This is a genomic window from Pseudoalteromonas sp. T1lg76, from assembly GCF_002964725.1.
GTDB lineage: Bacteria > Pseudomonadota > Gammaproteobacteria > Enterobacterales > Alteromonadaceae > Pseudoalteromonas.
Genome location: NZ_PQCE01000033.1, coordinates 1 through 105,319 on the forward strand (window position 1 = coordinate 1; position 105,319 = coordinate 105,319).

Below are 105,319 nucleotides of genomic sequence, written 5' to 3' on the forward strand. Positions count from 1 at the left end.
GGGCCCGGCTCGGGCATCCACGCCCTCGCGTTCGGCACTCCAAGAGTGACGTTATATGCAATAGGTGAGTTCGGTGCAAGTAAGTCATCCTGACGCTGCGGTCCGGCTCGACATCCGTGTCTCGCGTTCGAATTTACAAGAGTGACTGAAATACGTCGAAGGTAAGTTTTGTGCAAGTAAGTCGTCCTGACGCTGGGTCCCGGCTCGAGCATCCACGCCCTCGCGTTCGGCACTCCAAGAGTGACGTTAAGTCACTCTCGGTCGCAGTAGCGACCGCGCCTCACCCACGCCAGAAGGTGGGGGTGAATAGTACTAGCAAGGTGAAGATCTCTAGACGACCAAAGACCATGGCCAGGGTTAGAATCCACTTGGCGTTATCGCTGATATCACCGTAATGAGCCGCCACCTCACCCAAGCCCGGACCCAGGTTATTTAAGCAGGCTGCGGTCGCCGAGAAAGCGGTGATATTGTCTAAGCCCGTGCCCATAAGGCTGATCATGATGATCACAAAAACCAGGGCATAAGCGGAGAAGAAACCCCATACCGCCTCAACCACCTTATCGGGAAGCGCCTTCCGGCCAAGCTTAATGGAATAGATTGCCCTTGGGTGGACCAAGCGGTTAAGTTCACGAATGCCCTGCAAGTACAACAAGAACACCCGCACCACCTTCATACCGCCACCGGTAGAGCCGGCGCAACCACCAATAAAGCTGGAGAAAATAAGCAAGATGGGCAGGAACAGGGGCCAGGCTGAGAAGTTGTCGGTAGCAAAGCCCGCCGTGGTACCGATAGAAACTGCGTGGAACATAGCCTGATCTAAGGTTTCATCACCATTGGCATAGATATTATTCGACGACAATACGGCAAAGCAGATGATGATCAGCGCCACCTGAATTAAGAAAAACACCTTTAATTCCGGGTCGCGCAAATACACCTTGGCACTGCGATTGGCCACCACAGCGTAATGCAGGGAAAAGTTCACCGCCGCGATTAATAAGAACACCACGCAGATAAGGTTGATCACCGGGCTGTCAAAGTAGCCCATGGACGCATCATAGGTAGAGAAGCCACCTATGGCTATGGTCGAGAAGGCATGACAGATGGCATCGAACCAGCCCATCCCTGCGACCCAATAGGCCAAGGTACAGGCCAGGGTCAGGGATACATAGATATACCAAAGGTGCTTGGCGGTATCGGCAATACGCGGTGTCATTTTCGAGTCTTTCACCGGCCCCGGCGTTTCGGCGCGATACAGCTGCATGCCACCAACGCCAAGCATGGGCAGCACGGCCACCGCGAGTACGATTATCCCCATACCACCGAGCCATTGCAGTTGCTGGCGATAGAAGAGCACAGACTTGGGCAGATATTCAATGCCGGTCAATACGGTGGCCCCCGTGGTGGTGAGCCCGGAGAAGGCCTCAAACACCGCATCGGCCAGCGAGAGTTTTGGTGCATCAAGGAAGATCAGGGGTAAGGATGCGAACGACCCCAGTACCAGCCAAAACAGTACCACGATCAAAAAGCCTTCACGGGCTTTGAGGTCGCCATGTTCATGGCGGTTAGGATAATAGGCGAACAAGCCGGCAATAACGCTAAAAATAAACGCAAGAATAAACGGCAGACCACCACCATCTTTATAGATAAGTGATACCAGCGCGGGGGGAACCATGGTGATACTAAACAAGGCTACTAGCTGGCCGAGTATTTTTATTATCGTGCGGTATTGCATTTAGCGCGTCGCCGTGACTTTTCTTTGCATGTTATTGTCTTACTGTTTTATTTTTAACTCAACAGTACCATGGCTTAAATCAAAAATATCTTTTATGGCATCCTCAGCCTGGCGCGCATCGATACGGATCTGCCAGGAGATATGGCCGCCATACTCCTTGTCCATCGCCAATACCTGGTATTGTGAGTTAAGGCATTGTTCTATCTGCCCTTGTAGAGCATAGTCACTGTCGCCGGTTAACACCACACTGGGCACCTTTATCTGTGTCTGTAGTTGCGCCAAAGCATTATTCAGGGTACCGCCATAGGCGCGCACTAACCCCCCCGTTCCCAGCTTAATGCCGCCGAAATAACGGGTGGTTACGGCGCATATCTCGCCCAAGCCACTGCCCTGAAGCACATTCAACATGGGCTTGCCGGCGGTGCCATTGGGTTCACCATCATCACTAAAACCATAGACATGACTGCCACCAGGCGCTCCCGCTACATAGGCCCAGCAGTTATGGCGGGCATCCGGATACTGCTCATTGATCAAAGCAATAAAGGCCTTGGCGCTGGCCACATCCGGAGTATGGGCAAGGTGGACGATAAAGGTGCTTTTTTTGATTTCTTCTTCGTAACTCAGCGATTGTGCTGGATAAGCATATTCTGACATAGACGAGTCGCAGGATGCGGCGGTGAGGCAACGACTTCACCGCCATAGGAGATAATTAGTCGAGGTTTAATTCCCGGGTCATATTTTCAAGACCATGCTCATGGACAATGATATTGTCCTCGATACGAATACCGCCAAAGGGTTTAAACTCAGCGACCTTGTCCCAGTTTACGTACTGTCGATTGTCCGTTGCCGCTAAATCCTCAAGCAGGGAATCAATAAAGTACAGGCCAGGTTCAATGGTGAACACCTGGTTCGCTTCAATCATACGAGTACAACGCAGGAAAGGATGCCCCTCAGGTGGTGCCTGATGAGTACCCGTTTCATCGGCCATAAAACCGCCTACATCATGTACCTGTAAGCCAATATGATGGCCCAGACCATGAGGGAAGAAGGTTGAACTAATGCCCTTCTCGACAATCTGCTGTGCCGGTAGGTTAACGATATTAAAATCACTTAGCACCTGGGCTACACGCTGATGGCAATCAAGGTGTAGCTCACCGTAGAGCTTGCCAGGCGATAACGAGTTACAAAGCTCTATCTGATGTTGATTCATCACCGCCAACAACTCGGCAAACTGACCCTGACGCGCAAAATCGTAAGTACGGGTAATATCAGCGGCATAACCATTGAAATTGGCACCGGCATCGATCAAAAACGAACGGTGTTGCGCCGGGATATCCCGTTCAAAATGGGTGTAGTGCAAAATGGCACAGTTTTCATTTAGGGCAACGATATTGCCATAAGGCGTATCGTTTTCGCTGTGCTTGGTCGCCAACAGGTAAGCATGTTGGATCTCAAACTCCGATTTACCCTGATAGAAGGCATCGCGCGCCGCCTGATGACCGGCTACGGCTAGTTTGTTCGCTTCACGCAAACAGGCTTGCTCATACTGAGTTTTATAAGCACGGTGGTAATGCAGATAATTCATCACCGGCTCTGGGTTCATCAACTCAAAACCAAGGGCTTGTGCTACTTCTGCACACTCACCTATATAGGCATAGCGCGTCTTATCATGGGGTAATAGTTTTTCTACATGCTCTGGCTTAACCAGTAGCTCTATATCGAAATAGTCGGCCCAATACTCGCTCGGTTCGTCCGGCACTTTATGCCAAAAATCAACGGGGCGATAAAAGATAAGTTTAGGCTTATCGCTGCCGTTCACTACCAGCCAGCAATGCGGGTTGTCGATCACCGGCAACCAGGCTTTAAATTGTGGGTTCACCTTAAACGGATAATACATATCATCCAAAAATTGGCGCTTTGCCTGGCCAGAATGAATTACCACACCATCTAGGTTTTCACGCTCAACAATTTCGCGCGTGCGTCTTTGCAGGGTTGCAATATGTTCAGCGTATAACACCGCCAATGTATTCATGTATCACCCACTTTGCTAATTATGTTTATGCCAGTCTATCATAGCCGCCGCTGTTGCGGCTAACCGCCTATATTCATATCTAAAATTGTCGCCAGGACATTTTCATCCTTGCCTTGCTTGGCCAGATAAACCTGGCGATAGGCAAACACGTTTTTGACGTAATCCCGGGTTTCACGATAGGGGATCAGTTCAATCCATAACTCTGCCGGCATGGCTTCATCGGGGATCCACTTATTGACGCGATGGTAACCGGCGTTATACGAGGCCGTGGCTAAAATTTGATTGCCGCGGGTCTTCCCTTCCAAATACTTTAAGTACTTGGTGCCTAAATTAATATTTGTGCTGGGTTCATACAAACGCTTGCTCGAAACCGAACTGCGATTAATGTATTTGGCGGTGCTGGGCAATAGCTGCATCAGACCCCGAGCATCGGCGCGCGAGCGGGCATCGGCGGCAAAGGAGCTTTCCCTACGGGCAATAGCGATACTCCAATCCAGGTCCACCTTATGGCGGTGACTGTAACGCTTAAAGAGATCCGTGTAAGCATCGGGAAAGCGTAAATCGACATAATCCCAGGCCTTTAGTCGCGCCAGGGTGACTATGGCCCTGTCATGCCAGCCCTGCTCCGACGCCAATACCGCCGCAGCCAGCTTTTCGGCATTACTGGAGGTGTCGAGCAGATAATTCCACTCCCTTCTGGCACTGGTGACTCTTTCCAGCTCATATAAAATCTGTGCCCGTTTAAACCCTGGCGCCTGCTCTACCTTGGCCTTTAAACCCGGCGCCAACGTCAATTGCTGGTTATTAAGGTTAACGGGGAGGTCTAATCGCGCCGCCGCTAAAAAGCCGTAATAGTCGCGCTCATTTGCCAATTGCTGCCACAGCTCCTTGGCTTGCTCGTTTTTACCCTGGCGTGAATAACTGTAAGCCAGCCAGTATTTATGTCCGGCGTTAAGCGCTTTTTTCGGCGTAAAAAAGGCAATAATGGCCGGCCAGTCCTGCTCTCTAAGCATATTCGCCAAATGCCACTGCACCAGTTTGCTATCCTGCTGGGCATCGGGCACCTTGTTCAGCCAAAACTTAGCATCATCATGCTGCTTAACCGCCAGCGCATAGGCCAAGGCATAATGGATCTTATCTTGTTGCTCGTCGCTAAAGGTAAACATGCCAGATAATTTTTGCCAGGCGCGAACGGCCAGATCAGGGTCTTGCCAAACCAGGCGTTTAACCCCGTAAACGGCAATGTCCGCTTCTTTGGGAGATTTGTTTTTATAGCGATATAAACCGGCTGCGGCACTGGGATCTTTTTTAACCTGGGAATATAAATCCGCCAGATAACGCTCCTTGGCCGGCAGTTGTGTTTTTAAATAGCTAACCAACTTATGCTGCCCCGCCTCGGCGGCTAAGCCCAAACGTTGCCATACTGCTTCCGACGTTTGCCCGCCAGCCTTGCGCCAATAAGAAAACACCCTATCGCATTCCTTGGGTTGTGACTTACCTACCAACCACAGTTTTTCTATCTGCTCCAACAGGGCATCTTTTGGCGCTCCAAGTTGCCACTGAAACTCAAGGTACTGGCAGGTAAGCTCGACATCTTTGGTAACGCTGTAATTCTCTACAAACTTGGCCTTATGGCCATGCTTGGCCAAATAGTTCAACCAGGCACTGCGCACCGGCCACTCCAACGGCGTATGCTGGTACACCTGCAAGAAATGCTCTATTTCGGTTTGATATTTAATATGCGGATGGTGCTTATAGAAAGCCATTTCCACATAGGGCTTAAGCGGATGTTTAAGGCGCTCATTGGCCTTCTTAAATTCTGTGTAATTGCCGCCCCTGGCAATTTTTTCCGCTTTGAGGAAATCATCGTGCTCGCCGGCAAATGAAGCACTGCAAACTTGCAGCAAGGAGGCGGCCAGCAGGGTGTGAAGAAGTCGTTTCATGATAATCCTAACTGTATTTCGTGAAACAAAAGCAGCGAAGAAGCCAACATTAGGCAAAAAAGCGCGCTGCCCTCATAGAGTCAAAGACTCTCAATAACTGTACTACATAAATGCCAGACTTTTTACCTATACCAACCGCATTCTGGCGTGTTTTGGTCGCATCTCTTTTTTGAGCTAACTTTAACTGTATGTAAATTTTAACCTTAAATTTTCATTGCATTTTGCGATTAAAGGCGAGACACTGATTTAAATTTAACTCATCGTACCAGTTTCATGTGAAACAAAGGGAGATACCCATGATATTTCAGAGCGATTCCTTTGTAGTTTCTTTTATAAAGGACCAAATTGCCGAGTTTAAGTTCACTGTGCCCGGCTCAGTAAACAAGCTTTCGCAGCAAACCCTGAGCGATTGCCATCAGGCAATTAAAGAATTAGCCCAACGTGACGACATCAAAGGTATGGTGTTCACCAGTGACAAAGATCACTTTATCGTTGGCGCCGACATTTTCGAATTCCTACCCACTTTCCAACGTCCAGAAGAAGAATTGGTTGGCTGGATTAAAACCGCCACCGACGTATTCGACGCCCTGGAAGATTTACCTTTCCCAACGTTAAGCGCCATTAACGGTATGGCCTTAGGCGGCGGTTGCGAGTGGGTTTTAGCTACCGATTTCCGCGTTGCCAGTGAAACAGCCAAAATTGGTTTACCAGAAACCAAGCTGGGTATCATGCCGGGCTTTGGTGGTACTGTACGCTTACCTCGCTTAATCGGCGCTGATAACGCCATGACTTGGATCACCACGGGGCAGGAAAACCGTGCTAATGACGCCCTAAAAGTGGGTGCCGTCGACGCCGTAGTGGCCGCTGACAAATTACTGGGTGCCAGTATCAGCATGCTAGAGCAAGCCATTGCCGGCAAACTGGATTGGCAGCAACGCCGAGCGCAAAAACAAGCACCATTGAAAATGAACAAGGTAGAGCAAGGCATGAGCTTTGCTATGGCCGAAGGCCTGGTGATTGGCAAAACCAAGGGTCATTACCCTGCCCCTGTGATGGCGGTGAAAACCATCAAGGCGGCTGCTAATATGAGCCGCGATGAAGCCATGGCATTGGAAAACGCCAACTTCGCAAAATTGGCCAAGACCAAGGAAGCGGCGGCGCTAACCGGTATCTTCCTGGCCGACCAATATATTAAAGGCAAGGCCAAGAAACTGGCCAAGGGCAGCGACACTCAAATCAATCAAGCCGCGGTACTAGGTGCTGGCATTATGGGTGGCGGTATCGCTTATCAATCGGCCTATAAAGGCACCCCCATTATAATGAAAGACATCAACCAAGGCGCTTTAGATCTTGGTATGGGTGAAGCCGCTAAGCTACTTGGAAAGAAAGTACAACGCGGCCATATGAGCATGGACAAGATGGTTGGCGTGCTAGGTAAAATAAAACCGACCTTGAATGATGCCGATGTGCAGGCCGCCGATATAGTCGTTGAAGCGGTTGTTGAAAACCCTAATGTGAAAAAAGCGGTATTAAGCGACTTAGAGAAATCCATGCCTGAAGGCACGGTACTCACCTCAAACACCTCAACCATTCGCATCGATGAGCTGGCCACGGCCCTGGAAAAACCAGAAAAATTCTGTGGTATGCATTTCTTCAACCCGGTACCCCGTATGCCGCTGGTTGAGATCATCCGTGGTGAGAAAACCTCACAGGAAACCGTCAATGCTGTGGTTGATTACGCTCTTAAGCTGGGCAAGTCGCCTATTGTTGTTAATGACTGCCCGGGCTTCTTTGTAAACCGCGTGCTATTCCCCTACTTTGCCGGTTTCAGCAAGATGGTTAGCGAAGGCGTCAGCTTCGCTAAAATAGACAAGGTGATGGAAAACGTATTCGGCTGGCCTATGGGCCCAGCTTACCTGCTTGATGTTGTTGGTATCGATACTGCCTTCCACTGTACAGGTGTAATGGCCGATGGCTTCCCCGAGCGCATGGCGCGTCAGGACAAAGACCCGGTCACCATTATGGCTAACGCAGAGCGCTTTGGTCAGAAAAATGGTAAGGGTTTCTACAGCTACGCCCCGGACCGCCGTGGTCGCTTGAAGAAGAGCTCGGATGCCCAAGCCCTTGAACTAATTGCGCCGCTATTCGATGGCGAGCAAGAGCTGGATAAACAAGAGATCATCGACCGCTGTATGATCCCTATGATCAACGAAGTACTGCTTTGTCTTCAGGAAAACATAGTTGCTTCACCACAAGAGGCCGATATGGCGCTGGTGTACGGCATAGGTTTCCCTCCGTTTAGAGGCGGCGCATTCCGCTACCTAGACCAAATTGGCCTAGCCAACTTTGTGGCGGCTGCCGACAAGTACGCGCACCTGGGTGCTATTTACCAGGTATCAGACGAAACCCGTCAATGGGCTGAACAAGGCCGTGTGTTTTATCAAGTGGAGGGACAATAATCATGAATAAGGTTGTTATTGTAGATTGTATTCGTACGCCTATGGGCCGTTCTAAAAACGGTGTATTCCGTCATAAACGTGCCGAAGACCTGAGTGCACACTTGATGAAGGGCTTGTTGGAACGTAACCCGGCGGTAGACCCGGCATCGATTGACGATATTTACTGGGGCTGTGTGCAGCAAACGCTAGAGCAAGGCTTTAACGTGGGTCGTAACGCCGCCCTGCTTGCCGGTATTCCTCATACCGTACCTGCCGTGACCGTAAACCGCTTGTGTGGTTCTTCCATGCAGGCGCTGCATGATGCCGCTCGCGCGATTATGACCGGCGCCGGTGACACCTACCTTATCGGCGGTGTGGAACACATGGGTCACGTGCCTATGACGCACGGCAACGACTTCCACCCAGGGCTGGCAACATCCGTTGCGCAAGCAGCCGGTGTCATGGGCCTAACCGCCGAATACCTGGCCACCTTGCATGGCATTAACCGTCAGCAGCAGGACGAATTCGGTGCTCGCTCGCATCAACGCGCCCATGCGGCAACGGTTGAAGGTCGCTTCAAAAAAGAAATCCTGCCCATGGAAGGTCATGACGAAGATGGCGCCCTAACCTTGGTTGAAGACGATGAGGTTATTCGCCCGGAAACCACGGTTGAAGGCCTATCTCAACTTCGCCCTGTATTTAACCCGGCATCAGGTAGCGTGACCGCAGGGACCTCTTCGGCCCTGTCTGACGGTGCCTCAGCCATGTTGGTCATGAGTGAAGACAAGGCCAAAGAGCTAGGCCTGCCGATCCGCGCCTATGTGAAGTCTATGGCGGTGGCGGGCTGTGATCCGTCTATCATGGGCTATGGTCCTGTTCCTGCCAGTAAGAAAGCGTTGCAAATGGCCGGTTTGACTATCGATGATATCGATGTGGCCGAGCTGAACGAAGCCTTTGCCGCTCAGTCTTTGCCTGTACTGAAAGATCTTGGCTTGCTGGATAAGGTAGACGAAAAAGTTAACCTCAACGGCGGTGCTATTGCCTTGGGTCACCCCTTGGGTTGCTCTGGCTCGCGTATCAGCACCACGCTAATCAATATCATGGAAGACAAGGATGCTAAATATGGTTTAGCGACCATGTGTATCGGTCTTGGTCAGGGTATTGCGACGGTCTTTGAACGTCCGTAGCTACAAACTTGGTGACAAAAAGGCGGGTTCAGCTTAGTGCTCCCGCCTTTTTTCTTGCCGCGACTTTGGGTAAAATGGGCGTTTTCTACGCGAGCACTCATTTATGACCTTCGATACCGCCGATCACGTTCTTGATGCCTTAGGCTTACGCTGCCCAGAACCCGTTATGATGGTGCGCGGTACGGTGCGCAAAATGAATAACGGCGAAACCTTGCTGATCACCGCGGACGACCCTTCAACCACCCGCGACATACCCAGCTTTTGCCGTTTTATGGACCACACTCTGGTGGCCCAGCAAACGGAGCAGTTACCTTATCAGTACTTAATCAAAAAAGGGCTTTAACAGCCCTTTTTATTATTCAAACACCTGATTAATGGTGACCAAGGGCTTGCTAAAGCGCGAGAAGTTAATAGATACCTTGTACCAACCCTCTTCCGCCGGAGTAAAGCTAAAGTAGTTATACACGCTGTTACAGTCCGCCTGAACCGGCAAACCAATCTCCAGCTGCTTATCCAGGCCTTCGTCTAAATAACCACAGTTATAGTTTTCACTCCAATCGGCATCGGCAATTTTAAATTCATAGGCCTTGCCCGGAGTCGATAGCTTGATCTTGGTTTCATAAATGGCTGGCGCCACCTTGACCATTTGATACTCTGGCTGCGCATCCCATAATGAGAAGTCGCCACGCAGATACAAAGGCTTTTGTACTTCTTCAACCGGCACTATATCGTCCAGGGTAACAGTGCTTGAGCACGCACCTAAAAATAATGTGGCTAAAACGAGGGAGAGTTTTGTCTTCATTGTTATTTTCCAAATTTGACGCACTTTTCATCAGTCTAAGAAATTCGTGCACTGGCTTCAATAAAAAAGCCAGCACAAAGCTGGCTTTCGTCATGAATGTAAGAAATATTCACTATTTTTGCAGTACCGAGATATCGGCAACCTGTAAAAACAGGTCCTGCAACTGAGACAATAGTGCCAGACGGTTACGCTTAATTGCTTCGTCGTCCGCCATAACCATGACGTTATCGAAGAAAGCATCAACACTTTGGCGAATATTGGCCAGTTCACTTAGTGCCTGCTGGTATTCGCCCTGCTCATATAAAGGCGCAAGTTTGGCCTGATAGGCTGCCACTTCTTGTGCCAACGCCTGCTCAGGTGCTTCTTGCAATAAGCTTGGCTCAATGGCACCGCTTTCTTGAACATCATTTTTGCTCAGGATGTTACCAACACGCTTGTTGGCCGCAGCCAAGGCTTCTGCCGGCTCAAGAGTACGGAAATGGCTTACCGCCTTAACGCGTAGATCAAAGTCCAATGGCTTCGAAGGGCGACGCGCCAAGACAGCCTGGATCACATCAACCTCAATGCCTTGCTCCTGATACCAGGCGCGGAAGCGACCCAGTAGGAACTCAAACACATCTTCGGCAACCTGATTATTGCTTAGCTTATCGCCGAACAGGGTTTGCGCTTTCGCAACGATATCAAGCACATCCAGAGAAAGTTGCTTTTCAACCATGATGCGCAAGGCACCGATAGCGGCGCGACGCAGTGCAAACGGGTCTTTGTCGCCCTTAGGCGCCTGACCAATGCCGAAAATACCAACCAGAGTATCGAACTTATCCGCCAAAGCCACAGCACAGCTGATATCACTGTGTGGCAAGGCATCACCGGCAAAGCGCGGCATATACTGTTCGTTCATGGCCAGGGCTACGGCTTCGTTTTCACCATCAAAGCGTGCATAGTGCATACCCATCACGCCCTGAACATCGGTGAATTCCATCACCATTTCGGTCATCAGATCGGTTTTACTCAATAGACCTGCGCGCTCGGCCAGGGCCTTATCGGCACCCAGTTGCTCGGCGATATAACCAGAAAGCGCGCTAATACGCTCGGACTTATCTTTAAGCGTACCCAATTGCTTTTGGAACAATACGGTACCGAGTGACTCCAAACGGCTTTCCAGCGTTTTCTTTTTATCCGTTTCAAAGAAGAACTGCGCATCGGCAAGACGTGGGCGTACCACCTTCTCGTTACCGGCGATAACCACGCTTGGATCTTTACTTTCAATGTTCGAAACAAACAAAAACTTGTTAATCAGATTGCCGTCTTGATCTAGCAGCGGGAAGTATTTCTGGTCGTCCTTCATGGTGTAGATCAGGGCTTCGTCCGGTACCGCCAGGAAGCTTTCTTCAAATGAAGCGGTAAGCGTTACCGGCCACTCAACCAAAGAGGTTACTTCTTCAAGCAGGTCTTCATCCATGGCCACTACCGCACCAAGTTGTGTCGCTGCCGCTTCGATTTGGTTGCGGATCATTGCCTTACGGGTTTCGTAATCGGCAATAACATAGGCTTTCTTCAGCTGCTCAAGGGCTTCATTGGCATTATTGATGGTAACCTTTTCCGGGTGATGGAAACGATGTCCCTGAAGCTGGTTAGCAACCTGCTTACCAAGGATCTCACCGGCAATCAGGCTGTCACCGTAAAATACCGTGGCTGTGTGCACAGGACGGATAAACTGGGTCTTGTTGGCACCCCAGCGCATCGGCTTAGGGATAGGCAGTTTCGCCAGTGCCGCATTTACCGCATCGACGATCAACTCTTGCACCGGCTGACCGGCAACTTCGGCCTTATGCAGTAACCACTCGCCTTTATCGGTAACATGGCGACCAGCTTCACTTACCTCGATACCACAGCCTCGGGCCCAGCCCATTGCCGCTTTGGTTGGGTTACCATCGGCATCAAATGCCGCCTGAATTGCAGGACCACGCTTTTCTACTACCTTATCTGCCTGCTTGCCATCAAGTTGCAGCACCATCAGACCTAAGCGACGTGGAGAGGCGTACCATTGCACCCCTTCATGTGCCAGAGCAAGTTCTTCTAATTGCGCTTTTAGGCCATCGGCGAACGCCTCAGCAAGGGTACGCAATGATTTCGGTGGCAATTCTTCTGTACCGATTTCTACTAATAAATTTTGCTTTAACATGGTAATTCTTAATCCTTACACAGCGGGAAACCAAGCGCTTCACGCGCCGCGTAGTAACTTTCAGCACAGGCTTTAGACAGGGCGCGCACACGCAGGATGTAACGCTGACGCTCTGTTACAGAAATAGCGTGGCGAGCATCAAGCAGGTTAAAGGCATGCGACGCCTTCATTACTTGCTCGTAAGCCGGTAGCGGTAAATTCGCTTCAATCAGCTTTTGGCTTTCTTTTTCACACTGATCGAATTGCTTAAACAAAGCATCAACGTCGGCGTACTCAAAGTTGTATTTTGATTGCTCAACTTCGTTTTGGTGGAATACGTCGCCGTAAGTAACCTTACCCATAGGGCCATCTGTCCAAACCAGGTCATAGATGCTGTCCACGCCTTGGATATACATGGCCAAACGCTCAAGACCATAAGTGATCTCACCGGTAACCGGCGCACACTCAAGGCCGCCCACCTGCTGGAAGTAAGTGAACTGGGTCACTTCCATGCCATTTAGCCACACTTCCCAACCAAGACCCCAGGCACCCAGAGTCGGTGATTCCCAGTTGTCTTCCACAAAGCGAACTTCGTGTTTCAATGTATCTATGCCCATAGCCGCAAGCGAGCCAAGGTAAAGCTCCTGAATATTATCGGGAGAAGGCTTTAACACCACCTGGAATTGATAGTAGTGCTGCAAACGGTTGGGGTTTTCACCGTAGCGGCCATCGGTAGGACGACGACATGGCTGTACGTAAGCACTCGACATCGGCTCTGGGCCAACGGCCTTTAAAAACGTAAGCGGGTGAAAGGTGCCCGCGCCCACTTCAAGATCGAGAGGCTGAGCAATAACACAGCCTTGCTGTGCCCAATAATCCTGAAGCGCTAGGATCAGGCCCTGAAAAGTTTGTAAGTCGTATTTTTGCATAATGACGTTAAATTCTGCTGCTTAGAGTGCGGTTTTATTGCTCACAGTATACCCCTTGCACCGCCTTGTTTTAAGCAGTTTCTGCTTTTTGCCCTGTGCACGATAACGATCAACTCCCTGAATTTACTTTTTTTAGTATTCCAGATTCACGCATTTTCTATTCATTATCTACGACTCTTTTCGTATTTCTATTTGAAACAGTTGATTTTTTTGCAATTTGGCCTAGATTGTAAACCCAGTGTTAACTAACACTATCTCAATAATAACGATTATAAAGGTTAAACTAATGAACAAAACTCTCATCGCAACAGCTGTATTAGCTGCATCAACAGGCTTCGCCTATGCCCAGCCGGCTCCCGATCACGCAGGTATGGCTGCCGAACTTGAAATTGCAAATACCTGTATTGTTCGCTTCAACGACAGCGTTTCTAAATTCGATGTCGAAGGTAAAGCCCGCGGCATGTTAATGAAATCTCAGTCTCAGGCTAAGCACATTTATAGCAATGCCATTAAAGGTATGGCTATAAACATGAGCTGTGATAAAGCGAAAAGCGTGTTTGCGGACGAAGCTGACATCATGCGCTTTACTCCTGACGGTATCGCCCATGCTTCTCCATCTATTGATCAAGGCAAGCCTGGTGGCGGCGGCGGCAGCCAAGGTCAACAAACACCTTGGAGTGTCACCCGTGTAGGTGGTCCGGTAGACGGCTCGGGCTATACGGCTTGGGTTATTGATACTGGTATCGATCTAGACCACGGCGACTTAAACGTTGATGCTAGCCGCGGTTTTAGCGCCTTCACCAGCGGCCGTAATGCCGGGATGGATGATGGCAATGGCCATGGTACCCATGTTGCCGGTACTATCGCAGCCCTAAATAACCAACAGGATGTTGTTGGCGTTGCAGCCGGTGCAACCGTGATTCCGGTAAAAGTATTGGACTCTCGCGGCTCTGGTAGCTGGTCTGGCGTATTGGCCGGTGTAGATCACGTAGCAGCGAATGCGTCTGCAGGTGACTGTGCGAATATGAGTTTGGGCGGTGGCTTTAACCCTGACCTGAACGATGCCGTTGAGAATGCAGCCCAGCAATCGGGTGCATTCTTCGTGGTTGCCGCAGGTAACGAAAGTCAGCATGCAGGTAATGTGTCTCCTGCCAGCGCCTCACACCCTCGCGTGTTTACCATCTCTGCGACAGACAGCAACGATAACTTCGCCAGCTTCAGCAACTATGGTAACCCACCGGTAGACTATGCAGCGCCTGGCGTAAGCATTCTATCTACTCGTTCTGGTGGTGGTACAACAACCATGTCAGGTACCTCTATGGCATCTCCTGCTGCCTGTGCTGTGATCATGATGCGCAATGGTAACCCGGGTACAGATGGCCAGGCCATCAACGACCCTGACGGCAATGCGGATTCTATCCTGCATCTTTAAACCTATTGTGAACTAAGTAAAAAGCCCCCGCTAATGCGAGGGCTTTTTTATGCTTGGTGATTTATATCAACCTGGACTACACGTCCAGGTTAACTACACGTAGTGCATTTTGCTCGATAAACTCACGACGCGGCTCAACCTGATCCCCCATAAGGGTGGCAAATAGTTGGTCAGCGGCGATAGCATCTTCAATGGTAACGCGTAGCATACGACGTGCTGCAGGGTCCATGGTAGTTTCCCACAGCTGGTCCGGGTTCATCTCACCCAATCCTTTATAACGCTGTGTATACAAGCCCTTCTTAGAGTCGCTGATCAGCCATTCTAGTGCCTCAACAAAACTGTCGACCGGCTGAGTTTTCTCACCACGTTGTACGTAAGCACCGGCACCTATAAGGTTACCCACCTTCTCGCCAGTTACACAGATACGCTGATAGTCTTTTGAAGTCAGGAAATCATGATTAAGCACATACTGCTTATCAACACCGTGCTGACGAATATTCACCATAGGGTAATGCAGCTTACGCTCCTCATCGAAATGAGTATGAGCACTGTAGATAGCCGCGTCTTCGTCACGGACGATCAAGTCTTCAACTAATGCCTCAGTCCACTGCTGCACCTTGGCTTCTTCGCCTAAGTCATCTTCGCCGATACAGTCGCGATAGATAAGGCTGTGCATCATGGCTGATGGGTATTTGCGAGCTAAACGCTCAATTACCTTTTCCGTCGCTTGGTAATCACGCACCAGATTTTCCAGTGCATTACCTTCGATAACCGACGCACCTTCGCTGCTGTATAAGGCAGAGCCATTTAGCGCCAGCGAGGTTAGGTATTCAACTAAAGCGTTATCGTCTTTGATATAACGCTCTTGTTTGCCTTTCTTTATCTTGTACAGCGGCGGCTGAGCGATATAAACATAGCCACGCTCGATGATTTCCGGCATTTGACGGTAGAAGAAGGTCAATAGCAAGGTACGAATATGCGAGCCATCGACGTCGGCATCGGTCATGATAATGATGCGATGATAACGAAGCTTCTCAGGGTCATACTCATCACGACCGATACCACAGCCCAGGGCGGTGATCAGGGTCGCTACTTCTTGCGAAGATAACATCTTATCGAAACGCGCTTTTTCTACGTTAAGAATTTTACCTTTAAGCGGCAGGATGGCCTGATTCTTACGGTTACGGCCCTGCTTGGCAGAACCACCCGCAGAGTCACCCTCCACTATATATAGTTCAGATTCTGCCGGGTCTTTTTCCTGACAGTCTGCCAGCTTACCTGGTAAGCCAGCCAGGTCCATGGCGCCTTTACGACGGGTCATTTCACGAGCTTTACGCGCAGCTTCACGGGCACGGGCAGCATCGATAATCTTGCCAACAACTGTTTTAGCATCAACAGGATTCTCTAGTAAGAATTCACTGAGCTTTTCACCCATGGCTTGTTCAACGGCGGCTTTTACTTCACTCGATACCAGCTTGTCTTTAGTTTGCGATGAGAACTTAGGATCAGGAACCTTAACGCTAACAACCGCGGTCAAACCTTCACGGGCATCATCACCAGTCGCATTACTGGTGGTTTTGGCTTTCTTATTAAAGCCTTCTTTTTCCATATAGGTGTTAAGTGTACGCGTCAGTGCAGCACGGAAACCTGCTAAGTGAGTACCACCGTCACGCTGTGGAATATTATTGGTAAAACAGAAAATGTTTTCCTGGAAGCCATCGTTCCACTGCATAGATACTTCAACGCTGATACCGTCTTCACGCTCATGGGTGAAGTGGAATACGTTTTGATGTACAGGTGTTTTCTTACGGTTTAGGTAAGCAACAAAGGCCTCGATACCACCTTCATATTTAAAGTGGTCGCGTTTATCTTCTTCACGCTCGTCGCACAAAATAATCGACACGCCCGAGTTCAGGAAAGACAGCTCGCGTAAACGCTTGGCCAGAATGTCATAGTGGAAGTTGGTATCACTAAAGGTTTGCGCACTCGGCCAGAAACGAATTTCCGTACCCGTTGAGTCCGACTCACCAATAACACCTAACGGTGCATCAGGCTCGCCCATAGAGTAAGTCTGTTTATGCAATTTGCCATCACGACGAATTTCCAGTGCCAGCTTTTCAGATAGTGCGTTTACAACCGAAACACCTACACCATGCAGACCACCGGATACTTTATATGAGTTGTCGTCGAACTTACCACCGGCGTGAAGCACGGTCATAATAACTTCTGCGGCCGACACCCCTTCTTCCGGGTGCAGCTCGGTTGGAATACCACGGCCGTTATCGCGTACCGACACGGAACCATCGGTGTGAATTGTTACGTAAATATCGTCACAATATCCCGCCAACGCCTCATCGATCGAGTTGTCGACTACCTCGAATACCATATGGTGTAAACCGGTGCCATCATCGGTATCACCAATGTACATTCCTGGTCGTTTCCGTACGGCGTCTAGTCCTTTAAGTACTTTAATACTTGATGAATCGTAATTTTCAGACATGGTGTTTCCATTTATCTTGTTATTAGTTCGCCATGTTTCACGTGGAACAAAGCTTGTGGCCTTGCTAACGCCTCTAACACGGCGGAGACACTTTGGGATTCAATCGTTGTTATAAATATCTGTGCATCACAGCGTGAAAGCAGTTGCCCTACCTTCATCTTGGTATCTTCGCTTAATTCCGAGGGTAAATCGTCAATAAGCAGAATCGATTGTTTTCCGGTCTCTTTTTCTATTAAGCTATTTTGCGCTACTTTGAGCGCATATAAAAGCAATTTTAACTGCCCTCGCGAGAAGGCTGTTTCTACCGGGCCGAGCGATGTTTTTATCGTTAGATCGGCCTTATGTGGCCCTTTGCTGGTATAGCCACGCATCAGGTCACCATCCCTATTCTGCGCCAATACATCGGCAAGGGACTCAGTGCGTTTCCAACCCCAATTGAAGTCAATTTCAAGGTCGTTTAGCAATTCTAATTCTGTACACAGTCTATCAAAAAAAAGCGCCTTAAACCTCTCTATATACATCTCTCTTAACTGAGTAATTTTCTCGGCTAAGCGCACGAATTCCTTGTCCCAAACGGGCAGCATGGTGCGTAGTTCGGGGGGCTTGTTTTTTAACAGGGCATTACGTTGTTTCAGTACCTTATTGAAGTTTTGCCAGTAAACAAAAAACTCTTGTTCCACGTGGAACACACCTAAATCAATAAAGGCACGTCGCTCTTTGGGGCCGCCAAAAAAGAAGGAGTAGCTTTCTGGGGTAATAACCTGAACCGGCAAAACCTGCGCAAGATCAGAAATTCGACGACTCGCCTTCCCTTGAATTTTTATCTGGGTTACCCCCTGAACATCTTTTTGTATGCCAAGAGGAATGGTCAGATTGTTGCTCCGCTTTTTGGCGTGCAAGGTAAAACGCGATTGGCCATCACGGATCAGGGTGCGGTGCTTATTGGTACGGAAAGAACGTCCGTGAGAAAGAAAATAAATGGCTTCTAAAAAGCTGGTCTTGCCGCTGCCATTTTCACCATAGATGATATTGATAGCTTCAGGAGCTAGGGTAGCAGCCTCAATATTACGGAAATTATTGAGGCTAATAGACGTCAGGCTCATGGCCGTTACAAGCGCATCGGCATAACGACATACAGAGCTTCGCCATCTCCCGCCGCTTCCATCAGGGCACTGCTGTTTGAATCGGCAAGGGTGATAGAAACGTCTTCGGTTTTGATGGTGTTAAGCACATCAAGAAGGTAAGAAACGTTAAAACCAATCTCTAAATCCTCCCCTTGATACATAACTTCAATCACCTCTTCCGCCTGTTCTTGCTCTGGGTTATTGGCGCTGACTTTGAGCATGCCCGAGCTTAAATTAAGGCGCACACCGCGGAACTTCTCATTCGATAAAATAGACACGCGATGCAAAGCATTACGCAGCCATTCGCGGTTAGCGATAATAATTTTATCACCACCACGAGGCAAAACACGGCGATAGTCAGGGAAACGGCCATCAACCAATTTACTGGTAAAGGTAAATTCTGCGTCAGTAATGCGGATATGGTTGGCACCGAACTGAATGGTTACAGGCTGGTCGTCCGCCGGCATCAGGCGCATAATTTCCTGCACCCCTTTGCGTGGCACAATTAACTGGCGCTGGCTGTTTAACGACTGAGGTAATTTCTTTTGCGCTATGGCCAAACGGTGACCATCTGTAGCCACGGTTTTAATTTCGTCATTTTCAACTTCAAACGACATGCCGTTAAGGTAATAACGCACGTCCTGATTAGCCATTGAAAAATGCGTGCTTTCCAATAACTTACGCAGTTCTAGTCGACTTAATTGAAATTCAACTTCGCCATCCCACTGCTCCAGATTCGGAAAGTCTTCTGCTGCTAAAGACAACAAGGAGAAGCGGCTTTGTCCGGATGTCAGTACCACCTGATGCTCCTGAGAGGTCAAGGTGATATCGCTGCCATCGGGCAGGCTCTTACAAATATCTAAAAGCTTTTTCGCCGGCAAGGTGATCTTGGTATCGGCACAAGGTTGCTCTAAGGCTACCGAGGCGACGAGCTCTATTTCCAGATCGGTTCCCGTCATAGACAGCTGACCATCGCGCACCTCAAGTAATACATTGGAGAGCACGGGCAAGGTGTGCTTACGCTCGATGGCACCTGATACCTGCATTAAAGGCTTTAAAAACTGATCTCTAGCGATAGTAATTTGCATAAGGGTAACCTTAAGATGACAAAGTTCTTATTAGATTTTGATAGTCTTCTTTCACTTCATGGCTTTCGTCACGAAGCGCTTTTACCTTACGGCAGGCGTGCAATACCGTGGTATGGTCACGACCGCCAAAAGCATCGCCGATTTCCGGCAAGCTATGGTTTGTTAATTCTTTTGATAGCGCCATGGCCACCTGGCGTGGACGCGCAACCGAGCGACTACGGCGCTTGGACAATAAATCAGAAACGCGAATGCGGTAATACTCCGCCACAGTGCGTTGAATATTATCTATGGTCACCAGCTTATCTTGCAGTGCCAATAAATCGCGCAGCGCTTCTTTTACAAAGTCGATGGAAATAGGTCGACCGGTAAAGTTAGCATTGGCAATCACTCGGTTTAATGCCCCTTCAAGTTCACGCACATTGGAGCGCAATTTCTTGGCAATAAAGAAAGCCACTTCGTGAGGTAAGTTAATCTTACTCTGCTGCGCCTTCTTCATCAAAATGGCTACTCGGGTTTCAAGCTCCGGTGGCTCGATGGCAATGGTTAAGCCCCAACCGAAGCGCGACTTAAGCCTGTCCTCTACCCCTTCTATTTCTTTGGGGTAACGGTCTGAGGTTAAAATAATCTGTTGGTTGCCCTCAAGCAGCGCATTAAAGGTATGGAAGAACTCTTCTTGAGAGCGCTCTTTATTGGCAAAGAATTGAATATCATCGATCAACAAGGCATCGACACTGCGATAATAGCGTTTAAATTCCTCTATCGCATTGTTTTGTAAGGCTTTTACCATATCTTGAACAAAGCGTTCGGAATGCATATAAACAATTTTGGCATTCTCTTTTTTCGCTAAAATGCCATTGCCCACCGCATGTAACAGGTGCGTTTTACCTAAACCGGTGCCACCGTATATAAATACAGGGTTAAATGCTGAGCCAGGATTATCGGCCACTTGCGTTGCCGCAGCCTTAGCCAACTGGTTTGACTTACCTTCAACAAAGTTATCAAAGGTATAGTTTTCTTTAATATTCGATTTGTACTGAGACTTAGGCGCTGGCTCAACAGCCGCTGGTTGGCTAGGCTGTCTGGCCTTATTTACCTTGGCACTGTCACTGTTGCCATTAACACCCTGATTAGGTGTTTGTGCCGTGGTATTTACAGCGGTATTAAGCATGGGCTTGCTGCCCACGTCAAAACGTAATTCTGGCGCTTCATCGCCACAAATTTCAACTAACAGCTCATTTATGCGATTTAGGTATTTTTCTCTTACCCAATCAAGCACAAAGCGATTTGGCGCATAAATAGTCAGAGTATCATCTGTACTTTCTGCCTGCAGCGGTCTTACCCACATACTAAATTGCTGTGATGGCAATTCATCTTGCAACACATATAAACAACTTTGCCAAACAGACAGATACACAGTTCACTCCCGAAATAGAATAGAGGTTTCGATACTCGTTCATCACGAGTTTAGCGCTTATTATTCTTCCCTGAATCACGACTTTTTTGTGCCCGGGTCGCACATTATGACGCCTATTTATCCACAACTTCAATATTGATTTTTACTGAAAATGTGCTTCAGCAAAAAACATAGTGCAACACTATGTTTTTAATGAATATTTATTTTAAAAAAAGAATTTAATTTAACGCTTTACAAAACTTTGATCTTGATCAACTGGGATGATCAAACAGGGTTATTCAGGGGATTTATGCACTTTTTAAACAGAGCCTGTGGAAAACTTTCATTTTTTAATGATCCTATGCGGATCGCTTGTACGATCCCCAGCTATAACTGCTTATATATAGGCTCTTCGTTGTACGATTATCGTTGACTTTAGCATCAAGCCTCTATAAAATCTCGCGCTCGCTAAGGCACCACGGAATGTCCGTTGGAAACAGTCGGTGAACATCACCGAATGAGAAAAACTTGGCATCGAAGTTGTGTTAGCGTCTGAGTGAGGATCGCGACCCACACAGAGAATTTAAACCTTAACCGATCGGATGGAATTGTTATGAAAAGAACTTTTCAACCTAGCGTATTAAAGCGTAAGCGTACTCACGGTTTCCGTGCTCGTATGGCTACTGCTAACGGCCGTAAAGTACTAGCACGTCGTCGTGCTAAAGGCCGTAAAGTTCTTTCTGCTTAATATTTAGTGGAAGACTTTCGCTTTGGCAGGGAGTTACGTCTGTTAACTCCCTCGCATTACTCCCGCATTTTTAATGAGCCAGCTCGGGCTGCTACTTCTCTCTTTACCTTATTAGCTAAACCAAACTCTTTGGACCATGCACGTCTAGGATTAACCGTAGCTAAAAAAAATGTAAAACAAGCCAATCAGCGTAACCGAATCAAGCGTATCGCTCGCGAAAGTTTTCGTTTGCATCAGCACAAGTTGGATAACATTGATATCGTGCTTATGGTTAAGCGTGGCATTGATGAGCTATCAAACGAAGAAATACGCAAAGATCTCGATAAACTCTGGCGCAAAATCAATGAACGCTGCAAGCCCGGATACAAGCCACCACCACGCAGACCTCATAAAAAGCATCACAATACCAAGCAAAAGCGCGGCCAATCATAGAATTTACCGACTTTTTCAGGTATCTTTAGCTCACCTTTTAATCGACTAACTGAGTATTCGCTTTACCTTACTCAGTGCTGCGGGCCTTTATGTTAGCTTTTATATTAGCAATACCTAAAAATACCCTCATTACTGTAATTAAGGTCTATCAAAAGTGGATCAGCCCAATGCTTGGGCCGAACTGTCGCTTTAATCCCAGCTGTTCTTCATACGCCTTGCAGGCAATAAAACTGCATGGCGCGATAAAAGGCAGTTGGTTGGCAGTAAAACGAATAGTAAAATGCCATCCTTTACACGCCGGAGGGGATGATCCCGTTCCTGGCAAACGTAACCACCATTAATCTTAACAACGAGAAATAAGAGCTGTTATGGAATCGCAACGCACGTTTTTATTTATCGGCCTGTTGTTGGTGTCATTTTTATTATTCCAAGAATGGAATAGTGATTATAACCAACCGGCCAACAATCCAAGTGCTCAAACCCAAAGCAATGCCCAAACCAACGCCGGGCAAAGTGACGTTCCCAACTCGGATATTGCCGAGCCGCTAGTCTCAACATCGGCAAGCCAACAAGTTATTACCGTAACCACAGATGTGTTTGCGGTGAAAATTGACACCCTTGGCGGCGACATCATCGAAGCCAAACTGCTTCAGCATGCGGAAACTCATGGCAGCGACGAACCTTACCTGTTGTTAGGCCAGTTTGAAGGCAATGAATATTTTGCCCAAAGCGGTTTAATTGGCTTAAATGGTCCCGACGCTCGCAAAGAAGGTCGCCCGGTTTATCAAAGCGCACAACAAAGCTATACCCTTGAAGGCGATACCCTAGCGGTACCCCTTACCTTTGTTGATGCCCAGGGCGTAAGCTACACCAAGACCTACACCTTCCATAAAAACCGTTACGACGTAACCTTGGATTATGACATCCAAAACAACACGGCGAACGCGGTTCAGGTACAGCTTTACACTCAGGTTAAGCGTACCGTCCAGGACAAGGGCAGCTTGATTGATCAAAGCTACCTAGGTGGTGCTTACGGTACCGACGAAGTTAACTACGAAAAGTACTCGTTCGACGATATTCAAGACAAAGAATTGAAAGAGTCGACTCAGGGTGGTTACGTGGCCTTCCTACAGCACTATTTCGTAAGTGCCTGGGTACCAGCTCAAGATCAAACGAACACAGTATATATGCGCCTGCCGACTGCCAAGGTAGCGCAAATTGGTATTAAATCTGAGCCAGTGAATATTGCTCCGGCCAGCTCTGCTACTTTCGCATCTACCTATTATATGGGCCCGAAAGATACGGATGCTTTGGAAGCACTGCACTCGAACTTGGATTTGGCCGTGGACTATGGTTGGTTATGGTTTATCTCACAACCACTGTTATCACTGCTGAAGTTTTTATACAGCTTCCTAGGCAACTGGGGTCTGGCTATTATTGCTATCACAGTGCTGATGAAAACCGCACTGTATCCGCTAACTAAAGCACAATACACTTCTATGGCGAAGATGCGTGCCCTGCAACCTAAGATGCAGGCACTAAAAGAGCGCTATGGTGATGACCGTCAGAAATTCGGTCAGGCCATGATGGAAATGTACCGCAAGGAAAAAGTAAACCCTATGGGTGGCTGTTTCCCGCTGTTGCTACAAATGCCTATCTTCCTGGCCTTATTCTACGTATTCCTGGAATCACCTGAGCTACGTCATGCTGAATTTGGCCTGTGGTTAACAGACTTATCGTCGAAAGACCCCTTCTACGTACTACCGGTACTATTCGGTGCCAGTATGTTCCTGATGCAAAAGCTACAGCCGATGACGGTTACAGATCCTATGCAGCAGAAGATGATGACCTGGATGCCGGTATTCTTCTCGGTATTCTTCCTTTGGTTCCCATCGGGTCTGGTACTTTACTGGTTGGTTTCAAACCTTATCTCTATCGCCCAGATGCTGATCATCTACCGCGGTATGGAGAAAAAGGGCTTGAAGGTGCGAGGCTAGATTAAGCCTTAACCAAGATTAGAAAAGCGGCTTATGGCCGCTTTTTTATTGCCTGAATCTCAGCTTCTTCTTGTTTACTGCCACATTAGGTTACAATACACACATTGCCGCTTTATCGAGTTATTCTATGTATTCTCAAGACACTATCGTTGCCCAAGCCACGGCCCCCGGACGCGGTGGCGTGGGTATTATTCGCATCTCAGGTGCCCTAGCAAAGGACGTTGCCAAGCAGATCATCGGCCACTGCCCCAAGACCCGTTACGCCGAATATGTACCCTTTCACGACCTGAATAAGCAACAGCTGGATCAGGGTATCGCCCTATTCTTTCAAGGCCCTAATTCCTTTACCGGCGAAGATGTACTTGAGCTACAAGGCCATGGCGGCCCTATTATTCTCGATATGCTGCTGCGCGAAATCGCCGACATCGACGGTGTGCGTCTGGCCAAACCGGGGGAATTCTCCGAGCGTGCATTTTTAAACGATAAGCTTGATTTAACCCAGGCAGAAGCCATTGCCGATTTAATCAATGCTACCTCGGAGCAAGCGGCAAAAAGCGCCCTGCACTCGCTACAAGGTGAATTCTCCAATCACATCACTCAGCTGGTGGAACAGGTTATTCACCTGCGCATGTATGTTGAAGCGGCCATAGACTTTCCCGATGAAGAAATTGATTTCCTCAGCGACGGCAAGGTTGCCGGCGATCTGCAGCAAATACTGGATCAGGTCGAGCAGGTGCGGGCCCAGGCCAAACAAGGCAGCATTATCCGCGATGGTATGCGGGTAGTCATTGCCGGCCGTCCTAACGCCGGTAAATCCAGCCTGCTCAACGCCCTGGCCGGCCGTGAAGCCGCCATAGTTACCGATATCGCCGGTACCACCCGAGACGTGCTTAAAGAACACATTCATATCGATGGTATGCCCCTGCATATAATCGATACCGCCGGACTGAGGGAAAGCCCTGATAAAGTGGAACAGATCGGAATAGAGCGCGCCTGGGAAGAAATAAACCAGGCCGATCGCGTACTCTTTATGGTTGACGCCCAGGACACCCAAGCCAATACGCCAGAGCAAATCTGGCCAGAGTTTGTTGCCAAGCTTCCGGAAAATATGGGCATTACCGTGATCCGTAATAAGGTTGATTTAAGCGGTGAGGAGCTGGGATTTGACGACAGCCATAGCCATCCGGTATTGAGGATCAGCGCCAAAGAAGGCCTGGGGATTGACCTAGTACGCGAGCACCTAAAAGCCTGTGTCGGCTTTGAAGGCACGCAAGAAGGCAGCTTTATGGCCCGCCGTCGCCATTTAGATGCCTTAGAACGTGCTTTAAGTCATCTGCAAACTGGCCAGGAGCAGCTTGAAGCCCATATAGCCGGCGAAATTCTTGCCGAAGAACTGCGCTTAGCGCAGCAGTATCTTAATGAGATCACCGGTGAATTCACCTCAGATGATCTGCTCGGCAAGATCTTCAGCTCATTCTGTATCGGTAAGTAAAAAAATGGGCCTAACTGTTAGGCCCATATTCCGTTAATTATTTAATGGCGGCATACCCACTTTCAAATAGCCATCACTGCCTAACGTCCCTAGCAATGTACCATCGGGTGGAATTGTATCTATATTACAACCATCGCCATAACACGCTAAATAACAGGTTAAATCTCTGGAGGCACCTGGATTAAAATTGCGACACAAGGGGTTATCTATATTGCCACTGGCAATGGACAGATTGAACACAGTGCGGGCATCGGCACACCAGCGGTACTCCTCTACCAAATCATCTTGTTGCTTTATTAAATTCAACGCATATGGCTGATGGACTGGACATTTAGTCGTCATCCCAAGCACTAAGTCGAGATCGGTACAAGGTTCCTTATTATCAAGATGGCCACATACCAAGGCCTCTGTTGCAGACCTCAAGGCATCAGATAAAACAACCCTTGTAACGCTGGTGGCTTCACTCACTTGAAGATTGGCATCGGTCACGGTTAATGACACTTCTAACTGATAACTTGCTGCTTCATCACGACGAAGGCCGAGGTTATCTATTGATACTGTGGGGTTTTTTCCGGTCGCGTTTGAGGCCCCCAAATTAAATGCAGGCTTACCCGGTATCGCCTGGACGTGTGGCTGTATTTGCCAGGCAAAGCTGTATGGTGCAGCCCCTCCCGTCACATCAGCTTGCAAGGTAAGCGATGTACCCAAGGCGATATTTACCGGTGAGGACATGGTGGCAACCAAAGGTTCTGGCGGTGGTGGCGCGCTCACCCTAACCTGCTGTGTGGTCTTCACAACATTACCGACCCTATCATAGCTGGCCAGCTCAAATAACAGTACCAGATCGGCATCACCCGGAAATAAAGTGGGGGCTACAAAGCGCCAATTACTAATTCGGTCAGCCTCTTGGTCACCGATTGGCGTTAAAGTCACCGATTGTGAACCGCCTATTTGAGTAATGGAATAACGATAATGCTCATGAGTTGGAAACTGTACGCCTCCGGTAGGCGTGGGTGAGCTTAAACTCACTTCCTGGCCGCTATCCACTGTTAGCGGCGCTAAGTCACCAATAACCAAAGAAGCGGCAACATCATTTACCTGTACCAGTACGTCTCTGTCTGTGGTCTGAACGCCATCACTTACTTGCACATTGAAGCGCAACAGCGTTGTTTGTTGTACCGCGGGAGCTGTCACCACTATTCTCGCCGTATCGGCTCCGCTAAAGCTCACATCGGGGCCATTCTCTTCTTTAAGATAAGACCACAGGTAGCGATAATTTTCGCGACCCTTACCGCCTTGGGCAACAACCCCTAATGCTTTTAAAGACCCTTCTTGCAAAATAACCCCGGCAGTTCCGGCAATGATAACAAGGGGATCATCTTGTTTTGGGGCCTCTTGTGGTGGCAGAACCTGAGGCGGGCTCTCAACAGGAGGATCAATTGCCTGCGGACGAATGATGAGTACCGGCAGGATATAACGCACGACTGCACCCTGCAGATCTTTGCCAGTTACCGATAACATAGCGTGTGCCGAATGTTGTTTAACTAAAGGCGCGGTTACCAGGATCTGGGTTCCCGTACCACTGCTGTCTGGCTGCTGAGCTATTTGCAATTTTGGACCCGCTATTTGCTCCACGGTCAAATCACTCAATAGCGAATTCAATACAGGTGCAGACTCACCCACCACCACAAGGCGGGGTTCAAGAGACGTGATCGGAGTGGGCGTCACTCCAGTTGCAACCTCAGGTGTTAACATTGCGTGCACGACCGCTTCGGCGGTCCGTTCAATTCCCTCTGCATCGGTAACTTTAGCTTCAAAAGTAAGTACCTGAGCCGTGTCTACAACAGGCAATTGCACTGTTAATACTTCTTGTGTACTGGCCTCCAAGTCTGCTGTTGGGCCGCTGATTTGCGACCATTGCCATTGGTAAGGAGGGCGACCGCCATTGGCTGTCATACTCAGTTCAACGCGAGTTCCTGCTGTCGCTGCGACGGCAGGAGATGCAAGTAAAATTAACGCTTGTGGCGGCACTTTGGGTGGTACCAAAATGGGGCTAGGCACAGGCTCTACCTGACGTGGATGCGGCACTTGCAATGGTTGTGCGATTAATAAAGGTTTCAGTAAAGGAGCAGCCATTGGCACAGGGGTTGGTACCAGAACCGGTGTCTGCGATGGTTCAAGGATCGGAGTTACTGTAGGAACGGCATATTGCACTTCAACCGCGGTTCTGGCACTAGCATTTCTGCCGGTAACGGGATCTGTAACTTTCACCTCAAAATGTAAAATTCCACCTTGAGGCATGGAAGGCGCGATAAAGTCTGGATTTGCCGTATCAGCCCCATTGAGGGTGACAATAGGTGAATCCGGTGCGATCTGGCGCCATTGGTAGTCTAAACCCGAATCACTGCCTCGCGCATGCAAAGTTACCTTATGGCCAGACTGGGTTAATCGCGATGATGAGCCCGTTTTTACACTCACGTTATTGGCGGGAACAACGGTGATAGCTACTTTTGACGGACGACCATTACCATTGTCATCCGATGCCCTCAACTCAAATGACAACAGGGTATTGGTCATAACATCGGGGGCAGTGAAACTCAGCTCAGAAGTGTCGGCACCTGCCAGGGTGACCTTTGGACCGCCCTCTTGTTTCCAATTCCAAGTCACGTTACCCGAAGCATTATAGGCAAAAGCATGTAATCTTGTGGTCAAACCGGAGATAACCTGGCGTCCATGATCACCAATATTAGTTGTCAGTTGAGGGACTTCCGGCGCACTCGCCTGCGCCGCGACCACTGAGGCTATAGTCGTTCCGCATATATTCGCATCACTCGCAGAGCAAGCCCGAAGGCGGTAAACATAGGCTTGAGGAGCGGTTTGCGGCGGCACATCAATATAGCCAAGTTCAGAGGTGATAATAATCGGCACACCACAATCTGTTGGTGTAGACTCGACCAGATCATCGGTGATGCCTTCGGGCACTTCACAGCGATGAAGTGTATAACTGCCGGCACCGGGCAGCGGTGGCCAGGTTAAATGAACCCCATCCAGAGATCCTTTGGATGCAGTCATAACAACCGGGGTAGAAAGCGCTTCAATATCAACTATTCGTTCATCTCTATTGTGCTTGTGGCAACCGAACAATAAAAATAAAACAAACAGACACATAAACCTTATACGTCCAGACAACAACATTTCTACTCCCTTTGAATATTTACACATCAGTTTCAGGTTATTAGCAAACTAATAATAATTGATCACAGAGCAAAAGTAAGACTATTTATACCGATTCAAGGCACGTATTTCTTATCACAAGCGTTCATCATTTAGGCTTTTTTTATGTCCAGAATAAAATAATGCTCGTTGATGGCGGGATCGGATCGTCAAACTGCTCATTTAAACCACCAAAAACGCAAAGATCGGGGTGGCCTATAGAAGTTTTAGATCTAAAAAATAAATATATAGATCTAAAATAAAGTATCTATTTGCACAAAACGATCATTATCCACAAGCAAATAATTCACACCCCTAAGAAATAAGCCAATAGCCCCATTTAACCCCTTTTTGATGACCGGGGACAGCTATTTAACCTAAGCTTATCGACTTTTTATCAACAGCTTAGATTTATGAAAAAACTATATTTTTCATGATGATAAAAACATGTTCCACATTATTTAATATTATTATTTATGCACTGCTAAATAGATCCATTGAGTGGCGTTGGAGATCAGGTATCATACGAGCCACTTAAACGACTAGTTTGACGACATGAAACAGCTGGAAATTATCATAGGCAGCCAAATGGGCGGCACCGAATATGTGGCCGAACACCTAAGCCAACTCTTGGCGGATCAAGGCATTGAAAGTCAGTTGCACGAGCAACCGGATCTACAACATATAGATAGGGATAAACCCTGGCTGATCTGCACCTCAACTCATGGCGCAGGCGACTATCCCGATAATTTACTGGCATTTATCGAACAGTTAGACGCAAATGAACAGCTGACACAGGTTCATTTTGCGGTGATCGGCGTCGGCGATTCCAGCTATGACACCTTTAATTTTGCCGCTAAAAATATCATTTCCTTATTACAAACTAAGGGCGCGACCTTGTTATTGCCGCAATTAGAGATAGATGTGTTGGGTGAGGATCTACCAGAAGATACTGCCGAGCAATGGCTGCCCAATTTGCTGCAGGCATGGAAAAGTGTATAAGGATCTTACCCAAGACTTATTCACAAAATATCGAAAAGTTAGATCCGAATGTGGATAAAGGCTTAGTATCATGAGATCCAAGGGGTGATTATGCACTTGATAAGATCTATCGCGAATTGCCCTGTGTATAAAACAGCTGTTTGATCAGAGCTTATTTACCCTTAGATCCGATCATATCTACAACTACTTGGATCGCTTAATCACTTGAATTGATATAGTTTTTTATGGTTATCAACAGATATTGACGTTACTAATAGTAAGATCAATAAAAGATCTCTTTAAAGATCCTTTATTTTATATATGATCCACTTTGAGATCTTGAACACTATTTAACCATTTCCCTTCCCCCATTTTCTAGGTAGAATACGCACCCTTTTCTCTTTCTCCGGTTGTAGGAAACGTTAAATGATTTTCCATGAACACTTTGATGTCATTGTTGTAGGCGGCGGTCATGCTGGCACCGAAGCAGCGTTAGCTGCGGCACGTATGGGTATGAATACCCTGCTGTTGACACATAACATGGACACCCTTGGCCAAATGTCTTGTAACCCTGCGATCGGTGGCATAGGTAAGGGTCATTTAGTTAAAGAGATCGATGCCCTAGGCGGCGCCATGGCGAAAGCCATAGATAAGGGCGGGATCCAATTCAGAACCCTGAATTCATCGAAAGGCCCAGCGGTACGTGCAACCCGAGCACAAGCGGATCGCGCTCTTTACAAAGCCGAAATCCAAGCCATTTTACAGGGTCAGGAAAACCTCAAGATCTTCCAACAGTCCTGTGATGATCTTATCGTTGAAGGCGATAAGGTAACTGGTGTTGTGACCCAGATGGGTCTGAAATTCAGCGCCCAAAGTGTGGTATTGACTGTAGGTACCTTCCTCGGTGGGCAGATCCATATCGGTTTAGAGAATTTCCAAGGTGGCCGCGCTGGTGATCCACCGTCGATCGCCTTAGCTCGTCGGTTACGCGAATTACCCTTTCGCGTTGATCGCCTGAAAACAGGCACACCACCGCGTATTGATGCGCGCACGGTTGATTTCAGCAAGATGCAAACACAGCCTGGTGATACCCCAACTCCGGTTTTCTCATTTATGGGCAAGGCCAGTGATCACCCGCAACAGATCCCTTGTTATATCACCTATACCAATGAGAAAACGCACGAGATCATCAATAACAACCTGCACCGTTCGCCTATGTATTCCGGTGTCATCGAAGGCATAGGTCCACGTTATTGTCCTTCGATTGAAGATAAGATCGTCCGTTTTGCCGATAAAGACAAACACCAGATCTTCGTTGAGCCTGAGGGCCTAACCTCTTATGAGCTCTACCCTAACGGTATTTCAACCAGCCTGCCGTTCGATGTGCAAATGGACATAGTGCGCAGCATTACCGGTTTTGAAAATGCCCATATTTGTCGTCCTGGTTATGCCATTGAGTATGATTTCTTCGACCCGCGTGATCTAAAACCATCACTGGAGACCAAGTTTATCAATGGCTTGTTCTTTGCTGGTCAGATCAACGGTACTACGGGTTATGAAGAAGCCGGTGCTCAAGGTTTGATCGCCGGTATGAATGCGGCATTGCAAGTGCAAGGCAAAGATGCCTGGACACCGCGTCGTGACGAAGCTTACACAGGTGTGTTGATCGACGATCTTGCGACCTTAGGTACCAAAGAACCGTATCGCATGTTCACCTCGCGTGCCGAATACCGCTTGTTGCTGCGTGAAGACAATGCCGATTTGCGTCTTACCGCCAAGGGCCGTGAACTTGGCCTGATCTGCGATGAGCGCTGGGCGGCGTTTAATGACAAGCTGGAAGTGATGGAGCAGGAAACTCAGCGTATTCGTTCAACCTGGATCCACAAAGATCACCCGGCGTTGGATTCTGTTAATGCCCTGCTGAAAGCGCCTTTAACCCGTGAAGCGAGTTTGGAAGAGCTGATCCGTCGCCCTGAAATTGATCACAAGGCGCTTTATGCCATTACCGGTCTTGAGTCACCGTCAAACAACGAAGCTGCTCTTGAGCAGGTGGCGATTCAAACCAAGTACGCCGGTTATATCGCCCGTCAGCAGGATGAGATAGCCAAGCAGCTGCGCCATGAGCAAACCTTGTTGCCAAAAGACTTCGATTACAGCCAGGTTTCCGGCCTGTCGAACGAAGTAGTCGCCAAACTGACCGACGCTCGCCCAGACACTATCGGCCAGGCATCGCGTATTTCTGGTATTACTCCAGCGGCGATTTCGTTATTATTGGTCTATCTCAAGAAGCAAGGAATATTACGCAAATCGGCGTAACCAAGGGCAAGCGTGTTAGAAAACAAATTTAAACAATTGCTGGCTAAGGCCAGCATTTCTCTTAGTGAGCAACAAATCCAGCAATTACTTGCCTATGTTGCTTTGCTGGACAAGTGGAACAAAGCCTACAACCTCACCTCGATTCGCGATCCTAAAGACATGCTGATCAAGCACATCATGGATAGCCTGGTTGTGGCCGAGCATCTGAAAGGTCAACACTACATCGATGTGGGCACCGGCCCAGGTCTGCCCGGCATGGTATTGGCCATCGCCCTGCCCGATACTGAGTTCGTCTTACTTGACAGTCTTGGTAAGCGCGTTACCTTCTTAAAGCAGGTAAAACATGAACTTGGGCTAAAAAATGTTACCCCGGTGCAGAGTCGAGTTGAAGAATATCAGCCAAGTGTTAAATTAGATGGGGTGCTATCTCGCGCCTTTGCCTCTATTGATGATATGCTGCATTGGTGCGCGCATTTAATAGATCAGGACGGACGCTTTATCGCGCTTAAAGGTCAGTACCCTGAGCAGGAATTGGCACACCTTCCCGACGGCTTCTCTTTTGAACAAAACATTGAGCTTAGGGTTCCTGAATTAGAGGGCGAGCGCCATCTTATAATTCTAAAAAAAGATTAATTGGCGAGGATCAACGTGGCTAAAGTCATTGCTATTGCAAACCAAAAAGGTGGTGTGGGTAAAACCACCACGGCCGTAAATTTGGCGGCCTCAATGGCTGCGACCAAACGCAAGGTGTTGCTGATCGATCTCGATCCTCAGGGCAATGCCACCATGGGCAGCGGCGTTGATAAATACGATGACGTTCTACCGTCTATGATCTGCTGATCGAAGACAAACCCTTCGAAGAGGTGGTGATCACGCAAACTTCAGGCGAGTATCATCTGATCGCCGCTAACGGCGATGTGACCGCGGCGGAAGTCAAACTGATGGAATTGTTCGCCCGCGAAGTGCGCTTGCGCAATGCCCTGGAAAAGATCCTAGCCGACTACGAGTATATTTTTATCGACTGTCCGCCGTCGCTGAACATGTTGACCGTCAACGCCATGGCCGCCGCCGATTCTGTGCTGGTGCCCATGCAGTGTGAATATTATGCCTTGGAAGGGATCACCGCCTTGATGGGCACCATAGAGCAGTTAGCGCAACTGGTTAACCCCAAATTACAGATTGAAGGCATTTTGCGAACCATGTACGATCCGCGCAACCGCCTTGCCAACGATGTTTCCGAACAGCTGAAACAGCATTTTGGCGATAAGGTTTATCGGACCGTTGTTCCGCGCAATGTTCGCCTTGCCGAAGCGCCCAGCTTTGGTGCCCCGGCCATGTATTACGACAGAGCTTCTGCGGGAGCCAAGGCGTATCTTGCCTTAGCCGGTGAAATGCTGCGCCGCAAAGAAAAACAAACATCTGCAGTCGCCTAAATCTAGAGGTAAGCGAATCAATGTCTGCTAAAAAACGTGGATTAGGAAGGGGCCTGGACGCCCTGCTCACGTCGTCAAAACCCGTTGCACCTGGCTCAGAGCAAAGCGCCAACGAGGGGCCGAGCGAGCAAGCCGTTAAAGGCGAATTGCAAAAGCTGGCGATCGAGTTTTTACGTCCCGGCAAGTATCAGCCGCGCAAGGATATGGCCGAAGACGCTCTTGAAGAGCTGGCCAGCTCGATTCGTGCCCAAGGTATTATTCAACCAATCGTGGTGCGCCAACTAGGCAAACAGCAGTACGAAATCATTGCCGGTGAGCGTCGCTGGCGTGCCGCACAACTGGCTAAGCTGGATATGGTGCCTTGTTTAATCAAGGATGTTGCCGACGAAGCCGCTGTAGCCATTGCCCTGATTGAAAACATTCAACGTGAAGACCTCAATGCCATGGAAGAAGCCATTGCTTTGGAGCGTTTAATTGAAGAGTTTTCACTGACGCATCAACAGGTTGCCGATGCGGTGGGTAAATCCCGTACCACGGTGACCAACCTGCTGCGTCTGAACAACCTCAACGATGATGTAAAAATCATGTTAGAGCATGGCGATATCGAAATGGGTCATGCCCGTTGCCTGTTGGCGCTCAGTGGTGAAGCGCAATCTGAGGCCGCCCGCAGCGCCGTAGCCAAGGCTTTAACCGTGCGCGAAACGGAAAAACTGGTGCGTTCTCTGCTGGAACCCACAGAAAAGCCGGTTAAAAAAGAAAAAGACCCAGACGTCAAACAGTTAGAGCAAAAACTCCAAGATAATCTCGGTGCCAAGGTTGAAATTAACTACAACCAGAAAGGTAAGGGTAAGTTGGTGATTTCTTACACTAATTTAGACGAGCTTGAAGGCATTTTAGAGCGTATCGACCCGCAGCGAAATCAGGTTTAATAATCCCCTTCTCGCCCCCGTGATCACGGGGGTGAAATTGACACAATTTCATCTTGCTCAAGTTGCAAATTGGCCAGAAATCAGTATAATTTCGCCAGTTTTAGCACCCTAATGAAACTTAACGTAATTAAGGTTAATGGAAAGTGACGCAAAGGTTATCTGGCCCATATCGCCGAGCCGCATTAAAAGGCGTTCTTCTTCAGGGTGTCGTAGCAATCATAGCTGCAGTAATAGTTTTAGTAGGTTGGGAAGTAGATGCCGCGGTTTCAGCATTGGCTGGTGGACTGGTGGCGGTACTTCCTAACTTTTTATTTGCCATCTATGCGTTTCGTTATGTGGGCGCGAGCAAGGCAAAACAAGTGTATGCCTCATTTAAAAGGGGCAACGGATTAAAATTTTTGCTAACGATTTTCTTGTTCGCACTAATATTTAAGCTTTATCCGGTAGTGGCGTTGCCATTTTTCTTCGGTTTTATATTAGTGACGTTTGCACAGTGGTTAGCGCCGATTTTTTTTAATCATTAACTTTTGGGATAAAACATGGCTGCAGGTGAAGAACTTACCTTAACGGGTTACATCCAGCACCATTTAACTAACGGTCAAGTCAGTATTGGCGATGGTTGGTTTTGGAAGCTGAATGTAGATACCCTCGCATGGTCTATCGGTCTTGGACTGATTTTCTTATGGATCTTTAAGCGCGCTGCGAACAAAGCATCGCTTGGTGTTCCTGGGAAATTTCAGTGCTTTATCGAGATGGTCGTTGAATTCGTTGATCAAAACGTGAGAGACACCTTTCACGGTAGAAGTCGACTAATCGCTCCTCTTGCTCTGACGATTTTCGTCTGGGTATTCCTAATGAACTTAATGGACTTGATCCCAGTTGATTTCCTTCCTGCACTTGCGGGTCAAATCGGCGTATTGTCAGGTGCTGTAGAGAGTTCTCACGATGTTTACATGAAGGTGGTACCAACAACCGACCTTAACCTGACGCTAGCGCTAGGTATCGGTGTGTTCGCACTTATCATCTTCTACTCGATTCGTGTTAAGGGCTTGATGGGCTTTATCAAGGAGCTAACGCTTCACCCATTCAGTTCTAAAAACATGGTTGTTCAAGCTCTATTTATTCCGGTTAACTTCATTCTAGAGTTCGTAACTCTGATTGCTAAGCCGGTTTCATTGGGCTTACGTCTATTCGGTAACCTTTATGCTGGTGAACTTATCTTCATCCTGATTGCAGCAATTGGCTTGTTCCAATTACCACTGCACTTTGTATGGGCGGTATTCCACATCCTGGTTATCGTATTGCAAGCATTCATCTTCATGATGCTGACAATTGTTTACCTGAGCATGGCGTCTGAAGACAACCATTAAGAACCGGCTCAAAAAAGATTTTTTTAACTTTAACTTTAATCATTTACAAAAATATTGGAGACAATAATGGAAATCGTACTAGGCCTTAAATATATCGCTGTTGCCCTACTTATCGGTTTTGGTGCCCTTGGTACTGCTATCGGTTTCGGTAACCTAGGTGGTAAATTCCTAGAATCAGCTGCTCGTCAGCCTGAGCTTGCACCTCAACTACAAGTTAAAATGTTCATCGTAGCTGGTCTTATCGATGCGATCGCTATGATCGGTGTAGGTATCGGTCTATACCTATTGTTCGCTGCTTAATATTAGATAAGACATTTAACGCGAACATAAATTGACTTGTAAGGAGGAGCGGACGTGAGTTTAAACGCCACTCTAATTGGTGAATTAATCGCTTTCATCGTTTTTGTATGGTTCTGCATGAAGTTCGTGTGGCCACCACTAAACGGTGCAATCGAGGCTCGCCAAAAGAAAATCGAAGATGGTTTAGCTGCCTCTGACAAAGCTGAAAAAGATCTTGAGCTTGCTCGTAAAAAAGCAACCGAGCAACTTAAAGAAGCTAAAGCAGAAGCCGCTGATATCATCGAGCAAGCTAAAAAGCGTGCGACGCAAATCGTTGACGAAGAGACAACTCGTGGTCACGAAGAGCGTGAAAAAATCATTGCTCAAGGTCATTCAGAAATCGAAGCCGAGCGTAACCGTGCCAAAGAAGAACTGCGTAAGCAGGTTGCTTCTCTAGCGGTTATCGGTGCCGAGAAGATCTTAGAGCGCGAAATCAATGAAGCCGCACATAGCGACATAGTTGAAAAACTTGTTGCCGAGCTTTAATAGGAGGGTATGAGCATGTCTGAACTGACTACTATCGCTCGCCCATACGCTAAAGCGGCTTTTGAATTTGCCGTTGATAAAGGCGCGGTTGATGCCTGGAACGAGATGTTGTTTTTCGTTGGTGAAGTAGCCAAGAATGAACAAGTAGCTCGTTTCCTGTCGAGCAGCGCCTCTGCTGATAAACAAGCTGAAACTATCATTCAGATTTGTGCAGAGCAACTCAACGAATATGGCCAGAACCTGGTAAAGGTAATGGCCGAAAATGGACGTTTAGTCGCCCTACCGGCGGTTGCACAATTATTCGCTGAATTTAAAGCGGATTATGACAAAGAAATCGACGTTGACGTCGTTTCTGCAACCGACCTTGCTGCAGCGCAGCAAGAGAAACTAGTCGCGGCACTTGAAAAACGTTTCGCACGCAAAGTTAAGCTGAATTGTAGTGTTGATAACTCGGTTGTTGGTGGTCTGGTAATTAGAGCCGGCGACACCGTAATCGATGGCAGTATCAGCGGCAAACTTAGCCGTTTGGCCACTACACTACAATCGTAATTGGGAAGAAGAGCATGCAACTTAATTCCACTGAAATTTCTGATCTGATCAAAAAACGTATTGAGCAGTTCGAAGTTGTAAGTGAAGCTCGTAACGAAGGTACTATCGTATCTGTTACTGACGGTATCATCCGCATCCACGGTCTAGCTGACTGTATGCAAGGTGAGATGATTGAGCTTCCTGGCAACCGTTATGCTATCGCACTAAACCTTGAGCGCGACTCAGTAGGTGCAGTAGTAATGGGTCCATACGCAGACCTTAAAGAAGGCGTAAAAGTACAATCTACTGGTCGTATCCTTGAAGTACCTGTTGGTCGTGGTCTACTTGGTCGTGTTGTTAACACACTAGGTGCTCCTATCGATGGTAAAGGTGCTCTAGATAACGACGGTTTCGAACCAGTTGAAAAAATCGCACCAGGCGTAATCGAGCGTCAATCAGTAGATGAGCCAGTACAAACTGGTTATAAGTCTATCGATGCGATGATTCCAGTTGGTCGTGGTCAGCGTGAGCTTGTAATCGGCGACCGTCAGACTGGTAAAACTGCACTAGCTATCGATGCTATCATCAACCAAAAAGGCACAGGCGTTAAGTGTGTGTACGTAGCGGTTGGTCAAAAAGCATCTACTATCGCTAACGTAGTACGTAAACTTGAAGAGCACGGTGCACTTGAGAACACTATTGTTGTTGTTGCATCTGCTTCTGAATCAGCAGCGCTACAATTCCTAGCGCCATTCGCTGGTTGTACTATGGGTGAATACTTCCGCGACCGCGGTGAAGACGCACTAATCGTATATGATGATCTTTCTAAGCAAGCTGTTGCTTACCGTCAGATCTCACTACTACTTAAGCGTCCACCAGGCCGTGAAGCTTACCCAGGTGACGTATTCTATCTTCACTCACGTCTTCTAGAGCGTGCATCACGTGTAAACGCTGATTACGTTGAGAAGTTCACCAATGGTGAAGTGAAAGGTAAAACAGGTTCACTGACGGCTCTGCCTATCATTGAAACTCAAGGTGGTGACGTTTCTGCGTTCGTACCTACAAACGTTATCTCAATCACCGACGGTCAGATCTTCCTAGAAACTGACTTGTTCAACGCAGGTATCCGTCCGGCCGTTAACGCTGGTATCTCGGTATCTCGTGTAGGTGGTGCAGCGCAAACTAAAATCGTTAAGAAACTAGGTGGTGGTATCCGTCTAGCGCTAGCTCAGTACCGTGAACTAGCGGCGTTCTCTCAGTTCGCTTCTGACCTTGACGATGCAACTCGTGCCCAGCTTGAGCACGGTGAGCGCGTAACAGAGCTAATGAAGCAGAAACAGTACGCACCTATGTCTGTTGCGGAAATGTCTCTGTCGCTATTTGCTGCTGAAAAGGGCTATCTGAAAGACATCGAAATCGCGAAAATCATGGATTTCGAAGCAGCTCTTATCTCATATGCAAACAGCACATACGCAGAGCTAATGGCTGAAATCAATGAAACTGGTAACTACAACGCCGAGATCGAAGCGCAGCTGAAAGAACTTCTAGAGAAGTTCAAGTCTACGCAAACTTGGTAATTAGTTATGAACGGTGAGTTTTAATTTTAAAACTCACCCAGATTCGGAGAAAGAGTCATGGCCAGCGGAAAAGAGATAAAAAGCAAGATCGGGAGTATCAAGAATACTCAGAAGATCACTAGCGCTATGGAAATGGTTGCCGCTTCTAAAATGAAGAAGGCGCAAGACCGTGTGGCTTCAAGCCGTCCATACGCTGAAAACTTACGCAAAGTGATCGGTCATGTTGCTAATGCTAGCCTCGAATATCGCCATGCCTATTTGGAAGAGCGTGAGGTCAAGCGCGTTGGTTATATCGTCATCTCTACCGACCGTGGTTTATGTGGTGGCTTGAACTCTAACGAGTTCAAGAAAGTAGCTTTAGAAGTCAAAGCGTGGAAAGAAAAGGGCGTATCTGCGGATTTCGCCGTACTAGGTAGCAAGGCTGCCGGTTTCTTCCAGCGTTTTGGTGGCTCAGTGCTCGCCAAAAAATCAGGTCTAGGCGATGCGCCTTCAGTTCAGGACGTAATTGGTCCAGTAAAAGTAATGCTTGATGCATTCAATGAAGGCAAATTAGACCGCTTGTTTGTTGTTTACAACAAGTTTGTAAACACCATGAAGCAAGAACCAACAATCGATCAATTGTTGCCTTTGCCGAAAACAGAAAGCGAAGAACTAGCACACCGCTGGGACTACATCTACGAGCCAGATCCAAAAGCACTTTTGGAAACACTAATGGTTCGTTTTGTAGAATCTCAGGTATATCAAGGTGTGGTTGAAAATGCTGCCTCTGAGCAGGCCGCCCGTATGGTTGCGATGAAAGCCGCAACAGATAACGCAGGCGACCTGATGGATGAGTTACAGCTTGTTTATAACAAGGCTCGTCAGGCCGCAATCACACAAGAAATCAGTGAGATTGTTGGTGGATCAGCAGCAGTTTAATGCTTCGGGCAAAGATTAACGAGAGGAATAGACATGAGTTTAGGTAAGGTCGTCCAAATTATCGGCGCCGTTGTGGACATCGAGTTCCCACAAGACAACGTGCCTGCCGTATATGACGCACTAAAAGTTACAGACGGCGACCTAGCAGGTCTGACACTAGAAGTTCAGCAGCAGCTAGGTGGCGGTGTGGTACGAGGTATCGCACTTGGTACTACTGACGGTCTACGTCGTGGTACAGCAGTAGAAAACACAGGTGAAGCGATCAAGGTTCCAGTAGGTAAAGCTACTCTTGGTCGTATCATGAACGTACTAGGTGAAGCAATTGACGAAGCTGGCCCAATCGGCGAAGAAGAGCGTATGTCAATTCACCGCGAAGCACCTTCGTACGAAGATCAATCAAGCTCGGTAGAACTACTTGAGACTGGTATCAAAGTAATCGACCTAGTATGTCCATTCGCTAAGGGTGGTAAAGTAGGTCTATTCGGTGGTGCTGGTGTAGGTAAAACCGTAAACATGATGGAACTTATCCGTAACATCGCGATCGAGCACAGCGGTTACTCTGTATTCGCCGGTGTTGGTGAGCGTACTCGTGAGGGTAACGACTTCTATCACGAAATGAACGATTCAAACGTACTTGATAAAGTATCGCTTGTATACGGTCAGATGAACGAGCCACCGGGTAACCGTCTACGTGTTGCTTTGACTGGTCTAACTATGGCAGAGAAGTTCCGTGACGAAGGTCGTGACGTTCTTTTCTTCGTAGATAACATCTACCGTTACACGCTTGCCGGTACTGAGGTATCAGCACTACTAGGTCGTATGCCTTCAGCGGTAGGTTACCAGCCAACTCTTGCAGAAGAGATGGGTGTACTACAGGAGCGTATCGCGTCTACTAAGACTGGTTCAATCACTTCAATCCAAGCGGTATACGTACCTGCGGATGACTTGACTGACCCATCTCCGGCGACTACTTTCGCCCACTTAGATGCGACAGTTGTACTTTCTCGTGATATCGCAGCACTAGGTATCTACCCTGCTGTTGACCCACTTGATTCAACTTCACGTCAGCTTGATCCGCTAGTAATCGGTCAAGAGCACTACGACACAGCTCGTGGCGTTCAAACCGTACTACAGCGTTATAAAGAGCTGAAAGACATCATCGCCATCCTAGGTATGGACGAGCTGTCTGATGAAGATAAGCAAGTGGTATCACGTGCTCGTAAAATCCAGCGTTTCCTATCTCAGCCGTTCTTCGTTGCTGAGGTATTCACAGGTTCACCTGGTAAATACGTTTCACTAAAAGACACCATTGCTGGCTTTAAAGGCATTCTAAACGGTGAGTTCGACGACATGCCAGAGCAAGCGTTCTACATGGTTGGCTCAATCGAAGAAGCGCAAGAAAAAGCGAAAAGCATGTAATTAGGAGGGGAGTATGGCAGCTATGACCGTACATCTTGATGTAGTTAGCGCAGAAGGAAACTTGTTTTCCGGTCGTGTAGAGACACTTCAAGTGACAGGTAGTGAAGGTGAATTGGGTATTTACCCAGGTCACGCGCCGCTACTAACTGCCCTGAAACCTGGTATGGTGCGTTTGGTTAAGCAACTAGGTGGTGAAGAAATCATCTATGTTGCTGGCGGTACGCTTGAGGTTCAACCTCATAGCGTAACTGTGCTGGCTGATATTGCCGTTCGAGCTGAAGAGCTGGACGAGCAAGCAGCAGAGCAAGCTCAACGCGAAGCGCAAGAGCAAATGGATAAAGCACAAAGCGGCGAATTGGATTACCAAAAAGCGGCAGTGCAACTAGAAGAAGCGCTTGCGCAACTTCGTGTTATCCGCCAATTGCGCAATAGCTAATGCTATCGACCGAAAAGGTTTGCAAAAACCCACGCTAACAGCGTGGGTTTTTTTATGCCTGTTCGTTCAATGTTCATAGTGAAGCAGTTACAATATTGCCAATTTGTACACAATGGTACAGTTTTGGCGTTGGTGAAGGCTTGTATGGGCTTTGCTCTATCCAGACACAGGACGTGCTGATTTAAAGCGCCACACTGAATCATGTGACAGTGGATGCGAAAAAAGGATATTAGAATGAATTTGACCACAGTTATTTTGGCCGCGGGTAAGGGAACTCGCATGCGCTCGAAGCTTCCCAAGGTATTGCACCCAATCGCCGGTAAGCCTATGGTGCAGCACGTTATCGATAATGCCAAAGCCCTTGGCGCTAAAGCCACGAATCTGGTTTATGGCCATGGCGGCGAGATGCTGCAACAGCAATTGACCGGTAATGAGTTGAACTGGGTTCTTCAGGCCGAGCAGCTTGGTACAGGCCACGCAGTCGCGGTGGCCAAAGAGCACATTGCGGACAATGATACCGTGCTTATTCTTTATGGTGATGTGCCGCTTACGAAGAAATCGACCTTGGAAAAACTCTTGGCAGCCACACCTGAACGTGGTTTGGCCGTATTAACCGTAGATCTTGAAAACCCGACCGGCTATGGTCGCATGCTGCGTGAAAACGGCAAACTGGTTGGTATTGTTGAGCAAAAAGACGCGACCCCTGAACAACTGGCCATCACAGAAATCAATACAGGTATTATGGCCTGTAACGGCGGTCTGTTGAAAAAGTGGTTAGGCAATCTTTCCAATAACAATGCCCAAGGCGAGTACTATCTTACGGATATCGTCGCCATGGCGCACGCTGAGGGCGTAGAGATCAGTTCAAGCCAGCCGGAGCACCCCATGGAAGTGGAAGGTGCTAATAACCGCGTACAGCTCGCTCAGTTAGAGCGTGCGTATCAAGCATGGCAAGCCGAAGAGCTGATGATTAACGGCGCCAGCCTGGCCGATCCTGCCCGTATCGATGTGCGCGGCACGGTCACCACGGGCCAGGACGTACAAATTGACGTAAACGTTATTTTCGAAGGCAACGTAGAGCTGGGCGACGATGTGATCATTGGCCCTAACTGTGTGCTGAAAAACTGTAAAATTGGTGATGGTGTGGTGATCAAGGCCAATACCCTGATTGAAGATGCCACAGTGGCCGCCAAATGTACCCTGGGCCCATTTGCACGCCTGCGCCCGGGTGCGGTGATGGAAGAAGACTCGCATATAGGTAACTTTGTGGAGATGAAGAAATCACGACTTGGCAAGGGTTCAAAGGCAAACCATTTGACCTACCTTGGCGATGCGCAAATCGGCGAGAAGGTAAATATCGGCGCCGGTACCATTACCTGTAACTATGATGGCGTGAACAAGTCGCAAACCATTATCGGCGACAACGCCTTTATCGGTTCTAACTCATCGCTGGTGGCCCCGGTTGAGATCGGCCACACCGCCACCGTGGGTGCTGGCTCGGTAGTAACCGCTAAGGTGGGTGATAACCAGTTGGCCGTAGCTCGCGCAAAACAGCGCAACCTGGATGGCTGGCAACGCCCGGTTAAGAAGAGCTAAAAGCCCTTCCATCATATAAAAAAGAGCCGCTTTTGTTAGCGGCTTTTTCATATCTCACCCAGCAACAAATGTCACAAAGTGCATCAAAGTGTCTTTTTTATTACCAGTAAATTGCAGGTATTTGAATAAAACATAACCATCGGCGTGGGGAAGTTATTACAACTTCATTACAAAAAATAAACAACACCGAAGGTTAAGTATGTTTAACTTGAAAAAAGTCTCCTTTATGGTGGCTTCAGCCTTGTATATCGGCAGTTCAGCGGCCAGTGCCGTGAATGCTTCTGCCGAGCAATGGGTTGCACCATCATCAGACTACGCGCCAAAACCTATGATTGAAGAAATGCATTGGTCGGGCGACGTTGCTCAAACTGTAAAAAAACAGGGAAAGATCTTCCGCGCGGAAGAGGGTGTGCATGGTGAGCATACATATATTGTCGAGCTAGAGGATGCGCCACTGTCGGCGTACGATGGTCAAATTAAAGGTCTGGCTGAAACAAAATCAGTCGTAACCAGTGCTCGCACTCAACAAGGCCAGCCCCTGAACCTAAATACACAGGAACTTTCTAGTTATAACAAATACCTGAGCTCTCAGCGTCAAAACTTCATTACCCAAGCCAGCGCTTTGCAAGGCTTAAGCGTGAATGTTGAGCGCTCCTACTCGGTGGCAATTAATGCCTTCACCACCAGCATGACGCAAGACGAAGCGATGCGTTTGGCTAAAGTACCGGGCGTAAAACGCATTACCCGCTCAAAAGTGTATGAACTTTCAACCTTTAACACCATTGAACAAACTGGTGCGAAGCAACTATGGGCTAATGCTTTTGGTGGCGGCTCTAATAAAGGTGAAGGCATGGTTGTGGGTGTAATTGATACTGGTATCAATTCAGACCACCCATCTTTTGCTGAAGTGGGTGGTGATGGCTATGTTCACGGAAATCCACTAGGTGAAACATTCTTGGGTGACTGTGCGAGCGCTGCATTCTCAGACAAGTGTAATAACAAGCTAATTGGTATTTATTCTTACCCTGAAATCACCAATACCTACAGTGATCCTGTGTTTGCAGAGTCGCGCCCGGCCTATGGTGAAGACTATAACAGCCACGGTTCACACGTAGCGGGTACTGCAGCGGGTAACATTCTTTATGATGTACCATTCAAGCTAGCGGACGCTGCGGCGCAATCAACGGGTGTGGCAACGGATCTGGTCTTTGAAGAAGTATCGGGTATGGCACCACACGCTAACATCATCTCTTACCAGGTATGTTGGCCAGGCGGTTCAGGGGACCCCTATGCGGGCTGTCCAACAACCACTATTCTGGCGGCGATTGAGCAATCGATCATCGACAATGTTGATGTACTGAATGCGTCACTGGGTGGTCTTGAAGAAGATCCTTGGCTAGACCCAATTGAACAAGCATTCTTCAATGCTGCCAATGCCGGTGTATTCGTTGCCGTAGCTGCGGGTAACTCAGGCCCTGAATTAAGCACAGCCGACCACTCATCACCTTGGGTAACTACGGTTGCTGCTCATTCACCGTCTTCAATTGTTGACTTCGGTGCAAAGTCGTTGGCAAACATGTCCGGCGGTGACACTGCTGCGCCGGCCGCTATCAAGGGTTACTCTTCAACATTTGAAGAAGTGACAGGCCTTATTGTTAAGGCGGAAAACTTTGAGAACCCAGGTACAAACTCATTCAACATCGCGGATTGTGATATCCCATTCCCTGCTGGTACATTTGATTTAGCGGATGACCCGGCCACGGTAGATATCGATGAAAGCACACAAGACGTGATTGTTACCTGTCGTCGTAGCTCGCGTCCGCTGTACGAAAAAGCAAATAACGTTGCAGCGGGTGGTGCTGAAGGTGTCATCATTTACAACCGCTTTAGCTTCCAGGATAGCGCATCTATTCCAGTGCTTCCGCACCCATTACCGGCTATTCATATTACCAATGCCGATAGTACTGAGCTTCTCAATTGGCTGGACTCAGGCTCAGGTCATATGGGTACAGTCACCGGTGCTCAGAGTGAGATTGTGCCGGTAGACAAAGAGCGCGTAGCCTACTTCTCAGGCCGTGGCCCATCTTATTTTGGTATCGATACCATGCTGGTGGATATCGCAGCACCGGGTGTAGATATCTATGCGCCGAGCTCGGATGATCAGCCATTCACCAACAACCCACGCACCGCTGATTGGCAAACCATGTCGGGTACCTCAATGGCGAGTCCGCACGTTGCCGGTGCCGCTGCATTGCTACAACAATCTCACCCGGAGTGGTCTGTATCTCAGGTGCAATCGGCATTGATGCTAACTGCTGGTAACGATCTAACCAATGCTCGTTTCCTAAGCAACTATAAAGATGATGGCATCAAGTCGAGCTTACAAGACATGGGTGCGGGCCGTATGCGCGTTGAGTTGGCCGACAAAGCAGGCCTAACCCTGCATCAAGATATCGCCGATATGGCCGATGCCAACCCATCAACGGGTGGTCACGCAGAAGACCTGAACACAGCCTATGTTGTGGATAATACATGTCCAACAAGCTGTACATTCGTGCGTGAGTTCACTGCGACAGAAGACGCAAGTTGGACGGTACACACTGAAGAGTGGATTGGTGCCTTCGAATTAACTGCTGAGCCGGCACAATTTGATATTAAAGCCGGTGAAACGCAGCAAATCGTTATTACCGCCACCAGTAAGCCGCACTCAAGTGCAGCTAGCTACATAGATCTAAGTGGTAACCAAGGCCAAGTGACGCTGGTTTCCAACAACAGTGCTTCACCTGTACTTGAATTGCCAGTATGGACTTTCACTGGTGACCGCGGTCTTCCTGACTACGTTAAAGTTGAGGCACACCGTACTTCTGCTGCTATCGAAGTAGGTCCATTCAATACCGCAGAAGTAACAGACTTCACAGCACGTAGCTACGGCATGGTTAAAGGTGATGCGAAGACCCTCAAATTCTTCTCAGATCCAACCGCTGGCGACCCATTTGATCTTCATGAAGAAGAAGGTGAAATGGTTAACATTAACCACGTCGAGTGGACACAAGTGCCTGAAGGCAGCAAGATGTACAGCGCGAGCGTGGTTGGCGCTGGTATCACTGAGCGTATGATCCTCTTTACAGGTCAGGACGCCAATGGTGATGGTATGGCCAGCATGGACGAAGTGCTTTGTATGTCTACCAACTACAACATCAACAACTTCTGTAACATCGTTGAGCCGAATGCGGGTGATTATTTCACTGTGTTTATGAGCACAGCCTATGTTCCTTACGGTGAAGTAGATGAAGGCCGTGATGTGACCATAGCAACCGGTGTTGTAGGTCAGGATATGGGTGGCTTGGTTGTTAGTGCCGAGCAGCAAATTTCTGGCTACGAACAATACAATGTCAATCTTGCGTACAACCTACCAGAAATGGAAATCGGTGATATCTACTTTGGTGGTTTCGACCTTGGTTCAAACCCTGAAGATGCAGGTAACCTAGGTTATGTACCAGTACTTGTCACGCAAATTGATGATGACGTTACCTTCACTGCAGACAAGCACAAGGCGAGCCCAGGCGATGTTGTTAACTTCACCGTTGATGTGATTGCTAACAATGAAACGCAGGCGCGCAACTTTGCGTTGACCACTGAATTCCCTGAAGGCATTCAGATCATTGCCGACAGTATTGTTTCTACGGCTTCTACACCTGTGACACCTGAAGTAACAGATAACATGTTGTCATTGGTTGGTGTACAGGACACAACTAAAGACGTTGTCCGTAACTACATCATTACAACTAATATTACGGATCAGAGCTGTTCACTGTTAGCGGGTAACTCACCGTACCCGGATTATCTGAACTTGCGTGACCTAGGTTGGCGCACGCTTGAAGGTGTAGAAGGTAATTACAGAAACGAATATAAGTACTCATTTAAAGAATTGATGCAAACCGATATGGATGTGAAGTTCCCATTCTTTAACAAGTATCACTTCGACTCAATCAAGCTAAACCCAGCAGGTCTGGTAACCTTTGGTGATACGGGCCGTACAACGCCGTTCCACGTTGAATTCCCACGTGCAGCGAGCATGCCGCCTCCGCCACCTTACATCATCGCGCCTTTCTGGGTAGGTGATAACACTATTCCTGAGCGCATTGACGCAAGCTCTCGTGTTGAAGGCGATCCTAATGCGGGTATCACGCCAACCTTTACTTACTCACGTGAGTGGTTAGTACTGGAGTGGGATAACGTTGAGCGTACTTACACCGACGGTCAAAGTGTCGACTTTGAAATGTTTATGCGTATGGGCATCAACTATGAGCCGGGTGAGTACGAGCTGATGTTTGCCTACGACAACGTTAATCTGGTTGATAATCAGGGCTCTATCGGCTTTAAAGCTGCCGATGGTCGCATCTTAGTCAATGGTGACATCCCAATGGATGTAAATATTGGTGATGGTTTCGCTTATGACAACATCAACGACCTTGTACATGACGGCTTAGTAGTTTGTATGGACTACACAGGTCCAGAAATCTCTAAGTTCAGCGTGAGCTTTGATGCCTATGTTTCCGAAAAAGCAGCTAATCAGGTACATACATTGTACGTGAACAATGGTCTTGAAGGTTCAGACACCGAGCGCTTGAGCGTAGATCTAGAGGTAATGGGTAACATCACCTTGGTAGACTTAAAAGACCTTTCTGTTGCTGAGAACGAGTCTGTCAGCTTCGATGTTATCTACGCAGATAAAAACGGTGTGAGTAATGAAATCCTGGTAACCGGTGACAACGTAGCCGCCCAAGTGAGTGGCCATGACTCTGGTTCAGCCGTGACCTTAACACCGACTGCTAACTTCCACGGTGAAACCGAAATTACCGTGACGGTTAAAGACAGTGTTAACGGCACCGATATGGCCTCGCAAACCTTTATGCTAATGGTGGTTTCCGATGGCGAAGAGCTAGGTTGTACCGACCCTACAGCAACTAACTTTGATGTGTTAGCCAATACTGATGACGGTAGCTGTACATATCCAGAGCCAGTTGAAGTGTTAGGTTGTACTGACCCAGCCGCAACTAACTACGATGCATCGGCTGACACTGATGATGGTAGCTGTACATATCCAGTACAAGTAACGCCTGAAGAGCCAGTGAAAGCAAAATCATCAGGTGGTTCTATGGCCTGGATGTTATTGCTATTCATGCCGTTAGCACTGCTTCGTAGAGCTCGTAACGGTTAACTTTCATAGACCCTAGTAAGTAAAAGCCAATTGGAAACAATTGGCTTTTTTTCTTACCCACCAGCACATTTTTTTCTTATTAATAGAGTTTCTAAATTGTTACAAAAGTGTACATTAATTGCGTTGACTGACACCCCCCCTCGGGCGATGCTGCTACCTCAATTAAAGCGGTGTTTTTCATTAATGAGAGTCGGTAGCAAGGTGAATAAGGCGGGGCTATTTCTGATAATTGCGCTATTGAGTGGCGCTGTGAGTGCGAGTGAAGAAACTATCTACACCGCTCAATCAGGATGGCAGTTTGGTCTTAGCGCCGGTTATGGTGAGATCGAGAACCCGATTCATGATGCCGATGATATTCCCTTGTATGTGATCCCTAAAGTCGAAGTGTTTTATGGCGACTTTGCCTTTAGCAATTTTGAACTATCTTGGACACCCCTGAGTAACGACAACCACCAGCTGTCCTTCATCAGTAAAATGAATCGTGATGGTTTGTATTTTATTGATAGCCTGGCAGCGAGCTCGGTTGTTGCTTCTTTGACGTCCACCGTGAGGCCAGGGGCGCCGCGCCCGCCCAGCACCCAGCAAGAGCCACAACAACCCAAAGTATCGAAAAGAGTGGGGGATATCACCAAAATACCCGATCGGGAGTTATCCTTTTTGGCTGGCGCCCAGTACCTCTTTGATTGGCAGCAATGGCGTCTTAGTGCGAGCTATTTTACTGAAGTGACCAATTATCACCATGGTCAAGAAGGCGCGCTGGTGCTTTCTCGTTATCAGCGGTGGCACAAGCATTTACTCGTTGCCGCGGCTGAGCTTCAATACCAGAGTAATGAAATAACCAAATACTATTATGGCAGTCACCGCCAGGAAATTGCCGCTGGTTTTTCGTTGTATCAGCCACAGCATGCGTTCAATAAAGGCCTGCAGCTAACCTACCAATATCAAATTAACGAAGATTGGCGATTTATTTCCGATCTTAAATGGCAGGTGCTAGACAGTGAAATTGCCGACAGTCCGCTAGTATCGAAGCAACATTTGCTTTCTTACTACGCCGGGGTGGCTTGGAGTTTCTGATGAGTCAACGTGTGGCGATGCAGCTTTTCATAACCCTGGTCACCTTGCTGATGCACAGCGGCAACGCCAGCGCGCTTGAAAAGCACTATATCAAGGCGAAGCCGGGAACCTGCGTGACCACTCAAACCAGTTGCCAGATAAACCTATTATTAAGTTGGCAAGGAGAGCCTACCACGACCTATTGCTTGCAGGTGGAAGCCGGTGAGCCAAAACTAATTTGCGACGTCCCCAATCGTGCTCAGCACTATAAATTGTCATTGGAAGCAGCGTCCGATGTGATGATTTACCTAGTGCGTAAGCAAGATAAGCAGCGAGTTGCACAGGTGATGATCGACGTGCAACGTCACTTTCTAAATCAAAAGCGTCGCAAGGTAGCTTGGAGTATTTTTTAATGAGTGAACAACAAAAATCTATTCTTTATGTCGAAGACGACCTGAAATTGGCCGAGCTTATCTCTACCTTCCTAATATCTCATGGTTTTTCTGTGACCCATATTAGCTCACCGCATATAGCGGCATTTGAAATGGTGAAGCGGCGCTATGATCTAGTGTTACTCGATATCGGCTTACCGGAAAGCGACGGCTTCAAGGTTTTTGAAGAGCTGCAGCGCCAGTATTCGGTGCCGGTTATTTTTCTCACCGCACGGCAAAGTCATGTGGATCATATTCATGCCCTGGAACTGGGTGCCGAGGACTACCTGACTAAGCCTATTTCACCTTCTATTTTACTGGCGCGTATTAACCACTGCCTGCGTCGCAATGAACTGAAATACTGTGCTAAGAATGCCGCCCAGTCGCAGACACTGACCATAGGTAATCTGGTGATCAATCGTTATCAACGTCAGGCGAGTTTAAATGGCGACCGCCTCGAGCTCACCACCGGCGAATTCGATTTATTGGAGAAGTTGGCCTTTAATGTCGGTCAGGTGGTGAGTCGGGAGCATTTATTCGAGGCCGCCATTGGCCGCCAATACGATGGTCAGAATCGCACCATAGATGGACGTGTGAGCCGATTACGTAAAAAATTAGGGGATGCCGATGAGCACCCCAGTCGTATTATCACGGTATGGGGTAAGGGTTATATTCTTTCTCCGGATGCGTGGAAGTGAGTTAAGTGCTCAAGGTTTATGGCTACCTTTTTTCAACCCTGGTGCTGTGCTTAGGCATAAGCGCCTGGCTGATTAACAGCCATCTCGGCGACACCGCCATTGCCAGTGACGCCGAGCTTGCCCTGGCTCGGGGCATGCTGCAAGCGCCTAACCCACAGGCCAGTCACCTTATCAGCGCAATCACCCTCACCGATATTCACTTTGATCCCCATATAGACGAGCAACTGCGCAGCGGTGCCGTGGTGCCTATGCTGGATCAAGACAATCAGTTGCTATTTTATTACCTGGACGGCAGCCGGCAGCGCATCTTAGTGCTTGGCCCCTTGCCGCGGGCGCAGAGGGAACAGCAACAAGCGCTGATCAGCCTGCTGTTTTATACCAGTGTCGCGGTGGCTGTGCTGCTGGTGTGTTGGCCCTTGTTTCGCGATCTCACCCGGCTGCGTCAGGCCAGCAATAAGATTTCCGTCGGTAATTTTGCCGCTCAGGCCAGGCTTGGGCGTTTAAGTGCGATTAAACGCATCGGCGATGCCTTTGATGAAATGGCCGAAGAGTTACAAAACCAAAGCGACTACCAGCGTCAGCTGATCAATGCGGTATCTCATGATTTCTTCACGCCCATTAGTCGCGCTAAATTTGCCCTGGAAATGGCCGCCCACCAGCCCAGTGGTGCAGTTGACTGCAATAGCGTGTTGCAAGATATCACCGAGCTGGAAATGCTGGTGGAGGAGTTCCTCACCTATGCCGAACTGAATCAATGCAAGCCAGTGATCCGTCCGGTCGTCCATGATGCCAGGGAGCTGTTGGAGCAGGGCTGTGATAAATTTCGTATCTATAGCGATTTGAACATACATATAGATTGTCACTGTGATGTGATTGAGGTGGATAGGCGCAGTTTCCTGCGTATTCTCACCAATTTAATGAGCAACGCCGTACGTTTTGCCCACACCCAAATTCATATCAGTTTGCGTGCTCACTCGCATGGTATTGAGTTGAGCGTGGCCGATGATGGCCCAGGCTTTAATGAGCAACTCAGTGGCAAGCTGTTGCAGGCATTTGTTAAAAACCATCAGGTTGCCCAGCGCGAGCAAACCGGCGTGGGTCTGGGCTTATCTATCGTTAGCAAGTTGTGCCTGTGGCACGACGCCGATCTGCAACTGGAGCAAAGTACGGCATTAAATGGAGCCTGTGTGCGAATAGTGTTTTAGGCCTGTTTATCTTTTCACTTATTACCACCGCTGCTTTCTTGATTAACGGTGAACGTCCTGTAACTATATGTGGGGAAAATAAAAAATAGACCCAATGGACACCTGCATGACGAACCAACAGATAGTGGTGATTGAAGATGAGCCGGCCATAGCCGATACCTTGGTGCATGTAATAGAACAAGCGGGGTTGAGGGTCAGCTGGTGTGCTACTGCCGCGCAGGGGTTGGCCGTTATACAAGATGAGCAGGTGGCTTTGGTGTTGCTCGATGTGGGTCTGCCCGATGGTAATGGCTTTGAACTGTGTAAACAGATACGCAGCTTCTCTACTGTGCCCATTATCTTTTTAACCGCCCGCAGTGATGAAATCGACAGGGTGGTGGGTCTGGAAATCGGCGCCGATGACTATGTTACCAAGCCCTTTAGTCCCCGCGAGGTGCTGGCCCGCATTAAGTTACGTATGGTCAGGAGCGACACTCCAGAACCCGCAGCGGCGCAGGTAAGTACAGATCTGCATGCCCGCCAGTATGACTTTTATGTCGGCGCGCAGGCGCTGCAATTAACAGCGCTGGAGTATAAACTGCTACACAAACTCCATAGTCATCCGCGACAGGTATTTAGCCGTGAGCAACTTATGTGTGCCGCGGATATGGCCAACGCATCTCATTATGCCCGCAATATCGACTCCCATATCAAGGCCATTCGACACAAGTTGAAGAGCCATGACCTGGCTGAGGTGATCCACACCAAGCGCGGTTTCGGGTACTTTTATGAGCCAAAGTAACGATCGCTCCTGGGTCGATAAATTGTTTCAATGGCCGCGCATTCCTCTCGGTCTGCGGCTTTTTCTCTTGTATGTTGTAGTGGTGGCCTTGACTACCTATGTGGTCAGCTCGACCGTGATGCGGGAGATTAAACCCACGGTTCGCCAGGTGAGTGAAGAAACTCTGGTGGATATGGCCAACCTGCTGGCAACCTTGGCGGCTCCCCACCTGCAGCAGGGCACCTTATCGAACAGTGAATTTGCCGAGCTTCTAAGCCATTTTGGTCAACGTGACCCGAACGCGGCGATCTGGGGCGTGGATAAAAGCAGTATTAACCACAGAATTTATATAACCGATGCTAACGGTATCGTCCTGGTTGATTCCTGGCAGCGGGATGTTGGCGCTGACTTTTCCCGATGGAACGATGTTTACCTGACGCTGCGTGGCGAGTATGGGGCGCGCTCAAGCATACAAGAGGGCGAGGATCCGACCTCTACCGTCATGCATGTGGCGGCGCCCATTCGCGGGGATGGTGAGATCATTGGCAGTGTCACCGTGGCCAAGGCCAATCGCTCGGTGCAACCCTTTATCGATAAAGCTAAATATCGGGTGCTGACCTGGCTGGTGGTGATGAGTGTGGTGGCCTTGTTGCTCGGTGCCTTGATCGCCTGGCGTATCAATACGGCGCTGGATAAGCTGGCAAACTATGCGGCCAAACTGGGTCGTGGCGAAAAGGCCAGGCAACCGGTATTTCGCATCTTCTATGAATACGGGCAGCTGAGTGAGGCGCTGGCGGCCATGCGTGCCAAACTGGATGGTAAAAACTATGTGGAACAATATGTGCAAACCCTGACACATGAGCTGAAAAGCCCACTGAGTGCCATAAAAGGAGCCAGCGAGCTGTTACAAACGCCGCTGACGGAGCAAAAGCAGCGACTCTTTGCTAGTAATATTGAGAAAGAAAGTGAGCGCATGCAGCAGCTGATCGACAACCTCCTGGCTCTGGCCCGGCTTGAAAAGCAGCCGCAATTACAGAGCAAGAGGGCGATTGAATTGGCGCCTTTAATTAACCGAGTATGTGAATCCATGCTGGCCACCATCACCCAGAAACGGGTGCAGATGCAGGTTAATTGTGACCCTGGGCAAAGTCTGCTTGGTGATGCCTTCTTGGTGCAACAGGCGCTCTACAATTTACTGGAAAATGCCCTCGATTTTGTTGTTGTTGGCGGTGAGGTGAGTGTGTCTGTGCAGACGGAGCCAGATCGCACCCTGATACAGGTTTTTAATCAGGGCCCGGCTATCCCCGATTATGCTCTTAGCAAGGTGTGTGAGCGCTTTTATTCGTTGCCGCGCGATAATGGCCACAAGAGTTCTGGCCTGGGCCTGACCTTTGTTGAGCAGATAATGCAATTGCACCAAGGTAAGTTACTTATTACCAATGAGTCCGACGGGGTGCGCGTGACCTTGATCTTTACAACTCCATAAAATCTCCACATTAGCCGCACCTAAACTCCAACCTTGTTGAATAAGCTAGGTTTATTCATCACATGGAGTTTAATAAATGAGACAAAAATTAGGTAACAAATTACTCATTATCGCCGGCCTTGTACTGCTTATCTTGGTGCCAATTATGATGATCAAGGGGCTGATAATGGAGCGCTCCGAGCGCCATCAGGAAGTGCAGCAGGAAATCGCCCGTAGCAGCAGTGGCGAGCAAGGCATAATAGGACCGTTTCTGTATTTAGAATATATGGAAACCAAGCATAACGAGCAGGGGCAAAGCTATTCCGTGCTACACAAGCAGGTATTCTTGCCGAGCGAGTTAAAATGGCAGGCGCAGCTAAGCACCTATGAGAAGTTTCGCGGCATCTATAAAGCCAACCTTTATCGCTCGCAAAACGATATTTCCGCCACCTTTAACACGCGCAAACTCAAGGACTATGCCGACAAGAATATTACCAAGCTGAATCTGGTGATGGTGGTGCAGGATATTCGCGGCATTGGCGTTGGCAGCGCTGTGCAAATGGCCGGTGAGTCACTGGTGTTTCAGCCCGGCAGTCAGATTAAACAACTGGCCGATGGCGTGCATGCGGCTGTGGATTTACAGACTCTGCTGGCACGGGACAAGGTGGCGGTGCAGATCAATCTTAACCTGCAAGGCATGAAGCGTTTTGCTATTGCCCCCGTGGGTGAAGAAACTCATGTCACCATGACAGCGGACTGGCCTCACCCGAGCTTTGTTGGTGACTACTTACCAACCTCTTCCAGCATAGATAGTGAACAATTTACCGCAAAATGGCAGACCAACTTCTTCGCTACCAATATGCAGGAGCTGTTTGGCAACTGCGTGCGCAGCAAGGGCGATTGCAGTAACTTAAGGGAGCGCAGCCTGGGCGTAAACCTGGTGGATGGGGTCGATCATTACCTGAAAAGCCATCGCGCCACTAACTATGCACTCTTGGTTTTGGTGCTGGTGTTTTCAAGTTTCTTTTTACTGGAGATCCTGCGCAAAGATGCGATTCATCCGGTGCAATACGGTTTTGTCGGCCTGGCCATAGCCGTGTTTTATTTGCTGCTGGTATCGCTCAGCGAACATTTTGGCTTTAATCTGGCTTACCTGGTATCGGCCTTGGCCTCGAGTTTGCTGTTAAGCATTTATGTGGCGGGTATGCTGCACAGTTCGCGCCAGGGAGCGGTATTCTTCGGCGCTATTGCGCTGCTGTATGGGGTTTTGTTTAGCCTGCTGGCGGCGGAGGATTATGCCTTGTTGATGGGGGCGACCCTGGTATTTGCGGTGCTTAGTTTGATCATGATGCTGACCCGCAAGTTTAACTGGTATGGCAATAATGAAGATTAGCGTGATGTCGTGACCATTATGTAGTTTAGAAAATAATAAGGCCGCTTTTTAGCGGCCTTATTTATATGGGGATTAGCTGCGTGATAAAAACAGCGTTAGGGTTTCGCCAATACGCAGGGTGTCTTTAGAGAGATTATTCCACTGCTTGAGCTTGGCCACGCTCACCTGATAACGACGGGCTATTTTCCACAGGCTATCGCCGGAGGCCACCTTGTATTCAATTTGCTCATCCGCCAGTACCGGCAAAATCAGCTTGTCACCTATACGGATGCGATCCGACTTCAGGTTATTAAAGGTTTTTAATTGCTGCACCGTGAGCGAATAACGTTTGGCGATAACGCTCAGGCTATCGCCTTTTGCTATGGTGTAATTTTGCCACTGGCTGTAATCGCCGTTTTGCTGGTCGGTGATCAGCGTCTGCCATTGCTGCTTGTCCTCTACCGGCACAACTATGTGTGGGGCGTCTATGATGGCCGGAAAGCGGATCACGCCATGGTTAAGTTGCTCCAGATTGCCCCATTTCGTTTTATCGGCCAGCACCACGGCACCTGACAGTGGCAAGGTGGTAATGCTTGGCTGGTTGGCTATCAGCGGAAACTCCATTTTCTGATGCTTCAGCAGTTGCACCGCCGCCAGCAATTTAGGCACATAGTGGCGAGTTTGCTTGGGCAATTTCAGGGCGAAAAAGTCGGTGCTTTTACCGGCTTTTTTATTGCTTTCAATGGCCTTTAACACACGGCCTTCGCCGACGTTATAGGCGGCTATGGTGTGATACCAGTCGCCGTCAAAGCGCTTATGCAGATACTCGATAAAGTCCAATGCCGCCTGAGTACTGTCGATCACATCCTGACGACCGTCATACCAGGGACTGATTTTCACGCCAAAATATTTGGCCAAAGATGGGGTGAGCTGCCACAGACCCGAGGCATGCTTATGAGAATAAGCACTGGCATCAAAGTCGCTTTCGATCAGCGGCATCAGTGCCAGCTCAATGGGCAGTTCGCGTTTTTCCACCTCGGTAACTATGTGGTACAGATAGGGCTCGGCGCGGCGGCTGATCTCTTCCATATAGTTAGGGTGCGATAAATACCAGTCGATGCGTTGCTGCACCGCGGGATGCTTTGAGTCGGCAAAGCTCAGTTGCATGCGAATACGTTGCCACACATCCTCAACCTGCTGTGGTGTCAGTGTGCTTGCTGTTTTGGTTTGCTGCTCGCTCTGCTTGGCGCTAGCATTATCGGTTGTGCTTGTGCCGGCACTGTTCTGGTTATCCGCAGCAGTCACATCCTGCTGCGTCTGGTTATCGTTTGACGGCGTGGTTTGACAGCCAGCCAACACCAGAAAAAAAGAAATAAGTAAAATTCGATACATAAAAATTCAGTGTTATTAAGATAAAAAATTATATGTGCGCTACTTGGGTAGTAAGAGCGAAAGGGTGTGAGCTTAATCTGTTAACCTGAACACAAAGTGAGCTAAAACTGAGCGCTGGCTTAAGTGACTGAGCCACACCTAAATATTATTTTTGTTCTGTGAGTCAGCAGACCCTCAAAATAGACCACCCATTTTCCAGGTGGTTCCCTCTGTATTTGAACATAGCACAAAGGCGGGTTGAGAGCGCACATTTACTGCGTCTCTGAGCACCCAGTAAGCACCCCGACAGATATCGCCAAAAGGCCGCGCTATAAGCCTCAGAGGTGCTTTTTTGATTATAAGCGAGCAGGCATAAAAACAGATGCTTTTAACTCCTTTTATTCCTCTGCTACCTTTAAAGTAGGTGAGCACATTTTAGGAGCCACACCATGCAAGCCAATCTACTAAAAGCGGCCATCGCGGATAGTCACTATCGCGCTATTATCCTCAGTTATGCTGACGCCAATCACTATCTGGCAGGGGTGATAGATACCCTGGGTAACTACCATATTTTGGCTGATCATCATGAGGTTACCAAGTCTTTTAATTCGCTGCGTGAAGCAGAGCGGGCGTTATCGGCGCTCGGTGCCACCCAGGCGTTGTTAAAAATGCAGTCAGCTTATGAAGAGCTGGGGCCGCAAGATGACCTGGATGATCACACCTGTGATATGGAGTTACGAAGTTTGAGCTGAGGTGCTTATTGCTCCTCGGGCAGGCCGATATGGGCGTGGCCAAATTTGTAATCTATGGTGACGACAAAGTGTTTGAGAATATCGTAACCGAGGATCCCTTCGACCTTCGCGGATTTAATGCGGGTACCAGTCGTTGAGAATTGCTCCTCCAGGTTTGCGCTTTGTCCTTCACCCGGTACGCTTACAAGTACATTTTCCAGCGTATATGGGCCAAATTTAAATTCATCGATACGCAAAGAGTTGGTGGTGGCCAAGGTATTGACCCCCATGCTAATCCCGGTGCTGAGCTCTTTATTGTCTAACCAGCCGAGACTATCGGCTACAGAGCGTTTGATGGTTAAGCCGCCGTTACTGCCGGTATCGAGTAACAACCAAGCGCTGCGCTCTTCGCCCAAAGCGACCTTCACTATGGGTCTTCCAGTGCCACGCTGCGCGCGCATTTCGATGTTTTCCAGTTCACCTAGATCCAGGCTGTCTCGCGTTATTAAACGCATACGACTATTCGGATAGTCTATTTGCACTATGAATTTATCGAAGAAGCCAGCACCGAGCAGAATGCCATTTGTGTGAAAACCCAATTGAGCTGCAACTAAGCCGTCTATTTGGGTATCGAACCCGAACAGGCTTAATTCGACTTGGTTATATGTTTTTTTGTCTTCAGTGCCGTAAACACCTTTGACCCTGATCCTGCCCGCGGCGGTTAAATCGAGCTTATTTTTTAAGATAAATGAGCTATTGATGGCATGTATTTGTGCGCCGGTGTCGAGTATGGCGTGAGTTTCAATGCCTTCAACGGTAACAGGAATGGTGATATGGCCATTACTTTGGCTAAAACTGGTCCATTTAGAAATAGCCGCTAGTGAAGGGAAGTTACATAAAATCAGAGTGATATAAATTAGTGTACGCATAGCTTTTCGTCCTTGTGCGCTATAAAAAGCAGCTTTGAGAATACAGAAATGTTACATCTATGTAAAATCAATCCTTAGTGATGTGCTGGGAATAACAGGTTGAGCTTTGCTTAAAGTTTCGACTATAATGCGCATCTTTCGAATCGAAACTTATTTATTGCTAAATGACCAAACGTAACACTCAACAGCGCCGCCACACCATACTTAACCAGGTTAATGAGCTGGGTGAAGTGTCGGTTGAAGCCTTGGCGGAGCAGTTACATACCTCAGAAGTTACGATTCGAAAGGACTTGGCCTCGTTAGAGCAAAGCGGTCTGCTATTGCGCCGTTATGGTGGCGCCATTGCGCTGCCGAAAGAGATAGTCGCCGGCAGCGAGTCGCAAGACTCGGCGCGCAAGCGCGCCATTGCTAAGGCGGCGGCGCAGCTGATTAAAGATCACCACCGCATCATTATCGACAGCGGCCGCACCACGGCGGCGATGATCCCCGAGCTGGCTTCTAAACGCGGCCTGGTGGTGATGACCAATGCCATCAATGTGGCCAGCCGGCTACTGGCGTTGGAGAATGAGCCCACCCTGCTGATGACGGGTGGCACCTGGGACCCGCATTCCGAGTCCTTCCAGGGCCAGGTTGCCGAGCAGGTACTGCGCTCTTACGATTTCGATACCCTGTTTATAGGCGCCGATGGTATCGATGTTTCCCGTGGAACCACCACCTTTAACGAGCTTATCGGTTTAAGCCAGGTGATGGCTGAGGCCGCTCGCGACGTGGTGGTGCTGGTGGAGTCGGAAAAAATCGGTCGCCGTATCCCGAATTTAGAACTGCCTTGGCAACAGGTCAGCACGCTTATCACCGACAGCAACCTGGCGCCCGAGTTGCGCCGGGAAATAAGCGCCCATGGCGTGCAGCTGATCTGTGCCGAGGTAAACGAATAAGCCCGACCGACAACATAGGGCAAAAAGACAACACATACGTGCAAATGGAGAATTTATGTGTGGAATAGTTGGTGCCGTTGCAGAGCGCCCAGTAAACAAGATTTTAGTTGAAGGCCTAAAGCGCCTTGAATACCGTGGCTATGACTCGGCCGGTGTGGCCTTGCTACAGGGCAATACTCTAAACAGCGTTAAAGCCGTGGGCAAGGTTGCCATGCTTGAGAGCGCCTTAAACGATGCCGGTGTATCCGGCACTACCGGTATCGCTCATACCCGTTGGGCCACCCACGGTGGTGTAACCGAAGCCAATGCGCACCCGCATTTGTCGAACAATGAACTGGCTTTGGTACACAACGGCATCATTGAAAACCACTCTAGCCTGCGCGAAGCGTTGAAGGGAGATGGTTATACTTTCCTATCGGAAACCGATACCGAGGTCATGGTGCACCTGATCCACCAGCTACGCCAGCAACACGACACCCTGTTAAGCGCGGTACAGGCCGCGGTTAAGCAGCTTGAAGGCGCCTACGGTACCGTGGTATTCGACAAGGCCAACGACAACGAAATCATCGTTGCCCGCTCTGGCAGCCCGCTGGTAATTGGTCTGGGTCTGGGCGAGAACTTTATCGCCTCCGATCAGCTGGCGCTATTACCCGTTACTCGTAGCTTTATATTCCTGGAAGAAGGTGATGTGGCGCGTATTACCCGTGACAGCGTCGAGATTTTCGACCTGAACGGCGAGCCGGTGGAGCGTGAGGTGGTGGAATCAAACATCACTCAGGACGCCTCGGGTAAGGGCGAATATCGCCACTATATGCTTAAAGAAATTTACGAGCAGCCGATGGCGGTGCGCAACACCCTGGAAGGCCGTTTACAAGATGACCGCGTAGCCGTGGATGCCTTTGGCGACAGTGCCACGCAGATCTTTAAAGACGTGCAGCACGTACAGATCATCGCCTGTGGTACCTCTTACCACTCGGGCATGGTGGCCCGTTACTGGCTGGAGCAGTTTGCCGGCGTCAGCTGTAATGTCGAGATTGCTTCCGAGTTCCGTTATCGTGAGTCGTTTGTGCACCCGAACAGCCTGCTGGTAACCATTTCTCAATCCGGTGAAACTGCCGATACCCTGGCCGCCTTGCGCCTGGCCAAAGAGCAGGGCTATATGGGCTCTATGACTATCTGTAACGTGCCTGGCTCGTCATTGGTGCGTGAATCTGACTTGGCCTTTATGACCAAGGCCGGCGCCGAGATCGGCGTGGCTTCAACCAAGGCCTTCACCACACAACTTGTTGGCTTATTGATGCTAACCGCGTCGATTGCTCAGGAAAAAGGCCTAAACCAGGCGGAAATCGTTAACGCCATTAAGACTCTGCCAAACAAGTTGGAAGAAGCACTCTTGCTTGCCGACGACATCGAAGCCCTGGCGGAAGAATTCGCCGACAAGCATCACTCGTTGTTCCTCGGTCGTGGCTCTCAGTACCCCATCGCCATGGAAGGGGCGCTGAAACTCAAAGAGATCTCTTACATTCACGCCGAAGCCTATGCGGCGGGTGAGTTGAAGCACGGTCCACTGGCGTTAATCGATGCGGATATGCCGATCATCGTTGTGGCGCCAAACAACGAGTTGTTGGAGAAGCTGAAATCGAACGTGGAAGAAGTGCGCGCTCGTGGCGGCATCATCTATGTGTTCGCGGATAAGGACTCACATTTTGAGTCTGACGACACCATGCGCGTGATTAACGTCAATCATGTTGAAAATGTGATTGCTCCTGTGGTCTACACCATCCCATTACAGCTGCTGTCTTACTACGTCGCCGTAATCAAGGGCACGGACGTCGACCAGCCTCGTAACCTGGCCAAGTCGGTTACCGTAGAGTAATCACAGGTTGGTAGATAATAAAAAGGCGCGGAAGCGCCTTTTTTAATGCAATTGACTCATCCTGAATCCGGTTGGCACTTTTCCTACGTAAATTTGCTTTCAAACCCTGCTTCTAAGCAATCCCTTCGCAATAGCGCAGCATCCAACCGGGCTTGTGTTTCCCTATCGCCCCCTTATAAAGCGGCCTATATTTAGTGGGTTATGAACCTGATCCAAGAGCGCCGCTATGCAACGCACAATTCCTCCCGAGAGACTGGATGACTTGAAAAAAGCCGACTCTGGGCTCGATGATGCGGAAATAATGCAACGACGCATGCGCTATGGCGATAACCGTATTGCCGAGCAGGTCAGCGGTGGCCTTTGGGCTTTGATTATCGACACCATTAAAGATCCTATGTTGTGGTTTTTACTGATCACCAGCGGACTGTTTGCTGTCACCGGCGAATTGACCGAAGCCGGCATTTTGTTGCTGGCACTGATACCCTTTCTTGGCATGGATGCTTACCTGCATCGGCGCACTCAAGCCTCAACCCAAAGCCTGGGGCGTCGTCTGGCTTCCCAGGCACGGGTTGTGCGTCACGCTAAAGAGCTCACCATTGCGTCCGTGGAACTGGTGCCCGGTGACCTGGTGCTTTTAGACCCCGGCGACTCGCTGCCGGCGGACGGAGTATTCGTTGGCGTGCAGCAGCTTCAGGTCGATGAGTCAACCTTGACCGGGGAAGCCTTTCCGGTACACAAGCTGGCACTGCAAGAGCCGGATAAGCTAAAGGCGACCGAGCGGGTTGCGGCGACGCATTGGGGATATGCCGGTACCCGTGTACTGACCGGCTCGGGCCGTATGCTGGTAACCCATACCGGGAAAGGCACCTTGTACGGTGAAATTATTCAGTCGGTGCTCCACGGCGGTCATCAGCGCACACCCTTGCAACTGGCCGTGGCCGAGCTGGTTAAGGTGCTGCTTATTATTGCCAGTGTTATTTGTGTGCTCTTGGCCGGAACCCGCCTTTACCAGGGGCATGGCCTCATCGATGCGCTGCTGAGCGGGCTGACCCTGGCTGTGGCGGCGTTGCCGGAAGAGTTTCCCGTGGTGCTCACCTTCTTTCTTGGGGTGGGAGTCTATCGGCTGGCGCGTCGTCAGGCCTTGGTGAGGCGTGCCGTTGTGGTAGAGAACATAGGCCGGGTTTCTTGTATCTGTACGGATAAAACGGGCACCTTAACCGAGGGGCGCCTGCAGCTCGCGCATCACTACGCGGTCGGCGACATCGACGATACACGGCTGCTGCAGATTGCTGCCTATGCATCCCGAGCGGACAGCGGCGACCCTATTGATCAGGCTATCCTCGCATCAGGTGCTCCACTGGAGCATGCTGTATTACATACCTTTCCTTTTACCGAAGCTCGTAAGCGCGAGACGGCGGTGATTAGGGAAGAAACAACAAAGCTCATCGCGGTCAAAGGCGCACCGGAAACCATATTGGCCCTGTGCGATCTTGGTGAGAGTGATATAGAGCGGTGGCAACAGCAGGTCGAAAAGCTGGCGGGAACAGGGCACAAGGTGATCGCCTGCGCCTGGCAAGAGTTGGATGACCAGGCCCGCTGCGATCAGGAGCCCGAGCAGGGTTTTACGTTGGCTGGGTTGCTGGCGTTTGAAGACCCACTGCGCGACGGTGTAAAAGAAGCCGTGGAGATCTGTCAGCAAGCGGGAATTCGGGTCATTATGGTGACAGGGGATCATCCTGCTACGGCGACCGCCATTGCCAGCGAAATAGGCCTGCATCAGGGGAAGCCCAGGGTGATAGAAGGGGAAGCATTGGCAAGCAGTCTAACCAACCAGGATAGCCGAGTGTTGGATGGTGTTGATGTTATCGCACGCGCCGTGCCCGCGCAAAAACTGGCGTTGGTGCACGCCCTTAAGCAAGGTGGCGATATAGTGGCGGTTACGGGAGACGGGGTAAATGACGTGCCGGCCATTCAGTCGGCGGATATCGGCATTGCCATGGGCGAGCGCGGTACCCGCAGTGCCCATGAGGCCGCGGCGATTATTTTACTCGACGATAACTTTCGCAGCATAGTGCAGGCGATCGCCGAGGGGCGCCAGCTCTTTAACAATCTACGCCTGAGTTTTGAATACCTGCTGCTGGTCCACATTCCCTTGGTTTTAACCGCCGCGGTCATCCCTTTTCTCGGATATCCCGTTCTTTATCTGCCGATACATATCGTCTGGCTGGAGATGATCATTCATCCCACGGCCTTGCTGGTGTTTCAAAACAGTGCCGACACCTCGCACCTTGCCCCCGCTCAAGCCAATGGGCCGGCCCGGTTTTTCTCACGGCGACACTGGGGTGTCATTGTTTTCAGCGGGGTTGTTTTTACCTTGTTGATCACCTTTGCCTATATCCGCAGCCTGGGGGCGATGCAAGACGTGGAGCATGCCAGAGCCATGGCCCTGGTTGCGCTGACCAGCGTCAGTGCCGGTATTACTATTGCACTGAGTAGGCTGCGCACCCTGGCGTCCCGGGTCTTGGTGGTCTTAACCATGCTTGTCAGTGTTTTGCTGATTCAGGTCCCGGCTTTGGCCGACTTGCTACACCTGTCACCCCTGCATTTAGACGACTGGCTGCTAGCCATGGCCAGCGGATTTATCGCCGCAGCGATCCCCTTTATGCTGACAAGTCGGTCGAGAACAGCAGCCTGATAAGTAAACAAGAATAATTAGACTGCTCTTTATAGCTGGGGTCTTGGTCTTTGTTACAGTGTAGCTCTGCTACCGAGCTAAAAGAAAGAACCCAATATTTAGAGTGGATGTCCATCTGAATGTGCCTAAAATTCAAACATTTCGGTTGGAAAAGTAACCCTACTTTTTTCCTAAACTAGGCTAGTATCGCGGAGTTTTCTTCTGCTAGAATGTGGCGCGATAAATGCGGGAAGGGATTCATGTGTTGAGCAGGCATTTATTGGCTCTAGATTTCACGTTTCCCTACCCAATTATCCAACAACGAATGAAAGCTTCTGTATCAAATTAGGTTGGGCCTCTTTCTTTTCGTTATTTGTTTGCTTAGCGGTATCCAAAAGGCACTCAATTTTCTGCAGTAACATACCTATGTTCTGTATCTAATTTTGCTGGTGCAGAGAATACACCTTAATTTACCGCCGACAATTTAGTTGCTAATAATGGTTTTGTTTGTAGTAAGTTGCTTCTTTTTTGACAGCAAAAACAATCACTCAACCCAAATCAGCACGCAACTCCAAGTACATATAAATTATTCCAGACTCTTCTGGCTTTTGTTGAGTTGCTAAATAAGGATGTAAACATAAGGATGGTGTTGATGAAAAACTCACTTGTAGCGGCCATTGTTCTTTTCGGCTGTGGTTGTACGCTAATTCCTGGCAGTTATATGGAAGGTGCGGCTACGAGGCAAGAAAGTAACCAGTTAGAGCAAGATCTGGATAAGGTTAATATCCAGGTTATTGATTCAAAAGTTATCGCCAGTCAATCTCGTGATCTTCTGCCAAAAAAACCATCCAGCCTAGCGGGTGTTGATACCTCTAATTACGAGTATCGCCTAGGTGTGGGAGACGTGCTTTCTATTGGTGTCTGGGATCATCCCGAATTAACCATTCCTGCTGTGGTGCAGCGTACAGCTGAATTTGATGGTTTCCGTGTACAAGCGGATGGCACCATTACCTACGCGTATGCACCAAAAATTCCAGTAAAAAATAAAACAATTCTTGAAGTTCACGACGAACTGGTAAAACGTTTAAGTCATATTATTGAACAGCCACAGGTCGACGTAAAAGTTGTTGGATTTCGCAGTCAGCGCGCTTATGTGACGGGCGAGGTTAATAAGCCAGGTGTATTCCCTATTACTGAAGTACCGTTAACGCTTATTGATGCCATTAACAACGCTGGCGGCCTAACCGCTCGTGCCGATTGGAAAACAGTTACTTTCACCAGGGGCGGCGAAGCAGAAGTGATTGCCCTAGATGATTTTTATGCCCATGGTGATATCTCGCAAAACCGTTTACTTAAACATGGCGACATTGTCCACATTTCTCGTAATGACGAGCGTAAAGCCTATGTGTTAGGGGACGTAAAGCAGCCCGGTTCGATCACCATTGACCGTTACGGCTTAAGCTTGGCAGAGGCCATCAGTGAGGCCCGCGGTCTGAATGAAGAGACGGCGAATGCAAATGGTGTCTTTGTGTTGCGAGCGCGTAACGATAACAGCGATATTATCGCCGATGTCTATCAACTCAATGCTCAAAATGCACTGGCTTATGTTCTTGCTGAACAGTTTGAGTTACAGCCTAAAGATATTGTCTACGTAACTACGGCTCCGGTTGCTCGTTGGAATCGTCTGATTCGCCAGCTTGTGCCAACCATTTCTGTAATTAACCAATATTCAGAAGTCGAAGTACGAAATAACGTTTTTTAAGCCTATGTTTGATTCAGTTTTAATGGTGTGTGCTGGCAATATATGCCGCTCACCCAAAGCAGAGATTTGCTAAAGCGTAAGGTAGCGGCAGCAAATAAAGCCATCCATATATCTTCAGCAGGCCTTACGGCAATGAAGGGGCATGATGCCGATCATACGGCGCAAAGCGTAGCCGCAGAGCAAGGGGTTGATATGACCCCGCATAAGGGCCGGCAAATTTGCGGTGAACTGGTCGCCAGCCATAGTGTGATTTTAGTGATGGAAGAGTCTCATTTGAGAGATCTGCACCAGCGTTACCCTCACGCTCGCGGAAAGGCTTTTTTGCTTGGTAAATGGATGAATAACCAACCTATTCCAGACCCATATAAGCAAAGCCGTGAGGCCTTTGAACATGTATATCAACTAATTGATCAAGCAACAAATGCTTGGCTTAAGTATCTGTAGAAGTATGAACAACTCAATGAGTAATCTAAAAAACCAGCGTATAGGCCAAGATAGACAACAAGAGCAGGAGATTGACCTGCTCGCACTCTTTGCAATCCTACTCGATCGCAAGTACTTCATTATTCTCATTACCGCTATTTTCACTGTGATCGGTGTGGCCACAGCCGTATTCTCTAAGCCCATTTACAAGGCGACAGCTCTAATACAAGTCGAACAGAGTAAGCCTAGTGTGCCCGGTTTGGAAGATATGGCCGGCATGTTTGAAGGCACAAGTGGCGCAATTACCGAGATTGAGCTGCTTAAATCACGCACTGTAATTGGCGAAGCCGTCGACAGCCTAAATCTTAATCTTGTTGCCAAACCTAAGCTGATGCCGCTGATAGGAGACAAGTTTTTTCGTGGTTTTAACCCCCAAAGCGACACCGACCTAGCCGAGCCTTTTATGGGTTTTGACCAATATGCCTGGGGTGGTGAATCAATAGATGTTTTCCGCTTCGATGTGCCTAAAGGCTTTTTGGGCCAAGCGTTTGAACTTGTCACCACTGACAATGGCTATGAGTTGTACAATCCGGCAGGCGAAAAGATATTGGTTGGTCAGGTAGGGCAAGATATAACACAAGGCTACTATAAGCTTAGTGTACGTAAGCTAACAGCTCGCCCCGGCAGTACTTTTATCTTGGTTAAAAATGATCGCTACCGTGCCATTTTAGGGCTACAAAGCCAGATTAGAGCCGTCGAAAAAGCCAAAGACTCGGGCATTATTGAATTGAGCTTTGAACACAGCTCTCCAGCCTATGCCGAAAAAGTATTGAATAAAATCAGTAGCATCTATGTACGTAATAATGTCGATCGCAACTCGGCGGAAGCCGCGAAATCGCTGCAGTTTTTAGAGGTACAGTTACCCGAAATCAAAAAGCAACTTGAGCGTGCGGAAAGAAAATACAACGAACATCAACGTAGATATCAGTCGATTGATATTTCTCTTGAGACCCAAGGTCTTCTCGATCAAGTGGTTGAATTGGAAACCAAGTTGCAAGAGCTGGAGCTTAAGCGCGTTGATATTTCGCGTAAATTTAAAAAGACCCATCCAACTTATCAAGGAGTTTTGGGGCAAATTGAGGCGGTTTCTGAGCAGCGTGACCAGTTGGTTGCGAAAGTGAGCGATCTGCCGCAAACCCAGCAGGAACTATTGCGATTGCGTCGTGATGTTGAAGTCAGCAACGAAATTTACATGCTGCTCCTGGGTAAAACCCAAGAGTTGGATATTATTCGCGCGGGTACAGTCGGTAATGTGCGTGTTGTAGATCAGGCGGCAGTTGATACAACCAAGCCAGTTAAACCGAAAAAAGCCTTGATGGTCGTGCTGGCAACCTTCCTTGGCGGCCTTATTGCCCTAGTGATTGTATTTATTCAAAAGGTTATAAACCGTGGCGTAGAAGATGCCGGAGAAATTGAAGCTTTAGGTATTCCTGTTTATGCTTCTGTGCCCTACTCGGATCTTCAGAATAATCTAAATAAAGAGAGCAAGCCTCGCGGTAAAAAAGAGGCGGAAGCTGGTAATTTACTCGCCTTATACAATCCTGCAGATCTGACGATTGAAAGTCTTCGTAGCCTACGTACAAGTTTGCACTTCGCCATGATGGAAGCAAAAAATAAGGTGTTGGCTATTTCGAGCCCGAGTCCCGGTGCTGGAAAATCATTTATCTCGGGTAACCTGGCTGTAGTGTTGGCACAAAGTGGTAAAAAGGTACTGGTTGTTGATGCCGATATGCGTAAGGGCTTTATGCATAAACACTTTAATGTGGCGCCAGAAAATGGTTTATCGGATCTACTCAGTGGCCGTATTGAGCTTAATAAAGCAATTCAGGCGACCGAGGTGGAAGGCCTGCATTTTATTGCGCGGGGTATGGTGCCACCAAACCCCTCTGAGCTATTAATGCATAAGAATTTTGATGATTTCGTTGCTCAGGTAAATGAGCAGTACGACTTCGTTATCATAGACACTCCGCCTATCTTAGCGGTAACGGATCCCGCTATCGTTAGCGCCCATGCAGGAACTACCTTGTTGGTAACCCGATTTGGTTTAAACCAGGTGCGTGAAATTGAGTTAACCGTCAATCGTTTTGCACAAAACGGCATAGATGTAAAAGGCGTGGTATTTAACGGTGTGGTTAAAAAAGCCGGCAGCGCCTATGGCTATTATAACTATGCCTATCAATCAGAATCAGCCTAATACTGGTGAGCTGAAATCTGCGCGTGCTGGCTTATATACAGCTTACGGCCACGCACGCCAGATGTATGATGCTAATCCGCGACCTAATGAAATAGCAGTAAATTTATCGGTAAACCTAATAAAATTGGTGGTGTTTTAAAATTAAATTACGCAGAGCGATAAATTTATTTTTCCTTTTCTGCTGCCTGAACAAACTGAATAAGTGACCTTGAAAAGGAAAAAATAAAACAGATAAATAACAATGCGTTAATTTTTTAGGTCGAGGGCGCTTGAAAGCTCATTAGGGGCTTCTGAACTCAAAAAGATCTGAAAAGATAGTAAGTAACTTCCGATAAATCAAAAAATTTTTTTATATTCCTTGTTTTTCTCACCCTTAAGAATGAATTTTTACTTGCAATCCCTTTAAATTGACTAAAATGTTTAGACCACATTTTTAACCAGAACGGTTATGTGGAGTACCGCAGTAGCAAGGTATTGAAGATCCCATAGTAGTTTTATGGCTCACAGTTATTAATCAAAAACTATGGTTTAAAAACCAGGGAGTTCACATGAAATTAAACACTCTACTACTCGCCGTATCCATCGCAAGTTCTGCTTTTTCCGCTCATGCTGCCGGTGCTGCGTCGGCCAAATTTGCGGCTGCTTGGAATGACAACCCGGTCAACTTTGTATCTGTCGCCGTAATCCCGGATGTGATAGCTGATGCTCAAGTAGTGGCAACGAATGATGGCTATTTGATCACTACCATTAAGGTTCCGCAAGATAAAGAACTCTTGGTGGGTGTGTCTGCGGAAATTGGCCTGACTACGGATACTTCTTTAAAAGGTAAAGATGGCGGCGCGGCAAAAGCCATTGCCGATGGCAGCGCTTGGGTACTGCTCACCGCAACGCCTGTGGGCGGTGGTGACTCGGTTAATGCTGCGCCCGGTGCCGTGATGTTGTCGAAGCGTATTCAAGAGCTCAATGCTACCCTAGGCGGCGTGCTTGATAATTGCACCGACTCTACCGGTGGCATGGATGAAAACGGCCTTATGCCTGGCGATGAAGGTTACGTGGATACTCCCGATGGCACTATCGACGCGGCTCTTGAGTGTACGACTACTGATGAACAAATTGGTTTAATGCAAGATACCTTAGCGTCTCACCACTTTAATTTTATTCTGCCGAATATGGATGCAGGAAATTATGAAATTAGAGCGCACTTTATGACGCGCGCCAGTGCGGAAGTGGATATTGATGAAGTATCGGTAGCAGAAGGCGGCACTATTTCCGGAAGTTCTTATGCAAAAGCCTTTGTTGGCAAACACATGGTAACCGTACAACAAGTACGTGCGGTTAAAGGTAGCCTGGCTGATGTGGATATCGTGGACAACTAAGGCAAACAGATGCCAAGGATAATGACTGCCTGCCTAGCAGGCGGTCATTGGGCTCAAACAATGTTTTGGGCATTGGTTAAAGCCATCAGCTGTTCGAGCTGATGGCTTTTTTTATTTTCAGCCCCTAAACCACCTACTTCAGTAGGTGGTTATCATCAATTTAGGCTTGGCCTGAAAAAGCTACCCATGCTAATTGCTCTGTTGATTTTTAGCGAAGTCAAAGGACAAGAAGCATGAGTAGATACGAGAAAGCATCGCATGTGTACTGGCGATGTCAATATCATATAGTTTGGACTCCAAAGTACCGTTTTAGGATTCTTAAAAATAAAGTAGGTAAGGATGTTTACCGCTGTATTCACGTTTACAGTGAGCAGCTTGGATGCAAAGTGGTAGAGCTAAATGTTCAGGTAGACCATGTTCACTTGGTAATAAAGGTTCCGCCGAAGTTATCGATATCAAGGCAGATGGGAGCACTTAAAGGCAAAATAGCACTAAAACTATTTAGTAAATATCCGCACTTGAGGAAGAACAAAATGTGGGGTAATCATTTTTGGCAGCGAGGGTACTTTGTGGATACGGTTGGCATAAATGAAGAAATAATAAGGCGTTATGTGAGGCATCAAGAGAAAGAAGAAAAGCAGGAGCAAGCTCAGTTAACGCTGGAGTAAACAACGCCCCCTTTGAGGGGGCATTTACAAAGCCACCTTCTTCAGAAGGTGGATTCTTTACTGCTTGTTGTTTAAACGCCGCAGTCCTTATTGAGCTTGTGCTTTAGCAACCTTGGCCTTCGCCGCATCGAGCATGGCTTGCAGTGCGGCGCTGTTATAGACCTGGCCGCGGCTGATCAGGGTGCGGATATCACGGGTATGACTGATATCTTCAAGCGGGTTGCTGCCAAGCAGCAGCAAATCGGCTTTTTTGCCCGCTTCCACGGCACCATATTCCGCCTCTTTACCCAGCCACTTTGGTCCCGCAAGTATCGCGCTTTGCAAGGCGCGCAGTGGGCTGAGACCGCCGTCGACATAAATGGCGAGCTCGTCATGCAATGCCTTACCCGGATAAATATAAGAATTGAGATAACCCGTGTCCGTACCGGCCATAATGGTCACTCCGGCTTGGTCGAGCAGGGGAAGAAGGTCCCGAGTGGCGCGAAAGCGGGCTTTGCGCTCGGTGATCTCATTGGCATCGGCGGCGGCCTTTTGTGCCGCACGCTCAACCCGCCAACTGTAAGTGGCCTTAAGGCCTGGGCCGAGTAAATCGAGCTCCGGGTCATTCAGGTGATCGTCTTCGTCGATAAAGGCGATAATCTGGCTGCCTATCAGGGTAGGCACGACCGCGGTGTCGTTTTCGGCCAGGACACGGTATTTGCTTAGCGCAGTTTGCTCATCAAAATTGGCGCGAATAATGGGCAGGGCACTCCAATAACTCAGTTCGCCGCTACGCACCTCGGCGGAAATTTCTGCTTCATTGCGGGCACCGGCTTTTAGCAGGTAAGGCATGTGTTCAATGCCATCAAGGCCGGCGTTAGACACATGGGTGACCGAGAGCGCAAAGGGGATATGGCCGCTGATCGGCAGGCCGCGTTTTTTTACTTCCTGCACGGCCTTCAGGTAGAGCTCGGGGGGCAGGGCGCTGTCGGTGATCTTAATAAAGTCGACGTCCATGGCCTCAAGTTGATCCAGGGCTGCATTCATTTCTGCCTCGGTTTCTACCTCCAGGTCGCCGGCCCAGATTGAGTTCTTCCCTTCTAGCTTGGGGCCCGAGGTAAACAGGGTTGGCCCGAGTAGTTCATTGTTATTTATCGCCGCCCGCCAGGTGAGCACTGAATCGCTGATATCGGCGGCGGCATCACGCACCGCGGTCACGCCATAAGCCAGGTACAGAGGTAATAAATCTTGGTTCTCAGCAATCAGCTTTTCGCCGCCACCAAAGTGCACATGCATATCCCACAGGCCCGGCATAATATACTGGTCTGTGCCATCGAGCTGGGTGGTGGCATTAATATGCTCGGCATCTTTGCCTACCCAGATAATTTTATCGCCGCGGATGGCCACCTGTTGATCGGCGTTAATATCGCCGCTGCGCACATCGATAACATCCACCTGCGAAATAAGCACATCGGCCTGCATGGGCGCGGGAGTATTGCTGCAGGCGCTTACCAGCAAGGAGGCACACAGTGCCGGGAAAAGTTTAGTCATGGTTATCTCCTCATTTTTCTTGAGCCTAACAGTGGCAACCGGCTGCCAACAGTTGAATGCGACAAAACGTGCTCGCTGGCGGATGAGTGCGTAATGGAAAAGTACAAGCAGAGCGGTTTCTAAGATGAAAGTGCGAAAATATGATATAGCGCAGGGCAAATTTTTTTTCATCGTCTAGCATTAATACAAGCGTGATAATAAAAGCAACAAAGGAAAATAATATGCGTATAAATCAAGCCATGGTTGACGAGATGGAGTTACTGGCTAAATTTCCTCGGGCCAGTCATATGCAGGGCATTAAGGTGCATAGCGATGCCGATGAAGCCATGCGCGAAGCGGCTCGACGCCTGTTTGAAAAGGGCATTACCGATAGCCCGGACGGCGGCTACCTGACCGACCTGGGCCTAGACCTGGTTAATCACCTCGACACCCTGCACAGTGCGCTAAGCTGCTAATTCAAGAATGACCAAGGCGGCAAGCCCTTGCTGCCTTACTTGCCTCGTTTCCCTTTCCTTGACGTAAATACCGGCCGCCTCGAAAGGTCGTTGAAAAATATTACTTCATAAAAAATCTTGCCTTGGAGTTAACACTAAGGTTTATGCTCTTGAAAAATTGAGTGATGGGAGCACAGCATGAACTTTACCCAAGCGATCCGTTATGCCGTCCTGCGTGAGTTGGTTATGGCGCGCAGAGCCAGGTTATCGACTCAGAGAACACAAGAGTTTAAGCACTTAGAAAATGCCCATGTGTTAGGGCAGGAGTCCACCTACTGGCACACCTACACCCATTGGCTGATGCTGGTTTGGGGCTGGAAAAATAAGGCTTACTCTGAGGTTGTCGGGCAGATACTGCGTATTGTCGGTGCTATAAGCAAAACCGCCATAGGCTTGCTGCCAACGGGCAACACAGGGGGCGCTAATGTAAGCCCGTTTAAGCCCATGTCACTTTCATCCGAGTGTGCTCAGGCCATAGCGCAGGCCAAGTCGCGATGCGCTAAGGGCTAGGTTAAATTGCTGGTGTGGACGCGCCGTTAATAACCGTTAAATAGGACGGTTGCGATCTTAAATGCAGATGTCCTTATGTTAGCGGCCTTCCTGCTCGATAAATATCTTACTGGCTTGCGTGCGATTACTGACCCCAAGTTTAGCGAAAATGGCAGAAATATGATTCTTGACCGTTTTCTCAGAGATGTTGAGTGTGGATGCAATTTGCTTATTGGCATCGCCATTGGCCATGAGGTGCAGGACCTTGAATTGCGAAGGGGTCAGGCTTGCCAGTAACTCATAATGCCGTTGCTGTGCGCTGGGTAAGGGAGTGACGCCGACAGCTGTCGGGAATTGATATTCACCGGCAAAGATGCGCGTAAGGCTGCTAACTAGCTCGTTAATATCCACCGATTTCGATAAAAACTCTGACGCGCCGGCTTGCAAGCATTCCTGGCGAGTGTCCTGACTATCATGGGCACTGAGAACGACAATGGGCAGCTCTGGATAGGTTTGCCGCAGGAAATAGATGCCACTGGCACCGGTCGCTCCTGGCATGTTTAAGTCCATGATCAGCAAGTCCAGTTCGCCATCATCTTCTTGTAGCTTTGAAAACAGAGCCAGGTAGCTATCGGCGTGCTCGATATAGGTATTTTCCAATCGGTTTAAGAGCGCACCTTTTAGGCCGGCTAAAAAAAGCGGATGATCATCGGCGATGAGGATCTTATTCATTGTTCTGTGCATCTCCCAGCTGTTGGATAAGCCATGACAGGCGGCTGTATTTAATTGGTTTGTTTAAAAAGCGATAACCAAAGTTAAGTCTTATTTGCTCTCTTATGCGGATGTCTTCCGACATGATAATGATGCGGCTTTTATGCAGCGCAAAGCGCGCTGCTATCTGGCTTGCGACCTCTGTCCCCAAGGCCCCGTTATCAAGATGATAATCGCAAATAACCATTTCCGGCTTGGGCCCAGGGTAACACAGCGCTTGTCCAGCGCTTAAAAACACACTCGGTGCAAAGCCACGCTTTGTGACCATTGCGGCCACCTCATTGGCGTAGGTTGGCTCATCATCAATTATCAAAACGTTTCTTGTGACCGAGGGGGCTTGTTGTGTCGTTACTCGCTTAGTGCTTTTAGGCAGAGTGAGAGTGAAGGTACACCCCTGTGCGCTGGAGTCCAGCTCTATATCAAGCGCGAGTATCTGACAGATTTGCTGCACTATGGTCAGCCCCAGGCCGCTGCCCGCATAGCTTTCGGTGCCTCGGAAAAAACTGTTGAACACCTTGTCCTTAATCGCCTCGTTGATGCCTTTGCCCGAGTCTATGATAGCCAAGGTATAGGTGTTCTCCTGCGTTGCTAGTCGCAGCTCTATGTTGCCTTTTTCCGGGGTGTTTTTGATGGCGTTATCCACGAGATTATTTATCACCCGTGCCAATAAAAAGGGATCGGTTTGCACCCAGGCCTCGCAAGGCGCCGTGGTGAAGGTCAGTTGCTGTGACTTTTTTTGTGCAAGATGGGAAAAGCGACTCACACTCTCTGCAACCAGGGCGCATAAGTTTACTTCGTTTATTGTTGGCTTGACCATCTTAGCGTCAAATTTAGAGATGCTGACGATAGAATCAACCAATTGATCTAATAGTGTAATTTCATTGATTATCGCATCACTATTGGAGCTGTCCGCGGGCAAGATATTGAGCAGCTTTAAGCGAATTGCGTTCAAAGGGGCACGCAAATCATGGCTGGCGGAGGCAATAAAACGGGTTTTATCCAAATTGGCTTTCACCGCAAGTTGTTGCTGCTCTTTATAGAGCTCGGTTTTCGCTGCTACTTCTTGCGCCAGCCGCTTGGCATACGACTTTTGCTCCTGATGCTTATGGCGAGAAAGCGCCAGCTCGGCATTTTTTAAACGCAATTTAACCACAAAGCCCAGCGCAACCAAGGCGAAGGCGAGGCCGATATACAGGGCAATCATGGAGGGCAGCAGGTAAAAAGGCGGTTTAACCTCAAAGCTTGATTGGATAAAGGCTTTTTCTACCGAGTCATAGCCGAGCACCTTGGCCTGGATGCGATACTGGCCGGGCTTGGGTTTGATTAAGGTGATATAGCGAGAGCGACTGGGCAGCCATTGCGATGCCTGCGAGTTTTGGCCAATTAATCGATAAAGTAATTGGCCGCCCTCATCATGGGGCAGGCTGGCACTCATGGAAAACTCGATTACACTCGGGTCGGTAATGCGGATCCCCTCGCTAAGCGGTGTCGATTGGCCGTCAATGGACAAATCGGTAAAGGTGATTGAGGTTGGCTTGCTGTGGCTACCTAAGCGCTCTGGGTCGATCAGCAGCAACTCTGAGTTATTGGCGAAATAGATAAACCGATCCAGGCGGCCACAAAAGTCGGTGATGGGAATAGCCCCTAACCCTTGCGCGCCAGTATAGCTGTGCAGCGTTTTATCTTGACTGTGATAGACGCTCACGCCATGGCGAGAGCTTATCCATATCCGCTGCTGGCTGTCCTCAACCACGCAACTGGCAGAGGGAATGAACTCATCACTGGGAAGTGGCAAGCGCTTCATACTGCTTGTCCCTGCCCCCGTATCCAGGGTAAAGACTCCTTCGTCTAAGGTGGTGATCCACAGCCGAGCTGAGGAGTCTAAAAACAGACTGGTCACCGCCTGGGCACCGTCGATGGTGTGCAACCGGGCTGGCTGGTTTTGGGCCAGTTGCTCAAGCGCCAGTTCCATAACACCATGACGCTGACTTGAGATATAGAGCTTGCCATGGGCATAGGCCGTATCGATTACCGAGGCGAGCTCCAGGGGGAAGCTGCGCATTACTTGCAGCGCCGCATTATCAAATTGGGCCAGATGCAGGTATTTATCATCGACCACCACATAGATATCGGCGTCTTTAAGATAGGCTAGATAGGTGATGGGCGCTTGTGGATCCGGGCGCCCATGAATGGGGTGCGAGGTATAGTCTAAGCCATTAAACAGGGCAAGATCATGGAAGTTTTTCACCGCGGTGGTGTGATCACTGATAAAACGCAGATTTGCGGTGTCGAGTCTATGGGGCAAGGTCTGCCAGCCCTGCGCTGGAGAAAATCTGTGTTGTTGGCTTTGGGTTAGGATGACTAATTCATCCTGATCGATAAATTGCGTGAGGATAGGCCCTTTAAAATCAGGTGCTTGCTCGCTCAGTGCATGAAATTCATAGGCCGTAGGAGAGACATGATAAAAGCCGCTGCTGGTGCCGATAAACAGCTCGTTGTTGTCGCCGATGTCGGCAGCCAGTGCCATTTCCGAGTTGCGGTAGCTGTTATTAAGGCTGGTGGGTAAGACCACCTGCTTGGGTATGGCCCGGTATCGGTCGATAATGACCACGCCACGTTTAGTGACCGCATACACTTGTTCCTCCCTGACCTGCAGATTCGAAATCATATTCGAGGGCAGGGTATTATTTTGTACGCGCAGATGCTTTTTAAGGCGGTTTTGCTGGTCGTAGACAAACAGGCCCTTGTTGAAAATACTGAGCCACACATGTTGATTGCTGAAGTCGACCCAAATGGCGCGAATATCTTCTTTGCCACGGGCCAGGTTCTCTAAATTGAACAGCCGGTGTTGGTCCGTTTGCCAGTTATAAAGCACCAGACCGCTCGATGTCATAAGCAAAATATGGGCTTGGTCATAGTGCGCAAATGAGTTTACCTGCGCGCCTTGGTAAAGCGCGCTGGAAATAATCGTCAGCTCATAAGTGCGTAGGTCTATTTCGAGTAGTTGCCGATTGGCCACGGCATAGGCCTTGGTCTCGCTAACAAAAATCATGTTAGTGACACGCTGCAGTAGTTTGTTGGGATCCGGAAAGGGGTGTGCCCGAAGGCTTTTGGGTTCAATTAACTCGATCCCTCCCAGGCCCAGCACCCAGATGAAGTCATCGCGGGCATGAATTTGGGTAATGGGATTAAAGCGAATGCCCTTGTCTTTTTGGGCGCTTTTTTTGAGTTGGATTACACCGAGCCCGTCGACTATGCTCACCCCGCCGGGGGTGGCCAGCCAAAGTCGGCCAAATGCATCTCTTTCGATGTCGTAAACACTGTTATGCGTCAGCCCCTTGGTGGTATCCCAACGAGTGGCATATGGAGCCAGGTGTTCGATAGCCTGAACACTGCACAGCCAAAACAGGCATTGTAGGATGAGTAAGCGAGACAACATAAGCAAATGAGCTCCCCATTGGGGAGCTCCGAATGTGTTTATAGCAACTTTCGTCTAACTATGGCTGGCGCCAAGAGAATTAGCAACCAAAAGAGACTACCGGATGAGGAGCTGTTCTCTACCTCAACATTAACCCTGGCCGTCGTCGCGAATTCGCCATCGCTGACGGTGACTTCAAAAACCAAAGTGGTATCCCGCTCTACGTCCGGAGTTTCAAGCGTAAGTTGAGCACCCGAAGTATTCGCTGCCATCGCTGCAGGTCCTTGCAATTGTTGCCAAACAATTTCAATTTGGTCCCCATCTGGGTCGCTGCTGGCGGTCGCATCCAGGGTAAAGCTTTGTCCTTCTTTAACGCTTAGCGTCGAGTTAGATACGGTCGCTACCGGCGCATGGTTAGGGTTTTGCTGCACCAAGTTACCAGAGAACTTGTCGCCTTTAGAGTTGCTCAAGGTAAACGTATGAACGAACTCTCCCTCAAGAGGCTGTGCCAGGACGGGGCTCAGGGTCAGCGCCAGTGGCTCAGTTGTATTTGCCGGCTGTGTGGCGTTGACTAATAGGGTGTTACCCTCAACACTTACATGTTCGCTTTCTGAACTGGCAATAAAGCCTGGCGCCAGGGCGATATTGGCGGTGTAACTTACGTCTTCATCAAGGGGGTTAGGTGCGAGTGTGAGCGTCAGCTCTGTTGGCACACCCGTACTGATGTCTGTATTGGCCGCGGTTAAGGTCATGGCACTGGAAAGTTGGTTAACAATCACGCTGGTCGTGCCGTGAGATACCGACATGCCCGTGTATTGGTCTTGTTCGAACACTTCGATGCTGCCGTAATAATTGGTGTTAGCGTCGAGTTGTTTGTCCCACAAGATGGTGAAGGGCATCTTTTCAAAGGCACTGCTATTGGTTGCCGGTAAGACATTCATCGACACCCAGTTTTCCGGTGTGCTGCGCACTACGTCGATGGCGATAAGGTCTTCTTCGGCACCCGAACCTTCATAGTTCCATGCCATTACCCAGTATTGGCCTGGGGCATCGCCGCTTAGGGTACACTGCTCACCCACATTGCGTGTGCTTGCGGCCACACAGACGCGCTCCACCGCTTGCGGTAGACCATCACCATTGGTGTCTAAGCCAACAAACAGGTCGGCATCCGTTGCTTGCGAGCGACCGATAATAATGTCCAGCGGCGCACCCTCAGCAACATCTAACATGAAAAACGCGGCGCCCTTGTCGAAGCTGTCGAACGGCGTGTTGTTATCATCCGCTGAAATTTTCAGCTCAGTCGTTTGCCCCTTGATAAGCGGGCTATGGGTGATAAAGATTTGCTCGGGGCGACGGAAAGCATAGTCTTTGATATCGAACCCGGCGTTTTGCCAGTAATATTCTTGCGACACCGTACTTGGCACATGGGCGACCAAGGGTTTAATGCGCAAAGGCAAGGTTAACGAAGGCTGTGTAGCAACATCCGAGGTTATTTGCACATTGCCATCGATCCATTCGTCAGCGGCCCACTCACTGATTGTGGCGGCAATTGTCACCGTCACTTGCTCGCCGGCACTCAAGGTGACTTCGGCAGGGGTAAAGGTCATCTCGCTGATGTAGTAGTTGTAACCCTTCTGACTAAAGCGATAGGTGCCCGCTTGAGTCGCGGTGAAGGTTCGCTCCCAGGTACAGGTGCCGGGGCAGTTGCTGTCGATAAGATAAGGAAGGTTCAGTGCCTTTACATCGCCTTGCAGAGCCGGATTGGCCGCCATGAACTCTTCTGTGCTGACCGCCATGATTAAACCGGCGTTAGCCGCTTTATCGACGCGGATCATACCGGCACCGCGGTCCCAGAGGTTTGCGGCTTGACCATCTTCGGCGCGGGTCATTTGACTGTTTGCCGTCATCATCAAGGCAGACTGTATCTGCGCGGGCGTCCAACTCGGGTTGATTTGTTTGAGTAGGGCGGCAGCGCCAGCAACATGAGGCGAAGCCATCGATGTCCCTGACAAAAAGTTGTAGTCGCTGGGCGTCGGGTTTGCGCTGAACGGTTGTTCGTCGGCGTAGGCGCCGTAGATATCGGTTCCCGGAGCGGCCAGATGTGGCGAGAGCAACTCAGGAAGAAAGCTGGTAGGTCCGCGAGAAGAGCTGATATTGACGATGTTGCCCTGGTCACTTTTTCTCGTAGCAGCACCGGCATTGATGCTGATCACGGGCGCTGACTCGGAGCGAGCCCAGGCTAGTAATTCTTCACCCTGAGACTGGGTAATTTGCATACCTGCTATAGGGTATGGAATTGAATATTGCTCTGTGCTGCTGCCGTCGACGTTACGGATCACCACGCCCACACCACCGAGTTGAGCAATACGATCAACTTTGTCATAAAGGCTGATGCCACCGCGATCGCAGAGCACAATTTTGCCTTCTAGTTCGGGGTAGTCGCGCCAGGTAAAGAAATTACACTCCTTACGAAAGCTATCAACATCACCGGCATACACCAGCTCGGCACTCACGGCTTCGCTAAAGCCACCCAGGCCTTTTATATCGGTGAAAGACACGGTTACATCGGGACCCGCACTCAGGTTTTTTTCCACAACCCGATCATGACTGGCATTGGCAACCTGCGTTGTCCATGGCGCCAGGTGACCGACTGTGTTGCTTCCCGGACCTGAGTTACCCGCGGATAAAGAAACAAAAACACCCGCCTCGGTGGCCGATAGAAACGCCAAGTCTAATGCCGAATTCCAAGGTTGAGGGCCTTCAACGCTGGGGCCAATAGACATGTTGATAACGTCGACGCCCGCATTAATGGCATCTTCTACCGCTTTAACCATGGCACCCATGTCACACCCGGAAACCGGTAAACAGACTTGGAATGAGACAATGTTGGCGTGTGGAGCGACCCCAGATATCTGCGCGAAGTTGGTTCCTGCCAAGAGGGTGCCATCACTTTCTGGTGTGTTGCCTGGCTTGTGAACCGGCACATTGGTAAGCACATTTCCCGCTGCGGTAGAGGCGACATGGCTACCATGGCCATTGTAGTCTTCGCCCACATGAGGGCGAACGTCACCAAAGCTATCTGTGATGCTGGCGTAGCTGAATACCCCAATAAGCTTATCGTTACAGAGACTTTTATTTTCTACACAGTCACCGAGGTAGTTGCCGTTACCGAGAGGATTGGTGTGAGTGTAACCGTCACCGCCGGTGGCCTGGAATGAAGGGTGGTCGGTGTTTACGCCCGAGTCGATAATACCGACAACCACGCCCTCGCCCTTGGCACCGATGGCCTGCAACGTTTCACCATTCCAAATAGGCTTGGCACCAATAAACTCGGGACCGACATCGGTCTGCATTTCATAGCTGATTTGGCGTTCTACCTTCAGTACATTCGGTAGGCTTAATAGCTTTTCGGCCTGCTTCTCGGTCAACTCCATAGACACACCATTAAAGACGGTGTCGTAGCTGTAAATGATCTCTTTCTTTTCACCCAACAGGCTTTGCGCCTCTTGATGAAAGGCCTGCTGCTGGCTTTTTACCTGCGCTTTAAATTGTTGAGCAAACTGAGTCTGAGTATCGAGCTTGCCTTTAAACGAAGGTTCACTCTGGGTCGCAAATGCCAAGGGCTTTCCACGTAAATGCACAAAATAACGATTGGTTGCGCCCTCGTGGTCCTTGTTTAGTACCGTGTTTACCTTATCTTCAAAAGAAAAGGGTTTGCTGAATATGGCCTGTGAGCCTGATGCATTGGCCATGCAGCTCATAGCCATGCTGATGGCGATTAATGACTTCTTCATAAAAATTCTCTTCACTTGTTACTTGGCGTGGCGTGGACGACGGAATAAGCAGGCACCGAATAGAGCCAGCAGGCTCATGCCAAAGGAGCCACCCGATTTGTTGTTGGTTACATTGACGTCCACCTGGTGGGTCGCAGATTCACCGTGGGCATCGGTGACGGTCACCGCCAAGGTGGCTACCTCGTCGCTATCAACAAAAGGAGCACTGCCCTGGGTGGTAAGCGACTGGTTGTTGCTGAGCGTGATGCTTGGGCCGCTAACTTGCTGCCATTCAATGTTAACAGGGCCTTTAGCGCCGCTGAGCGCCAGATCTATGTTGAAGTGGTTGCCTTCTTCCACATTCACGCTGCGGGTACCAGATAAGCTGGGCTGTTTATCGTTCTCGATAATCAGGGTGATGTTTTTGGTGGTGACCGTATTGCCGTCGTCGACGACCAAGGCGAAGGTCAGACTGGTTTCTTCTTTAACCACCGGGCTGGTGAATTTAAGCTCCATCGCCGCCGGATCAAAATCGACCTCGGGACCGCTCGTTTGTAACCATTCGATATCCAAAGACGAATTGTCGGGATCGGTCACTTCCGCAGACACCACCACCATTTCATCTTCGCCAGCCTGAACCTGCTCCGGGAGCACGATAGTTGGCGCATCATTGATTGCGGCAATGTTGAGTGTGTAGGTCATGCTGGTTGAACGGCTGCTGTCGTTTTTATCGGCAAGCGTGACCACAAACGGCAGTTGCCCTGACAATTCCGGGGCTGGGGTGATGCTCAGATTAAGCGTATTTGCGCTCAATTGCGCACTGAACTGGGTATCGTCTTCTGTGTTTACGCTCGCAACCGTGACGCTATATTCGCTTTGAAGCTCGTCCATAAAGGGGATGTTAAACGCATAAGCTACATCTTCATTGGTGTGCAGCGGTGTGTCTGGCCACGCCAAACGCAGGCCTGATTCAGTGCCAACTTCACCATCTTGACGAATACTTTGTACTTGCACCGGGGCATCGCTCGCGAACGAGGTACGCAGGCTGGCAATTGTTTCGCCAAAGGGGGAATGGGCAATACTGTGGCCGTTGATCACATCTTCAACATCGGCAATGACTTGATTATTGAACACCTGGCCGTCTTGGCTAAAGTCAACGCGGTAGAGGTTTTCGGTTTGCGAGGTGTAGTCTTCCGATTTGGAGTAAACCCAGGAAAAAGTGTCGTTATAGCGACTCAAATAACCTGCTGTATAATAACCAGAATCTTGCTCGTCGCCATACAAGATAGGCGCTAACGACACCGGCTCGGAACCAAGAGTCAGGGTACCATCATGACCCACATGTTGCATAAACAGACCATAGTTACCGAAGTTGGTGCGCGAAAGCTGTGCCGCCCAGGTCACCACATAGCCATCATCGGTGGCCACTATGGATGGGTGCGCGACAGTATCGAATAAAAAGTCATCACCATGAGACAAACGCAAACCCGAGTTGGGGAACTGCAATTTGCCGTTGGCATCGATATGTTGATAGAGAATGTTGCTGTTAAATTCCGTTGGGTGAGACCAGGCAAGGGTGACACCGCCCATGCCATCTGCGACTAATGAAGCTGCGCCAAAAGAGCGGGGGGGCAGTTTGATATCACCAAACATAATGGGCTGTGGCGACTCTCCCCACAGCGGCTTACCATCAAAATCATATTTTTGGATAAACAGAGAGTTAGCGCCATCGCTTTCGCGGATTCCGGTGAATAAAACAACAAGGCCATCTTTTACCGGCGTAAATGAGGAGAAGCGTGTTGAGCCCATTTGCTCCGCTGTGCGCCAAAGCTCGTTGCCTTGCTTGTCGAACATGCCAATAGCGAGCTTGGCGGAGCGAGCCATGGTGTCGTAATCGAGAGCATAGAAGAGCTTGTCACCAGCGCTTGTGAGGTGTACAGGTAAAGTGCGTCCTGCATCTTCGGGAGCAGGTATGAATGGTGTCTCCCAGCCCGGGGTGCCATCCGCATTGGTTTTAAAAATCATGGTGCCATAGGGGTACACCTTTAAATCCTCAATGCCGGTGTAGATGGCCCCTTCGTCATCTAACATCATTGACCAGGTCAGGATGATTGACTGTTGGCGCTCGTAGAGGGTTTTTGCTCCCTGCTCCCAGGCGAAATCGCCGTTGCGATCTAGCTTATTGATTAGAAAATCGTAGCCGGTTGTCGGATCGGAGTAACCAATAACGATATTACCCTGATGATCAACCAGTGTTTGATGTGATGCGGCACCTTCAGTGGCTGTCACAAAAGAGGAAGTATCACTCCCCCATTTTGCTAACACTGGTGGTGTCATGCTCATGCTAACAGCGAGCGCTGTTGCCGATAGAAGAAACCTCATAGATACTCCTGTTAATGACTTGTTGTTTTGATAACTGAGTGATTATTCATCAGCACTGGAGCGGATGTAATCGATCAAAGGTCCCAAATCATCTGGGAAATAAGTCCTACAAGGCGTTAATGCGTTGTGACTAGGGAGTGGAATTAGAAAGAGATAATGTTGTTTTTTCGTAACTTAATATCTTGTTAAGTAGAGTAAAAATAAGTGGTGTGTGAGGAAGATGATGATCAGAAAGGCGGTTAATTGCGGGGAGCTTCGGTATAAAGACTCGGCACAGCTTGGGCGGCGAATTAAATAAACCAGTACGCAGGCCTCGATAGCGGCCACCAGCACCACGGCATAGCTTGGCGCGGTCGAAAACATCATCATATACAGGCCGATGCTCATGCCTAGGGCCGCCAGCCATTTGGCCTTGGTTGGCACCACCTTATGCTGGCGCCAAGCCGATAGAATAGGCCCGAACCTGGGGTGCTCAAGCAGCCAGGCCTCGAGGCGCGGGGAAGAGTGAGTAAAGCAGGCCAGGGCGGCGATAAAAAAGATGGTGGTGGGCATCACCGGCAGGGCAATTCCTACTATGCCCAGGCCGACAAAGCCTAGGCCTAGCGCTTGTAAGGCAAGGTTCTTGTAGCGTTTTAGATGCCGACTAAGGACAGTTATCAGGCTCACCATTCGATTCCGCAACCCCTGTTAAGGGCAGTGTACTAAAGCTGGGTTGAGGCCGCTATGGCTTTTTGCCTGGCTGGATGGCGGTGGCTTGCACAGCAAAAAGGGCCTCGCGGCCCTTTTTTTAGAAGTAATATCCGATGTTGATATTAAAGCGACGTTCGGTTTCGTCACTGTCGCCGGCGATGGAACCGCCAACAAACGGCTGGTTCTTCGCATGCACCAGATCGAAATAGGTGAACAAGCCACCGGCGGCCACCGAGAAGCCGGTGACATTCATCCAGGTATCGGCGCTGTTATCGGATTTGTCGTAGATGATGCCGTAGTCGTTATAAAACTGCAGTCCGGTTACCGCGCCCCATTTTACCGGCAGGCTATAGGCGATATTGGCATTGGTCATGGTTGCCTCGGCGGCGATGCTGTCGTAAAAGGAGTAAGCGCCTACCGCCATGCGATCGACATTGTCGATATCATAGTTATATTCACCATGCTGTAACTGTAAATTCCAGCGTCCCAGGGTGCTGTTGAGGTGAACCGCCCAGGCATAGTAATCGCCCACACGATCGTCGCCGTCATGCAGATCGCCACGTAAACCAGACACTCCTAGCTCGGTTTTGCCACCTTCATGTTCAAGGTGGTAGCCGTAGCGGCCGGAGAAGGTGTTGTATTCGCCAATGGCATTGGTGGGTTCGGCATAAATGCCCTCATCGGCGCTGCGAAAACCAACCACATCGTAGGAGTAGCGATCGCTGCGGTTATCGACATAGCCGTCGACGCCACCGAGTTCATCGTTTTTGAAAAAGCCGAGGTCGAGCTGCCAGTTGTCGGCAATTTTGCGTTTAAACAGCAGGCCAAGATCGTGATCATCCTCCAGGCCCACATAATAAGTGGTGCCGAAGAAATAGTTGTGCGAGTTATAAGGCCAGTTGCCGAAAGGTACCTTGGTAATACCTGCCTGAACCTGCCAGTTGTCGGCAAAATCATAACCCACATAGGCATATTTTACCGCTGTCATATAGTCGAAGAAGCGGATCTCGGCATTGAGTTCCACATCGCCAATATCACCGGCGAAGTTAACGCGGAATATATCGAAATCGAAGTCGCCGCCGCGGTTTTTATTGTCGTCGTCGTAGGAAGTGTGGCTGTAGTTGGTACGTACGGCACCGCCAATGCGAATACCATCTTCTTTTTCTTCGCTTTGTTGCGCTACGCTCTGTTCCAGTTGCTCTTCTTGTTTAGCAATGCGCCGAGTGATTTGCTGTTGCTCTTGTTCTTGCTGTTTGGATTTGCGTTCTGCCGCTTCGAGCTTTTGCTGCAACTGTTGCATTTGTTGCTGCATTTGCTCAAGTTGCTTTTTCATTGCCTCCAATTCAGGGTTGGCCAGTGCCGAGCCAGATGTCAGGGCTAAGCTTACCGCCAATGCTGTGTTGTTGAAATTAATCATAATAACCTTTTGTTGTGGCCCGTTCCCCTAGCCTAGACTAAGTTTCGGGTTTTTACGAAGGTAGGCCCGGTTCCGGGGCGACTGGTCGTTTGGAACCACGTGCCTCAACAGAGTGTCTCAACCGAGTTTCTCAACCGAGAACAAGCGGTAGCCTTGACCAGGCCTCTTATCGAGCCCAAAGATGATTAATTAGTGTAACAAAAGCAAAAGCTTAGGTTAATGGTGGATTATTCGCCTTTGTTTGAATCTAAGGGTTTGGTGATGGCGCCTACTTCGAGCAGAGGTGAGGCATCGATCTTATCGGCATCCATCATCGCGGCTATGCGCTGCATGGACGAGAGCAGCAGGGTTTGCTCCCATTCGGCAAGGTTGCTGAACTTGTCGATAAAGTGCTCTTGCAGTGGCTGCGGCGCCTTGTTCAACAGGGCCGTTCCTTGCTCGGTTAGATAGAGGCTGACACGGCGCTTATCGAGTTGGCTGCGTACCCGGCTTACCAGTTCGCGGCTCTCTAAGCGGTCGAGAATATTGGTGACAGTGGCCGGGCTTAAATTTACATTTTGCGCGATGCGGCTGGCGGTAATGCCGTCGGTTTGTGCCACTTCATTCATGATCAGCAACTGAGGCCCGGTTAACCCCGAGGTTTTATTCAGCTGTTTGGAATGCAGATCGATAGCGCGAATAACCTTGCGTAGGGCAATTAACAACTCATCATACTTTTGCATTTCCAATCTCCAACATGTAACCCCGCCATTATACCCGTAAAAAGCGCCTCGAGCACCCTCTGCGCACAAACGGGTTCGACTAAGCGGAAGTCGTTGCAGAGTTGCTGTGGTGATGACAGGGTGATGAATTATTTTGCCCATATGTTTATTTAGTGCGGGACTTTGGGTAAGGTGACTCAGCACCGCTTTATCGTTAAGGATTGAATAATGCAGCTTTCATCGAGTGTTTCTATTACCCATTGTGATTCTGGCCTGGAGTACTTACAGGTGGACTCGCCCTTATGTCAGGCGCGTATCTTCCTCCAGGGCGCACAGCTTACCCAATACACTCCTGCATGCGGCAAAGCCCTCATCTGGGTATCCGAACAAGAAGACTTTCAAAGTGGCAAGAGCATGCGCGGCGGTATTCCTATTTGTTGGCCCTGGTTTGGAGTGCATCAGCATCCGGATTGGCCGATACATGGCGTTGCCCGCGTCTTGCTATGGCGCGCCGAAGAGGTACAGGAAACTCAGGATGAAATTCGCATCAGCTTGTCCTTGCCCATGACCCAGGTCGACCCAGAATACTGGCCCCATAAAACCCAGTTGAAGGTTGAGTACGTGCTCAGTGCTAAACAGCTTGAGGTGCGTTTAACAAATACCAACCTGGATGATCATGCGATCCAGCTAACTCAGGCTCTGCACACTTATTTCCCGACCCCGGATATCACTCAAACCGAGGTTGATGGCTTGCAAGGCGCGCACTATATCGAGTTTGGTGAAGGCCCCTTCGAGCAGCAAGAGGTGGTACGCTTTGGTCGCGAAACCGATATGGTATACAGCGGCGCTGGCGCGCTGCAGCGCATTCGTACTCCCGATGGCACCATAGAAGTAGAGCGTGAGAACTCCCGTTCTTGTGTACTGTGGAACCCTTGGGTGGACAAATCCAAGCGCCTTTCTAACTTTGCCGATGATGAATACCATCGCATGCTGTGCCTGGAAGCGGCCAATGTACTGGATGACAAGGTGGAGTTGGCTCCCGGCGAAAGCCATACTCTGGGCACTATTATTCGCTGGGGGTAAGCTCGACATTATCCTGCCTGGGTTTGGCCATCCTCTACTGGCTGAGCCCACTGTTTTGCCAAGGGTGTTTGCCTAAGGCTTTTGCCTAGGGCTTTGTATTTTCCTTGTACGAAAATATTTACAGCGGTTCCTTGACCGTCTGCCCCTCCAAGCTTGCCAACAAACCACGCAAATATACAATGCGCGCCTTCTTTAAAATCGTTAAAAATCATAAGTTTACAAATTTAAACTTAGTATTAACTATGATTTTTAATGGTTAACTTTTTAATTACTAAAAGAGGTTGCCTTGACTCAGTATCTAGCCCTGTTTGCGTCCTTGATTCTGGCTTTTAGCTTTTTACCCATGCTAAATAAAATTCGTAGGAATCGCAGTGTTTCCGGGGTCTCTCTGCTGATGATGAGCTTTGGAGTGGCGCAAAGCCTTTACTTTATCGCCTTTAACCTGTTTTTTGAGCGCTATGCCATGGTGTTGCCATTCGTGGTAACCGGCATGCTCAGTGCGCTGATCCTCTATTACTTTATCCGCTATAACGCCAGCGATAGCCAGCGTACACGACTATTGCTCTTGGTAGTGGCTACTTTATTGCCCTTTACCTTGCTGCTTAGCGCTCAGATTGATACCGGTGAGCTACTCCATGTCTTAACCTTTGTGGCGTTACTGATGAGCTCAATCCGCGTGATGCCGCAAACCTATAAAACCATCCGCAGTGGCGATGTCTCTAACCTGAGTGCCCGGTATTTTATTTTGCAGTTTATTGCCGGTGTACTTGGTCTGGCGGCGGAGCTGGCCATGAGCACGCCGAGTGTGGCTCATGTGCTTAATTTTGTGATGATCCTCTTAACCAATACGGCACAGTTGGCCTGTATTCAATATTATCGCCAACGCCCGGCCATGGCCTAGTACAGAATTGACCATAAAAAAGGCCACATTATGTGGCCTTTTTTTGTCTCTGAGCTGGCAAGCTTAAACGGTTAATGCCTTGTCGATCAGCAGGTTAATATACTGCTTATTGGCCTTGGCCGCCGCACTGGCTCCCCAGGCGACATTCTCGTCGCGGATATGCTGCAGTTGCGATAATGCTGCCGCCTTGGCTAGGTTGTCGTAGCCGCTAGGCTTCTTCACGCCGGCAATGGCGATTAGGCGGTTTACGTATTCCACCTGCAGGTTATGGCTTAGGCTGCTGGCTTCCTTGGCATCAACAAAAATAGCCGCAGTAAGATCCTGCATCATGGTGCTTAAATCATACTCGTTGCCGTATAGGCTGGAGTCAGAAATACGCTGCAATACATTCTTATGCAGTAACTGGTTAAGCACCCCTTGCTGCATGGTCAGTATCATGGCGTGTGCTTTTGGATCTTCATTCTTACCATAGTGGTTGAAGCCACGACGCTGTTGCTGCAAGTAGCTGTACAGAGGCTGCATGTCTTTAAGAACATTAGGTGCGAAGACCTTGTCGGCTAACACCTGCATGGCCGCTTTTTGACGCTCCAGTGGTACCGGAGTAAATGGTGCCTTGTCGCCATCGCTGCCAACCAGGTTACGCTCGACATAAATACCGCCGATCTGGCGAGAAATCACTTCCGCCTGCTGCTTATACTGGCCGGCGAGAATATTGGCCGAGACCACTAGCTGCTGGTGGCTTTCGCCCTCAACCAGGGCTTTGGCTTTAAGTTCGGCCAGCAGGCTTTCTACGAGTGCCATGCGCTCTGCGCCATAGGCTACCGGGTTTGAGGAAAGGTCGCCAATCATCACGCGTGGGTCGATATGACGGCCCGGGGCACGCATATCATCGGCATCGTTACCAAAGGCCAGCTTGTGCTCAGCGGAGCGCGACAGGATTTTCTCCAGGCGAGCTTGCTCGGCCTCAGCTTCAGTGAGCGCCTGGCTGTAGCCGAATTCAATCGCCCAATCGTCATAAGGACCTGGTTTGGTTTGGAAAAAGTCGCCTTGCTCAACGCCTTTTGGTGCTATGTTGGCAGGAGCGTAATCCATCACAGAGCCGGTCACTATGCCTTGAGTCAGGCTCTTATCATGCACCTGCTTTTCATCCCACAGGATGGATGACTTCATATTGTGGTTCAGACCCAGGGTATGACCTACTTCGTGCAGCACCAATTGCGTTAGGCCCTGGCGCAGAATTTCTTTGTCGCTGATGTCGGCGCCGCTGGCCAGGGTGCTGGCCAAAATCATGTTTTGTTGTAATTCATGGCCCAGCGAGCAGTTTAGCTCTTCGCCCTGGGCTTCGCCGCGGACTGGGCTTTGAGCTAGGCTGGCCGCACCTTGGGAATACAGGGTGTCGTAGATCCAACGGTTTTTCATAAACACGTATTCAAGCATGATGTCCGAGCCCAGGATTTGACCTGTGAGCGGGCTTGCCAGCGCCGGGCCATAACCGCCGAATGGTGGGCGAGGTGATGAGGTCCAGCGTAACACGTTGTAGTTGATATCACCGGCATCCCAATCGGCATCGTCTGGCTGCACCTTCACGACCAGGGCATTTTTAAAACCGGCCTTTTCAAACGAGCTGTTCCAGCCCAGTACGCCTTCCTTTATGGTGTCTCGCCATTCTACCGGCGTGGTGTTTTCAATCCACCAGACGATCGGCTCAACCGGCTCGGATAGCTCGGCATGCGGGTCTTTTTTCACCAGGTTCCAGCGTTTGATCACGTCTTTATAAGGAGCCCAATCCGCCGAGGTCATATCGTCAAACTGGTTGCTAAAGTAGCCGATGCGGGCATCGTCGTAGCGTGGCTGGTAATCGTTTTGTGGTAATGCCACAAAGGAGTGCTGAACCTTGATTGAAACTGCGCGTGGATCGCTGATGGCGGCTGAGCCGCGGACGCTAGGGTTGTCATTGTTGAAAACATAATCGACAACTATATCTATATTATTAGGGTACGGGCGATGCTTAATAATGCGTGATTTTTTGTCGTCCAGCTTGCCCAGTTTAAAGCGCTTCTTGGCGTCTTTGTCGTCCGGGTTGCTCCAAGGCGACACCTTATGCAGCGCTTCGCTGAGGAATAATTTGTCTACTTTAAAAGCGATTTTACCTGCTTCTTCCACTTCAATCGGCAGACTGGCGAGTACGGCTTCGCTGATATTGGCTTCAGCAGCGCGGGCGATTGCGCTGTCGTCGTTGAACTGGTAACGCGGGGTCTTGCTAACAATGTCGACGCGGTCAAAGTAGCGACGAAATTCGATCAGCTTGGTTTCACGATAGGCGCCACGGAAGTGGCCGGCATCGGTAACACCGTCTACGGTATGGGCGAAATAAACATAAGGCTTGTTAAGCTGCGCCTCGGTGATCACCATTAGGTTGTCGCCGCTTTTGGGGTCTTGATAAAAATCGAATACGCCATCGTAAAGGATATGGTCGGCGGTGGTTTGCGCCAGTGTTTTAGTTTTTTCTTCTTCTTTATCTTTGGCCAAGGTGGCCTGGCTGCCTAGCGCCAGGCTAAGGGCCAGTGTAAGGGTAGAGAGTTTCATTTGGGTCCCTGATCTTGCTTGTTGTTAGCAAAGCAGTGTACTGAAACTGGCTGGCGAAAAAACCGGGAATGAGACAGAAGCCGGTATAAAGCCGATGTACTGCAAATAATTAATTGATAAATATGAATTTTTACTTTGTAACAAAGTATGGCTAAGAGCGTTTTATCGCATTATTGGTGCTCGGTGCTGCTTAGTGAGGGTGCTGTCAAAGACATATAAGTGGGCGATAAATGCGCCGTTGACGAAGTAGAAAGCCCTTGTTTATCAATTACAAAGCGGTTGATATTTGATGTTGCTAAAATTAATACTTGCTTACAAATGAGCAGTTACTAAAAAGAACCAAGTTGTTAATATATGCTGAATATAATTTTATCAAGGTGATCGGCCATGCATCAGGCATTAAAAAAATCCTTAGTCGCACTCGCAGTTGTTGTGGTCACTGGGGCCGCCGCTAGCGGTATCATGGCAACGGCGAAAAAGCCGGATGAAACCAAGCAGGTCGATACCCGGCCTATAGTCGAGGTGAAATCTCTGGCCGCCAGCGATCACCAAGTGCTGCTGACCAGCTATGGCGAGGTTAGACCGCTTGAACACACTTTACTTGCCGCTCAGGTCAGTGGCGAAGTGGTGAGCTGGAACAAGGGTTTTGTTGCCGGCGGCATAGTTGCCCGTGGTGAGCTGCTGTTCACCATAGAAAAAGACAACTATGAAGCGGCTGTGTTGCAGGCCGAGGCCGAGGTAGCGCGAGCACAGGCGGCCTTGATTGAAGAGCAGGCGCAGCAACAGGTGGCCAAAGACGAAGCCGCCCGCACCCCAGGCGTGAAGCGCTCGGCCCTATTCTTGCGCGAACCTCAGGTATTGAGTGCCCAGGCGGCTGTTAAGTCGGCGGAAGCGGCGCTCAAGCGGGCGCAGCGTGATCTTGCTAACTGCGAAGTGCGTGCTCCTTATGATGCCCTGGTGATCTCCCGCGACATTGGCCAGGGCCAGTTTGTCAGCCCGGGCAGCAAGGTGGCAGAGCTTAATAATATCGAGACGGCGGAGATCATTCTGCCCATCGCCGGCTTCGATAGCGCCTTTTTACCACCGCGTATTGCTGGCATTGAGGCCACCATTACCCAGGAAGGACTCGGTGGTTATAGCCGCAGTGCGGTGATTGACCGTGATTTGGGGATAGTCGATAGCGCCACGCGTATGAGCAACTTGGTGGTGCGTGTGGATGACCCTTATGCCATTCACACGCAGCAACCCAAGGTCAAATTTGGCAGCTATGTACAGGTACAATTCCCGGGGCAAACCCTGCGTGAAATTTTCCGCTTACCGCAAGAGTTGGTGAACAATAAAACCGTCTGGGTGGTGAACAAGGACAATCTGCTGCAGCCGCGTCAGGTCACAGTGGTGCGCGAAGAAGATGAGTTTTTCTTAATCAGCGAAGGCCTGCAAAGCAGCGATCGCATCGTGCTGACCTTGCCGGAATATCCACAGCAGGGCATGGAAGTACGTATCGCCGGGCAGGTGAGTACCAGCCCAAGCAACGATCAGCTGTAGGAGAGGCCCATGCAAACGCCAAAGCAAACCGGCATTATTGCCTACTTCGCTAATAATTCCGTGGCCGCCAACCTGATGATGGTGTTTATCATCATTATGGGGATCGTCAGTTATTTCACTATTCAGCGGCAGATGTTCCCTAATATTGAAATTAACTACATCAATGTGACCGCCAACTATCCAGGCGCCTCGCCGCAGGAAATCGAAGAAAGCATACTGATCAAAATCGAAGAGTCGCTCAAGGATGTGACCGAGATAGACAAGGGTGTTTATCGCGCCTTCCGTAACTCCGGACGTGCCTCGTTAGAGATAGACCCGGATGCCGAGCTCAGCGATGTACTCGACAAGGTGAAGCTACGCATCGATGGCATCGCCACCTTCCCGGCGGGGATGGAGCCGGTCACCATAAGTCAGGTGGAATTTCGCCAGGATGTGATAGGTATGTCTTTGGTGGCCGACCTGCCGCTGACCGAGCTGAAGCCCATTGCCAATGAAATTGAAGATGAACTGCTGCAACTAGGCAATGTGTCCTTGGTTCAAAACGATGTGCCGCTGGACGAAATTGCCATCGAAATCAAACCCGATACCCTGCGCCGCTATAACCTCACCTTGAGTGATGTAGCCAATGCGGTGCGCCGTTACTCGGCCAATTTTTCCGCCGGCCAGTTGCGTACCGATGCGGGCATTATTTCCGTACGGGTCGAGGCTCAGTCATACTCCGGCGAGGAGTTTCGCAATATTCCTGTGAAGGTAGGGGCCAATGGTGCCAAGGTGCTGCTGCAGGATGTGGCGCAAATCAAGGATGGGTTTGTTGAAGGCGAGCGTTACTTCAAGTTCAACGGCAAAAATGCCATCTACCTGAGCGTTAAGGCGACCAAAGAGCAAAACATGATCCCCGTAGCGGAGTCGGTTAAGGCCTATATCGACCAAAAGAATAAAACCCTGCCCGCCGGGGTGACCATAGAGCCGCTGATGGATATGACCTATTACCTCAATGCGCGCCTGGATATGATGCTGAAAAACCTGCTTCAAGGGGCCATCCTGGTGGCCTTGATGCTGACCCTGTTTTTGCGCTTTAAACTGGCGTTGTGGGTGATGATAGGTCTGCCGGTGTGCTTCTTAGGAGCGCTGATGACCATGCCCATCTTTGGCATCAGTATTAATATTGTCTCCCTGTTCGCCTTTATTATGGTGTTGGGGATAGTGGTTGATGACGCCATAGTCATAGGCGAGAGCGCCTATTCTGAGATCGAGAAAAAAGGTGGTGGCGTCGACAATGTGGTACGTGGTGCCCAGCGCGTGGCCACCCCGGCGACCTTCGGGGTGTTGACCACCATGGCGGTGTTTGCACCCTTTACCTTATCGAGCGGCCCGGAGCGGGCGTTTTTCTTCGGCATCGCGGTGGTGGTCATGGCGTGTTTGGCCTTTAGTCTGATCGAGTCAAAGCTGATTTTGCCGGCGCATATAGCCCATACCCGCTTTGGCCCTCTCAGCTCAAGTGGTTTTCGCGCCCGCTTTAATGATAAGTTTTTTGGCTTTGTGAATGGCACTTATCGTCGCTGCGTGGAGAAGAGCATAGAGTGGCGCTACGTGGTCTTTATCGCGTTTTTAGGCATGTTGATCCTGAGCTTTACGCTGATTGGCAGCAACCATATTCGTGTGGTGCCAACGCCTAAGGTGCCTCATGATTTCCCGCAAATCAGGGTGGAAATGAACGACAATGCCTCGGATATTCAGACCATTAACGCGATTCAGAAAATCGAGCGTATGGTGCTCGATGTGGACACACAAATCGAACAGGAATTTGGCCAAAAAATGGTGCGCAGCCTCTTAGTATTCAATCAGGGCCGTACCGAGGCTCAGGTATTAGCGCCTTTGGTGGATGAAGACCTGCGCCCATTTGATGCCTTTGAGTTATCGCGGCGCTGGCGCGAAGCCATGCCGGAAATTGCCGGGGTGAAGTCGCTGACCATTTATGATGACGTGAATGGTAACCCAGGTGGTGATGGCGAATTCGGTTATCTGCTATTTGGTTCGGATATAGACACCCTCAATGCCGCTGGTCGTCAGTTTATCACCATGTTGCAGCAACAACAGGGCTTGTTTGACATCAGTTCCACCATAGATCCGGCCAGCAAAGAAGTGCAGATGAGCCTTAAGCCGGTGGCCTATGATCTCGGCTTGGATCTGCAGAATATTGCCAGTCAGGTCGGCGCCAGTTTCTACGGTGGCGAGGCCCAGCGAGTGATCCGCGACGGTGAAGAAGTGCGGGTCATGGTGCGTTACCCCAAACTGACCCGTGAAGCTTTTGCTTCCCTTAAGCATGCGGTGGTGATGACTCCGGCGGGCCAGGAAGTACTGCTTGGTGACGTGGTGGAGCTAGAGGAACGTCCGGGGATCAGTTACATTCGCCGTGAAGGGGGTTATCGCACCGTTTATATCTATGGCAGCATAGACGAGGAAAGGGTCGAGCCCACCGAGGTGGTCAAACGCATTAAAGAAGATTTGTTGCCGCAACTTAAAGAACAGTTCCCATCGGTGAAAACCGAACTGGGCGGTTCCATCGAAGAGCAACAGGCTCAGGCTAATGAACAAATTCTCTTCTTTATTGCCGGGATGATCATTGTTTACATCCTCTTGGCGGTACCGCTTAAGAGTTATAGCCAGCCACTGATCGTGATGTCGGTGATCCCCTTCAGCTTAACCGGAGCTCTCTGGGGTCACTTCTGGTTTGGTCTCGATCTGAGCACCATGTCATTTTTTGGCTTAATCGCCGCCGCCGGGGTGGTGATCAACGACTCCTTGGTCATGACAGATTATGTGAACCAGGCGCGCCGCGAGGGTTATACGGTAAAACAAGCCGTGGTCGAAGGTGGTTGCGCGCGTTTTCGCGCCATTACCCTGACCTCAATAACCACCTTTGCCGGGGTTCTGCCGATCATGTTTGAAACCAGCTTGCAGGCCAAGTTTGTGATCCCCATGGCGGTGGCGCTGGGCTTCGCTGTGCTGTACGCCACCTTGCTTACGCTTATTCTGGTGCCCTGTTTATACGTGATCCTCGGTGATATACGGGCCGCGTTCCGCTGGGTGTGGCAGCGTATCAGAGGCAAGGTACCGAGGCAGCATAAAGCCAAGGTGAGTAAAGCGTAATAAATAACCTGAGCTTCGGATAGTTAATGCCTTTCTAGCAGCCAGTTTTGGCGCTAACTGCGTTGAATTCACTTCCAAGAGCTAGCTATTGGTGCGTAAATTCGCCTGGTTATCCCTAAAACTTTCTGGCTAGACAAGGGTGTAATTTATAGTGAAATTTAAAAACAATAAGTTAGCTCATCCCTTATCCAAACCTCAGGTTAAATAGAGAAAGTTACCCGCTTTCAGGGTGCGTTAAGATTCGCGCTTCTATCTTTTGATAGTCTTGGGAGTAAATTTGTATGGTCAGAAGGTTCTTTAACGATAAGAGCTAAGGCCAACAAGCCCAAAGTGAGCTTAAAAGTTTAACGCATCCTGGTTCTGAAGTGTGCTTTGGTCGCTGACTAAGCAAGGGGTAACAAATTGCAATTAGCCGAACATACAGACATATACTCGAACATGGGCGGAGTTCTTCCTGCAGCCAGTTGGCTCAGTGTGGGTACGCTAAGCAGTTATACGCAGCTATTTTGCGGCGATACTGTCGAAGTTGAGGTGTACGATCATCAAGGTTTGGTTCAAGGACTGAGTTTTAAGCTGCATATTAAGTCCGATCTGCATGGCGAGCCGCAAAACTGGACTCGCGACCTTGCCCACTATATCAATACCCATATACCCCTGATGCAAGCGGGTAAATTAACCGAACATGGGCTCATCACCGCGTATCGTGGCAATGAAATTTTTGCCTGTTCAAACAGTGGTATCTGTGAGGTGGTTATTAACTACAAGTGTGCGGCGAAACAGCAGCACAGGGGTCAGCATAATAACCAGGGTTATGATCATATCTTTCCCGTCGACCATGAACTCTATTGCGCCGGCGATCGTGTTCTGCATCTGGCTACCGGCAAGGTTTATCGCTGTAAACCTTGGCCCTACACCGAATTGTGCCGCTTAGGCGGAAATAATCACGAGCAATATGAACCCGGCTTAGGCCTCAATTGGCACACCGCCTGGCAAGAAATAGAGTCATAGTGCGAAAGCACAAGTGATACCAATGCGGTTAGCATGATATTCAGCCCGCTAGAATGATTAGCTATTTAAGAGAATGGGTATGATACACTGAGCGTCCAGTTTCAGTGTATTGAGGTTGCGCGTGCAAGCCCCCATCGCCAAAAAAATCCCCCATTTGCTTACTCAGCATGGCCAACAACGACAAGACGATTACTATTGGATGCGCGATGATCAGCGCCAAAACCCGGAAGTTCTCGCACATTTACGTGAAGAAAACGCCTATTGCGATGCTCAGTTAGCTGCAAGTGCAGCCCGACAGGAACAGATTTTCGCCGAGCTGAAGGCGCGCATCAAAAAAGATGATAACACTGTGCCGGTGCGCGATGGCCATTACTGGTATCACAGCGAAGTGTCCGGAGATGACGAATACGCCAAGCATTATCGCGCCAGCAGCTTTAGCGGCGACAATAAAACCTTGCTTCTCGACGTGAACACCCTCGCCGCAGGTCATGAATTTTATGACTTAGCCGATATGGCGGTGAGCCCAAACGAACAACTTCTTGCCTATTGTGAAGACACCAGTGGCCGTCGTATTTACCAGGCGCGCATAAAAGACCTGCAAAGTGGTGAGTTGCTCGATGATGTGCTGCTTGAATGTGAAGGGCAAGTGGTCTGGGCTAACGACAATCGCACCCTTTATTATATTAAGAAAGACCCGCAAACCCTCCTGGGCTTTCAGGTTTTTCGCCATCACCTGGGTAGCGCCCAAGGCGAAGATGAACTGGTGTATGAAGAGTTGGACCGCAGCTTTTATATGGGCCTGGGAAAAAGTCGTGATGAAAGCCTGATTTTTATCGACTTGGAAGCCACCGAAACCAGTCACACTTATGTGCTTGATGCAAATGATCCCAAAGCACAACCTAAGCCTCTAATGCCCCGCGAAATGGGCCATCTGTATGAAGTGGATAAGCTCGGTGAGCATTTTTATATAGTTTCTAACCGAAGCGCGAAAAACTTCCGCCTGATGCAGGCGGATGCCAGCACCATAGCCGACCCAGATACCTGGCTGGAGCTTATTGCCCACCGCGATAATGTTCTACTTGAGGGCGTCGATCTCTTTAAGGGTTACTGGCTGGTGACCGAGCGGGAGCTGGGGCAGATCCGCTTTGTGGTTTATCAACATCAGCAGGGCAAAATGCAGGGCGAAGGGCAGACCCTAAGCTTTAGCGATCCCTGTTATTACGCCGGTATGGGGATGAACCCAGAGCCGGATGTAGGCAGCGTGCGCATTTACTACAGCAGCCTGACTACCCCAGGCAGTTTGTACGAATTTGACCTTAATACCCTGGAGCGTAAGCTGTTGAAGCAGCAAGAGGTGCTGGGCGAATTTAACGCTGAGGATTACCAAAGCGAGCGACTGATGATCACCGCGCGGGATGGCGTGCAGGTGCCCGTATCCCTGGTTTATCGCCGCGATACCTTCACCCAAGACGGCACTAACCCCTTGTTGCAATATGGCTATGGTGCCTACGGTATCACCATAGACCCCAGTTTCTCGAGCAGCATTTTAAGCCTGCTGGATCGTGGTTTTGTTTATGCCATCGCCCATATTCGTGGCAGCGAAATGTTGGGGCGCGCCTGGTATGAAGCCGGTAAGCTGGCGCATAAGCAAAACACCTTTAACGACTTTATCGATGTCACTGAAGCGCTGGTGGCGCAGGGCTATGGTGCCGCCGATAAGATCTTTGCCAGTGGCGGCAGCGCCGGTGGCCTCTTGATGGGCGCCGTAGTCAATCAGGCACCGCATTTATACCGTGCTATCGGCTGTCATGTGCCGTTTTTGGATGTGCTGACCACCATGCTTGATACCAGCATTCCGCTGACCACCAATGAGTATGACGAGTGGGGCAACCCAAATTACGAGCAGGACTACCGCACCATAGCCGCCTATTCACCCTATGATAATATTCGTGCCCAGGCCTATCCCCATATTCTGGTAACTACAGGCCTGCACGATTCCCAGGTGCAGTATTGGGAGCCGATGAAGTGGGTGGCCAAGCTGCGTGAATACAAAACCGATGACCATCTTCTGCTGTTTAAAACCGACTTAGAGAGTGGTCATGGAGGTGCGTCCGGACGCTTTAAAAGCCTAGCGGAAAAGGCGCTGGAATTTAATTTCTTCTTACGACCTTAGATTATGAAAATTAGCGGCTTATCCCAGGCATGTGAGAACAATAAGGGGCCGATTCTCGCCGAGTTGACGCAGATCTTTGCTCAGACCCAAAGGGTATTGGAAATTGGCTCTGGCACCGGCCAGCATGCGCTGCATTTTGCCGCGCATTTGCCGCACTTACTTTGGCAAACAAGCGATTTAGCCTATAACCATGAGCTGATCAAGCAGGTTATATGTACTGCCGAGAGCGGCAATATTTTGCCACCGCTGGCGTTGGATCTCGGACAAAGCTGGCCGTTGGCGCAAGTTGACGGCATTTTCACCGCCAATACCCTGCATATTGTTAGCGAGGAGTTGGTGCGAGCATTTTTCCATGGCGTTAAGCAGCACCTTAGCCAAGGCGGTAACTTGTGCATTTATGGCCCCTTTAATTACAACGGCGCCTACACCAGCGACAGCAATGCCCGCTTCGATGCCAGTCTGCGTGAGCGCGACCCCTTAAGCGGTTTGCGTGACCAGCAATGGGTGGTGGGTTTGGCCGCAGCCGCCGGGCTGGAATTGGCTGCCGATATCGCCATGCCCGCCAACAATCGCTTATTGCACTTTATACGGAGATAACCCGGTACATTGCTGCAAATATAGGCTGTGTTGTCGCGTTTCGCGGACGATAAAGTCATCAATGGCGGCAGCAAAGGGGCTGTTGATAAAGCGGTGGCAGGAATGGGTCAGCTGAGGGGTAAAGCCTCGCGCAAGTTTGTGTTCCCCTTGGGCGCCGCCGTTAAAGTACGCCAACCCCTGATTTATGCAATATTCTATGCCTTGATAATAACAAAGCTCGAAGTGCAGGCGGTCATAGTGCTCAAGGCATCCCCAGTAACGCCCGTAAAGCGTGTTTTGGCCACGCAGAAACAGGCTGGCGGCGACCATTTGCTCGCCGTCATAGGCGCTTATCACCACCAGATGCTCACTCATGCTCTGTTTTAGTCGGGTAAAAAAGTCGGCATTCAAATAGCCCAGATGACCCGAGCGTTTGAGGTAGGTGCGCTGATAAAAGGCACTAAGCGCCTGTATATGCACCGACGTAATTTCATCACCACTGGCAACCTCTATTCTAAGCCCCGCCTTGGCGACCGCAGCTCGCTCCTTGATTATATTTTTACGTTTGCGGGCCTTTAATTGCCGACAAAATTCATCGAAGTCTTGGTAGCCTGGGTTGTGCCACTGAAACTGCACCGTGGTGCGTCTTGCCAGGCCTTGCTCCTGCAATTGCTCGGCCTGGGCCTGCGAGCAAAAATTGATATGCCAGCCGGACCAGCCCAGTTGCAGCGCCTGCTCATCCAAAGCGGTGCGAATGGCCGCTAACGCCTGTGTTTTATTTACCGAATCGCTTAGGGCCAGGCGCGTGCCTGTCACTGGCGTAAAGGGCACGGCGCACAGCCACTTGGGGTAATAGTTAAAGCCATGTGCCTCATAGGCTTCGGCGATGGCCCAGTCGAATACATACTCACCGTAGGAATGGCTTTTTATATAGCCTATGGCGAGGCCAGCCAGCTCTTGCTTGTGGTAAAGCGCCAAGTGGTGAGGTTGCCAGCCAGTGCGAGCGCTGGTGCAGCCCGTTTGTTCTAGGGCATTAATAAACTCATAGCTGGTAAAGGGATCTTCGGCCGCGTCAAAAAACGCCTGCCAGGCCGATTTACCCAAGGCCTGGGCGCTGGAAAAAAAGCAAACGCTGAAGTTACTCATGTAAATGCCCGAGGAAGGTGCGCATATCCTGCTCCAGCTCGGCATAAAAAGGATTATAGGTTAGACGCTTAAGTGGTCCCTTGGCCAGATTTGCCTCGCTGCGCTCGCCGATAAGCACCTGAGCTTGGGTTTTACAGCGGCGATAAGCCTTATCATCTTCCAGGTAGGAGCCGCAATTGCGATAGTGCCCCTGAACGCCGTAATAGGGGTGATTTGGCGCATTAACCACGCTGATATGTGATAAGTCGATGATCTTATTACAGGGTGGCTGATTGGCCTGGCAGGCGTAGCTACGCAGCGGGAAATCCTTCCCCAAATAGCGTTTGGCGGTTTGCGGGTTACCGTAATAAATCAGCATGTCCTTGGCGCTGTTTGGGCGCATCTGAGGATTATGCCAGGCCTTCACCAGGGCCAAAGTGGCCTGGGAATCTATGGTGGTATCCACCTCACTTTGGACGACAAAAAGCGGCAAGTCGGGCAGTTTTGCCTTGGCTAGGTGTTTAGTATCGATGCGGCGCATAGCCTCATGGCCGAGGCTGGCGGCGGCAAAAGGGAAGGACTCGTATTTGGCAAAGTCGATATCCGCGTCCTTATCTATCCAGTTTACAAAGGGAATGCGGTCTATCCATTTTGCCAGCCAGCCCTGTTTGTTATGGGGCTCGGTTGCCGGTGACCAGAGCATCAGCGCCTGCACCTGCTGTGGCACCGGGCGTTCAATCAAGTTAGCCAGGGCGAGGGCGGCACCGGTGGAGTAGCCGCCGATAATAACCTGTTCGAAGTCCTTGCTGGTGCGCTCAATGGCATAGCGGGTCAGGGCTTGCCACTGTTTAAAACTCACCTCCTGGAGATCGCTGGCGGCGCTGCCATGACCGGGCAGTAATACGGTGCGAACATTAAAGCCCTGGCGATGGAAAAATGCCGCCAGGGAATGATAACTAAAGGGGGAGTCGGTCAGGCCATGCAATAAAAGTACGGCCTTATTGCTGCCTGGATGGCGCAGCTCAAAAGGGCTCAGCAGATCGCTCACGGTCAAGTCGGCCTCCAGAGCGCCTTGAGCTTGCAGTAACTTAACGGTTTCTGTGTGTACCGGGCAAGGCAGGCTGGCCCTAGGGTTACGTGCGTCAATCCAGTCTCGGGCCGAGGCCAGATAGGCGCTAAATGGCGGCAGAGAGTCGAGGTCGAGTGCTTGCACAGAGGCATCTTGGGCAAAGCGATGGCTGCCATTCTTTTTGGCCGCCATTATGTAGTCGATATCATCTATATGGCTAAGGCAGGTCTGTGCCCAGCTAAAAGAACTGGTTAGGCCGAGCAGGAAACATAACAGTAAACGCATCGCTTTGATCTCTAGATAATTTATAACGGGCAGCATAACAAAGCGGTGATTTTACGCCTAGCCCTAATCGCGGGCCCTAATCGCCAGCCCTAAGTGCGGCCCTAAGTACGGCCCCTAAGTGCAGCAGGCCATGAGGCGATTTTAATTATTTGGCTGGAGTCGCTCATGAGCCACGTTGTTTTTGGGTGTTTATTTATCAATGCTGCGGCATGAGTCGCAAAAGTTAAGTCATTTCACTTTTAAAGTTATGCTAAATTAGTAGTAATAATTGACTAATTTATGAGCACATTATGATTGGTCACTCAGTCGCGTTTGATCGTTGGATCCGCACCGACTTCGTTGTCCTGAATAACGAATTGGAAGACTTATATTGGCAGCAGGAAGACAGAGCCAATGTTGTCGGAGTCGGCGAGGAAATTAAAGAAGCCATGGTGGCCCAGGGTAATGCGCTTATCCAGCAATTGGTGAATGAAGGTAATACGGATCAGGGCTTTGATAAGGCGTTTGATCTGCTAGGCAATGTGGGCTTGTATATGGCCGCCTGTCGGCGCCATGAAATTACCGAACCATCGCGGGAAACCCAATCGCCGTTGACGGCGGCTTCTACTCTGGCCATGCATATAGGCGCCTCGATTGGTGTCACGCCGCGTTTTGCAACTGCTCATTTAACTACCCATAACAGCGCCGAAAACGGTGTGTATAAACGCTTTACCGACTTGGCCGATGAAAAGCTTTTTGTCGATTACAACACCAAGGGGATCCTGGCCTATAAGCGCGCCGCCGATGCCTTGCTGCGTTTGCAGCCCTTAGGGATTTCTCACCCCATAGCCGCCGATCTATTGGCCGTAGCCGAGCAGGCCCTAAAGGATGTGATGACCAGCAACCGCTACCTCTTCCTGCATCTTGATACAGATAGATTCTTTTACTGTGTGCGCCCCTATTACAAGCCATATCGTGTCGGTAAAGAGGTGTATCGTGGCGCTAATGCCGGCGATTTTGCCGGTATAAACGTGATTGATATGCTATTGGGCCTGTGTCAGGCCAATGAAGTCAGTTATTCGCAGCTGCTGGTGGATAAGTTTCTCTATATGATGCCGCAAGATCAGCGTATCTTACGCGATTGTATGCGTTTACCTTCCTTTATGGATGAGTTCCTGAAAGTGGGTAAGCAGCATCATAAGGCCAGCTGGTTTCAGGATAACCTTAAAGCATTTTTAAGCGTGTGCAAGCTGCATGGGCAGACCGCCATTCAGCACCATAATCAGTTGGTGGAGAAGTATATTCGCGTGCCGAATGAGCAGCTCGGTGCCGAACATCAGGATAAGGTGACCGCCAGTGGTCCGCCCTTGCCCGTGCTTCTGGCGCAATTGGAAACACTCCGTGACCGCCGTGCCGCGCGTCCTCGCGATGATATTTTTACCCGCTACGACGATGTGCAGCGCCTAACCAAGATGGTGGATTAAGTTTTGAAAACTCAGTTTCGTTTGCCCGCAGGGCCTTATTTCTTAAGTCACTCTGTGGGTCGTCCGCTGCGCTCGACGGAGCAACACTTTCATGAGCATTTTTTCGCTCCCTGGCAGCAGGAGCAAAACGAGCCATGGCCACAGTGGCTCGGGGCAGTGCAGGATTTTACCGTCGCATTAGCACGCCTGTTTAACTCAGAGGCCAGCTTGTTTTGTCCTCAGGTGAATCTTTCCAGTGCCCTGAGCAAGTTGGTTGTGGCGCACCCGCGTTTGCGTAAGAACAAGTGCAAGGTGCTGATGTCGGAACAGGATTTTCCCAGCATGGGTTTTGCGTTGCAAAAATCTCTGACTCCGGACAGCGAAATCGTCTTTATTCCCGCCTCCGAGGACATCAGCGATATCCGGGTGTGGCAGCAACATTTGCAAGGGGATATGGATCTGGTCTTTATCAGCCAGGTGTATTCCAATTCCGGGCGTCAGGCGCCGGTGGCCGAGATAGTGGCCGCCGCCAAGGAGCTGGGCATCTTAAGTCTGGTTGATGTGGCTCAGGGCGCCGGGGTGATCCCCTTGGATTTGGCCCGGGTGCAACCGGATTTTCTAATAGGATCGAGCGTAAAATGGCTGTGCGGTGGCCCGGGAGCCGCCTATTTATGGCTGAGCGCCGAGCAATTACCTGGCTGTGAACCTAAGGATGTAGGCTGGTTCTCCCATGCCAATCCATTCGAGTTCGATATCCATCACTTTGCTTACCACGACAGTGCGCTGCGCTTTTGGGGAGGTACACCCAGCGTCGCCCCCTATGTGTTAGCGGCGCACAGTATCAATTGGTTTAATGACTTTGGCATCGACAAGGTGCGCGCCCATAACTTGAAGCTGCAAGGGCAATTACTTGAAGAATGTGCCCACCTGGCGGCATCACCACTGGATGCACGGCGGCGCAGCGGTACCCTGATTCTTCATGCCGGCGACAGGCAAGAGCAGATGATGCAGGAATTAAAGCAACACAATATCAGCGTTGACGCGCGCCACCTCGGAGCCCGAGTGTCGTTTCACATCTATAACGATGAACAGGATGTGGCGCAGCTGGTATCAGCGTTAAAGCGGTTTATTTAACTTGGCCGCCGCGTTGATATTTTCTTTGTACTTTTGCAATTCGCTGATCGCGTTCTTTTCATTTTCGATAAGGGCGTGATAATTGGCGCGCACTATGGTTGCTTGCTGCTTCTTCGCATCGTCGATAGAGTCGCCGCCTAAATAGTTGGCGGTTGCTTGATTTATATTCTCAAGCTGCGCCAGATCTTCAGCCATACGCGTTTCGTAGTCACTGATATTACGTTGGTGCATGGCGATGCGGCGGTCGTATTCTTGCGACTTCAGGTAGCTGTCTACCTCACTCACATTAGGCTGTTGAGAATCGTCTTCTTCGCTGGTCACGGCCGTCACTGTTTTAGCGCCAGAGTAACGCACCTTAATAATTTGCGCGTCTTTGCCACAGGGCTGCTGACTAAAGGTTGCCACGCCATTGATGGTGCATTTATAAACCGCCGCATAGCTGGGCAAGGTGGTCAAACAAAGAGCCGCGGCAAATATAACTGGGTATTTCATAGGACATGTCCGTATGGTTAGGGTTATAAGATTCTAGAACTTTCCATTGGGAAATCAACACCCCGTTAACAATCAATATATTAGTAGCGGCTATTTCCGCTGACAGAGTGGGTGCTGTGTATAGGTATATTGCCGATAGTACCAAGCTCTAATTAAGCTTTAGTTAAGGAGGTGGGGGCGAGATTGAACTTCGGACGCTTGCGACTGAACGCCGAAAAGCAAAAAACCGCGACAATGCGCGGTTTTTCTTCGTTAACTAATGGCTTCGAGTGGGGATGAGCGCTCGTGCCTCCTGCGCTTGCAGCCGCACTCACTCCTACGGGCGCCTGCGCGGCTCAAAATGTTCCTGACATTTTGTAGCTCTAGCACGCCCCTGTGCTAGCCCTTATAGGCGCCTACGCGGCTCAAAATGCTCCAGGCATTTTGTAGCTCTAGCACGTCCCTGTGCTAGCCCTTATAGGCGCCTGCGCGGCTCAAAATGTTCCTGACATTTTGTCGAACAAGGGTTCGAACCAAGTCCGCCTGCTCGAAATTTAGTTATAAAAAAACCGCCGTAAAGGCGGTTCTTTTAAAACTAATGGCGGAGAAGGGTCTCAGAAACCGAAGTATTACTTCGCAGTTCAGAGACGCCGAAGGCTGGACGCTTGCGACTGAACGCCGAAAAGCAAAAAACCGCGACAATGCGCGGTTTTTTCCAAAACTAATGGCGGAGAAGGAGGGATTCGAACCCTCGATAGAGCTACAAACCCTATACTCCCTTAGCAGGGGAGCGCCTTCAGCCACTCGGCCACCTCTCCGGCGCGAATCAGTTTGATAAATTTGGCGGAGAGATAGGGATTTGAACCCTAGATAGGCTATTAACCTATGCCGGTTTTCAAGACCGGTGCTTTCAACCACTCAGCCATCTCTC

At 49.5% G+C, this 105,319-nt stretch carries 76 protein-coding genes, 1 tRNA gene and 3 pseudogenes; 52 read left to right on the plus strand and 28 right to left on the minus strand.

What is annotated here, in order from left to right; all coding sequences use genetic code 11:
* Window positions 1-280: 280 nt before the first annotated feature.
* The 4 genes from C2M35_RS12020 to C2M35_RS12035 are packed head-to-tail and all read right to left on the minus strand — an operon-like array spanning window position 281 to window position 5,707.
* A complete protein-coding gene (locus C2M35_RS12020) occupies window positions 281-1,732 on the minus strand; it encodes a TrkH family potassium uptake protein (RefSeq protein ID WP_105201205.1) in 1,452 nt (483 codons plus the stop codon).
* Window positions 1,733-1,771: 39 nt separating this feature from the next.
* Entirely contained in the window at window positions 1,772-2,386 is a 615-nt protein-coding gene (locus tag C2M35_RS12025; RefSeq protein ID WP_105201204.1) for a YigZ family protein, read from the minus strand.
* Window positions 2,387-2,441: 55 nt separating this feature from the next.
* Entirely contained in the window at window positions 2,442-3,764 is a 1,323-nt protein-coding gene (gene pepQ / locus C2M35_RS12030; protein ID WP_105265459.1) for a Xaa-Pro dipeptidase, read from the minus strand.
* A 59-nt stretch (window positions 3,765-3,823) separates the two neighbouring features.
* Window positions 3,824-5,707: a transglycosylase SLT domain-containing protein gene (locus C2M35_RS12035; RefSeq protein WP_105201202.1), complete on the minus strand. Its 1,884-nt coding sequence runs from the start codon at window positions 5,705-5,707 to the stop codon at window positions 3,824-3,826.
* 296 nt (window positions 5,708-6,003) lie between these two features.
* Here C2M35_RS12035 and fadB point away from each other — a divergent pair, with 296 nt between their 5' ends.
* From fadB to tusA, 3 genes are all read left to right on the plus strand, one after another.
* Complete coding sequence (gene fadB, locus C2M35_RS12040; RefSeq protein WP_105265460.1) at window positions 6,004-8,166, plus strand: fatty acid oxidation complex subunit alpha FadB; 2,163 nt, start codon at window positions 6,004-6,006, stop codon at window positions 8,164-8,166.
* Between the two features lie 2 nt (window positions 8,167-8,168).
* Window positions 8,169-9,332: an acetyl-CoA C-acyltransferase FadA gene (fadA, locus tag C2M35_RS12045; protein WP_105201200.1), complete on the plus strand. Its 1,164-nt coding sequence runs from the start codon at window positions 8,169-8,171 to the stop codon at window positions 9,330-9,332.
* A 103-nt stretch (window positions 9,333-9,435) separates the two neighbouring features.
* Window positions 9,436-9,675, plus strand: a complete 240-nt coding sequence (gene tusA / locus C2M35_RS12050) for a sulfurtransferase TusA (RefSeq protein ID WP_105188758.1) — start codon at window positions 9,436-9,438, stop codon at window positions 9,673-9,675.
* 12 nt (window positions 9,676-9,687) lie between these two features.
* On the opposite strand, the gene C2M35_RS12055 is transcribed toward tusA, so the two are convergent.
* The 3 genes from C2M35_RS12055 to glyQ all read right to left on the minus strand — a co-directional run bounded on the left by C2M35_RS12055 (window position 9,688) and on the right by glyQ (window position 13,224).
* Window positions 9,688-10,134 carry a hypothetical protein gene (locus C2M35_RS12055; protein ID WP_105201199.1) on the minus strand — a complete coding sequence of 149 codons (447 nt, stop codon included), beginning with the start codon at window positions 10,132-10,134 and terminating at the stop codon, window positions 9,688-9,690.
* Window positions 10,135-10,246: 112 nt separating this feature from the next.
* Window positions 10,247-12,316 (minus strand): glycine--tRNA ligase subunit beta, encoded by a 2,070-nt coding sequence (glyS, locus tag C2M35_RS12060; RefSeq protein ID WP_105201198.1) that lies wholly within the window; start codon window positions 12,314-12,316, stop codon window positions 10,247-10,249.
* An 8-nt stretch (window positions 12,317-12,324) separates the two neighbouring features.
* Entirely contained in the window at window positions 12,325-13,224 is a 900-nt protein-coding gene (glyQ, locus tag C2M35_RS12065) for a glycine--tRNA ligase subunit alpha (protein WP_105188756.1), read from the minus strand.
* Window positions 13,225-13,510: 286 nt separating this feature from the next.
* On the opposite strand from glyQ, the gene C2M35_RS12070 reads away from it, so the two are divergent.
* Window positions 13,511-14,656: a S8 family serine peptidase gene (locus C2M35_RS12070; protein ID WP_105201197.1), complete on the plus strand. Its 1,146-nt coding sequence runs from the start codon at window positions 13,511-13,513 to the stop codon at window positions 14,654-14,656.
* Between the two features lie 76 nt (window positions 14,657-14,732).
* Here C2M35_RS12070 and gyrB read toward each other — a convergent pair whose 3' ends face one another.
* The 4 genes from gyrB to dnaA are packed head-to-tail and all read right to left on the minus strand — an operon-like array spanning window position 14,733 to window position 20,713.
* Window positions 14,733-17,156 (minus strand): DNA topoisomerase (ATP-hydrolyzing) subunit B, encoded by a 2,424-nt coding sequence (gene gyrB, locus C2M35_RS12075; RefSeq protein WP_105201196.1) that lies wholly within the window; start codon window positions 17,154-17,156, stop codon window positions 14,733-14,735.
* A gap of 11 nt (window positions 17,157-17,167) precedes the next feature.
* On the minus strand, window positions 17,168-18,259 hold the full coding sequence (gene recF / locus C2M35_RS12080) for a DNA replication/repair protein RecF (RefSeq protein WP_105265461.1): 1,092 nt from the start codon (window positions 18,257-18,259) through the stop codon (window positions 17,168-17,170).
* Window positions 18,260-18,264: 5 nt separating this feature from the next.
* Complete coding sequence (gene dnaN / locus C2M35_RS12085; RefSeq protein WP_105258303.1) at window positions 18,265-19,368, minus strand: DNA polymerase III subunit beta; 1,104 nt, start codon at window positions 19,366-19,368, stop codon at window positions 18,265-18,267.
* Between the two features lie 10 nt (window positions 19,369-19,378).
* On the minus strand, window positions 19,379-20,713 hold the full coding sequence (dnaA, locus tag C2M35_RS12090; RefSeq protein ID WP_442792513.1) for a chromosomal replication initiator protein DnaA: 1,335 nt from the start codon (window positions 20,711-20,713) through the stop codon (window positions 19,379-19,381).
* A 661-nt stretch (window positions 20,714-21,374) separates the two neighbouring features.
* Between dnaA and rpmH the strand changes: the two genes are divergently transcribed.
* The 5 genes from rpmH to mnmE all read left to right on the plus strand — a co-directional run bounded on the left by rpmH (window position 21,375) and on the right by mnmE (window position 25,430).
* Complete coding sequence (gene rpmH, locus C2M35_RS12095; RefSeq protein WP_008488847.1) at window positions 21,375-21,509, plus strand: 50S ribosomal protein L34; 135 nt, start codon at window positions 21,375-21,377, stop codon at window positions 21,507-21,509.
* Window positions 21,510-21,515: 6 nt separating this feature from the next.
* The gene (gene rnpA, locus C2M35_RS12100) at window positions 21,516-21,941 is read left to right on the plus strand and encodes a ribonuclease P protein component (RefSeq protein WP_105201192.1); all 426 of its coding nucleotides are present in this window, start codon (window positions 21,516-21,518) and stop codon (window positions 21,939-21,941) included.
* 89 nt (window positions 21,942-22,030) lie between these two features.
* Window positions 22,031-22,282 carry a membrane protein insertion efficiency factor YidD gene (yidD, locus tag C2M35_RS12105; protein ID WP_105201191.1) on the plus strand — a complete coding sequence of 84 codons (252 nt, stop codon included), beginning with the start codon at window positions 22,031-22,033 and terminating at the stop codon, window positions 22,280-22,282.
* A 27-nt stretch (window positions 22,283-22,309) separates the two neighbouring features.
* Window positions 22,310-23,938 carry a membrane protein insertase YidC gene (yidC, locus tag C2M35_RS12110; protein ID WP_105201190.1) on the plus strand — a complete coding sequence of 543 codons (1,629 nt, stop codon included), beginning with the start codon at window positions 22,310-22,312 and terminating at the stop codon, window positions 23,936-23,938.
* Window positions 23,939-24,065: 127 nt separating this feature from the next.
* Window positions 24,066-25,430, plus strand: a complete 1,365-nt coding sequence (gene mnmE, locus C2M35_RS12115) for a tRNA uridine-5-carboxymethylaminomethyl(34) synthesis GTPase MnmE (protein WP_105201189.1) — start codon at window positions 24,066-24,068, stop codon at window positions 25,428-25,430.
* A 33-nt stretch (window positions 25,431-25,463) separates the two neighbouring features.
* Here mnmE and C2M35_RS12120 read toward each other — a convergent pair whose 3' ends face one another.
* A complete protein-coding gene (locus C2M35_RS12120; protein WP_158677977.1) occupies window positions 25,464-28,625 on the minus strand; it encodes a PKD domain-containing protein in 3,162 nt (1,053 codons plus the stop codon).
* A gap of 573 nt (window positions 28,626-29,198) precedes the next feature.
* On the opposite strand from C2M35_RS12120, the gene mioC reads away from it, so the two are divergent.
* The 23 genes and pseudogenes from mioC (at window position 29,199) to creD (ending at window position 55,197) form a co-directional block, all read left to right on the plus strand.
* Window positions 29,199-29,645, plus strand: coding sequence for an FMN-binding protein MioC (gene mioC, locus C2M35_RS12125; RefSeq protein ID WP_105201187.1), 447 nt, complete (start codon window positions 29,199-29,201; stop codon window positions 29,643-29,645).
* A 405-nt stretch (window positions 29,646-30,050) separates the two neighbouring features.
* A complete protein-coding gene (gene mnmG / locus C2M35_RS12130) occupies window positions 30,051-31,940 on the plus strand; it encodes a tRNA uridine-5-carboxymethylaminomethyl(34) synthesis enzyme MnmG (protein WP_105265463.1) in 1,890 nt (629 codons plus the stop codon).
* A 12-nt stretch (window positions 31,941-31,952) separates the two neighbouring features.
* A complete protein-coding gene (gene rsmG, locus C2M35_RS12135; RefSeq protein ID WP_105201185.1) occupies window positions 31,953-32,573 on the plus strand; it encodes a 16S rRNA (guanine(527)-N(7))-methyltransferase RsmG in 621 nt (206 codons plus the stop codon).
* Between the two features lie 15 nt (window positions 32,574-32,588).
* A pseudogene (locus tag C2M35_RS12140) lies at window positions 32,589-33,373 on the plus strand (ParA family protein).
* A gap of 20 nt (window positions 33,374-33,393) precedes the next feature.
* Window positions 33,394-34,302: a ParB/RepB/Spo0J family partition protein gene (locus C2M35_RS12145; protein WP_105265464.1), complete on the plus strand. Its 909-nt coding sequence runs from the start codon at window positions 33,394-33,396 to the stop codon at window positions 34,300-34,302.
* 143 nt (window positions 34,303-34,445) lie between these two features.
* The gene (locus C2M35_RS12150) at window positions 34,446-34,826 is read left to right on the plus strand and encodes an ATP synthase subunit I (RefSeq protein WP_105201182.1); all 381 of its coding nucleotides are present in this window, start codon (window positions 34,446-34,448) and stop codon (window positions 34,824-34,826) included.
* Window positions 34,827-34,841: 15 nt separating this feature from the next.
* Window positions 34,842-35,672: a F0F1 ATP synthase subunit A gene (atpB, locus tag C2M35_RS12155; RefSeq protein ID WP_105201181.1), complete on the plus strand. Its 831-nt coding sequence runs from the start codon at window positions 34,842-34,844 to the stop codon at window positions 35,670-35,672.
* 66 nt (window positions 35,673-35,738) lie between these two features.
* Entirely contained in the window at window positions 35,739-35,972 is a 234-nt protein-coding gene (gene atpE / locus C2M35_RS12160; RefSeq protein ID WP_105201180.1) for a F0F1 ATP synthase subunit C, read from the plus strand.
* Window positions 35,973-36,026: 54 nt separating this feature from the next.
* Window positions 36,027-36,497 carry a F0F1 ATP synthase subunit B gene (gene atpF, locus C2M35_RS12165; RefSeq protein ID WP_105201179.1) on the plus strand — a complete coding sequence of 157 codons (471 nt, stop codon included), beginning with the start codon at window positions 36,027-36,029 and terminating at the stop codon, window positions 36,495-36,497.
* Window positions 36,498-36,512: 15 nt separating this feature from the next.
* Window positions 36,513-37,046, plus strand: coding sequence for a F0F1 ATP synthase subunit delta (gene atpH, locus C2M35_RS12170; protein ID WP_105201227.1), 534 nt, complete (start codon window positions 36,513-36,515; stop codon window positions 37,044-37,046).
* Window positions 37,047-37,060: 14 nt separating this feature from the next.
* Window positions 37,061-38,602: a F0F1 ATP synthase subunit alpha gene (gene atpA / locus C2M35_RS12175; protein ID WP_105201178.1), complete on the plus strand. Its 1,542-nt coding sequence runs from the start codon at window positions 37,061-37,063 to the stop codon at window positions 38,600-38,602.
* A gap of 57 nt (window positions 38,603-38,659) precedes the next feature.
* On the plus strand, window positions 38,660-39,520 hold the full coding sequence (gene atpG, locus C2M35_RS12180) for a F0F1 ATP synthase subunit gamma (RefSeq protein WP_105265465.1): 861 nt from the start codon (window positions 38,660-38,662) through the stop codon (window positions 39,518-39,520).
* Window positions 39,521-39,553: 33 nt separating this feature from the next.
* Window positions 39,554-40,939, plus strand: a complete 1,386-nt coding sequence (atpD, locus tag C2M35_RS12185; protein ID WP_105265466.1) for a F0F1 ATP synthase subunit beta — start codon at window positions 39,554-39,556, stop codon at window positions 40,937-40,939.
* 13 nt (window positions 40,940-40,952) lie between these two features.
* Complete coding sequence (locus C2M35_RS12190; RefSeq protein WP_105201175.1) at window positions 40,953-41,375, plus strand: F0F1 ATP synthase subunit epsilon; 423 nt, start codon at window positions 40,953-40,955, stop codon at window positions 41,373-41,375.
* A 234-nt stretch (window positions 41,376-41,609) separates the two neighbouring features.
* The gene (gene glmU, locus C2M35_RS12195) at window positions 41,610-42,971 is read left to right on the plus strand and encodes a bifunctional UDP-N-acetylglucosamine diphosphorylase/glucosamine-1-phosphate N-acetyltransferase GlmU (RefSeq protein ID WP_105265467.1); all 1,362 of its coding nucleotides are present in this window, start codon (window positions 41,610-41,612) and stop codon (window positions 42,969-42,971) included.
* Window positions 42,972-43,170: 199 nt separating this feature from the next.
* The gene (locus C2M35_RS12200) at window positions 43,171-48,192 is read left to right on the plus strand and encodes a S8 family serine peptidase (RefSeq protein WP_105265468.1); all 5,022 of its coding nucleotides are present in this window, start codon (window positions 43,171-43,173) and stop codon (window positions 48,190-48,192) included.
* A 249-nt stretch (window positions 48,193-48,441) separates the two neighbouring features.
* A complete protein-coding gene (locus tag C2M35_RS12205) occupies window positions 48,442-49,266 on the plus strand; it encodes a MipA/OmpV family protein (RefSeq protein WP_158677978.1) in 825 nt (274 codons plus the stop codon).
* Window positions 49,266-49,658 (plus strand): DUF3019 domain-containing protein, encoded by a 393-nt coding sequence (locus tag C2M35_RS12210; RefSeq protein WP_105201172.1) that lies wholly within the window; start codon window positions 49,266-49,268, stop codon window positions 49,656-49,658. The genes C2M35_RS12205 and C2M35_RS12210 overlap by 1 nt, the downstream gene beginning before the upstream one ends.
* Window positions 49,658-50,374 carry a response regulator transcription factor gene (locus tag C2M35_RS12215; protein WP_105201171.1) on the plus strand — a complete coding sequence of 239 codons (717 nt, stop codon included), beginning with the start codon at window positions 49,658-49,660 and terminating at the stop codon, window positions 50,372-50,374. The genes C2M35_RS12210 and C2M35_RS12215 overlap by 1 nt, the downstream gene beginning before the upstream one ends.
* 5 nt (window positions 50,375-50,379) lie before the next feature.
* Window positions 50,380-51,579, plus strand: coding sequence for an ATP-binding protein (locus C2M35_RS12220; RefSeq protein WP_105265469.1), 1,200 nt, complete (start codon window positions 50,380-50,382; stop codon window positions 51,577-51,579).
* Window positions 51,580-51,685: 106 nt separating this feature from the next.
* The gene (locus tag C2M35_RS12225) at window positions 51,686-52,360 is read left to right on the plus strand and encodes a response regulator (RefSeq protein ID WP_105258296.1); all 675 of its coding nucleotides are present in this window, start codon (window positions 51,686-51,688) and stop codon (window positions 52,358-52,360) included.
* Window positions 52,347-53,825 (plus strand): two-component system sensor histidine kinase CreC, encoded by a 1,479-nt coding sequence (gene creC / locus C2M35_RS12230; RefSeq protein WP_199774424.1) that lies wholly within the window; start codon window positions 52,347-52,349, stop codon window positions 53,823-53,825. Before C2M35_RS12225 ends, creC begins: the two co-directional genes overlap by 14 nt.
* A gap of 76 nt (window positions 53,826-53,901) precedes the next feature.
* The gene (creD, locus tag C2M35_RS12235; RefSeq protein WP_105201168.1) at window positions 53,902-55,197 is read left to right on the plus strand and encodes a cell envelope integrity protein CreD; all 1,296 of its coding nucleotides are present in this window, start codon (window positions 53,902-53,904) and stop codon (window positions 55,195-55,197) included.
* Window positions 55,198-55,269: 72 nt separating this feature from the next.
* Here the strand turns inward: creD and C2M35_RS12240 are convergent, their stop codons facing one another.
* Window positions 55,270-56,568 (minus strand): LysM peptidoglycan-binding domain-containing protein, encoded by a 1,299-nt coding sequence (locus tag C2M35_RS12240; protein ID WP_105265470.1) that lies wholly within the window; start codon window positions 56,566-56,568, stop codon window positions 55,270-55,272.
* A gap of 428 nt (window positions 56,569-56,996) precedes the next feature.
* Between C2M35_RS12240 and C2M35_RS12245 the strand changes: the two genes are divergently transcribed.
* Entirely contained in the window at window positions 56,997-57,299 is a 303-nt protein-coding gene (locus C2M35_RS12245; protein WP_105201166.1) for a DUF6482 family protein, read from the plus strand.
* Between the two features lie 5 nt (window positions 57,300-57,304).
* Here C2M35_RS12245 and C2M35_RS12250 read toward each other — a convergent pair whose 3' ends face one another.
* The gene (locus tag C2M35_RS12250) at window positions 57,305-58,207 is read right to left on the minus strand and encodes a retroviral-like aspartic protease family protein (RefSeq protein WP_105215157.1); all 903 of its coding nucleotides are present in this window, start codon (window positions 58,205-58,207) and stop codon (window positions 57,305-57,307) included.
* Window positions 58,208-58,371: 164 nt separating this feature from the next.
* Between C2M35_RS12250 and C2M35_RS12255 the strand changes: the two genes are divergently transcribed.
* The 8 genes and pseudogenes from C2M35_RS12255 to tnpA all read left to right on the plus strand — a co-directional run bounded on the left by C2M35_RS12255 (window position 58,372) and on the right by tnpA (window position 70,175).
* A complete protein-coding gene (locus C2M35_RS12255) occupies window positions 58,372-59,142 on the plus strand; it encodes a DeoR/GlpR family DNA-binding transcription regulator (RefSeq protein WP_105201164.1) in 771 nt (256 codons plus the stop codon).
* Between the two features lie 55 nt (window positions 59,143-59,197).
* The gene (gene glmS, locus C2M35_RS12260) at window positions 59,198-61,018 is read left to right on the plus strand and encodes a glutamine--fructose-6-phosphate transaminase (isomerizing) (protein WP_105201163.1); all 1,821 of its coding nucleotides are present in this window, start codon (window positions 59,198-59,200) and stop codon (window positions 61,016-61,018) included.
* A 226-nt stretch (window positions 61,019-61,244) separates the two neighbouring features.
* Complete coding sequence (locus C2M35_RS12265; RefSeq protein WP_105265471.1) at window positions 61,245-63,713, plus strand: cation-translocating P-type ATPase; 2,469 nt, start codon at window positions 61,245-61,247, stop codon at window positions 63,711-63,713.
* 622 nt (window positions 63,714-64,335) lie between these two features.
* Window positions 64,336-65,454 carry a polysaccharide export protein gene (locus C2M35_RS12270; RefSeq protein WP_105258295.1) on the plus strand — a complete coding sequence of 373 codons (1,119 nt, stop codon included), beginning with the start codon at window positions 64,336-64,338 and terminating at the stop codon, window positions 65,452-65,454.
* 4 nt (window positions 65,455-65,458) lie between these two features.
* Window positions 65,459-65,898: pseudogene (locus tag C2M35_RS12275) on the plus strand (low molecular weight protein-tyrosine-phosphatase).
* 16 nt (window positions 65,899-65,914) lie between these two features.
* Window positions 65,915-68,131, plus strand: coding sequence for a polysaccharide biosynthesis tyrosine autokinase (locus C2M35_RS12280; protein ID WP_234000062.1), 2,217 nt, complete (start codon window positions 65,915-65,917; stop codon window positions 68,129-68,131).
* Window positions 68,132-68,679: 548 nt separating this feature from the next.
* Complete coding sequence (locus C2M35_RS12285; RefSeq protein WP_105265473.1) at window positions 68,680-69,507, plus strand: hypothetical protein; 828 nt, start codon at window positions 68,680-68,682, stop codon at window positions 69,505-69,507.
* A 233-nt stretch (window positions 69,508-69,740) separates the two neighbouring features.
* Entirely contained in the window at window positions 69,741-70,175 is a 435-nt protein-coding gene (tnpA, locus tag C2M35_RS12290; protein WP_105265474.1) for an IS200/IS605 family transposase, read from the plus strand.
* 87 nt (window positions 70,176-70,262) lie between these two features.
* Here tnpA and C2M35_RS12295 read toward each other — a convergent pair whose 3' ends face one another.
* Window positions 70,263-71,705, minus strand: a complete 1,443-nt coding sequence (locus tag C2M35_RS12295) for an amidohydrolase family protein (RefSeq protein WP_105265475.1) — start codon at window positions 71,703-71,705, stop codon at window positions 70,263-70,265.
* Window positions 71,706-71,926: 221 nt separating this feature from the next.
* Here C2M35_RS12295 and C2M35_RS12300 point away from each other — a divergent pair, with 221 nt between their 5' ends.
* Both C2M35_RS12300 and C2M35_RS12305 read left to right on the plus strand, forming a co-directional pair.
* Window positions 71,927-72,160, plus strand: coding sequence for a TIGR02647 family protein (locus C2M35_RS12300; protein ID WP_105201159.1), 234 nt, complete (start codon window positions 71,927-71,929; stop codon window positions 72,158-72,160).
* 177 nt (window positions 72,161-72,337) lie between these two features.
* Window positions 72,338-72,709 (plus strand): DUF3703 domain-containing protein, encoded by a 372-nt coding sequence (locus C2M35_RS12305; RefSeq protein ID WP_105265476.1) that lies wholly within the window; start codon window positions 72,338-72,340, stop codon window positions 72,707-72,709.
* Between the two features lie 78 nt (window positions 72,710-72,787).
* On the opposite strand, the gene C2M35_RS12310 is transcribed toward C2M35_RS12305, so the two are convergent.
* The 7 genes and pseudogenes from C2M35_RS12310 to C2M35_RS12340 form a co-directional block, all read right to left on the minus strand.
* Window positions 72,788-73,420, minus strand: a complete 633-nt coding sequence (locus tag C2M35_RS12310) for a response regulator transcription factor (RefSeq protein WP_158677979.1) — start codon at window positions 73,418-73,420, stop codon at window positions 72,788-72,790.
* Complete coding sequence (locus C2M35_RS12315) at window positions 73,413-76,898, minus strand: hybrid sensor histidine kinase/response regulator (RefSeq protein ID WP_105265477.1); 3,486 nt, start codon at window positions 76,896-76,898, stop codon at window positions 73,413-73,415. The genes C2M35_RS12310 and C2M35_RS12315 overlap by 8 nt, the downstream gene beginning before the upstream one ends.
* A 38-nt stretch (window positions 76,899-76,936) precedes the next feature.
* Window positions 76,937-80,671 (minus strand): S8 family peptidase, encoded by a 3,735-nt coding sequence (locus tag C2M35_RS15935; protein ID WP_105265478.1) that lies wholly within the window; start codon window positions 80,669-80,671, stop codon window positions 76,937-76,939.
* Window positions 80,672-80,689: 18 nt separating this feature from the next.
* The gene (locus C2M35_RS12325) at window positions 80,690-82,939 is read right to left on the minus strand and encodes a hypothetical protein (RefSeq protein ID WP_105265479.1); all 2,250 of its coding nucleotides are present in this window, start codon (window positions 82,937-82,939) and stop codon (window positions 80,690-80,692) included.
* A 369-nt stretch (window positions 82,940-83,308) separates the two neighbouring features.
* Window positions 83,309-83,701 (minus strand): annotated as a pseudogene (locus C2M35_RS12330) (YbaN family protein); the annotation flags it as partial.
* A 118-nt stretch (window positions 83,702-83,819) separates the two neighbouring features.
* On the minus strand, window positions 83,820-85,139 hold the full coding sequence (locus tag C2M35_RS12335) for a porin (RefSeq protein ID WP_105265480.1): 1,320 nt from the start codon (window positions 85,137-85,139) through the stop codon (window positions 83,820-83,822).
* A gap of 227 nt (window positions 85,140-85,366) precedes the next feature.
* Window positions 85,367-85,861, minus strand: a complete 495-nt coding sequence (locus C2M35_RS12340) for a MarR family winged helix-turn-helix transcriptional regulator (RefSeq protein ID WP_105258282.1) — start codon at window positions 85,859-85,861, stop codon at window positions 85,367-85,369.
* 207 nt (window positions 85,862-86,068) lie between these two features.
* Between C2M35_RS12340 and C2M35_RS12345 the strand changes: the two genes are divergently transcribed.
* Window positions 86,069-86,923: a D-hexose-6-phosphate mutarotase gene (locus tag C2M35_RS12345; protein ID WP_105258281.1), complete on the plus strand. Its 855-nt coding sequence runs from the start codon at window positions 86,069-86,071 to the stop codon at window positions 86,921-86,923.
* 8 nt (window positions 86,924-86,931) lie between these two features.
* On the opposite strand, the gene C2M35_RS12350 is transcribed toward C2M35_RS12345, so the two are convergent.
* Window positions 86,932-87,135 carry a hypothetical protein gene (locus C2M35_RS12350; protein WP_105265481.1) on the minus strand — a complete coding sequence of 68 codons (204 nt, stop codon included), beginning with the start codon at window positions 87,133-87,135 and terminating at the stop codon, window positions 86,932-86,934.
* Window positions 87,136-87,209: 74 nt separating this feature from the next.
* On the opposite strand from C2M35_RS12350, the gene C2M35_RS12355 reads away from it, so the two are divergent.
* On the plus strand, window positions 87,210-87,824 hold the full coding sequence (locus tag C2M35_RS12355; protein WP_105265482.1) for a PQ-loop domain-containing transporter: 615 nt from the start codon (window positions 87,210-87,212) through the stop codon (window positions 87,822-87,824).
* Window positions 87,825-87,887: 63 nt separating this feature from the next.
* Here C2M35_RS12355 and C2M35_RS12360 read toward each other — a convergent pair whose 3' ends face one another.
* On the minus strand, window positions 87,888-90,410 hold the full coding sequence (locus C2M35_RS12360) for a zinc-dependent metalloprotease (protein ID WP_105265483.1): 2,523 nt from the start codon (window positions 90,408-90,410) through the stop codon (window positions 87,888-87,890).
* A gap of 387 nt (window positions 90,411-90,797) precedes the next feature.
* On the opposite strand from C2M35_RS12360, the gene C2M35_RS12365 reads away from it, so the two are divergent.
* From C2M35_RS12365 to C2M35_RS12385, 5 genes are all read left to right on the plus strand, one after another.
* Window positions 90,798-91,955, plus strand: coding sequence for an efflux RND transporter periplasmic adaptor subunit (locus tag C2M35_RS12365; protein WP_105265484.1), 1,158 nt, complete (start codon window positions 90,798-90,800; stop codon window positions 91,953-91,955).
* A 9-nt stretch (window positions 91,956-91,964) separates the two neighbouring features.
* Window positions 91,965-95,105, plus strand: a complete 3,141-nt coding sequence (locus tag C2M35_RS12370; protein ID WP_105265485.1) for an efflux RND transporter permease subunit — start codon at window positions 91,965-91,967, stop codon at window positions 95,103-95,105.
* 402 nt (window positions 95,106-95,507) lie between these two features.
* Window positions 95,508-96,113 (plus strand): chitin-binding protein, encoded by a 606-nt coding sequence (locus C2M35_RS12375; protein ID WP_158677980.1) that lies wholly within the window; start codon window positions 95,508-95,510, stop codon window positions 96,111-96,113.
* Between the two features lie 115 nt (window positions 96,114-96,228).
* Window positions 96,229-98,286, plus strand: a complete 2,058-nt coding sequence (locus C2M35_RS12380; RefSeq protein ID WP_442792759.1) for a S9 family peptidase — start codon at window positions 96,229-96,231, stop codon at window positions 98,284-98,286.
* Window positions 98,287-98,289: 3 nt separating this feature from the next.
* Entirely contained in the window at window positions 98,290-98,883 is a 594-nt protein-coding gene (locus C2M35_RS12385) for a DUF938 domain-containing protein (protein WP_105265487.1), read from the plus strand.
* Here C2M35_RS12385 and C2M35_RS12390 read toward each other — a convergent pair.
* Together C2M35_RS12390 and C2M35_RS12395 are read right to left on the minus strand one after the other, a co-directional pair.
* A complete protein-coding gene (locus C2M35_RS12390; protein WP_105201147.1) occupies window positions 98,860-100,008 on the minus strand; it encodes a GNAT family N-acetyltransferase in 1,149 nt (382 codons plus the stop codon). The two genes, C2M35_RS12385 and C2M35_RS12390, sit on opposite strands and share 24 nt — an antisense overlap.
* A complete protein-coding gene (locus C2M35_RS12395; protein ID WP_105265488.1) occupies window positions 100,001-101,341 on the minus strand; it encodes an alpha/beta hydrolase in 1,341 nt (446 codons plus the stop codon). The genes C2M35_RS12390 and C2M35_RS12395 overlap by 8 nt, the downstream gene beginning before the upstream one ends.
* A gap of 290 nt (window positions 101,342-101,631) precedes the next feature.
* On the opposite strand from C2M35_RS12395, the gene C2M35_RS12400 reads away from it, so the two are divergent.
* Both C2M35_RS12400 and C2M35_RS12405 read left to right on the plus strand, forming a co-directional pair.
* On the plus strand, window positions 101,632-102,804 hold the full coding sequence (locus C2M35_RS12400) for a PrnB family protein (protein WP_105201146.1): 1,173 nt from the start codon (window positions 101,632-101,634) through the stop codon (window positions 102,802-102,804).
* 3 nt (window positions 102,805-102,807) lie between these two features.
* Window positions 102,808-103,917, plus strand: a complete 1,110-nt coding sequence (locus C2M35_RS12405; protein WP_105201145.1) for an aminotransferase class V-fold PLP-dependent enzyme — start codon at window positions 102,808-102,810, stop codon at window positions 103,915-103,917.
* Here C2M35_RS12405 and C2M35_RS12410 read toward each other — a convergent pair.
* Together C2M35_RS12410 and C2M35_RS12415 are read right to left on the minus strand one after the other, a co-directional pair.
* Window positions 103,900-104,409, minus strand: a complete 510-nt coding sequence (locus tag C2M35_RS12410; RefSeq protein WP_105258273.1) for a DUF4124 domain-containing protein — start codon at window positions 104,407-104,409, stop codon at window positions 103,900-103,902. The two genes, C2M35_RS12405 and C2M35_RS12410, sit on opposite strands and share 18 nt — an antisense overlap.
* A gap of 704 nt (window positions 104,410-105,113) precedes the next feature.
* Window positions 105,114-105,206 (minus strand) — tRNA-Ser (locus C2M35_RS12415).
* Between the last annotated feature and the right edge of the window lie 113 nt (window positions 105,207-105,319).

Coding starts and splice junctions, on each gene's coding strand:
- tnpA (WP_105265474.1), top strand. CDS start 69,741: ATGAGTAGATACGAGAAAGCATCGCATGTGTACTGGCGATGTCAATAT.
- C2M35_RS12070 (WP_105201197.1), top strand. CDS start 13,511: ATGAACAAAACTCTCATCGCAACAGCTGTATTAGCTGCATCAACAGGC.
- atpA (WP_105201178.1), top strand. CDS start 37,061: ATGCAACTTAATTCCACTGAAATTTCTGATCTGATCAAAAAACGTATT.
- C2M35_RS12285 (WP_105265473.1), top strand. CDS start 68,680: ATGAAATTAAACACTCTACTACTCGCCGTATCCATCGCAAGTTCTGCT.
- rpmH (WP_008488847.1), top strand. CDS start 21,375: ATGAAAAGAACTTTTCAACCTAGCGTATTAAAGCGTAAGCGTACTCAC.
- C2M35_RS12255 (WP_105201164.1), top strand. CDS start 58,372: ATGACCAAACGTAACACTCAACAGCGCCGCCACACCATACTTAACCAG.
- C2M35_RS12310 (WP_158677979.1), bottom strand. CDS start 73,420: ATGAATAAGATCCTCATCGCCGATGATCATCCGCTTTTTTTAGCCGGC.
- atpH (WP_105201227.1), top strand. CDS start 36,513: ATGTCTGAACTGACTACTATCGCTCGCCCATACGCTAAAGCGGCTTTT.
- gyrB (WP_105201196.1), bottom strand. CDS start 17,156: ATGTCTGAAAATTACGATTCATCAAGTATTAAAGTACTTAAAGGACTA.
- C2M35_RS12295 (WP_105265475.1), bottom strand. CDS start 71,705: ATGACTAAACTTTTCCCGGCACTGTGTGCCTCCTTGCTGGTAAGCGCC.
- C2M35_RS12315 (WP_105265477.1), bottom strand. CDS start 76,898: ATGTTGTCTCGCTTACTCATCCTACAATGCCTGTTTTGGCTGTGCAGT.
- fadA (WP_105201200.1), top strand. CDS start 8,169: ATGAATAAGGTTGTTATTGTAGATTGTATTCGTACGCCTATGGGCCGT.
- C2M35_RS12250 (WP_105215157.1), bottom strand. CDS start 58,207: ATGCGTACACTAATTTATATCACTCTGATTTTATGTAACTTCCCTTCA.
- creD (WP_105201168.1), top strand. CDS start 53,902: ATGAGACAAAAATTAGGTAACAAATTACTCATTATCGCCGGCCTTGTA.
- recF (WP_105265461.1), bottom strand. CDS start 18,259: ATGAGCCTGACGTCTATTAGCCTCAATAATTTCCGTAATATTGAGGCT.
- C2M35_RS12340 (WP_105258282.1), bottom strand. CDS start 85,861: ATGCAAAAGTATGATGAGTTGTTAATTGCCCTACGCAAGGTTATTCGC.
- atpD (WP_105265466.1), top strand. CDS start 39,554: ATGAGTTTAGGTAAGGTCGTCCAAATTATCGGCGCCGTTGTGGACATC.
- yidD (WP_105201191.1), top strand. CDS start 22,031: ATGTTAGCTTTTATATTAGCAATACCTAAAAATACCCTCATTACTGTA.
- C2M35_RS12265 (WP_105265471.1), top strand. CDS start 61,245: ATGCAACGCACAATTCCTCCCGAGAGACTGGATGACTTGAAAAAAGCC.
- C2M35_RS12280 (WP_234000062.1), top strand. CDS start 65,915: ATGAGTAATCTAAAAAACCAGCGTATAGGCCAAGATAGACAACAAGAG.
- dnaN (WP_105258303.1), bottom strand. CDS start 19,368: ATGCAAATTACTATCGCTAGAGATCAGTTTTTAAAGCCTTTAATGCAG.
- C2M35_RS12145 (WP_105265464.1), top strand. CDS start 33,394: ATGTCTGCTAAAAAACGTGGATTAGGAAGGGGCCTGGACGCCCTGCTC.
- C2M35_RS12345 (WP_105258281.1), top strand. CDS start 86,069: ATGCAGCTTTCATCGAGTGTTTCTATTACCCATTGTGATTCTGGCCTG.
- glmU (WP_105265467.1), top strand. CDS start 41,610: ATGAATTTGACCACAGTTATTTTGGCCGCGGGTAAGGGAACTCGCATG.
- C2M35_RS12410 (WP_105258273.1), bottom strand. CDS start 104,409: ATGAAATACCCAGTTATATTTGCCGCGGCTCTTTGTTTGACCACCTTG.
- C2M35_RS12360 (WP_105265483.1), bottom strand. CDS start 90,410: ATGAAACTCTCTACCCTTACACTGGCCCTTAGCCTGGCGCTAGGCAGC.
- mnmE (WP_105201189.1), top strand. CDS start 24,066: ATGTATTCTCAAGACACTATCGTTGCCCAAGCCACGGCCCCCGGACGC.
- C2M35_RS12025 (WP_105201204.1), bottom strand. CDS start 2,386: ATGTCAGAATATGCTTATCCAGCACAATCGCTGAGTTACGAAGAAGAA.
- C2M35_RS12055 (WP_105201199.1), bottom strand. CDS start 10,134: ATGAAGACAAAACTCTCCCTCGTTTTAGCCACATTATTTTTAGGTGCG.
- C2M35_RS12240 (WP_105265470.1), bottom strand. CDS start 56,568: ATGTATCGAATTTTACTTATTTCTTTTTTTCTGGTGTTGGCTGGCTGT.
- C2M35_RS12305 (WP_105265476.1), top strand. CDS start 72,338: ATGAACTTTACCCAAGCGATCCGTTATGCCGTCCTGCGTGAGTTGGTT.
- C2M35_RS12365 (WP_105265484.1), top strand. CDS start 90,798: ATGCATCAGGCATTAAAAAAATCCTTAGTCGCACTCGCAGTTGTTGTG.
- C2M35_RS12385 (WP_105265487.1), top strand. CDS start 98,290: ATGAAAATTAGCGGCTTATCCCAGGCATGTGAGAACAATAAGGGGCCG.
- yidC (WP_105201190.1), top strand. CDS start 22,310: ATGGAATCGCAACGCACGTTTTTATTTATCGGCCTGTTGTTGGTGTCA.
- dnaA (WP_442792513.1), bottom strand. CDS start 20,713: ATGTGGGTAAGACCGCTGCAGGCAGAAAGTACAGATGATACTCTGACT.
- C2M35_RS12035 (WP_105201202.1), bottom strand. CDS start 5,707: ATGAAACGACTTCTTCACACCCTGCTGGCCGCCTCCTTGCTGCAAGTT.
- fadB (WP_105265460.1), top strand. CDS start 6,004: ATGATATTTCAGAGCGATTCCTTTGTAGTTTCTTTTATAAAGGACCAA.
- C2M35_RS12120 (WP_158677977.1), bottom strand. CDS start 28,625: ATGTTGTTGTCTGGACGTATAAGGTTTATGTGTCTGTTTGTTTTATTT.
- C2M35_RS12335 (WP_105265480.1), bottom strand. CDS start 85,139: ATGATTAATTTCAACAACACAGCATTGGCGGTAAGCTTAGCCCTGACA.
- C2M35_RS12300 (WP_105201159.1), top strand. CDS start 71,927: ATGCGTATAAATCAAGCCATGGTTGACGAGATGGAGTTACTGGCTAAA.
- glmS (WP_105201163.1), top strand. CDS start 59,198: ATGTGTGGAATAGTTGGTGCCGTTGCAGAGCGCCCAGTAAACAAGATT.
- C2M35_RS12270 (WP_105258295.1), top strand. CDS start 64,336: ATGGTGTTGATGAAAAACTCACTTGTAGCGGCCATTGTTCTTTTCGGC.
- C2M35_RS15935 (WP_105265478.1), bottom strand. CDS start 80,671: ATGAAGAAGTCATTAATCGCCATCAGCATGGCTATGAGCTGCATGGCC.
- C2M35_RS12225 (WP_105258296.1), top strand. CDS start 51,686: ATGACGAACCAACAGATAGTGGTGATTGAAGATGAGCCGGCCATAGCC.
- atpG (WP_105265465.1), top strand. CDS start 38,660: ATGGCCAGCGGAAAAGAGATAAAAAGCAAGATCGGGAGTATCAAGAAT.
- C2M35_RS12200 (WP_105265468.1), top strand. CDS start 43,171: ATGTTTAACTTGAAAAAAGTCTCCTTTATGGTGGCTTCAGCCTTGTAT.
- glyQ (WP_105188756.1), bottom strand. CDS start 13,224: ATGCAAAAATACGACTTACAAACTTTTCAGGGCCTGATCCTAGCGCTT.
- C2M35_RS12350 (WP_105265481.1), bottom strand. CDS start 87,135: ATGATTTTTAACGATTTTAAAGAAGGCGCGCATTGTATATTTGCGTGG.
- C2M35_RS12370 (WP_105265485.1), top strand. CDS start 91,965: ATGCAAACGCCAAAGCAAACCGGCATTATTGCCTACTTCGCTAATAAT.
- glyS (WP_105201198.1), bottom strand. CDS start 12,316: ATGTTAAAGCAAAATTTATTAGTAGAAATCGGTACAGAAGAATTGCCA.
- creC (WP_199774424.1), top strand. CDS start 52,347: ATGAGCCAAAGTAACGATCGCTCCTGGGTCGATAAATTGTTTCAATGG.
- atpE (WP_105201180.1), top strand. CDS start 35,739: ATGGAAATCGTACTAGGCCTTAAATATATCGCTGTTGCCCTACTTATC.
- C2M35_RS12390 (WP_105201147.1), bottom strand. CDS start 100,008: ATGAGTAACTTCAGCGTTTGCTTTTTTTCCAGCGCCCAGGCCTTGGGT.
- C2M35_RS12245 (WP_105201166.1), top strand. CDS start 56,997: ATGCAAGCCAATCTACTAAAAGCGGCCATCGCGGATAGTCACTATCGC.
- mioC (WP_105201187.1), top strand. CDS start 29,199: ATGAAACAGCTGGAAATTATCATAGGCAGCCAAATGGGCGGCACCGAA.
- pepQ (WP_105265459.1), bottom strand. CDS start 3,764: ATGAATACATTGGCGGTGTTATACGCTGAACATATTGCAACCCTGCAA.
- C2M35_RS12210 (WP_105201172.1), top strand. CDS start 49,266: ATGAGTCAACGTGTGGCGATGCAGCTTTTCATAACCCTGGTCACCTTG.
- C2M35_RS12190 (WP_105201175.1), top strand. CDS start 40,953: ATGGCAGCTATGACCGTACATCTTGATGTAGTTAGCGCAGAAGGAAAC.
- C2M35_RS12215 (WP_105201171.1), top strand. CDS start 49,658: ATGAGTGAACAACAAAAATCTATTCTTTATGTCGAAGACGACCTGAAA.
- mnmG (WP_105265463.1), top strand. CDS start 30,051: ATGATTTTCCATGAACACTTTGATGTCATTGTTGTAGGCGGCGGTCAT.
- atpB (WP_105201181.1), top strand. CDS start 34,842: ATGGCTGCAGGTGAAGAACTTACCTTAACGGGTTACATCCAGCACCAT.
- C2M35_RS12020 (WP_105201205.1), bottom strand. CDS start 1,732: ATGCAATACCGCACGATAATAAAAATACTCGGCCAGCTAGTAGCCTTG.
- C2M35_RS12400 (WP_105201146.1), top strand. CDS start 101,632: ATGATTGGTCACTCAGTCGCGTTTGATCGTTGGATCCGCACCGACTTC.
- tusA (WP_105188758.1), top strand. CDS start 9,436: ATGACCTTCGATACCGCCGATCACGTTCTTGATGCCTTAGGCTTACGC.
- C2M35_RS12395 (WP_105265488.1), bottom strand. CDS start 101,341: ATGCGTTTACTGTTATGTTTCCTGCTCGGCCTAACCAGTTCTTTTAGC.